Genomic DNA, 115,343 nt, shown 5'->3' on the forward strand with positions numbered 1-115,343 from the left:
ACGGGAGCTGGCGCGGAGCTCTCGACATAGCGCAGCGCCAGATCCCGACGCGGATTGCAGGTGGCCGCGAACTCGGACCTGGATAAAACTTGGGGGCAAGGTCAGTCCCATGGGCAATCCGGACTTAGGCGCGAGCGGCCGCGCCGCGAAACTGACCGTGGGCCAGGAAGTATTCTCGCTGGCATTCAACTGGGACGACAGCATCCTGGACCATGTGGGCAATGCCGGAAGCCGCAGCGAATTGCCGGTCGCGGCGCTGACGGCGCTGGCCCGGAACAACGGCAGGATCGAGGGAACCAACACCGGGCCGGTCAAGGCCACGATCCGCAGCGGCGGGCTGAAGCAGCATTGGCCCGTGATCGCCGGATCATGCGGACTTCCCGAACTGCCGCGCTGACCAGAGATGCTCGCCGCTTTACTGTTCGAAATGCGCCGGATTGCCGACGACGCCGCCTTCACAGAACCGCTGGAATGATCCCCATCGCGAGGCGAGGTCGGAAAGATTGATGGCGTAACTTCGGCCCGCCAGCGTCAAGTCCAGATTGCTGGCCGCCTTGATCGCCCCCAACAACGGCGCGCCGAGTTCGGCATAGTGAATATCCGCATCCCAGTTCAGGCTGCGCGAAAGCAGCGACTTCGTCTTGTAGAGATTGCGGAAGGTCAACGGGGCCGGGGCTGATCCGCTCGCCGTATTCGCCGCGCGCGGGGCGATCATGCCCGGTTCGGTATCGCGCAATTTGACCGACGGCTGAACCAGCAACACGTAATAGTTAGATTTCATGCAAACGAATTCGAGCAGGCCGATCCCGGCCTCGACCAGGCTGTCCTGCTGTTTCGGCAACAGCGCGGGCAGGTCCTGGTACTCCTTGCTGGGCCTGTGGATCTGCCAGCCACCCGTCGTGACCTTCACCGCCTGTGCGGCAGGGGCAACGGCCGGATCGGCGCCCGCGGGCTTCCCGGTCCTGCAGGGGCCCGAGTCGGCCGGGGGCTTTTTGACGATGAAGGCATCGCCCGGCAGCAGGTCGCCACTGATCGTCACCTGACGTCCCTCGAACGGGCGGAGATCAATCGCCTGGCCGTCCGCAGTCCTCGGACCGATCTCGTAGCCATCGGTCGAGACGAAGCTTCCGTTAGCGACACAGCCGACAATGGTTTTCGGCACCGGCTTTGACGCCGCGGCCGGGGCGATACCGACGAAGCCTGCTGCTGCGAGGACGGCGAAGAATCCGACAGCGATCCCATGACATCTGGTTGACATCGCACTTCTCTCTTGAAAACCCACCCGCATGGAACACCCGTGAAATCGCGGTACGTTGATCTGGAACAAGTACGCCGCCAGCTGCGGCCTGCCTTCTCACGCCAATCCGGCTCCGCATTCGCCACAGAAGCGATCAGCCGTGCCGACAGGACGGCCGCATTGCTGGCAGAAGCGCCGCGCCGCATTTGCCTCGCTGCCTGCCGGTCCCGCCATGTTCGCCGACGCCGTTGCCCGACGCGAAGCTTGCTCGCTTTGCTTCCCGGCGGGGATGGCGCGCAGCGCGTCGGTCACAAGCGAACGGAACGCTTGAAGCAACACTGCCTCACCCACGTTCCCAACCTCGGTTGCGTACCCGGTAGGCTTCGTCGATTTCCTCCTTCCGGATGGCGATCGCTTCCTGTGATTCCAGCCAGCGCTGGTGCAGCGCCCGCACATCGGCGTCCTGTCCGGATGCCATGTCGGCGAGATCGCGGCGATCCTTCTCCGCCAGTCCGGCCCGGCTCGCCATGTCCTGCTCGTAGGTATGGCGCCCCACATAGCCCCCGACCGCATCGAGACGACTTTGAAAGGCTGGTTGCCGGCAAGAAAACTCAGAGCCGACCGCGATGACATGGCGACCGCCGAAGATCCGCTTGGACGCAGGCGAAATGCAGGACGTACCAAGTGGCGAATACCCGGCGGCGTAGCGTTGCGCCTCGTCGGGTCGCGCGAACGTCACCAGCGTTATGAAGAACGGGCGGGTGAAAGCCGATGACACGCCCTTGATGATGAGATTATGAAATGCTGATGGAACCCCGTTGCATTTGGTGGCCAGACACCCCTCGGCATGTTCCATTCAGGCCATGGATGGATTCCCTCTGTCGGCGGCAAGAGGGCTTGCCAGGCGGGGTCGGACGGTTGCTGAACGCGCAGCGCCCGAATCAGGGCATCGTGCTCGGGATCCTGCTGGGCTCGAGCCATCGATATTGTCAAAGCAAGGACGCCGAGCACAGCCGTCAGCATCAGCACGCACCGAAGCCGTGCGCAGCGCTGAAGTTGAGGTTTGGCCCGGCCTGTCATTTCAATTCGGCTCCGCACTTGCCGCAGAAGCGGTCGGCGGGAGTTGCGCGATGACCGCATTGCTTGCAGAAGCGCGGCGCTGCGGCAGCCTTCTGCGCTTGCGACGGCGCGGCGGGCTCCTTCAGCGCCAGCGCCACGGCGTCGTGCACCAGCGTCGTCGCGTCGGCGGCGCTGACGGAGCTGAGGCGCACGGCGGTTGGTGCTCCGGCTGCGCCGAGCGGTTCGATCACCCAGACGGCGGCGAAGCTGCGCAGAAATACCAGCATCGCGGAATCGAACCCGCCGGTCCGCCTGCGATCGATCGACAGCACCGCGGCGGCGAGCGGCAATTCGAGATGTGCAAAGGCGGTGACGAACGCCGGTTGCGGCGACCACAGTCCCGTTTTCCCCCGAGCGATCAACCCGCCGCGCGCCAGCACGTCGAGCCCTGCGAGCAGCCGTGCCTCCGTGACGTCGCCGGGGCCAAGAATTTGCGTCAGCATTCCCGACAGCCAGCGCGGATCGGGCAGCGTCGCGCCGTCCAGCGCGCGCAGGTAGATGCTGTCCTCGTTGATCGCGACCTGACGTGCCGGCGAGCGCGCCAGCAGGCTCTCCAGTTCCGCTTGCCGGTGCGCATCGGCCATCGCCGCCAGCGCCCACAATGCGGCGATGTCGAGTTCGCTACGGTGGTCGACAGGGGCGAGCGGCTGATCGAGGCCGAGGGTTTCAACGATCAGGGCTTCCGCCAGCGTGGCATCGACCGGGAACGCCACCGCAGCTCCGCCCTCGGCGTCCGGCGTCACCGCCGCCAGCTGTTTCGCTGCGCACGTGACCGCATAGCAGTCGAGTCGTCGTCCGCCGTCGCGGGTGACTGTGGTGACCGCGATGCGCGCGGAGGGATCGGCGAGTCCGGTGCGCACCGCCGCCGGTAATTGTGCAGCGTTTGCCGCGCGATCGAGCTGGAGCAGGTCCGGGGCGATTGTCTGAATCGTCATGCAAATCCTCCTGGGCGTGGCGGTGCGCGTTCTATTGTGTCCATTTCAGCCCCTCGAACTGGCTTGAGAGTTTCTGGCTGAAGTCGCCGAGATCGCTGAAGCCGAGGCCTTCGAGCCTGCCTTCCAGCGTGTGCAGCACCGCGGCGTCGGGATGAACCGGCAGGTTGGAGCCCTTCACCAGATCCATGGCCTGGCGCAGATTGCCGGGCAGCTCGCCGGCCGGAATGTTCTGCACGCCATAGGCCTTGCGCACGCTGTCCAGCGTATCGACGCCCTTCTGCGCCTGTGCGATCGCCTCGAACGGATCGCCGCGGCGCAGATTGCCGGTCACCTTCTCGTGGAACTGCTGCGCCAGCCCCTGCGGGTCGGCGAGTTTTACGGGCTGCGATGGCGCCGGTACCTTGCCCGAGGCGATGTCCTTCAGCTCGGCGATCCGGGTTGCGCCGGTGCCCCCGACCTCGCCGCCCGGCAGGTTGCCGCGCTGGCCGGTCCTGAGATCGGCGATCTGGTCGGAATAGTCCCGGCCGGCCTCGCGGAAGGCGCGGTCGGTCGGGGTGTGGCCGTGCTGCTCGGCCCACCATGCCTTCTGCTGCGCAGGGTCCATCCCCTTGGGGCATTTTGTCTTGTCGAAGAAGGTCAGTTCGGCGAAGGCGTCGTTGGAGTGCTGCTCCCACTTTGTCTTGGGCACCTCGACCCACTTGCCGTCGGCGTTCTGGGTCAATACCCGGAAGTCGCGGTCGGTGTTGATGGGATTGGCGGTCTTGCCCGGGGTGCGGAAGTCGTGGACGACCAGCTTCTTGTCGGCGAGTTCCGGGCTCGACTTCCGGAGCCGCTCCAGCAGCATCTGGTCGTGCGGCTTGTAGACCTCGTTGCGCAGCGTGTTGTTGAAGGCTTCCTGGGTCGACGCCGATCCGCTCTGCTTCAGCGCGCGCACCTGATGCGGGTTCTTCTGCACCTCCAGCACGTCGGTCAGCGAGGCGCGCATGCGCCCGGAGCCGTCGACATGGACGCCCTGGTCCAGCGTCGTCAAATTCTTGCGCATCTTCTCGACCAGGTCGGTGGCGACCTTGGAGCGACGGCTCGCCTGCGCCAGCAAATCGGCGCCGCTTTCGGCAGCACCGGCAATCGCGTTCTTGCCGGCGCGCCAGGCCTCGCCGGCATAACCAGCGCCGCAATGGATGGCCTTGCCGAACAGGGCGTCGGTCACCGCCGCCTTGACCCCCGCGGTCGCGATGTCGAGCACGCCGCCGCCGGCGCGGGCCGCGTCGCGCATCGCCAGCGAGCTGCCGACCGTCGAACTGGCCCAGCCTTTGGTCAGGATCGCATCGAGCGCCGCCGCCCCGCTCTGCAGCAGCGTGTCCTGCGCGGCGTCCTTGTAGGTATAGGTCGGCGTGTAGCCCGGGCGCATCTGGTTGCCGATCACGTCGGCCAGCGGCAGCAGGCCCTCGAGACCCTTGCGGTAGTCGTTGCCGGCGGGCGCCGTCAGCAGCCGGTCGCTGAGTTCGTCGAACAGGCCGGAGCGGGATTCGTCGAGCAGCGCATCGACGCCCTCGCGGTCGCGCTGCTCGCCGAGCGCGCCCAACAGCTCGTTGCGCGCCTTGAAGTAGGTGCGCATCTCCGCGCCCTCGCGCCGGGTCGCGGCGATCCTGCGCTGCAGTTCGGCGACGTCCTCGTCCGGCCGCTGCATGTCGGCGAGGTCGCTGCGATCCTTCTCGGCCAGTGCCGCCCGGCTCGCCATGTCCTGCTCAAAGGTCTTGCGCTCGACATAGCCGCCGGAGAACGAACTCCACACCTCGCCGCGTTCGTTGACGTCGCCGTCGCGCGGCAGCGGCGGCGGCACCATCGGTGTCTCGCTCACGGGCCGCACAAAACCGCCGCGCTCCGCCGAATAGATCTCGCCGCCCTCGTTGCGCGCCCCGTCGACCGGATCGAAGGTCGCCACCCCGTTCTTCTGGCTGTACTTCCAGCCCAGCGCCTCGTACTTGCGCTTCCATGCCTCGAAAGGATCCTCCGGCACTTGCCCGCGCAGCAGCTCGCGGATCGCCGCGAGCGCTTCCTCACGCCGCACGCCGGACGCACCCAGCATCAACAGCGAACCAAGCAAGGCAGTACCGCCCGCAATCCCGGCGGCGGTTGCGATCTCGGCGGGAGTCAGTTCCGGGATGACCTCGGCGACGTCTTCGGGTGGATTCGCCGGCGGGCTCGCCGGATCGGACGGGATTTGATCGCCGCCGGGCGGCAGCCCGGAGTGGCCCGCGATACGGCGTTCGACCATTCGCACATAGAAATCCGCGACTTCGAGATTTGCCTTTTCTTCCGGCTGGCCAAATCGCGCATCGCCGCGGCCAACGACTATCATCAGGACATAGAACTGCTCGAAGCAAGCCTGAACCACGAATTGATCCGGATCACCTCTGTGTGCAACCCATGCTGTCTTCGAAAGCCATCGCTTCTCCGATGGAGATGACTCGAACGCGCCCTTGAATGACTGCGAGCAAGCTTTGGCTCCGCCGTGCATCGAATAATCGGTAATATCGATATCGATATCGAGGCGCGGCAAATCGCATGCTGCATTTTTCTCCGGCCGACACCACGAGCCGCCTTGCCCTGAAGCATACGGCTTGAATACGTATCCCTTCGCCCTGCTGATGCTGAACGACTGATGCCAGCTCGGGGTCCAGGACTCTCGACGCCTTTGCGGCGGCGCATCGACGGCGCCAGCGTCCTTTGCCCACCACCACCCAGCCGGAAGATCGTTCGCGGGAACCGGAAACATATCGGCGCGAATACCGTCAGGAGCCGAATTGCTCTGGGCCAGGACAGGTGCCTCGGTCAGTAACGCGAGCACGGAGAGCGTCATCGGCACAATCAACGCGGTCGACGCCGCTATGCGGATCCGTCGGATCATCATGGCGCCCATTTCAGCCCCTCGAACTGGCTTGAGAGTTTTTGGCTGAAGTCGCCGAGATCGCTGAAGCCGAGGCCTTCGAGCTTGCCTTCCAGCGTGTGCAGCACCGCGGCGTCGGGATGAACCGGCAGGTTGGAGCCCTTCACCAGATCCATGGCCTGGCGCAGATTGCCGGGCAGCTCGCCGGCCGGAATGTTCTGCACGCCATAGGCCTTGCGCACGCTGTCCAGCGTATCGACGCCCTTCTGCGCCTGTGCGATCGCCTCGAACGGATCGCCGCGGCGCAGATTGCCGGTCACCTTCTCGTGGAACTGCTGCGCCAGCCCCTGCGGGTCGGCGAGTTTTACGGGCTGCGATGGCGCCGGTACCTTGCCCGAGGCGATGTCCTTCAGCTCGGCGATCCGGGTTGCGCCGGTGCCCCCGACCTCGCCGCCCGGCAGGTTGCCGCGCTGGCCGGTCCTGAGATCGGCGATCTGGTCGGAATAGTCCCGGCCGGCCTCGCGGAAGGCGCGGTCGGTCGGGGTGTGGCCGTGCTGCTCGGCCCACCATGCCTTCTGCTGCGCAGGGTCCATCCCCTTGGGGCATTTTGTCTTGTCGAAGAAGGTCAGTTCGGCGAAGGCGTCGTTGGAGTGCTGCTCCCACTTTGTCTTGGGCACCTCGACCCACTTGCCGTCGGCGTTCTGGGTCAATACCCGGAAGTCGCGGTCGGTGTTGATGGGATTGGCGGTCTTGCCCGGGGTGCGGAAGTCGTGGACGACCAGCTTCTTGTCGGCGAGTTCCGGGCTCGACTTCCGGAGCCGCTCCAGCAGCATCTGGTCGTGCGGCTTGTAGACCTCGTTGCGCAGCGTGTTGTTGAAGGCTTCCTGGGTCGACGCCGATCCGCTCTGCTTCAGCGCGCGCACCTGATGCGGGTTCTTCTGCACCTCCAGCACGTCGGTCAGCGAGGCGCGCATGCGCCCGGAGCCGTCGACATGGACGCCCTGGTCCAGCGTCGTCAAATTCTTGCGCATCTTCTCGACCAGGTCGGTGGCGACCTTGGAGCGACGGCTCGCCTGCGCCAGCAAATCGGCGCCGCTTTCGGCAGCACCGGCAATCGCGTTCTTGCCGGCGCGCCAGGCCTCGCCGGCATAACCAGCGCCGCAATGGATGGCCTTGCCGAACAGGGCGTCGGTCACCGCCGCCTTGACCCCCGCGGTCGCGATGTCGAGCACGCCGCCGCCGGCGCGGGCCGCGTCGCGCATCGCCAGCGAGCTGCCGACCGTCGAACTGGCCCAGCCTTTGGTCAGGATCGCATCGAGCGCCGCCGCCCCGCTCTGCAGCAGCGTGTCCTGCGCGGCGTCCTTGTAGGTATAGGTCGGCGTGTAGCCCGGGCGCATCTGGTTGCCGATCACGTCGGCCAGCGGCAGCAGGCCCTCGAGACCCTTGCGGTAGTCGTTGCCGGCGGGCGCCGTCAGCAGCCGGTCGCTGAGTTCGTCGAACAGGCCGGAGCGGGATTCGTCGAGCAGCGCATCGACGCCCTCGCGGTCGCGCTGCTCGCCGAGCGCGCCCAACAGCTCGTTGCGCGCCTTGAAGTAGGTGCGCATCTCCGCGCCCTCGCGCCGGGTCGCGGCGATCCTGCGCTGCAGTTCGGCGACGTCCTCGTCCGGCCGCTGCATGTCGGCGAGGTCGCTGCGATCCTTCTCGGCCAGTGCCGCCCGGCTCGCCATGTCCTGCTCAAAGGTCTTGCGCTCGACATAGCCGCCGGAGAACGAACTCCACACCTCGCCGCGTTCGTTGACGTCGCCGTCGCGCGGCAGCGGCGGCGGCACCATCGGTGTCTCGCTCACGGGCCGCACAAAACCGCCGCGCTCCGCCGAATAGATCTCGCCGCCCTCGTTGCGCGCCCCGTCGACCGGATCGAAGGTCGCAACTCCGTTCTTCTCGCTGTACTTCCAGCCCAGCGCCTCGTATTTGCGCTTCCATGCTTCGAACGGATCCTCCGGCACACGCCCGCGCAGCAGATCGCTGCCGGCATCGAACGCATCGCGGCGGCTGACGCCTGCAGTCTGCAGCATCAGCAGCGACGCAAGGGCAGCGAGGCCTCCGGTGATGGCGATGGCGCCGCCGGTCTCGACCGCCGACCAGATATCATCGAAGGAGATCGGCTGCTGGCTGGAGTCAGCGGATTGATTGGGATCGGTCTGCTGACCAGGCGAGGACACATCCATCCCCGGTTTTCCGGTTTTCGTCCCCTCGGATTGTATCTCCGGAGGCAGGCCAGGCCGATCGATGGTGTAGCCCAGCGAAACGAAATATCGGCGTACAGCCTCGTGCCATTGCAGGACCACGGCGAGAAGCTCGGCGTCGGTCGGCAGCGGCTCGACGATCGGAGCCTTTGGCAGCCCTGATCCCCATCGCCTGACCGGATGGCCATTGATATAGCTATCAGAGTGTATTGCACCGTCGACAATCGTATACGAAAATCTGTTATATCCATCGTTGTCGGTGGAATGCTCCTCCAGCAGGATGTCGATATTTCCCTGTTGGAAGCGCCGGCATTTGTATCTCTCGTACTGCTTGGACAACGCCACGCATTGTTCGAGTTTGTTCGCGATGAGGTTCTTGGCCCAATAATTGTAGTCAAAGATAGTAGGAAATATCGCGAAATCGATCTTAGTGTCGCTTTTCGATCGGCGCAGGCCTTCGGGATAGGGCTTGACGTAATGGGTGGGCTTGTCCCGATTGGCATCCTGCTCGAACAAGAATCCGGGCGGCGCATATTCGGGCGGGATCGGCTTGTAGCCGTAGTCCAGAGCGACGGCCGTTTCGAACTGGAATACCGCAGCGAACAGGGCCAGCAGGAGGAAACTGCGCATTGCACTCACTCGGCGAAACCGATGGTATCGAGGACATGGGTAAAGACGTGGCTGCTGGCGGCGTAGCGCGCCTGCGGCGCGCCGAAGGTGACGAAGTAGAACACCTCGCCGGCGTCGATGACGGCGATGTCCTCGCGCAGCAGATCCGGCGAATCCGAGCCCGCAAACTGCACCGAGAATACGATCGCCGACCGCAACGCGATCTGCGTGGTGCGCTCGCTGAGCAGGCGGTAGTTGTCGGCGCCTTCGGACAGCCGGTTCTTGATGATCTTGGCCTCGCTCGCCAGCGTCGCCTTGGCGCGACGACGCTCGGCGCGGAAGGTGACATGGAGGACGTCCTCGCCGTCGGCTTCTAGCCCCTGGAAGTCGATCACGTTCGGCTCGGGCATGGCCGAGTTCGCCGCGGCGGAGTACGCCCATTTCGCCGGCACTTCCGCCGATACACCGGCCTTGCCGCCATAGCCGGGAAGGCGCATGCCCATCCCGATGGAATCGAAGCGCCGCCACACGGGCTTGCCCGCATCGGGTGTCTTCGCTTCCGGCGCCTTCGCTTCGGGTTGTTTCGATGCGGCCTGCTTCGTCTCGGGCTTCGTTGCCACGGGCGATGGCGGCGAACCAGCCGCGTTCGCGGCCTTCTCGGGAATCGTGGGATCGACGCGGAAACTCTTGACCATTCGCGCGACCACCGGCTCGAACGCCGCGGCAGCCGTTTTCGGATAGGCGATTTCGAGTCGATGGATCATCGTGCCGCCCTCGCTCAGCAACACCCGGCGCACGATGGTCTCGGCCTCTTTGCTGGCCACGACCTGGTACCAGTCCGCGCCATCCTGTTTCGTGGCTTCGGCATCGCCGATGTCGAGCACGTCCTCGGCCTGCAATTCCTCGACGGAGAAATTCAAGGCATTGGCGTGACTATAGATATGAAAGCGTGCGCCGGCCTTTTCAGCCGTGAAGTTCCGCCCGGCATTGTCGGGCGGCGGCGGCTGGATCGCGAACAGGTCGGCGGGATAGTCGATCACCACGCCATAGCGGGTGTTAGTATAGCCTTCCCACCGGCTCGCCTTGATCGCCGTCGTGGCAGGACCCGCCGGCGGCGCGGCCACGGTGGCGGGCGGGGCCGCGGGCGGCACGGCCTTGGGCGGCGCCGCGGCGGTCGATGACTTCGGTGGGGACTGCGGACCGATCATGACCAGCGCCGCTGCGAGAGCCGCGCCGGCAACCACGAGCGCCGCGACAACGATGGCGCGCGACTTGCCGAAGCCCGAAACCGGCGGCGTGGTTGACGCTGCCGGAGCAGTTTGCTTCATCTCCGCGGCGGCTGCCGGCGGGTTCGAATCGGGGACGGCAGCGCCGCACTTGGTGCAGAATTTCTGGTTGGCAGGCAGCGGCGCGCCGCATTGCGTGCAGAAGGCACTCATCGTCTCTCTCCGGTGACAGAAATTGCGGCGCGGGCGCGGACATATCGCGCCAGAAGTCCCAGGCTGTTGCCGACGGCGAGTCCCATGCCGAGAAACGAAACCAGCGCCACGGCGTAGGGTGTCTGCCCGCCCGCCAGCGTCGCGGCCTGCGTCATCAGCAGGGACAACGCCCAGACCGCCAGAAACCAGATGTTGCCGCGCGCCCGTATCGCTTCGCCGTCGATGAACAGCAGGTTGGTCAGCGACCAGCCGACCCCGACCATCGCACCGGCAGCGACGGCGAGCAGAATCGCCGCGGCCGAAAGCGGCGCGCCGGCCAGCGCGAAGAATATCCAGGTGCAGAGCACGCTGACGATCGCACCGATCGCCAGCGACCAGGGCGACAGTTTTCGCGCCTTGCGGAAGGTCAGCAGCATCGTGACCACCGACAGCGCGAACAGCGCCATGCCCACGATTCCCACGACGCGAAACAGCAGCGCGCCGGACGGATCGATGACCAGAAGTACCAACGCAGCGGCCAGTACCGCGACGGCCATGAGCAGCCAGCGCAACCAACGCGAGGAAATCGACAATGACATATGCTCCTCCCACCCTGAAATGAGGAGCGAAGCTAGATCGCGGCCAGTTCGCCACCTTGCCCTAGGTCAAGGTATTGGGTCCGCGCAGGCCTGCGAACCAACCGGTTTCCCGGGCCACCCGCTGGTTCACGGCTGCCACAATTCGAAATACTTGGGATTCTCGACCGGCATGAAGTCGGTGCCCGGCCATTCCCGGAGATCGACGAGTTGCGGCGGCGCGCCGATCAAATAGCCGAGTTCGGCGATGGAGTCGCTGGCGCAGAAGCCATTGCCCCAGCCCACCCGCCAGCCGGCGTGACCCTGGCGCATCCAGAATTGCGCGACAGCGGTGGTCCGATTCTGCTCGCAGGGGCCGACGGCTTTATCCCATTCTGCCTTGCCGATCGGCACCCCGTTCGGGCGCTGCGGATGCACCACCACCCAGGCAAAGCCGGCGGCGGCGCGCAGGCTCTCGACCTTGAACTCGACCGGTTTGCCGAATGCCTTCTCGAAGGTCGGACGCAGGCCATCAAGGATCGCCTTGCGCTCCGGCGAGCCAGATGGCGGGGTTACGACGTCCTTTTGCGCAATCTTCGGCGGCGCCGGCAGCGGCGGCGGATTGACGATCAACTCCAGCTGCTCGCTGGTCCACAATTCGTCGTTCGAGCACGGCTCGAACCCGGGATCGCCTCGGTTCGCGAGCGCGGTCCACAATTTGTTGTCCGGGCTCCACTGGAAATAGATCTGCATCTCGATCGGCCGGTTGCGCCCGGGGCAGCGCTTTGCCGCCAGAGTCATCGCGTCGCCATCGACCGGCAACACCCGGAACTGCAGCAGCGCCCGGCCGAACTCGGCCCACGCCACGCGGCGGTCGACTATCTCATAACGTTCGAGATCGAAGCGCTTGTCGTTGTTCCAGCCGTAACCGCCGAGCCAGGTCTCGATCAACGCCTGCGACGACGGCTCACTTTCGCCCGACCGCTGCGGAGGCTTGTTAGGCAGCGTGATGACTTCGCGCGCCGTGCCGGCCTGTGCCAATCGCATGGTGCCCGCCGGCATCGGGGATCGATGCGTCTCACCAGCTATTCGAACGGCAGGTGCTGCTGTGGCACACGCCAAGCTGGGCAGGGCAACCGCCGCCGCAAGTCCCACCACGATTGTCGACAATTTCCAGAAGCGAATAGTTCCCTCGTGCCGCCGAGGATGACCGTCTTGCGTAGTATGATGCTAGACCAGAGAGCGCGGCCTGCCTTGATCCTGATCAACGGGCCGTGGCCCCCAGGGCTGTTGACTAAGCCGTGGGTTTATCGAGGTAACGTCAGATGCCGGAAGCTCTTGGCAGGCGCGAACTGCTTGACGATCTGGAGAAGAAGGCCGGAAGCTTGGGCCTTGCCGTCCGCGAGGACGAAGAGCAGCAGGGATGCAGCGGAGAGGTTGACTCGATTGCGGCGAAGTGGTGGTTCGGCGGTCGCAAGGTCACCTATCGGATGTCGTGTCGCCTGACGGAAGTCGATCGAACGGTTCATTTTCGCGAGGCTGCCGTCGAGCGCAGCTGGGGCATTCCACCGCCAACGCTGACGGTCGAGACCACGACCATCAGTGGCTGGAAGCGTAACCAGAATCGCACCGATGTCTCGGTCGGCGGCGGCGGTTCGCTGAACTACGGCCAGGTGCGCAACGTGCTGGAGCAGGCGACGGCTGCGGCCGGCTGGAATTTCCGTCTTGACGGCGGCCGTATGCCATAGAGAAGAAGACGCTTGTCGGTTTCGGGCGCGAGACGTCGTGCAGGATTGCGCCATTGCAACAACGCATCTGCGTTTCTGTCGATTGAATCGAAGGTTTGGCGGCGAGCAATGCTCAGGGGCAGATGGGGCGGAGGCAGCCCAACCCGGTCAAAGGCCACGGACCAGGGTTCGCTCTATTTCAGATCGTCGCGATAGCGTCGCTTCAACGTCTGTTCCCGCGAGACGGTTTCGTCCAGCAGGCAAACAAGACGAAACTGAGCGGCGCCAAAACCCAACCCCGCGTGGTTGGCGGCGAAGGATTTGCAGTCGTCGTCGCGCAGCTCGAGCCACTTCATCTGCGTCGCCTCGAACAGCTTCCTGTTCTCGTCGCGCTTTGGCTCCTCCAGCATGTCATTTGCCTGCATTGCGACGGCGATCTTGTCCACCAGGGCGGTGAGGCCGGCTTCGGATTTGTCGAGGGCGTTTTGCAGACAGTCGACCCAGGCATTGGTTTGCTTGATTTTCTGAGGGTCACAGAGCCTGCGCGAGGGCGTAGGCGGTTCCGCTGCCGCGGCCGATGAAGAACAGCCGATCAGGAGAGCGAGAAGCAATGCGGCAATGGCGAGCATGCGTTTTTCCGGTTCGTTTGGCGACGTGACCCATGAGGCGGAGAGGCGGTCATATGCTCCGATGCGGCCGTGTTTCATTCGAGCTGCTTCCAATTCTCCGCGATGAAACCACGACCATCGATCTGTACGATCTGTCCGATGATGCGCGCTTTCCGGCCAACGCATTTCCAGTCGTAGACGGTGGCGTGACCGGTCGCACTCATCGGCACGCCGATCGAGTCAGGGTTCTGTTTGCAGAATCCGTCCGCTCCCGGTGATCTGCGGCTGACGTCAGCCTTCCCGCAGATCAAGTTCGCTCCGGAATTGCAGAGCCAGACCGCGCCGTTCATGCAGCGAACCGAGGTGGCCGCCTTGACATGGGAGGCCGCCATGTCCGCCGGAACGTCGAACACCCGCCGCGCATTCGGCAGCAGGGCAGCAGGAACCGGTTGCAGGCGGTCATCGTTGCCGACCTTTCCGCAATAGGCCTGCATATCCTGTGCAGAGGCTGGCCAACAGAACATCATTGATCCGGCGACGCAGAACACGAGGAGTCCTGTGGCAATCGATCGAATTTTCGCCGTGGTTCTCATTCCAACCTCTCCCATTATGTAAGTATCCATTGCGCGGAGAATGCGTTGATCTGGAGCAAACCTGCAGGGGATTTCCTGAAAGCGGTTGTGCTTCACGCACGTCGATGGACGTCTGCTCAAGGTCGCAAGCCAAGTCCGAGGAAGGACCGCTTCTGCAGCCGTGCTGCCGGCTGTCGTGCTCTACCGCGCGAGCGGCTTAGTCCTATGGCGGGCTACCGACTTCCGTCCACCCCTAAGACCGCTTCTCAACGGACGACCCAAAAGCGGATAAAAGCAGAGGCAGGTTCTTCGGCGGGTTCCCGTTTATCCGTCGGTTAGTGGTCAGGTCCGGTTGGCGCACGGAACGGGCGGAAAGCGCCAGCCGACTCCAGTCGGCTGTCGACGCTCCAGGATTCGATTGATCTCAATTTCAGCCAGTGGCCTCATTGCCTTCCATCGCCGACGAGGAGGCGCCGGGCCCAGAATTAGCAGGGCACCGACTAACTTGTTCTGATCGAAGGGAACCGTAGGACATCTTGTATATGATCTTGGCCTTACGCGACCGTGCGTTCCTGAACCTCCGGTGCAGCGCACCTGCTGGAAACGCTCAAATTGCCAATGAAGTCCTTTTCACCGCCTTTGCGAGCGAAGATGCAAAGATCGGCATAGTCAATGATCCATCGTTGTACACGCACAACGGAATACGACGGCAGATCGGCACGTAAATGATTCCGCATTGCTCGGCCGACGATCTTGCGGCTGTACGAGTCCATGATGGTGGTCAGCCGGAGCAAGCCATGATCGGTCTCGATATAGAGACAAGGCCAGTGCTCCTTCGCTTAGCAAAACTGCCTCATTTTTCTGACTCCTTAGAGATAATGACATTCCGATAGGCGATCCTTTCGCCATCGCGTTCATCCCGTTTGAGGTGCATGAACATAAAAGGTCGCAGCGGAGATACAACGAGGAACGGAGCGCGCAAAACTACCAATCACCCTCTTCACGGCAGGAGACCTGTACCCGCGCTGTAGTCAGTGGCAGCTAGAACAGTTCGATTTGTTCCGTTGTGCGCTGCCGGATCCGCCTCGAACGCCCGCTTCCCCTTTGCAGCCCATTGCACTCGTGCCCGTTCACCTTGATCGCTTTGGAGTTTATCGGCCATCCAGAGTAAAGCGCCGAAGATCGTGGCGCGGTCGTCACCGGTCACGTCCACAATACCGGCTTTGACGATGAGGCCGCCGAGTTCGATGAGGTGCCGCGTCCGCTTGCGGCGCTTGACTTGCCAAGAGCGCATGTCATGCCGCACCCTTGCGGCCTGATGCCGGTTGCGCGCCACTCGGTTGCGCAGGAGCGCCATTCGTGTTGCGGTCAGCTGCTGGCGGATTTCGCCGCGACCGTCTTTGAAAGAACGCGGTGCCGCGCCTGGCCCATACCTCCCTCCTTCCGGCCTCCTTCGTCTCGGCCAGCTCAATTAGCGCTCCCGCGAGTTCGTCTGCGCTGAGTGTGTCTGCTCCGGTGGCGATGACCAGTTCGCCGAGCTGGCGTACCTTGCGAATTTTCAGCGCGCGCGCCTTGTCGTCGAGGGCCTCCAGGTCCGCATCAAAGTCCCTTGGTTTACGCATGCTCGTCTCCATGAGTGTTGATGGCGAAATGATAGTCGAGCACCACGCACAATGCTGTAAGGTCATCAGGACGGCCTGGGACGCGGTAGTCCCTCCCGAGATTTTTTCGAGGGAGGGCGCGCTTATACGTCGTTCCGACGTACGCTTCGCTGTGCCAGTGATCGGATCGCGATGGCGATCTATCATCTTCACGTCAAGGTCATTTGCCGCAAATCCGGCTCAAGCGCGGTGGCGTCGGCCGCCTACCGTTCGGGCTCGCGCCTGCGCGACGAGCGCTTGGACCGCAGCCAAGACTTTTCCGGAAAGCGCGGCGTGGTCCATTCCGAGGTGATGCTGCCAGAGAGCGCGCCGGAGGTGTGGAGCGATCGCGAGCAGCTCTGGAACGATGTCGAGGCGTGCGAAGTCCGGAAGGATGCCCAGCTTGCCCGCGAGGTGGAGTTTGCGCTTCCGCGCGAGCTGAGTGAGGCGCAGGGGATTGAGCTGGCCCGGGACTTCGTTCGCGGCGAGTTCGTGGGTCTGGGCATGATCGCCGACCTCAATGTGCATTGGGACAGGGCCGAGGACGGCCTGCCCAAGCCCCATGCTCATGTCATGCTGACGATGCGCGCGGTCGACGAGAAAGGCTTTGGCCAAAAGGTGCGGGACTGGAACCGCACCGAGATGGTCGAGCGCTGGCGGAGGCGCTGGGCCGAACTCGCCAATGAACGGCTGGCCGAGCTCGACATCGATGCGCGGATCGACCATCGGAGTCTGGAAGACCAGGGCATCGCGCTGGACCCGCAAAGCCAGATCGGCGCGCCGGCAAAACGGATCGAGAGTCGGGGCAGCGCAGGCGAAGGCGGTGAAGCCGAGCGGGCCGAGATGCACCGCGAGATCGCGCGGAACAACGGCGCGCGGATCATTACCGATCCCTCCCTTGGATTGGATGCCATCACCCAGCAGCAATCCACCTTCACACGCCGCGACTTGGCCAAGTTCGCGCACCGGCACAGTGACCGGCTCGACCAGTTCAACCAGGTGGTGGGCGCCATGCAAGAAGCGCCCGATCTGGTCGAACTCGGCAAGGATGCCCGCGGCGAGGATCGGTTCACCACCCGCGGAATGATCGAGGTGGAACAGCGCCTGCACCACGCTGCTGAACGAATGGCCGAACGGCAGCGCCATGCGGTTCGCGATATCGACCGCCGAGCCGCTTTGGCGCGGGCGGAAGCACGCGGCCTGGTCCTTTCGGGCGAACAGACCGAGGCACTGGCGCGTGTCACGGATGGACGCGATCTCAGCGTCGTGGTCGGTCATGCCGGGACGGGAAAGAGCGCGATGCTGGGGGTGGCACGGGAGGCGTGGAAAGCGGCAGGCTTCGAGGTCCGAGGTGTGGCGCTGTCCGGCATTGCTGCGGAAAACCTCGAAAGCGGATCGAGCATATCGTCCCGCACCATCGCCAGCCTTGAGCATGGCTGGCAACAGGGTCGAGACGGACTCACGTCCCGCGATGTGCTGGTCATCGACGAGGCCGGTATGGTCGGTACGCGCCAGCTTGAGCGCGTGCTGTCTCATGCAGCGGAGGCTGGCGCCAAGGTGGTGCTGGTCGGCGATCCGCAGCAGCTGCAAGCCATCGAAGCCGGTGCGGCGTTCCGCTCTATCCACGAGCGTCACGGCGGCGCGGAACTCGGTGAAGTGCGCCGTCAGCGCCAGGACTGGCAGCGCGATGCCACGCGCGATCTAGCGACCGGCAAAGTGGGGGAAGCGTTCGGAGCTTACCGCTCCCACGGGATGGTGCATGAGGTCCAGACACGCGAGCAGGCGCGCGACGATCTGATCGCGCGCTGGGACCGCGACCGGCAGGCGTCACCGGACCGGAGTCGGATCATTCTTACGCACACGAATGACGAGGTGCGAGCGCTGAACGAGGCAGCGCGCGAGCGAATGCGGGCCGCCGGCGATCTCGGCGCCGAGGTGCGTGTGACGGTCGAGCGCGGCGAGCGCAAGTTCGCCGGCGGAGATCGCGTCATGTTCCTGCAGAACGAGCGCGGCCTTGGCGTTAAGAACGGCACACTCGGGACTATCAAGCAGGTAAGCGCGCAGTCCCTGACCGCCCAGACCGACGATGGCCGATCCGTTCGCTTTGAACTGAAGGATTACAACCGGATCGACTATGGCTATGCGGCGACGATCCACAAGGCGCAGGGCATGACGGTGAACCGAGTCCATGTGCTGGCGACACCGGGCATGGACGCCCACAGCAGCTATGTCGCGCTGTCGCGGCACCGCGAGAGCGTTGATCTGCATTATGGCCGAGACGATTTTGCCAATGACGATCGGCTGGTCCGCGCCCTATCGCGCGATCGCGCCAAGGACATGGCCTCGGATTACGATCCTGCCAATACGGTCCGAAGCTATGCCGCGCGGCGCGGGATCACATTCCGCGAGCGCGTGGTCGAGATTGTGCGCAAGATTGTGCCGGAGAAGCTGCGCGAGATGTTGGACGACCTGCGCTCGCCTACGGAGGTGCCCGGGCACGATCGCGAGCTGTGGCCACAGCGACAAGCGCCAGAAAGGGAAAGGAACGTTGCGTCCGCAGAGCGCCGCGGCATCGAAGCGCGGGCAACGGAGCTCGCGGAAGGACCGGAAGCGGAAGCGCGCCGTGTGCGGACCCGGGCGCTGGTGCGCCATGCCCGCGCCGTGAATGCAATCTTCGCGACGCAGGAGGTGGGCGGCGGGGCAAGCCCCGAGCAGTTAAAAGAACTACAGACGGCCCGCCAAGCTTTCGAGAAGGTCCGGCCCTATGGCTCGCACGACGCCGAAGCCGCGTACAAGCAGAACCCAGAACTGGCCCGTGAGGCGGCGGGGGGCCAGGTGGGCCGCGCGGTACGCGCGCTCCAAATCGAGACCGAACTGCGCATCGATCCGAGCCGCCGCGCCGACCGCTTTGTGGAGCGTTGGCAGAAGCTCGAGCAGACTAGTCAGCGCTTATATCAGGTTGGCGACATGACCGGCTACAAGGCCACCCGCGTGGCAATGGGCGATATGGTCAAGAGCCTCGAACGCGATCCGCAGCTGGAATCTATCATCGCCAGCCGCAAGAAAGATCTTGGCATTGCCTTCGAGGGCGGCCGCCGGCTCAGCCAAGAACTGGCCCTCGCCCACGGTATCGACCTCGGCAGAGGCCGCGGAATCGAAATCTAATCCATCCCGTTTGCCGCCGGACCTACGCCAAAGTTCGCGATGTGCGAGATCCTCTTGTCTGTCCACAAATGTTTGGCCTGTCTGGTCTCAGAAGCCGTCAGCAGGAGGCAGCGTGACCATGGGCGAACCAAACCGTATCATCCGTCTAAAAACGGTCCTCGCCAGGACCGGACTGTCCCGGTCCACCATCTACCGCAAAATCGCCGAGGGCACGTTTCCGGCCCAGCTCAAAATCAGCACCAATGGCTCGGGCTGGCATGAATCCGACATTAGCCGCTGGATTGCCGATCCAATTGGATGGCATCCGAAGGGCGAGTTCGAGTAAATCCGGTGAGGTGGGAGGGCTGTCCTCTTACCGGGAGCAGTCACCGAGGCCGGTAGCAGACCGCAGACGCCGTCTGCTACTCGCTTCGCAGCTTCGGCCTTGACCGCCCCCATCGACCCAGTCGGGGCGCTCCAAGCAGACAATGCCGCTTTACGGGCGCTGTCGCGTTCCATCACGGCACGGAAGCGACGGCGCGATGTGTCGGTACTATCCCTTGTGTTTCGGCGAGTTGGGGCTGTGCCAAGAACAAACGTCGAAGCTGCTCGTAGCGCATTCTCCCTGCTCCCGTTGCTGGAGACGCTGACCTAGTCGTTATCCGACCGCTTCTCCTGGCACCTTGTATAGCCGGGATCACCCAATAACCGGCTCCGGACTTTTTCCTTTGCTATTTGCCCTCCTGGGCGGGACGCTCCACTATACCGCTCTGGCGATGTTCGGCTAGTGTTTACCCGCTTAAGGCGAGTGAAGGGACCATCCATCTTGATCGATGTTGAACGCACAGCGACCGAACGGGTAACTCGTGAGATTGTCCGCTTTCTGGAATCTTCCAAGCCCGAGGTGCTTGCTCTCCGGGGCGCATGGGGCGTCGGCAAGACTTATCTTTGGAACAAGCTTCTTAAGGAGACCAAGGCTACGATCCGACTCAGGAAGTACGCCTATGTCTCCCTCTTCGGCCTGCAAAATCTCAACGAGCTAAAATACTCAATCTACGAGAACACCATCGATACCAAGGACGTCGGCATCGAGCCTTCACTAAAGACACTGCAGACCAATACCGACTTCGTTGTGAAGTCATTTGGTACGCAACTCATATCTGTCATATCTCGCTTTAAGGGTGCTTCGGCCACGCTAGAAGCGATCTCATTCCTTGCTGTCAGAGACCGCATCGTCTGCATTGACGATCTGGAGCGCCGCGGTTCCAACCTCAGGATCATCGATGTACTTGGCCTTGTCTCCTACCTGACAGAACGTCGAGGATGTAAAATCGTTATTATCCTCAACGATCAGGCTCTGACCGACCCTGACACTAAGGACCTTGCCCGCTATCAGGAGAAGGTCATCGACCTCTCACTCCTATTTGCCCCAACCGAGGAGGAGAGCGTCAAAATTGCGCTTGCCATAGACGCGCCCACAACACTCCTACTCTCGGAACGGTGCATTTCACTTGGCGTCTCGAATATCCGCGTTATCAAGAAGATTGAGCGGCTTTTTGCTGACCTGCTGCCGTTACTCAGCGGCTATCACGAAAAGGTCGCGGAACAGGCCGCCTCTACCCTCACACTGTTCGGCTGGGCGCACTTCTCGAAGACTGCGGAGGACGACAACGCCTTCATCGACTTCATCTTGGCTAGGAGTGACGACCCGTTCGCCGGCGTTTATGACGATGCCGACGAGCAGCCGGAACGGCATAAATGGGATACACTTCTCGATAACTACGGCTATGCCTCAACTGACGCTTTCGATCTTGCCTTGTTCGACGGCGTTAAACGCGGTTTTTTCGACGAAGCCCAAATCAAGCGAAATGCTGACGAGATGAATGAGCGTTTGAAGCAGATGGACTCGACAAAGTCCTTCGCCGACGCTTGGGCCCTATTTCACGATTCATTCAAAGATAATGCTCGCGAGATCGTACGCGCCTTGGTCACCGCAATGCAGTTTCACGCACAATTCGTGACCCCATCGGAGCTGAACGGCGCCGTCAGCTTGCTGAAAACTCTTGGCCGTGAGCGCGCTGCCCAATACGTACTGAAGCTTTTCATGAAACGAAGGCAGGATGAGGATTACGCCTTTTACGACCTTGCGTCCCATCCTTTTACCCAGAACATCCAGGACCCGGATGTAATTTATGCCTTTGCAGAGAAGCTCAAGACGTTTCGTGACGAGCGTTCTCCAGAGGACATCCTCCACAGCATCGGCTCAAACCACGGTTGGAGCCAGGCAGACACCAAGTTGCTGGCGGTCCTGTCGGTCGATGACTATTATGCCATGTTCAAAAACCTTGAAGGTGAGCGACTTCGCCGAGTCATTAGCGCGGCATTGGGATTTCAAGCTATTCGAGAACAGGACGCTACATATGGGGCCATAGCTGATACCGCTAAGGCAGCGCTTATCCTGATCGGAAAGGAAAGCCCGCTCAATGCTCGCCGCCTCCTAAAGTTCCACATCACTGCCGATGACCTCGCCTGACGCGACGACGAACTTGCCGATTGGGACAAACATGTCTGCAAGCATTTTCCTCTTGCCGGCGAGCTCTCGAATCTCTGACGCGCTGAAATCGAAGATTGCCTGCACCTGATCACCGACCCCGCAGGTCGGCAGCACAACGGCGGCATGATAGATGATGGCGTGCTGGCGCAACGAGCAGTCCTGATATTCGTCGTGATGTGAATAGCTGGCTGCGATGACGTCATTGACGTGGAACGACTTCAGCAAGGTCGCCGCAGCAGTTCTTATAGCTGGATAATTCGGCCGTTCCCGTTCGATGATGCGGGGATCATGTCCGGAGCGCAGGGGAAAGGTGGATATCAGGCGAATAGTCCACCCATCGATGGTGGAGAGGCGGTAGCGCTACGGCTTAACTTCGCCTTTTCAAGCCTGCTCCTCAGCTGCCACACCGGACCTGGTGTGCGTCAAAACAAGGACAGGCTTGCTGTACCCGTGTTCCCCTAGCGTATCGACGCGCCGGACTTAACACTTGGGTGCTCAGCGGGAAACCGCGGAATGCAGAACTGCTCAAATTGGGGGGAAACTTCTCAAATGGCAATCCCGAGCCAAGCTCACCTGCCAAGGGAGAGAGGGTGTAGAGACGGACGGCAGCACCTACCGCGCTCACGCGCTAGGTGAAGGATTAATCCAGACCACAAACGCCTCAGTGCGGCGGTGAAAACCGGAGTGGTGTGAAAATTTGTAGGGCCGCAAGGCCTGTGCCGGCTCGATTCCGGTTGCCCGCACCAAATATTCCCTCGATCCACTTTTACGATTATAATAAGACCGAAACAACTTGATGGATACGCCCAATGTCCGACTTTCGCTTCGACGATACCAAAACGTTCACGGACAATTTTGAAGCGTTTCTGCAAGAGGTCGAGCGCGGCGACGCAGAGATGGGAAAAATCCTGCGGGACAATGCCGCATTGCTCATAAGCATAATGGTCGACGGCGAGCGAGACACCAAGAACCGCGTAGCTTTCAATACTTCCGTTCTCAAGGCACTCGACGCGCTGGCCGCCGGGTCCCAGAGTCATGGTGGCACGCGATGACACGTTACTTCATCACGAAACTCAAAGTCGAAGGGTTTCGCGGAATTAATAACGAAGCCGATCCGCTAAGCCTGAAATTCAAGCCAGACGCGGTCAACTCGATCTTTGCCGTGAACGGCATTGGCAAGAGCTCGCTATTCGACGCCCTCTCCTATGCTCTCCACGGGGACGTTCCGAAACTTGAAACAATTCAAGCGCAAGAAAGGCCTCAAGACTATTACGCCAACCGATTTCATTCAACCGGCAAAGCAACAATAGAACTTGAACTTCAGCCAGACGACGGCGGAAAGCCAATCGGGATTACGGTTTCAAGGAGCAAGACTGGTGTCCGATCCGTATCCAGCTCGACAGGACATGCGGCCCCCGCCACTTTTCTGGCTTCTCTTAAGGAGCAATTTGCACTCCTCGACTACCAAACCTTTGCACGCTTCATTGAAGAATCGCCTCTTAAAAGAGGACGGACGTTCTCTGCTCTCCTTGGCCTCTCAGCATATTCGGGCACCCGTCAAGCGCTGCAGGCAGCGAGCGAGACCCGTACGCTGAACAGCGACCTCGATATCAAGGTTCTCACTACCTCGATAGAGTCCGCACAACGAGAAGCAAGGCAGTCGCAAGCGACAATCATATCAAGTTACGAAAAGATCGTCGGCAAAGCATTGACGGATATTGGTCGCCTCGACGACGCCGCAGCAGACGTCGCGCAAGCTTTTGCCAGCGTCGAACTGCTCAAAACGATGCTGGCCGGAAAACGTCTCGACGAGATCGATTTCGAGAGCCTGAAATCCACCATCCGCGCTGCGGAAGGCGGCGAAAAGCATCAGGACCTTGCCAACACCGTTTCGAAGATAAGCAAGCTTGAAGCGCTTCTTGCCCCCAGCCACGCCTCAATTGTCGCCGATCAAGCGGCACTCAAACGGAAAGTCGCAGAGCGGGACACCCTGCTTTCCTCGACGCGAGGCGAGTTATTCAAAGGCCTCTACGACGCAGCCTCCTTGCTTATTGCGGGCGGCGAATGGTCCGAGGAAATGCAATGCCCGTTGTGTGAAAGCACCTTGGACCATTCCATAAGGGAACACGTTGAAAATCAGGAAGCTCAGTACGCTTCCGCCTCTGCGAAAATCAACGAACTCGGCGAATACTGGGACCGCTCAGCTTGGCGCGCATCTGTCTCCGCTATCGAATCTTCAGATGCGATTGGCGTCCCACTACCAGAAAGACGGTACTCGGAACTTGATGCGACCTTTAGCGAAGGTGAATTCACAGAGTTACAGTTGGAGCACGCCGTTGACTGGTCGACCAAGCTTATACAGCGCGCTCGGGAGGAGCTTCGAGTCGCAAATGCGAAACGGGACGAAATTCAAAAAGAGCTACCTGACTCCCTCGTTCAGCTCACCGAGCAGGTCGAACACGGACGGTCCTTCAGGGACGCGCTGAACCGATACCGGCAGAAGCAGGGCCAAGAAGCGGATCTTCAAGTCAAGCTCGAGATCCGGGAGAGATGGAAGTCCTGCATTACAGGTGCGAGCGCCATCTTCTCAGACGCCGAAGCGGCACTTTCGGCAACGAAGGTTGCGGAAATCGAAGACCAATACAAAGAGATGTTCGCGTTCATAATGAGCGTTGACGACGTCATCCCCAAGCTTCAGCGGGAAGCCGGCAGTGAAGACCTTCACGTCCAGCTTGCTGACTTTCACGGCCAACACAAGCTGTCGGCGCGAGCGCTACTGTCGGAAAGCTTCCGTAACGCGCTCGCGCTCTCAGTTTTCCTGGCAGCAGCGATGAAGCATGTCGGCGCGCCGCGCTTTGTCGTGCTCGACGACGTGACTTCAAGTTTCGACTCCGGTCACCAATATATGCTGATGGAACTCATACGAACGAAGCTTCAGCACCCCGTTAATCCGGACGGTCTCCAATTCATCGTCCTGAGCCATGATGGTCTTCTTGAGAAGTACTTTGACCGGTTGGGCGGAACGACCGACTGGCACCACAACAAGCTTCAGGGCTCTCCCCCCATGGGAGCCGTGATTTCGCACGGCGCCGACCGGCTCAAGGGGACCATCGACAAGCTTCTAAGAGCTGGCCAGACGACGCAGGCGGAGCCGCTAATCCGTCAATATCTCGAATTCAGCCTTCAGGCGATCATTCGAAAAGTGAACATCCCCGTTCCAATCGACTTCGCGATCAAAGATACGAGCAAAATGACGCAGAACTGCCTCGATGCCATCACCGATGCAATAAATCTGCATAAAGCGGCGAACAGCCTCGTGCTCGACTCCAAACAAGTGACGGACTTAGAGATGGTTCACGTGCCTGCTATACTCGGAAATTGGGTTAGCCATTACGCGACCGGCTCAACTGCCAGCTTCACGGCCCCCTTACTCCAGAGGATCATAAGGACAATCGACGATCTCGCTGAATGCTTCCAGTATGACGATACGTCGTCCGGGACCGTGCAGCGTAAGTGGTATAGATCTCTTTCACGGCGCTAGACGTCGTCCGGCAGCAAACAAGCAATTGAGAGCCGTTGGTTGACCTCGCCGCCCTCGGACAAGGGAGCGCATCTAAGAACCGAGGCGCAGAGCCGCGTAGCTGGTCCGGACCGCTAAACCACACGAGCCTACCCGCCGGGTGTTTTGCGCGCATCTTAATGTAAGCCGGGCGATCTTGCGGGACTATGCGGCCCAGAGAAGAGAGCACAATTGACGACCTGTTCCCTCCACGTAAGGACACGCTCCTCCTCCGCGCATTTGTTCGGCCTGCCCTGGAAGAAGATCGAAGGCCAAGGCAACGACATCGGCATGCCGCTTTTTTGCCGGACACTGTGGAGCAACATCGCTGCCCAAACACCGCCCTGGGGCAGGCCCGATGACGACGCCGCGCGGCGGCGCTAGCCTTTATATGCACCGATGCTGGAAAACTTCCCCAGACCTGGGCCGATCTCCGGCCAGACACAAGAACTTCCGTGCTTCTAAGAAGTTGAATGGCGCGCCCGGAACGATTCGAACCTCCGCCCCTCAGGCTTGTAGACTGCAGATCACAGGCACGCTAGCAGCGAGGTTCTCCGAATCTTGAACCCCGGTGGCCGGCTCACCAACAGCTTGGGCTAAGAAGCGAGCCAACGCTGCCTTCCGCGAATCTCGATCGAGTGCGTAGGCAGTTTGCTTGAATTTCACTCCGTCGAGAAGTCCCTGAATATAGCCCGAAACTGTATCGGCGGCCATGATGAGCGCGGTGTCGAGTGTATGGATGTACTTGCTGGTGACAGACCCCTTCGAATGGCCAACCAGCGCTGCGATCGTAACCTCGGTGAAGCCGAGATCGTTGGCGATGCTAGCAAAACTGTGACGCAGCACGTGAGGCGTGAAGTTTGAAAGGGACGATTTGCTGAACAACTGTTCCCAATGATTTGGGAAGCTGCCGAACGCGTTATCGTCTCTGTACCCTGGGAAAACGTAAGAGCCGACCTTTTTCCGCTTTCGGGCGTCCATGAATTCCACCACAGGGAGCCCAATCGGTCGGATTGAGGCACCCTCCTTGCTGTCTGCTAGACGCAAACAGCTCGCCTCGGTGTCCACTTCGGACCACCTAAGGCCGATGATTTCACTGCGACGGCAGCCGGTCAGCGCAATCTGGCGAATGATATCCACCGTTATGGCATACTTTTCCTCCTTCGCTGCTTCCTCCAGCATCTCGCCCAGCGTCCTGTACTCGGCCTCCGTGAGCCGACGATTGCGGACATTGTCCTTCGGCTTGCGAATGCCGTGGGCTGGATTGTGCTCGATGATCCCGGCCTCCACCGCATAGGTGAGAATGCCCCCGAGGAGACCGACGGTCCGCGTTGCCGTGCCGACGCCACCGCGCACATTGGCTCTGCCGCGAAGCTTCTTGGTCTTGACGCTGGCACGGGTCTTCCCGGCCATGATGTCCTTCAGGACCTTGTTGACGTCTGCTTTGACGAGATCTTTGACGCGGCGCGTGCCAATCAACGGAATGATGTGGCGATTGATGCGTCCAGTGTCCGTCACCAACGTTGTCGACTTCTTCGGGCGTCCGCCCTTGCCTAGAATAAGGCCCGCTTCAAAGTCTTTGAGGTAAAGTTCGCAGAGCTCCTTGACCGTGACCGCCTTGTGATCGAGCTGCCGCTCCTCGGCCGGGTTGTCACCTTGTGCCACCCGCCCGAGCTGAATCTTGGCTTCCTTACGGGCAAGCTCCGGCGTCCAAACACCGTGAACCCCGATGCTATAGCGGCGAGAGCGGCCGGCTGAACGGTATTGAATTAGGTAGCTGCGCTTGCCCGACTTGAAGACGCGCAGGCCAAAGCCAGGCAGTTCGTCATCCCAGATCACGTAGTCCGTGCTTTGAGGTTCAGCGCCATCGACAACGCGTTTACTGAGCTTAGGCATAAATTTTCTCTCCTCCGAAGCTCGTCTCCCGCGTAAGCACCACGTAAGCACTTGGAGGAAAGCCGGAGCGGACCGCAGGATACGGCCGGCGGAGGCTCATTCCAAATCCGATAATGATTAGAGGGGGATATCGTAGCATTGGATGTCCTGGCGTTTTCTCGCGCAGCACAACTTAAAATGCTCCGAAGGCAAAGGTCACACGTTCGAATCGTGTCGGGTGCGCCACTCAATCAATAGCTCTCTCGGAAGTCGGGAAGAGCCCGCGACACATCCCCCGCAGCTACTGACCGTATTTTGCGTTCAGCGCCAAAGGCGCCTTCGCCCCGATTGGATTTGGTCGTCAGAAGCCAAGTGATGTGCTTGAATTGCGTAGGCGTCCGGTGAAGGCCACGGGCCGAGCGACTGCTCTGGACGGTCTGGAGCGGCTCGATCAGGCGGCGGCCGATGTCTGGGCGGCCTGCCAGCCCAGGGAAGCAGATCGGCGAGCTTGCTGGCCGGATGGTCGGGTAGCTTGGCGAGGACGTCGGCGAGCCAAGCCTGCGGGTCGACGTTGTTGAGCTTGGCGGTCTGGATCAGCGTGTAGATGGCGGCAGCGCGGCGGCCGCCTTCGTCGGAGCCGGCGAAGGTCCAATTCTTGCGGCCGAGGGCCACGGCGCGCAGCTCGCGCTCGGCCGTATTGTGAACACCTCCCAGCGCTTGAGGCTGTAGTCGATTGCTTTTGCGGTCTCGCTCTTGCCGGACAGCTTGGTACGGCGTTCGCGCAGGAAGCCGTGGAGCTCGTCGACGCGTGGGCGGCTGCGTGCGTCGCGCACGGCTTTGCGTTCGTGAGCCGGTAGACCGTTGATCTCGCGTTCGATCGCAAACAGCGCGTCGATCTTCGCGATCGGCGCCTTCTTCAGCCGTGCGATCTCAAAGAACTTGCGCCGTGCATGCGCCCAGCAGCCGACCTCGATGATCGGGCCCGGCTTGCGCGCAGCCGTGCAGCCCGTATTTGGCGAACAGGATGTGCGCCAACAGGCGCGGTCCCGCTCGTCCGCGCGAGATCGGATGGAACGGCGCCGGCGGCTGCGTGATCGCCTCGCAGGCGCGGCAGGAGAACTTCTCCCGTACATGCTGGATCACCTTCCACTGAGCGCCAGACCGTCGAAGCCCTTGCGCATGTCGGTATGGCCTGTCGCAAGCCAGACCCGGGTGCCGGAGGGGATCGGGATCGTCATCGCGAACCCGCCTGGAGCGCCGCGATCACCGCGGTCACCGTCGCGACATCCGCCGCGCCGCTGATCCGGATCTTGGCCTCCGCCCCGAGCTCTACTTCGATCAGCCCCTGCGTTGGAGCTGCCGCCGCGTGAGGATCGGCTGCGATCGTCAAGGCAGCGAAACCCGGCGCGGCAGCCTCCTTGCCGCATAGCTGCTGGCGCCAGCGAAACACCTGGCTGGAATGCACCCCGAACGCTCGCGCCCCCCCAGGATCGTCGCTCCCGGTTCTAACGCTGCAGCAACGACACGCTTCTTATCGGCCCGCGACCAATGCCGCCGTCGCCGCTCCGACGTGATCACTTCCACTTCCACTTCCGCTTTAGCCATAGGATTGGCTCCAGGACTAGTCCTATGGCTTCAACAAGCGTCAGCTCCGACGCAAGGCGGCCGTCGCCGGGGGCTTACCTTGCTCGCGGAAAACCGCGGCCGCTGCTCGCCGACCGTGAACGGTTCGAGCGCAACTATCAGGAGTGGCTCCTTGCGGTCGGCTGCACACATCCTTAAACGTCGAGTTAGGTCGGCACGAGACTGCAGCTAAAGACTAGTTTGCCAGTCCACACGAACGCAAACGACCCACCAGCTCGATCGATGGCAACGATCGACCGTCGAACTTCGCGGGCGCCGTGAGTGCGAGACCATTAGGTGGGATGGTTCAGCCTGCAGCGGCGGCAATGGCCCAGCGCGATCTGGCTTCCCGTATCAATTCTGGCAAATTTGCAATCGTTCGGTGCATGTGGGCTTCCAGGCGTGCGCACGCGCGCGCGGCGTTCTGGCTGCGGACGCCGTCCGCGATATCAAGACAGTCACGGAGCTCGGAGTCCGGATCGGCGTCTCGGGAGATGACGAGGCATCGAATATACCGGCTGCGGTCGTTGAAGTTTTTTATCATTCGCAGCATCTCCTCGTTCCTCGATATCTGCGCGATCTGCTCGAACACACCCTCGATGGCGGCAGCATAGTGCTTGGCGCGATTCCTTGCCGAATTCGCGGGCGGAAGCGCCGCCATTCTCATCGCGCTTCGGCCAAAGCGTACGGCCGACGATGGCTCCAAAGCCTTCCTGAGATTATGCGCGAGCACCAGCCGAGCAAACTCATAGAGGTCCTGCAGCTCCGCTGCGTCCGGGACCCTCGAGAAGAAGCCTCGCTTCGGAACGATATCAATCAGCCCCTCGCCATGAAGACGCTCGAGAGCTTGTCTCACCGGTGTCGCACTCGCCCTGACATAGTCAGCAAGCTCGTCGATGCGCAGGTGCTCGCCTGGCAAAATGATCTTCGACTCCGACGTCAACTCGTAGTGTGTGACCAATTCCTTGATTCGGGCGTAGGCAACATCGACTCGATTGAATTCGCTGTCCATATCGATACCTGCTGCGCTAGGATTGCTGATCCGGCGGGCTTGAGCCGAAGGCTGCGCGGCGCGTCGCGCGCTCATGCGACGCGTCGCTCATTGCGCTTTCTGCTCACGATCGATCGCCGAGTGCCGCCGGGTGTCGCGCATGTTGAGATAGACGACGAGAGAGGTCGCAATGCAGCCGGTGAGGTAGAAATAGAACCAGCTTTCGTGACCGACCGACTTGAACCAAAGCGCGATCGACTCTGCCGTGCCGCCGAAGATCGAAACGGTCAATGCATATGGCAGCGCTACGCCCGTTGCTCGAATTGCAGTTGGGAACAGTTCGGCCTTGACCACCGCATTGATCGAGGTATAGCCGGATACGATCAACCACGCCGCCGCGATCAGGAGGAATGCGGTGAACGGGTCGTGGACTCCCTGCAGCGTGTTCAGAAGCGGAATCGTGAACAGAGTTCCGCCCAGTCCGAACCCGATCAACAGCCATTTGCGTCCGATGCGATCGGAAAGGGCGCCATAGAGCGGCTGCAGCACCATTGCGAAGATCAGGCTACAGGCCGTGACCATGGTCGTTTGATCATCGGTCAGCTTGACGGAGAGCTTCAGGTATTTCTGCATGTAGGTGGTATAGGTGTAGAAGGCCGCAGTCCCCCCCATTGTTAGTCCAACAACAAGCAAGACTTCGCGTCGGAACTGACCCAGCGCGCGCAGCGAACTCCCCTGTCTTGCCGACTTCGCGCGGGTGAATACATCCGTTTCGTGCAGGTTGCGGCGCATGACGGCGGCCACGACGGCCAGCAGCGCGCCGATGACGAACGGAATACGCCAGCCCCATCCACGAAGCTGCTCCTCCGTCAGAAGCACCTTCTGCAGGACCAAGAGAACGACGATCGCGCAGAGCTGGCCGCCAATCAACGTCACATATTGGAAGCTGGAATAGAATCCGCGGTTCTTTTCGTCCGCGACCTCGCTCAGGTAAGTTGCGCTGGCGCCATATTCACCGCCTAGGCTAATTCCCTGCACGATTCGCGCGAAACCAAGCAGGACCGGCGCCGCAAAGCCGATCGACGCATAGGTGGGCGTCACGGCGATGATCAGCGAGCCGAAGCACATCATCAAGACCGACAAGGTCAAGGCATTACGGCGGCCATGATGATCTGCAAAATGGCCGAATAGCCAGCCTCCGAGTGGGCGGACCAGAAAGCCGGCGGCAAACAGCAGCGCAGCATTCAACTGCTGCACCACCTCGTCGCCCTCAGGAAAGAACGATTTGGCGAAATACAACGCAAACGCGGCATAGGCGTAGAAGTCATACCATTCCACCAGATTTCCGATCGAGCCGACGAAGATCGCACGCAAGCGGCTACCCATCCCAAGGCCGTCACGGCGTGCTTCATCGGCGGCCGCAACGAGGATGGGGCTGATAGCTCGCTCAAACTTCATGGCGTCCTCCGAGTGCACGTTTTCTTAGGCTCTAAGGCCAATCGTGCTCATGCCTGAGCAACCCGCGTGCCAGCCGGCGGCGGCCGCCGATCGCGCCGCCAAACAAAGCCATTTCAGATGGTTGCATGCGCCTCGCGTGAAACGGGCTCGCCGCGCTAAGCGGAATTCCGCCGATCCGCGTCGGAGCGTAAGCGGGAATCCGCCTCGTGCCTAGCAGGAGGTTCGGCTGGGTCGCAGCAAGCCGTACCTTGCCATTTTTTCGTTGAGCGTCCGCCGTGGCATGCCGAGACTTTCCATAACCGCCACAACCGACCAGTTGTGCTCCAGCAAAGACGCCTCGATCAGCATGCGCTCATAAGCTGCGACACGCTCAGAGAGCGAGCGCCTTGCGCCCGCTCCCTGGGCTCGCCGCAGAATTTCCGCGACGCGGCGACCCGTTGCGGCCAAGCCGAGCGCGTAGCGTTCAGCCACGTTCTTCAGTTCTCGAACATTGCCAGGCCAGTCATGGGTCAGCAGTGCATCGAAATCCTCGGCTCCGAGTGGCGTCAGGTCACGGCCGCTGCGCCGGGCAGCTTCCCCGGCAAAATGCTGGAATAGCAGCAGCACGTCGTTGCCCCGTTCGCGCAACGGCGGGAGACGGATCTCAGCCGCTGCCAGGCGGAAGTAGAGATCGGCCCGAAAGCGGCCGCTGCGGCTGTCCGCGGCGAGATCGGCTTTCGCGGCCGCGATCACACGGACGTCGACCGGGATCAGCCGGTTCGATCCCACCCGCTCGACCACGCGCTCCTGCAGAACGCGTAGGATCTTGACCTGGAACGCGTGTGGCATGCTTTCAATTTCATCGAGCAGGAGAGTTCCGCCGCTGGCATGTTCGAACTTCCCGATGCGAGCCCCGCGTGCACCAGTGAACGCGCCCGCCTCGTGACCCAGCAGCTCGCTCTCGAACAGTTCGGCGGGTATAGCCGCGCAATTTACCGCAACGAATGGAGCTCGTGCCCGCGGACCGAGGTCATGCAGTGCGCGAGCGACGACCTCCTTTCCCGTGCCGCTCTCGCCGAAGAGGATCACATCCCGGTCGTGCTCGGCGAGCTCGCCAACGGACTTTCGCAGCGTGGCCATCGCGGGCGATGTCCCGAGGAGACGTCGCGCCAGCTCACCTTCGGCGCCGAGCCGGCTCGTGAGATGCCTGAGTTGACGCTTCAATCCTGATTGTTCTGCCGCCCGTGCCAGCACGGCAGACATATGATCCGGGTTGGCAGGTTTCTGCAAAAAGTCGTAGACACCCTCGCGCATGGCCGCTACCGCGAGTGCAACGTCGCCGTGAGCAGTGAGCAGGACGACCGGAATGTCGGGATCGATTCGCTGCACGTCGCGCATGAGTTCGATGCCGGATCGATGCGGCATCCGGAAGTCGGTCAGTACCACGTCAGGCAGCTCGGCCTGAAGCATCGACAACGCCTCGTCAGCATTTCGGGCTGTGCGCGCTTCGAAGCCGCCCAGCTCCAGCCATTGTCTGATCGAGCTGCGAACGATCTCCTCGTCGTCAACGACAAGAATCGATTTGCTCATCCACACACCCCGATAAGTCTAGGCCGGCTCGGGCGGCGTCGGCAAGGTCACCCGAAACCGGCTTCCGATTTGCAGTTCGCTCTCAACCGAAATCGTGCCTCCGAGCTCCCTCACGATCCCATAGCTGATTGAAAGGCCGAGGCCGAGCCCTTCGCCGATTTCCTTGGTGGTGAAGAACGGATCGAACAGCGATTTCATGTGATCCGCGGAGATTCCGCTCCCGGTGTCTGCGACCTCGGTCGTAACGGTGCTACCCGCACGACGGATGGAAACCGTGAGAACCCGGCGCGGGCGATCACGCATCGACTGGACCGCGTTCGAGAGCAGGTTGACGAAGACCTGCTCGAGACGGATCGGATTCGCCTCAACGTGAGCCGGCTCCGCCGGCAAGTCCAGGACAACCTCGATACCCTCATTTCTGATCCGGTACTGCAGGAGCCGCATCGCATTGCCGAGCGTCACACCGACATCGACTCTGCTGGTTGCACCGGTCTCCTTGCGGGCAAACATGCGCAAGTGACCGATCAGTGCCATCATTCGCTCGGCTATGGATGACATCAGGTCGAGGTTCAAGGCCGTTCGTTCGATCTCGTTGCGTTGCAACAAGACTCGGCTGCTTGCGATGTAAGTGGTGAGCGCCGCGAGTGGCTGGTTGATTTCATGCGCCACCCCTGCCAGGGCTTGTCCAAGACTGGCAAGCTTCGCACTCTGCACCAGGCTCTCGTGGGTTTGTCGCAATTCCTGCTCGGTGCGCGTCCGTTCCAGGACTTCACTTGTCAGTTGACGATTGGCTTCGCGCAGCTCCATCGTGCGCTCCGCAACACTTCGTTCGAGCAGCTCGTTAGCTTCGCCCTTGGCTTTCATCGATTGCCGCCATTGATGAGCGACAAGCCCAAGCAGCTGTACCGTGAGAACGGCAAAACCGGCCGTGACCGCGATGGTCATTGCATGCCGACGAGCCTCCCCGATGTCCGAAAAAATGAGCAGCTGCCATCCATGCGCCGGCAGAGGCCGCGCACGCAGCGCATATTCGTGGACGCCATCGTCGTCGCCCAGTTCGACCGATACCTCGCCCGATTCGGCCGACGAACCGAGGATCGGAGCATTCTCGATCGTGTCGCCGAACTGCCGGGACGCGTTCAGACGCGCGACCGCGGTCGAGGGTAGCCTTCGCAACGGATGATATTTCCACTGCGCGCGGCTGGCCAGGATGAGCACGCCTTCTTCATCTTCCATGGCCACCAGATCACCGGCCCTGACCCAATCGGCTTCCAGCGGCGTCAAATCGATCTTCACGACGGCGACCCCGATCGTAAGCTCGCCTTCGGTGATCCGTTGCGACAAGAAGTAACCAGGCAAGCCGGTCGTCACCCCAACGGCATAGAGCTGCCCTTCCCCGTCACGGATTGCGCTCTGGAAATAGGGGCGAAAGTCGTACGCATGCCCGACGAAGCTCTTTGCTCCATCATAATTGCTTGCTGCCAGCGTCACCCCGGCCGTGTCCAGCACGTAGAGCTCGGCCGATCCCGCGGCCTGATTTAGCGACTTAAGATAACGGTTGGCAGCTTCGACAACTGCCCCATCGCCCGGTGTCCGGAACAGCCGGCGCACCGGATCGGCGAGTGAAAGAACCGTGGGCAGATATCGGAAGCGGGCAACGGTTGCATCGAACGTACTGGCGATCAACGTAAGCCGATCATCGGAGTCGCGGCTCATCTGCGCGAGGCCAGCGCTCAGGGCCAATCGGTAGGACAGCAGCGCGACTCCCACGATCGCCAGGACAGCAATTGCGGCGATAGCCGGCCAAGCCCTTGAGAGCCCACCCGGCAAGCCTAGTCGGCTCGAAAACCACGCCGACATCGCCACCCTCTCGCTCACGCCAGGGCTCAAATGATGGGCCTGATTTTGGCTTCGGTCGCCCCGCGAATTCTCCCCGCGCATGCCGGATCCAGAGCTTCACTCGCAACCGGGGTCTTGGACCCTCTCACAGGTCGAAGGTCGATGTACCCATGGGCATTACAATCAAACGTCAAACGAGATCTATATGGCCGCGGCCATCGTCCAGCGTGACCTAGCGTCCCTGATGAGCTCGGGCAGATCGACGATCATCCGACACATGTGCGTTTCCAATTTAGCGCTTGCACCTCTCGGATCTTGATCGCGGAGCAATTCGATCAGCTCGAGACATTCTCGTACCTGCGCGCCGTGATCCGGGCTTTGCAGGATCGAGAGGCATCGGACATACCGGCTGCGATCATTGAAGTTCCGCATCATTCTCAGCATCTGCCCGTTTCGCGACAGCTGCGTGATCTGCTCGAAGACGCTCTCGATGGTCATCGCATGATGCTTGACGCACTTCGTTGCCGAGTGGCCCACTGCAACGGCTTCCACTTTCATCAAACCCCGGCCGAGACGCGCAACCGAGGACGGATCGAGTGGCCTCGTAATATTGTGCTCAAGAACCAGCCGGGCAAATTCATACAGATCCTGCAGCTCGGACGCGTTCGGAACCTTGGAGAAGAAGCCTCGCTTCGCGATGCTGTCGATCAGCCCCTCGCCTTGTAGGCGCTCCAGCGCTTGGCGTACAGGCGTGGCGCTCGCATTGACGCGATCCGCCAGATCGTCAATATGCAGATGCTCTCCCGGAAGCACCCGGACCTTGCCGTCAGGTACCAGATCATAGTGGATGACGAGGTCCTTGAGCTTAGTGTAAGCGGTGTCTACCTTGCTGATATCCCCGTCTGTATCACGCATGCCACGTCCCCTTGAACCACCCTAGGCGGACGCGACTTGCCGGCCGCAGACGTAGCTCCCGAGAGGCGTCTGACTCGTCCCCGGAATGCTCCGACAGCGCCGACGAGCACGCGAAGGGATTCGACGACGCCCGACGCCGACTCCTTGCCCTGCTACTCGTTGTCCGCCCATGACTTTCATTTTTTTACACACCGTAAGCTTACGCACTCATTGCAGCCGTCACCATCATAAAAACTATGCAATCGATGTGTACTGCTTCACTGGAGCACGCTGAGACGGTGTCTCATCGCGTAAGCGGTTGCTGCGGCGCGCGAGCTCACGCCGATCTTCATATATATGTTCGCAATGTGCCGATTGACGGTCGGCACACTGAGGCGTAGTTCCGCAGCAATGGCCTTGGAGCGGCTGCCGGCAGCGAGCTTGCTGAGGATCTCCATTTCTCGTGGTGAAAGATCATCAGGGCCTCGCGCGTATAAGTTGCGCGACTCCGCCTCGACTCCCTCTATCCGTGCTCGATCAACGCGCTCCTGCCAGCTTCGCATGCCGAGTGCTACGAACTGCTCGCGTCCCCGCTGCAGCAGCGCACGCGATGACGGCTTGTCCCCTGAGGTTCCCGCAACGGTCGCCTCATCAAGATCGACGAGCGCTCGGAGGCAGACTTGGCCTGCCCGGTCAAGATCGCCGCGGGCCTTTGCGAAGTGTGCGCGTGCCGCAACCGTGTGATCCTGAAGGGCCGCGAGGCGTCCGAGGATGAATTCACGGCATTCACCGGCGGCACCGATCGTGCTCCCGTGCTTTGGAGCGCGGACCAACGCTTCGAACCGGCGGGCACGTTTGACGTCCTCACGCTGCCAGGCGGCACAGACACCGAGCCCAAGCGCATCATCCGACAGCTGTCTGTCGGAATTTGTGTTCTCCAGGGATCGGAGCAGCGCCTCAATGCGAACGTCGTATTCGTTTTCGCCAGGCAGGAATGCTTCGGTGAGAGCGGCGAAGCCAAGCACGATTTGCCCAAGGCGCACCGGATGATCCTTGACGATCTGTAGCGCACGCGAAGCGACTCGGCCAATCGCCGGCCAGTCGCCACCATACAAATAGGCACGCCATGCGACCGCGGAAAGCTCCAGGGCAAGATGCAACCGGTGCCACGGTCCCAATCGGACAGCCAGCGCACGCGCGTCGCGCAGCGCCGCGTCTGAGCTTGCCAAATGACCCAGGCTCGCCTCGGCAATCGCGAGAGAGGTTAACGCCTCGATCCGACCGGGAAGCGACCCGAAACACTTGGCATCCCGCAACAGGTCGTGCGCAGTTTCGACCCCCAGGGCGAGTTGCCCATGCCGATAGATCCAATCATGGGTCACGACCTCTCGAGCCCGGATGATGGCCGCCGGATTCTGCCATTCGGCGGCCCAACGTTGCACCTGCTCTGTCTGTTCGATGGATCGCGGAGCATACAGGTCGAGCGCCGAGGCACGATCCTCTTCGTCTCCAAGCTGACGAACGAGATCGAGCGCACGCGGATCCGGCGCGTGGTAGATCGCCTCAAACGTCCCGTCATTCCATCGGCACCGCCAGTCCTGTCGGAGCACCTCCAATCGGGCCCAGTACAAATCTCGGCGATCATCGCAGGCTTCCAGTCCGCGCTCCACCAGAGGCTGCCACATCTCAGCGGGAGCGCCGGCGTCCCGCAGCCTGCGGACAATCGCCACCAGGAAACTCATGGTCCATGATGGCCGCCGCTCCCAGCATCGGCTGAACAGAAAGCGCGTCGTCGCATCGGCGGCTTCGACGTCGAGTGATGCAGCCTGCGCAAGCGCGAGATCACGGAGCATCTCGTCCGAGGCAGCATCGCCTGCGAGATCGCAAGCGATCCGAAGGAATACAGCTTCGTGCTCGCTGATATAGTTCGCTCGCGCGCGCTCGGCTGCGTTCAGTGCGAAGACCTCGCCGATTTCAGCACCCGGGATGCGCTGCGAAGCGTGATACTGATGCGCAATCTCTCCAGGATCGGCATCGAGCTCAGCGAGACGCGTCGCCGCGCGTCGATGCAAAATCGCTCTCCGATCGGGGTTCAGCTCGTCGTACAAGGCGCGCCGCAACAACGCATGCGCAAAGACGTAGCCATCACCGCGAACGACGAGTACCCCAGCCCTCATCGCCTCGTCGATATGGTCCAGAATCGTCTCTTCGGAATCCGATATCAGAAGCTGCAATCGGCCGAGATCGAACCCTTCGGGAAATATCGCAGCGATCCGCAGCATTCCCAAGGTCGGCCCCGAGAGCCGCGCGAACCGTCGCGACAGCAACGGACGCAGTCCGGCCGGGATGCCGATACCGTTGTTCACGAGATCGGCGGGCCATTGGCCCTGGCGCCCAGCAAGCTTTCCCTCTTCGACAAGGTGGTTGAAGAGCTGGCGCACATAGAACGGATTGCCGCCAGTCTCACGGTGAATTGCCGTGGCAAGCGATGCAGGCAGCCGCTCGTCTGCCAATGACTCCAGCATGCGCATCGTGTCCGCCGGCTCGAGCGAGCGAACCGCGATCCGATGAAGCTCGCTCTCGCGCATCAGCGCATTGAGTTCCAGAGGCTCGCCGCCGGTCTCGTCGGGACGGAGAGTGATGACGGTCAGCAGCGGCAGAGATCGCGTCGAGCGTAAGCAATGCAGCAACATCGACCAGGATTCGCGATCGGCCCAGTGCAGGTCCTCGAGCACGAGCAGTAGTGGAGACTCGACTGCAACCGCATGAAGCAGATGAACCGCGGATTCGAACAGTCGAAACCGCTCGTCCGGTCCGGAGAGTCCTTTGAGAGCAGGAAGATCCGCAGCGGCCGCGAACGCCGGCACCACGCGAGACAGCGGCCGAATCATGTCATTGCGAGCATGGTTGAGGAGTGTCGGCTGCTCGCGAGCCCATTGGGAGAACGTGTCGGCAAACAATCCATATGGCAGAGGTTCGGCCATCTCGTAGGCGCCCCCCCTCGCCACACAGAAGCCGCGCTGCTTCGCAGTTTGGGCCAGTGCCTCGACCAGACGGCTCTTGCCAATTCCAGCCTCTCCTACCAGGACCGCACCAACAGCGCGTCCATTCTTGTCCGGGAGAAGCCCGCGAAGCCGGTTCGACTCCTGGTCCCTTCCTATAAGCGGAACACCGCTATCCCTCATGCGCTAACCAATAGCCAACCTACACGATACTCTTTCATGGCTGCGGCAAGACGCACTGCCGCCTGTGCGATTCAACCGCCCACGAAACTTAAGATTGCGTTGAGAAAATATCAGCTCGGCACGATAATACCAAGCGGCAAATCAATGTTGCGCTGCGCACATTGGGCTCATCTCGCGAAGACTGTCGCGCAATGGCGACCAGCGAGAGTCGAAGGATCGAGATCGATGACGATCTCCATGTCAACTTCAGCCAATGATTGCCTGCTCCGAAGGTCCACAACCCTTACGATTTTCAATAAATCGACTCAACTGAGGTTCGAACCATCATCGAGTCGCTTTCTTGACGATGCCTGCTTCGCGTCTCGCGTTTGTGGCGAGATTTAGCGCCCTCGCCTGCAGATGCGATCATGGCTGTTGTTGTCAAAGTGAAGTTCCGAAAGGTTGCCGGGAGGATACGACTGCGACGCTTCGTGAGAGTCGGCTAAAGCAATCTTACGAGGGCGTCGCTCCCCTACGCGGCACACGTCGACGTACTGCGGTCGCCGGCAAGGTGTGGTCGATCGAAACCTGCCAGCCGCCGGGGCTGGGCGCTCCGGGCGGACTGTGCATCTCTCCCATTACAGAACCATATACACGAATCGCCGCGCTTCGAGCGCGCCAGAATTGCTCGTGCGTCTGTACCGACGTCGGCGTCGCCAGCTTGAGGTCGCTTAGGCCGAGGGTGCTCGACGTATGTCAATGTTGCCGAGGGCGCGTTGTCGCCACGACGTCCCGCCACTCGGCGCCCCTGCAGAGAGGAGACGCATGGGATTCGTCACCTCTGTAACCAACTCAGTCCTTCCAGCCCCTTATCTTTGACGAAGGTCACAACGACATCGCTGACGTGCCCGAAAGCGGGCCAAGCGCGATTGAGCCCCTTCAGCGAGAAGGAAACAGACGTTACTACTTGATAGTTCGCCGGAGCTCTGCGGCGCAGCATCGCGTAGATCGATAAGCCGGATCCAACCGCGACGCCGACCGCGCCTGGGATAGCCCCGATATTACCGTGAATATCGTAGACAAGCTCAGTAACATTGCCAGCAATCAAACCGGCACTTCCGGTTATCTGCATGCGGCGAGACAGTCGAGTCGTGTCCCAGGAAGATGCTGGAGGGATATGTACGATTTCGGGAGCCGTCTCTCTGCTCTTGGTTCCGCTGGCCGCCCCATTAAGGGATTTCAACTGCTGCGCAGAACGGCCGGTTCGCCAGGCAATTCCTGTCCAAGATAGGCCTCGCGAGTTGTCAAACGACCCGGGAATCCTCAACCCCGCGCCGGTCCAAACTGCATGCGAATCGGGATTGCTTGTATACGTGCTTGGAATCCGATCCCGGTGCGCCTTGATGATCGCCCGCGCGGAGGAGCCATTTCTCGCTGCAAAGGCATCCAGGTCCTCGCCTGATTTGATCCGAGCGGTGATCTGCCTCCCCTTAGACGTGAATCGCCCGGGAATTGCCAGTTTCTCGCGACGCCCGACATCCTCGAGCACCTTCCTGACGGACTTATTTTCCTTTCTGGCGATCTGGCGGAAAGTGAGCTGCTCATCGTTGCTCTTGATGGAGATCGACTTATCTGGATTAATTAGTTTAAGCGGATGCGCGGGATCTCTCGCATTGACGCGTCCGATCACCTCGTCCGGTACGTTATTCCTGTCCGCGATTTCGCTCAGACTGGTGTCGGTTGACCGGACCGTATCGGTAGCTCCACGCGATCTAAGCGCGCCATAGCCACTGAAATAGCTCCGCGCTCCCAAGACGATTTGCGCGGAGCCGATGACAGCTGCTCCACCATATTGGAAGCTCAGCAGGTGGCCGCTCGTCACACTGACGATGTCGTTTGCCATGCCGTTGGCGATGAAGCTCACACCTGTTGCGGTTCGCAAATACGGGGCTGCTTTTTCGGGTATTCTCAACTTGGCAGCCAATTTCGGCTTGAGCTGAACGATGTTCAGCGGTCCACGAACTGTGGCGTTCCAGGCCGCCAGCATGCCTAGAGATCCGAACCGCGCGGCTGCTGCAAGGGCAACCGCATCGGAGGCCACTCCTGCAGCAACGGGCAGAGCCTGTCGGAGGCCTGACCTGCGCGGTGCCACTTGTCGATCGCCCACTCCCGTGTAGGGCTGATCCGTGACCACGACACGAAAATCCTTTTTCGGCAGATCGTAGCGTCGGCTGTATGTCTTGGCTGATTGCGGCGGACTTCCGCCCCAGTCAACAAAGCGGTCTGTTGCTCCGATCACTCCTCGCCGTGTGATGTTTGCGTCGTTCATGGCGAACGGTCGGCTTGGCTTGTTTCCTCGTGTCTCCACAACGTAGATATACCTGTCGGCGCTACTGCCGTATTTGGAGGGTTGGAGAGCGACCCGGTCCTGAAATCGTTCGAATGCCTTCGGGCTGAGCACAAGAGTCAAGCCGCTCGAGGCCGGCGGGGGCGAGGCCGGAGAGACCGCACCACCGCCGCTCGCGGGCGGCTTGCCGCCGCCACCACCCGCGGGCTGGGCTGCCGTCGAGGCGGCTAGGGCCCAATTTGCAGCCGAGTCTTCGCTGACAGGTCTTTCGTGCAACGCCAAAGCGGTCTGCCGGAACGATGCGAGTGCCGCTGGATCGCCTCCGAAAACCGCCTTATGGAAGTCGGTCTCCCCCATCCGGTCGCGAATGGCCTCCGCGATCTGCGCCTCCGTCGCATAGGGCGATGTGCCACGGCGCGGCACGACCTGCGAGGCGAGAAGCTCGGTCACACCTTCATTCAAGTTCGAATGCGGCCGGCTTGAATCAATGACCAACGTGCTTGCGAGCTTCTTGAACGATTCCGAGGTCAGTGCATGCACGGCCTCGTGTGCGACCACGTCCGGGCTCAATCTATCGGTCCGTACATAGACGCGATGCCCCTGATCCGATAAGATGCTGAAGGCATCGACGGACGCCGGATCGTGCTGGCCGCCGGCTTTTTGATATGCACGGGCGAAAGCGGCGGGATCCATGGCCTGCAGCCGGATGCCATTCGGCGATGTCCCGCTCGCCTGACCCTGATAGGCGTCAAACACCTTCCTTCCCGCGTCGAACGCGGCGGGCTGACCGGCAAGGCCCGTTTCGGCCACGGTGCGGGATCTGCTCTGCTGATAGTGATGAGAAGCCACACCGGAAACCGTATTGAGACCGATGGACAGATAGTCTTGGGCGGTCGGCGCCTTGCCGGAAAGGAGGCCGGGGCCCGCAGTCAGCATGGTGTTCGCACCCAGCTGGGAGGCTGTCTGATAAAGCGGGTTCGACACGAGTCCATTCGGCCGTGCCGCGCTTGCGGTCCGCACGGCCACCTTGCCGTCGACGAACTTCGTCAGACCTCCCGTCACGCCGGCCACCGCGAGATTCTTGAAGTATCCGGAGAACGCATCCTTCATCTGCGCCTGGGCTTCGTCCTGCGTGAGCCGTCCCTCCGAGAGCTGATATTGGGACTCGACATACGTCCCCGCCACGTTGCCGAGACCCATCACCCCCTGATTGGCAACCATGACCGTTGATCCGGTTGCGAGCTTCGAGACGACCGAGCTTGCAGCCTGGTCGAGGCCGCGCGTAAGGAAGGCCTCCGTGGCTCCGCCCGTCAACGCCCCCCCTGCTGCGCCGAGGGATTGCACGCCCGATACGGTCGCATCAACGCCCGCCTGCTTCACCTCATCCCAGCTGCCGCCACCCTTGAAGAAGTTGTTGGTCAGCGCTGCGTCGAGTGAGATGTGAGGATCGCTGTGAATGTCGCCGCCACCGAACACAGTTGCTGCATTCTGGGCCGTGTCGATGGCTTCGGCCGTTCCCGTTCCCACCAATGTGCCCGCCGCAAGGGCGGCCAATACCGGCGCGCCGGCTCCGGCCGTGGCCATCGTAACCGCGGTCGCAGCCGCGGCGATCGCGACGTCGCGCACGACTTCCTGTGCACTCGACCAATTGGCGTCGGTCTTGCGCTCGTTCTCGAACATCCGGTCATTCTGGGTGGCCAGATTACCCATGATGTTCAGATACTCGCCGTTGACCTCCTGGGCAGTCATCCCTCCCTGATTTTTCTGCAGGGCCGTGAGCGCCTCTTTCTTGTCCTGCAGATCCGACTCGAGCTCAGACCGGTTGGCACCGAACAGCCCCCCGACCCAATCGCCGCCCTTCTGCAGAAGGCTGCGGTTGCCGAGCGCTTTGTCTTCCCTGTCGATGGCATCCTGCAGCTCATGTAGCCCTTGACCGATATCCACTCGCGCGTTCGCGTCTTTGAGGCTCGCAAGCTGCTCAGCGACCGCGCCATCGCTCAAGGCACCCGGATGCTGCGCAAAGAATGTATTGTACGCATGCGAGAGCGCGCTCTGGTCAGAGACCGTTTGCGGATCAAGTAGATTTTGCGGCAATGTCAGCCGAAACTGGGAGTCCAGCAGCTGATATTGAGCCAGCTTCTGTTGAAGCTTTGCATATTGAAGCGATTGCTGAGCCGTCGTCAGGGCGCTGCTCGCTTTGGTGAAACCCACAGCCTGTACATTGCCAGCTTGTACCGAATCAGTGTTGGCGGACTGCCGCGCGGTTGCGACCGCCGCCTCGCTCTGTGTGACACGATAATCCTGAACCAGCCTGTTGGTCGTTGCAGCCAGCTCTTTCGTGATCAGGCCGGCCGATGCCGCGTCAGTTCTTGCCTGCGCTATCTGCTGCAACACCGGCGAGTTTGAGGGCAAGGGAACATGGCTATAGGTGTGCTCCAGATTAGCCAATGTCGTATTGCGCTGGTCGGCGTAGGCAAGCCCGGTTGCCGACTTGAAGCCCGCCGTCGCAATGTCGGACATTGTCGAGAGCTCGCGCAACTGACGCTGCGCTTGGTTCAGCTTGAGCTCCGTGGCGGCCGTCGGATTCTTGATATAGGCGGCCTGCGCATCCGAGACGGCCTGGTGGCCCTTGATCAGGGCGAGGTCGGTCCCGACTTTGTTCTGATAGGCGCTTGCCTGATCGTATTCGATCTTCGCCGTGGTAGCGGTCTGCCGGGCTTGCGGGGACAATTTGGCAAGATCGGAGTCCTGCGCTGCCTCAAGATCGGTCTGCGCTGCCGCCGCAAATGCCACCCGGTGCTGAGCTGCGGCCCAGCCTGCATTCTGGTAATCAGCGTTCCCGTTCGCGAGCTTGAGATCGAGCGATGCCTGCTGCGGATCGCTGCCGCGCGTTGCACGTATGGTGTACCCCAATGGATGCAGAGCGTCGTTCACCCGATCCTGGGCATCCTTCGCAACCGTCCCGTATTTCTCGGAATTCGAAGCATAATACTGGAGCTGGGCCTTGCCCTGCGCGACCATGCCGACATCGGCGTTGAGCTTGCTCCGCGCGACGGTGAAGTCGTCATAGGCGCGCAGCTGCGATGGCGTCAAATTCGCCTGGGTCGGATTGTCGTTCTGGTCGATCGTGACACCGGCTTTCTTCAGCGCTGTGGAAGCGCTCTCGAGCTCTTTCTTGTCCGCCGCGGCCTGCTGCCCGTAGACGACGCTTTTCCCTGCCGCAAGGTCGGCGCTCGCGGCATCAAGCTTGCGCTGGTCCGTCGCCAGCTTGTGTTGCTGCGCATCCTGCTGCTGATTCAGCAACGACAGACGGTGCAATGTTCCGGCGCTGATCCCCCGGTCCATCTCGGTGTCCAGACGGCCGAGCTGCGATTTGGTCTGTTCGAGAGCAGCCGTATCGGCGGTGACCTTGGCCTTTCCCGCGGAAACCTGGGCCGAGGCCGCGTCGACGAGCGGGACAACTTTCCGCGCGACCGGATCTTTCACGGTGACCGGCGGCGGTGCCGGCTTGTAGTTCGCTGCGGCGGCGTCGATGCGTTGTGCGGCACTCAGATTGCTCTTGGCCGAACTCAACACCGCCTGGTCGGCGGTGACTTGCTGCTGAGCGGCCGCAACCTGCTTCTTCAGATCGCTGATATGGGCTTGATGCGCAGCCACCGCGGCGCCCGCGCCGCGACCGTACCCGATCGGCGCCTTCGTTCCCTGTGCATCATTCAGTTCGGTCTGCAGTTTATGCAGCTTTCCAGCATCACCGTCGAGAGTGGTCTGCGCTTTTGTCTGAACAGATTTTGCCTGCGAAACGGCGTCCGGGACCGGCGCCGCCGGCGCCGGGGCGGGAACTCCCGGACATGTTGCCGCCGCCTTCGGCGGAGCAGGCGGGCCAAGCAACACAGGCGTCGGCTGCAGAACCGGACCTATGAAAGGTCGAAGGGGCTGAAAGAGCGGCGAAGGTGCGGTCGATGATGATCCAACGCTGCGCGCCGAATTGCGATCGAGCATGCCCGACGACGATGCCGCGGACTTCGGCCGCGGCGGTGGCGGGGGAGGAGGCGGGGGAGGAGGCGGGGGTGGGGGTGGGGGTGGGGGTGGCGGCGGAGGAGGAGGACTGGCGACAACCGAGCCACCTGCGTCATCTATCCGCATTCGTGCGTCTCCCCGTTAGCGGCGGCGGCTCTGCTCTGGCAGACGCAGTTCGTCAGCCATGCAGCCCGCTCGGCGATCATGTCCGAACGACAGTTTAGGACATCAGCCGGCGGCCGATCCGAAATATATTGTGAAAATACTGTGGGGCAGCACGGCTACACTCAGGACATGCCGCACGCGCGCAAGGCCGACACCACCGGCTGGAAAAACTCCTCGGTGATGTAATGGTCCTGAGCGATACGGCGATCGAGTTCCTCTGCGAGGTCTGGATTGCGGAAACGAGGAATGCCAAGCTCAGCCGCAGCTTCGGTGAGATTGTGCGCACGGACGGAACGTCCTTTGCACACGAGCCTTGGGACCTGTGTCTCGCCCGGAACATAACGCAGCCCGACCATCACATCGTCGCCCTCGATGACCACTGTTGCGCTTTCGATTCCTCCCCGCCCTCCACCGTGCGCCAGCGATTGCCGCTGACGGCGTTGCGCAGAGCGTACCTCCGGCAGGCCTTCCTGGTCTCTCCGCTCGCGCTTCGCCTCGCTTCGTGTCATCCGCATCTCGCGCATGAACAGTCCGCGCTGCACCAGAACGTCGATAAGGCCGCCCACCATCAGCATGACTATTGCCGCGACGAGGAGCGGTGCCATGATCGCCCCGGTCACTGGCACGAGGCACGAAAGACCGCATCCTGGCGTGTGAACCAGGGAGTTGAGCGACATCTCGAGGACGAAAACCGAGATCGTGACGAGGAGGGTCGTCTTGACCAGACTCTTCACCAGCTCGATCAGGCTCTTGAGCGCGAAAATCCGCTTCAAACCCTTTGCGGGATGCAAGCGCTCCGCGCGGGGCTTGATAGGGTCAAGGCTGAAGACGATCCCCTTGGTGACGGCGACGTTGACGACGAGGGACATTAGGACGACGATGGCCGCCCCCCTTGCAAGGTATGGCACGGCGGCTTCGTACATCATCGTTCCGATCGTGCCCGCAGCTTCCCGAAACGGTTGCCCGCCCGCATCGCCCACGAGCATCATGGCTCCCCGTAACCGCGCGAAAAGCTCCGGCAAGATCAGCCAGAGATAGAGCAGCATGGACGACAGGCATGCACCGGCGACCATATCGGTGCTGCGAAAGACCTGTCCCTTTTCGCGCGCCTTACGTAACTTCCGCTCGCTCGGAGGCAGCGTCCGCTCCTCAGTGCCGCCATCCTCACTCATCGCAGGAACTGCCCTAGTTGGTCCAAGATTCCGGTCAACTCTCCAAGCTGAGTACCGAAGTGATCGAGCAGAAAGGCCGCATAGAGCGGCAGAACCAGGAAATAGACCAGGTTGCGCGCCGCCATCGAAAGATCGAACACATTCAACTGCGGTGCGAAACGGGCAATCACCATCAGCGCGAACATCGCAACGAACATGGCCGCCAGCACTGGAAATGCCAGGATCAGTGCCAACTGCAGCACGCGGACGAGCATTTCCAGCGCCAATAGGCCGCTCTCCGCGCGCAGCAAAGGCGCGAGCTCAATGACCGGCCAGAGCCTGTAGCTGCCATAAAGGGCTTCGACGACGCTATGAAAGCCGTCGGCTGCGACGAACAGAACCACCGCAGCGAGCATAAAAAGCGTACCAGACGCGGTGGACTCGGTCATGGCGTTGGGATCCTGAAGCTGGGCATCGGGCGCCTGACGTTCGTAGTCGAGCAGGTCGCCCGCGACCTCGGCGGCCCAGAACGGGATCCCAAGCAGCAGACCAAGGAGCCCTCCGATGATCGCTTCCTTGAACCCGACCGCGACCAATCGCAATGTTTGCGTGCCGATCGGAGGAAGCACCTCAACAAGTCCGGTCATGACCGGTAGCGAGATCGCGACCACGAAGGCACCACGAATCGAGCCGGTCAGCCCGAGGCGAACAAACACGGGAAAGGTCATGACGAAGGCGCTGGGACGCGCGATGGCGAGCGCCAACGAAAGAAGATGACGGAAGACGAGGTTGGCCCCCGCCTCGATGCTGTCCAACGGCATGAGGTCAAGCCCCATCGCCACTCCGCGTCGCCCATATCCCTCCGAGCACGATGAAGGGAAGGCCCGTCAACGCGTCAGTGCAGGAAAATCCGCAAGGATCTGATCGGCATATTGGATCAGCGGTGCCGCCAACACTGCGCCGAACACCGCCAGCGTGGCCACGACGGCAATCAGTTTGATCGTCTGCGGCAGCACCTGATCCTGAATCTGGGTTGCGGCCTGAAGAATTGAGACGAAGAGGCCAACAACCATCGCCACACCCAGGGGAGGCATGGCAAAGATGAGAACGACCGTCAGACCCCTGACCAGATGATCGACGATTGTCGCTTGGCCCATTGCTTCCCCTACCCATCTCGCAGGCTATCCGTAACTCAACACCAGGCCATGCATCAGCTTGGACCAGCCCTCGACCATCACGAACAAGAACAACTTGAATGGGACGGAGATCGTCGATGGCGGCACCATCGACATGCCAAGGGACATCAAAACCGCGGACACCACGAGATCAATCGCGATGAAGGGCAGATAGAGCAGGAAGCCGATCTCGAAGGCGCGCTTGAGCTCCGAGCTCATGAAGGAGGGAACGAGAATAACGAGATCTTCGCTCGACAGCTTGGCCCTGCTGCTATCGGGCCATAAGCTGCCGGTGGCAGTGACGAAAAACTCTCGCTCCGCGACCGTCGTGAACCGGCTCAGATGTTCGCGAATTGGCTGGCCTGCCCGCTCAGCAGCATCTTTCCAGTCGGTAAAGGTTTGAAACTCGCTGGGACGATCATTGACGCGCTCATACACGGTCTGCACTAGCGGCGCGCTGACATAGGCCGTCAGAACCAGCGCAATGGCATAGAGCACGAGGTTTGGAGGCGTCTGCTGCACTCCCAGCGCGTTCCGGATCAGGAACAGGACCACGGCGATCTTGACGAACGATGTCATCGTCACGACGACAAAGATGACAAGGCCAAGTCCGGCGATGACCGCGAGAACAGCGAACAAATTGAACTGGGTCACGGCTTCAGCTCATTCGTGATTGAACAATCTGTTGATCCGCACGCCGATTGCCTCGCCGATCCTGACGATCTCGCCCTGCCCGATCCGCCGATTCCCCGCGTGAATCTCAATTGCATGTCGCGGATCCCGACCGAGATTGAAGACATAGCCCGGCGCGATCATGCGCAACTCGCCGAGAGGTATCTCGAGCTGGCCGATCTCAAATAGGAGCTTGATCTGGAGGTCGTCCAGGCTCACATCGTCTGCGCCTGTATCGACGCTTTCATGTGCCGTCATGTCCACAGCCGTCCAATGATGATGAAGATCGCCTCTGATCTGGTGCAACGTGTCCACCACTGTCGCGTCGCCTCCCTCGAAGCGGCATGAGGTGAGACGACGCTCGCCGAAGACGGCGGCGACGCGTCCACCCGGCATCGCGTGTTCGATGATCACGACGTCTCCCGGCCGTAAGCTCGCAAGCAAGCGGGCGCTGACGCGCGTAGCACCAAGCCGGAAGGCCGCGCAGATCGGAACTCCGGCGGCAGCAGCCGGACCCAATGCTTGAACTTGATTTGCCAAACGGGATTCGTATGGCTCTGCTAAAGACAGGTAAGCACTGAACGATCGTTCGCCAAACCTGCCGCGACACGGGATTCCGATCGAGTCCGGAACGCTGCCATCGAAGGAAGCATGCGTGAGGATGACGGGGAGGCCGAGCGTCTCCTCGATTGCATCAAGTATGGCGGCGCAGGCGAACTCGATCAGAAGCAGCAGATCGGGCTCGGCGAGCGTCGTTCGAGGCGGACCATCAATCGCCTGCAGCGTTGCATCGATCACCTCTACAGGCAGACTTACGGCGCATGGATCACCGCCGATCGTAAAATGCAGACGACACGCCGGCCGGCTCGAAACGCCCGAGGAGGCGCCCGAGAAGGAAATCCGCAGCGGCAGACCCGCCAACTCGCAGGTGAGTTCAGCCAGTCGCCGACACCAACGACGGGCACGTAGAACATCAGCAATGGATAGCACGTCCGGATGAAATTCGGTGATCTCACCGTCAGGCGCTCCGCGCCCGCGAGCGGGGAATGGCGCGTTCATGCTTGCCGCCCCGCCGCCCTGCCGTCCGAATTAGCCATCTCCTCTAGCAACGTCTCACGGCTCTCGCGACGGCGACGTGATTGCTGCGATAACTCATCCCACTTGCGACGCCTCCGATGAGCCTTCACGAATTCGAGGCGTAGACCCTGAACTTCGTTACGCGCCTGGTCGAGCGTACGGATGCTCGCAAGGCGCTGCTCGGCAAGCGCCATTGCCAGCGACTCGAGGCGCCTGAGTTGCGCGTCAAGTTGGGTGATCTCCCGCGCGGAAAATGGACGCCCTACCATCTGCTGGTAGATCTGACGTTCGCGTGCGCCACGCGCCGCTGCTTGCAACGCAACCGCATGATTGATCTGCGTCAATTCTGCAGCCGCTTCGACCTGTGCCTCCACGCCGCGCTGAAGCGCGGAATTCGCCCGCCGCTCCCTCTCTCCGAGAACGATCCGCATCCTGCGTATGCGCGTGAGCAGTGGATCGTACCTCATGACGCGAGCTGCTCGAGTTGATGGATCGTGCGATCCCACGGAACGGCCTCGCCGAGGCCCTGCCGCAGAAAGGACTTGATAGCATCCTGCTTGGCGATCGCCTCATCGGCGATCGGATCTGATCCGGCCTTGTACTCCCCAACCTGCAGCAGGAACTCAAGCTCTGCATAGCGAGCTATGAGTTCACGCATCCTCCTGGCTGCAGAGCGATGACGGCTCGTCACGACCTGATCCATGACGCGGCTGAGGCTGGACACGATGTCAATCGCAGGGAAATGCGCCGACTGTGCGAGCTTAGGTGACAACGCGATGTGCCCGTCCAGAATGCTGCGCGTCTCCTCCGCGATCGGATCCGCGGTACCATCCCCCTCAACCAGCACGGTGTAAAATGCAGTGATTGAGCCGGCGACTCCGGGACCGGACCGCTCGAGCAACTCGGGCAATGCCGCAAACACCGACGGCGGAAAGCCCCGGCGCGTCGGCGGCTCGCCCGCGGCCAGTCCGATCTCACGCAATGCCCTCGCAAAGCGAGTGACACTGTCCTGCACCAGGAGCACGCGTGCGTTGCAATCCCGGAAGTACTCCGCGATCGTCACGGCGACATAGGCAGCAGTGACGCGCTCCGTCGGCGGCCGGTCGGAGGTTGCGACAATCACGACTGATCGCGCCCGAGCCGCTCCGGCCAGGCAGCGCTCGACCATTTCTCGAACTTCGCGCCCACGCTCGCCAATCAGTGCGACAACGCAGACGTCGACGTCCGCGTTCTGGACGATCTGGGCGACAAGCGACGATTTGCCCGCGCCGGGTTCGCCATAGATGCCGATCCGCTGCCCCTCGCCGCAGCTGAGCAGACCATCGATCGCCCGGATGCCAAGTGACAAAGGGCCGTCAACGAGCCGCCGGGCCAAGGGCGCCGGCGCAGCTCCGCGGACTCGTCGAATCTGGTCGAACTCGGGCCATCCTCGTTCCTGAACGTCGAGAGGGCGCCCGAGCCCGTCGACGACGCGGCCGAGCAGCGCTGGCCCAACCATGATGCCGAGGGCCTGCCTTGTCGAGACGACTTCCGTTCTTGTTGAGAGACCCGCCACGTCTCCGAGAGGCGTCAGCAACGCGACACCGCCTTCGATGCCCACGATCTCGGCCTGCAGATCAGCCGAGGCGTGGGCAGAACGGAGCAAACAGATATCGCCAACACGCGCATCGGGAACGATCGCCCTGATGAGGGCCCCCGACACCTGAACCACGCGCCCTCGGATCGGGCGCAGTTGCGAACGGCCTGCAGCTTCACGCAACTGCGGCAGGATTCGCGCGAGTCGGTGCGTGGCAGAGCCTGCCGGCATCATGGCTCCACCCCCTCGAAACCGGCACGCAGCGCCAAGGCGAGCTGCTCCAGTTGAGCGTCAACGGAAACATCGATCTGCCCGAACTCGCTCCAAAGCATACAGCGCCCCGGCGCAAACTGCGGGTCCGACACGATGGTGAGTTGGTCGGCCCCATCCTCCAGCAGCGTGGCCACTCGTACACGGATGGACTCCATCTCCTGCGGCGCAGTCATCAGCACGAGGGCCGTACCGGAACGCATCTCTTCGAGTGCTCTGGTGATGGCGCGCGCGGCGAGATCGTCCGGCTCAAAACCTCCGAGGATCTCCCTGATGATCTCGACGACGAGCGTGATAAGTTCGTCTTGCAGTTCGGCGACGAAATCATCAACCGTGACCTTCGTTTCCGCAATCAGGCGGGCCGCCTCCTCAACTCCCGCGAGACGACCATCCTCGAAGCCTCTCATGCGCTGCTCTTCGAACGCGAGCCGGGCCTGCGCGGCGATCTGCTCGCATTGCCGCCGGGCGTCGGCAAGAGAGGCAGCCGCGGAAAACCAGGTCTCCGCCTCTTCGGCTCGAACCACGGGTCCGAGCGGATGGAACGTGCCGGTAGGCTTGTCACTCTCGGGGGCTTTCACGGCACCATCCCATCGGCTAGAACGCGATCAACAATCTCCGGACCAAGCTGTTGGTGTCGCCGCGAGACCGAGGAGCCCAGCGGCGAGTCAATCGGAAATCGAAGAAGGATGCGGCTGCGCAAGGTGGCGGGGAGTCGCCAGATTGCGGCATTGAGACATTGCATCCCATCACCTCGGATGACGTCCGCAAGCGCAGATGGATTCGGGGGGCGATCGGGTTTGGGCGACAGATCGATATTGGCGAGCGCGACCTTGTGGAGTCGGGAATCGAATTCTCCGAGATGCTCCCGGAGCGTAGTCTTGAGGACCGTGGAACGAATTGCGTGGGCATGCCAAACACCGCCGGCCAGCTCACCGACGCGGCATAGCTGCTCGCAGTCGAGAAGCGCAATGCGACTGCGCGTGTCAGCGACGTCGGCTGCCGTGCAGCAATCAAGCTCATAATGCACAACGATCCGCTCTGAGATATCTCGGTGGAGTCGGTCGCAGGCGAGTATCCGTGCGGCAAGCCCGGGCGAAACGCCCGGTACGCACGCGAGAAATCGTTCAACGTGGATGTAGCGTGCCGGCAATCGGCAAAACGTGTCCATATCGATCACCGGCCGATGCCCCACCGGCGCGCCGGGTTCGCAGCCGCCGCCGCCCTTCGGATCACGCAAACCAAGGGATGCTCCAGGTTGCACAAGCCTACTCATTTGCCGGCCACGCCCACTTCAATCGCACTAGGATACGACGCGCAGCGGATCACGCGCCGGCCTTCGCGCCTCCCGACGCGGCGCGTTGCGTTGCGCATATCCCACGCGTGCCCGGCGCCAGAGCTGGAAGATTCCGATCGATCCCAGCAGCCCCGCCCCTACCGCGGCTGACACCTGCAGGATGAGCGGACCGTCACGCAGGGCAGATCCGTCGTGAGATAGAACGGATGCCGTCGTCTCGATCGACGTGGAAGGGCTGACTTCGACGGGATCCGAACTGCCACGCACGAAAACCACGGCCACCCTGTCGTACGTCAGTCCTTCGACACTGTTGGCAATGAGGGTCTTGATCTGCGGTAGGAGCACGGCGATTTCGGCGCGCGCGTCATGCTTGATGAACACCGATGCCGCCGACGACGGAACCTGATCGTGACGCAACGGGTCTATCTTAGGCAGCACCACGTGGACTCGGGCAGAGATGACTCCGTCGATCTCCATGATCGTCCTTGCCAACTCTTGATTGAGCGCGTGGATCAACCTGACTCGCTCCTCTGTGGGTGACGACACCAGACCATTGCTTGAGAATATGCTGCCCATGTCTTCGAACTTCGCATGCGGCAACCCGGACGCATTCAGCAGCGTCACAGCGTCGGCAAATCGCTCCTGCTCGACCCTGACAGTATTGCTACCGTCCTTTGCCTGGAGTCGGTCGGCGGCGATTCCGTTGCGCAGCAGAAGGGCCATCATCAGATTAGCCTCCTTCTCGCTCAAGCGGCTATAGAGCTCGCCCTTGCAACCGCTCAGCATGAACGCCAAGCCCAGCACCAGCGCCAAATTCAATCCGTGCCCTCGAGCGGCCAGCCATTGTTTGCCGCAACCGACCATTCTCATTGTCCCTTCAAGAACGTGTTGAAGATTCGGGTCGACTCGGTCGAGATTTTCGACATCAGCGTCGCCTCAATGGCAAACGAGAATGCGTGCTCCAGCATTTGCAGGGCCTGACGGCCCGCGTCTGGCTTGTCCACTCCCAGGGCCGCTCCGCCAATGTTGGAAGATGCTGGACCGGATGCTGCCGGCTCCGGCATGAGATTGAGCTCGGGCGCGGCATTGCGCTGGACCCGCTCGTACGAGCTCTCCATCCACTCCATCACCTTGCCGCCGAGTTGGTCGACGGCGTGCTCAGGCTCCATAGGCAGTTTAGTGACCGATCTATGCAGAGCGTCCTGAAACGACTGCTGGGCGGCCGCTCCGGGCTCAACGGCTCCGAAACTGACACCAACTGTTCCGGAAGCTGCGACGCCACCCAACGGCGCAACCGTCGTCATATCGCCGCTCCATGCCGTCTCAGGACTCCTCGTGCTTTCGCCATTGCTCACTCCAAACAAATAATGACTCACAAGGACAGCCGGGCCATGGCTTGCACAACAGATCAGACAGAGCTTTGCACAGCACCCGGCGGGGCAGAGCATAATATTTTCCTAATATATTCTCCGACGCACCCGCGACCGCTGTGATTGAATGAGACGAGCTGATAGCAACAAGTACATGTGAGTCTGCTCGTGGGTACGCGCGATCAACTACACGATTGCCACGATTGTTCCGCGACAAGGTCGCACGAAGGCCACGTTTTTCCATGCGACCATTTGGCATCTCGGGTTCTGGTCCCATTGCGCAGCGTGGCTGCGATCGCGACCGTCTGCCTGACGCTCTCGGCGACTGCAATCCACACCACGTCCGCAGACGCGGGTGAACCTGCTTGGCCGACCGAGTCCTACAGGTACACCATCGTCGACCAAGACCTTGGCAACGTTCTTCAGGAATTCGGACGGAATACCGGCCTGCGGTTAGAGGTGAGCCCGGACGTACGGGGACGTGTGCGCGGGCCTCTGCCTGAACTCAAGGCCAGAGAATTCATCGAGCATCTATCCCGGAACTACGGACTCGACTGGTATTTCGACGGCTTTCGGATCTATGTCACCAGCAACAAGGAAGCTTCGAGCAGGCTCGTTCAACTCGGTGCCGTGCCGCTCCAGCGTCTCGAAGCCGCACTTCGCGATCTCGCGCTCTCCGACGCGCGATTCTCACTCAGATCCATCAAGCAGGCCGACATGGCCCTGGTCTCGGGTCCCCCGCAATACATCCAAGCGGTGGAGCGTACGCTCGCAGCACTGCAGCCTCGAGCTGACCAGCCATCGTCAGTCACCGTCTATCGCGGGGAGCACGTCCAAGTGGTCAAGCTCAACGCCCCAGGCGACGTGCCATGACGCAAATCAACGGGTTCGCAAGTCCTGCCAGATCGACCGGACGGATCAAAGGAGTGTCAGAATGGCCGTAGAAGCATCGAGCATGACGACCGCGACGGCAAGCGCCCCGAGCAGCAGCGAGGCAGTCTCGGCTGAGGATCAAGCAAAGTTCGAGGAGGCGTTTCTCAGCGCAATGCCGCAGGCGGCCGCGTTCATGCTCATGACTGTTGCTCAGGACGGTATTCAGGAGATGGCATCCGTCGGCGACGAGAATAGTGCAACCCCGGATCCGTGACGGAGCATGCCGACCGACGCCTCGTTAGACCCTTTGCTCAGAACAAGACAGATAAGACATCGGATCGCAAACAAGGAGAGAGTTGCATGTCTAGGGTCAGCTCCCACGCATCATCCTCACGTGAAGCTCACACCGGTCACATGATGGGTCCGCACGGACACGCGTCGTCCTGGCCCGGCTTTGCAGGATTTCAGCCCACGTCCGGCGGGTCGTCAGCTCATCCGGCTCATCGCTGTGATGCGGGGGATTGGTGGCCGTCGTCGATGCCGCCCGCCTCGCAGCAGCAAGATCCGCGGACGTCTTCCATAGCATCGGACGTTCTTGGATTGGTCGCGGACGCAAAGACACCTGCAGACAAGGCGGCTCTGATCTCGGCGGCCATCAGCATCCTGAGGGGCGGACCGGGCCAGTGCGACGCGCGGAACAACGGCCGCGTTGCCAAGATCCTTGGTGACCTGACCCATCAGATCACGAATTCCACTGGGCCCAGCGATCCCGCCAAAGGTCAGCTGCTCGACGGGATCGCGAAGATCCTGAAGCAACTCGTGTCCGGCCCATCCCATCAACCCGGCGCGAACAGCTCGATACTCAAGACGCTGAATCAGCTCGTCAGCCAAGTCTCAGAGGCAAAGGGCCTTGACCAGGCGACGAAGAACAACATCCTCGACAAGCTTTCCTCGATCATTCTGCAACTCGCAGATTCAAGCTCGGGATCGCCATGCGACCGCTCCGCGGAACACCTCTCGGCCGACAACCATATCACCGACAGAGCTGAGTAAAGCAACGAGGCCTCATTCTCGCAACGCGACGAGGGCGATGAGACCAGGACGTTGAAGGAAGCCGCGAGAGGCGCACCTCGCAAGGTGCGCCTCGGGACGGGATCGAAGCCGCCGCTTCAGCCGAGAGGTGATCAGCGTAGACAACGCTAACGATCACTTCCCGGCTGGAGGGCATTCCCCGACAGCCCAATCCTCAACGCAACACAAGCATAGAGAGATAAAGCGATGTCCCACTCAACAGGCTCCGTTTCTTCGACGACGTCATCGAACTCGAGCATCGATAGCGCGATCGCGAAGATGAAGAGTGCCTTCGACGAAGCGATCAAGACGAATGCCGAGATCACGACCAAGAAGACGCACTGGGGATCGATCGAGACGGTCGCGCAGCAGCGCCCGAACGTCGGCTGATCCAGCGATCGCCCTCGGACAGCTACCAACCGCTTACGGCACGGGGCGTTCGTACCGAGCGCTCCGCTGCCAACATGGCTGCTAGGTCCTGATGGAGAGGCAGAGAATGCCGGCATCACCGTCCCCATTCGAACTCACGATCCGATCGGGCCTTCATGCCGGCGTCCGGCAAGAACTCGACGCCGGGACCTATCTGGTGGGTCACTCGATGGACGCCGATGTCGTTCTCATGGATGACTGTCTGGCTCCTTTGCACGCGCGGTTCGCGCTAGAGGCGGACTGTTGCGAAATCGAAGGCACCGCGGATAATGTTCTGCTGAACGGCACCCTGCTCGGTGCCGGAGAAGCACGGATCAGTCGTTATCCGGCCGATGTCGTTCTGAATGGAATTCAGCTCCGCTGCACCCGCAAGCGCAGAACGACCCGCTATACCTTCTTGAGGTATGGACTCGGCACCGCCGCGATCCTGGTCTGTCTAGCCCTGCTTCTGCAGGGATTTCCCGCTGGTGCGGACAAGGTGCCCGGCGATGGCGGCTATGCCACAGCTGAGCGGCTGAGATCCCCGCGCTGCGACTCCGATTGTTCGACGAAATATCCGAGCAGGCACGCGCCCAATTCGCCCGCCCCCACCCTTACCCCCGCATTACTGCCCGGCCAAGACAGAACGGGACGGGCCGGCGCGGAGCCCGGCGCGCCGGTGGCGGATTTGAACGGCGCGGCGGACGCGCTGCGCCAGCGATTGCTGACTGCAGGCCTCACGACCGTCGAGATTGTCAGCGACTCAAACGCCATCACGGCGAGAGGAAACATTGAACCCGCGGCGTTAGGCAAGTGGCGCGACATTGAGCGATGGTTCGACGGCACGTTCGGCATTGCCATCGTGTTGACGAGCCAGGTTGAGGCGAAATCTGTAAAGCGTAGCGCCCCTTTGACCGTTCAGGCGATTTGGGCCGGAAATGGGCCGTATGTCATTGATGGACGCGGTCAGAAACTGTTCGCAGGCGCCGTTATCAGCGAAGGGTGGATCGTCGATCGAATCGAACAAGACCGGGTCGTATTGCGTCGCGGCGCAGACCTGCTCGCCGTGAGCTTGTAAGACCATGCCGCTCTGCGTTTCGATCAATGTGACGAAGGTTTCGATCCCGCTTGGATGGAACCGCAGACTATGACGGCCATTGTCGAGAGCTTGACCCGCTGGTCGAACGACAAGCGCGAGCTTCTCGTCGTCATCCTGATCGTCACCACGATCATGGCGATGATCCTGCCGATTCCGACGGTGCTCGTCGACGTCATGGTGTCCGTCAACATCGGCGCGTCGATTCTGCTGCTGATGGTGGCGTTCTACTTGAACGCCGCGGTCGAGTTCTCCGCACTTCCGGCAATCATTCTCATATCCACCGTGTTCCGGCTCTCGATTTCCATCACCATTACGCGCCTAGTGCTCAGCCAGGCCGATGCCGGATCCATCGTTCAGACCTTTGGCGAGTTCGTCGTTTCCAGCAACGTCGTGGTTGGGCTCGTGGTATTCCTGATCATCACGATCGTCCAGTTCGTCGTCATCACCAAAGGATCTGAACGGGTCGCCGAAGTTGCCGCCCGATTCACGCTCGATGCGCTGCCAGGTAAGCAGATGAGCATCGATGCCGACCTTCGCAATGGCGACATCAATCAGGCCGAGGCCCGGCGCCGCCGACGCCGGCTGGAGCGCGAGAGCCAGCTCTACGGAGCGATGGACGGCGCCATGAAGTTCGTCAAAGGTGATGCGATCGCCGGTCTCATCATCATCGCCGTCAACCTCGTTGGCGGCATCGTTGTCGGCACCGTGCAGCATAGGCTGCGTATCAGCGAAGCGATCCAGCTCTACTCGTTGTTGACGATCGGCGACGGCCTGGTCTCCCAAGTCCCGGCGCTGTTCGTGTCGATGGCGGCGGGAACGGTCGTGACCCGGGTTGCGACAGAAGCGCCGAGCAATCTTGGTTCCGAGATCATGGAGCAGATCACGTCGCAGCCGCAATCCCTGCAACTGGCCGGTCTCATGATGCTCGGGCTGGCGTTCGTACCGGGTTTTCCGGCGCCGATTTTCCTCTTTATGGCCACCGTGTTCGGCGGCTCCGGCGTTGCGATGCTCTTGGCTCGGCGGCGCGCACAACGAACCTCCGGCACGGCGCAACGGTCCGACCCGTCAGAGCCCGCGAGAAGTTCGCGGATCGCTATCCCGGCGGCCAAGTCTGCACCGATCATGATCCTCGCGGAAGCCGCCTTGTGCGATGAACTGCGGGGAGCCGGTATTCATGATCGGATCAGGCGGACACGACAGGACGTGGCAGACTGGCTCGGATGCGCCTGTCCAGGGGCGGCAGTCGACGAAAGCAGCGACCTGGCGCCCGGTCATTTCAGGATCGAGCTGCATGGCGTGCCTCTTCTGCTCTCGTCCGGTGAACTGGATCAGCCGGCAGCCCGAACGGCGGGGGGACCGGCCATCTCCGCAGTCGATGCCGAGCTGCGGCGCGTTCTTGTCCGCTATGCGCCAGAGTTCCTCGGCATACAGGAGACCAAGCGCCTGCTCAACCAGTTAGAGGCTGACTACGCCGACTTGGTGCGCGAGGCCTTGCGTGTGGTCCCTACACAGCGCATCACCGATGTCCTTCGCCGGCTGCTCGACGAGCGGGTCTCCATCCGCAATCTGCGGCTGATTCTTGAGACGCTGGCCGAGTGGGGAATGCGGGAGCAGAGCAGCGTCATGCTGGTCGAGCACGTGCGGCTGGCGCTGCGCCGGCAGATCTGCTTCGAAAGCTCAGGCTTTGATCGGACCTTGCGCTGCTTCGTGCTTGATCGACGGACAGAGGAAGCGATCCGAACGGCCGTGCACGCCCTCGATGAAAACGCTCAGACGTCTCTCGATCCTGCCGTCAGCACGCGCCTGCTTGATGCGTTGACCCGGCAGCTTGCCGACGTCGATCATCTTGCCGCATCGCCGAGTATTGTACTGGCCTCCGCCGACCTGCGCCGGGTGGTCTGGACGCTGCTTGCGCCGTCCGGTCTCAATGTGGTCGTGCTCTCCTATCAGGAAATCTCAAAGGACTTTCGGGTCGAGCCGATCGCCGTCCTCGGATTGGATGAATCACGCGAGCAGGCTGAACCTTCCCCGATCCCGGCGATGCAATGAACCAGTCAACCCGCGACGACACCTGCGAGGTTTCGAGACCTGAACTATAAGACAGTGCAATATCCGTAGGAAGTACATGCGTAGCTCTGAAGGCCGGGAAACCGCGTTCAACAACCATCTGAAACCAAGTGCCGGTGTTTGCAGGCGAATGGCGCTGGCTGGCAGCATCGCCGGTCTGCTCTGCGCCTGTTCGTCGCTGAGCCCAGACATTGGCGGACCGGTGCCGACGCCCACGACCGCACGCGCCTCGGTCGAGGGTCGCAATCTCCCGGCCTCCACGGCAGCCGCAGCAGCTCCCGCCAACCAAGTCGCCGGGATGGAAGACAAGGACGATCGAATCAGAAAAGCGCGAAGCGAGCTCGCCAGACATCAAGCCGAGCCCGCCCTGGCAATCTTCACCAGCGTGCTCACCTCGGACCCCGAGAACATTCCGGCGCTCAACGGCCTCGGAGTGGCTCTCGACATGCTCGGCCGCCATGACGAAGCTCAGACAGCCTATCGTCAGGTGCTCGCAATCGCTCCCGCCGACATGATCGCAAGCAACAATCTGGGCCTGTCGCTTACCTTGACGGGCCGGTACGCCGACGCGATGACGGTTCTGCGGCCGATCGCGCTCGGTGAGAGCGCCTCGCCTCGTGCACGCCAGAACCTCGTGATCGCTATGGCGCTGAGCGGAGATCGCGATGGCGCCGCCAAGCTTGCGCGGGTCGACCTTCGGGAAGAGGACGTGAGGCTCAATCTCGAGATGCTCTCGGCGATGCGGCGCTGACGATGGGACCGTTTCGAATTTCGCCATCCGCGTGGCTGACCTCGATCGTGGTGATCCTTACGATGCTGGTTCATTGCGCGCCGGCATCATCCAACGCGCGGCAACAGGTGCGGATCTACGCGTCTCAGGGCGAGATGCTGACCTTGCCCCGTCCGGCTTCCAAGGTCTTCGTCGCCGAGCCGGCTGTTGCGGACGTCCAGGTCGCGGCCGCCAACCGCGTCTTCGTTTTCGGCAAAAAGCCCGGCCGTACGACGCTCTTCGCGCTCGACGATTCCGGCGCGACCGTCGCGACGTTCCGGATCGCGATTGCCTATGACGAGAGTGATCTACGGCAGCTGCTGCGAGCTCAATTCGCAGACCTCGACGTCAGGCTGTCGCGGACGCCGCGCGGCGCGGTGCTGAGCGGGCTGGTGCCCAACGCCGACATCGCCGAGAAGGTCCGCTCCACCTGCGCGCAGTTCCTCGGCGAGGACGAGGTGCTGCTCAATCAGTTGAAGATCGGCGGTAGCACGCAGGTGAACCTGCGGGTCCGTATTGCCGAAGTCTCGCGCAACGCGGTGAAGCAACTCGGCGTCAACTGGGAGGCCGCAGGCTCGGCCGGTGGCTTCAGCTTTGGGCTCTCGTCGGCGGCCTCAGGCAGGATCAATACGCCAGCGAACGGCAGCTACAGCGTGACTGCCATCGTGGATGCGCTCGCTCAGGAGGGACTGGTTTCAATCCTGGCAGAACCGACGCTCACCGCTGTTTCGGGTCAGAAGGCGAACTTCCTGGCAGGCGGCGAATTTCCGATCCCCGTCGCCCAAGGGCTGGACCGCATCTCGATCGACTTTCGTCGCTACGGCGTGGGACTGGAGTTCACACCGACGGTGCTCTCCGATCGTCTGGTCAACCTGCAGGTCAAGCCCGAGGTCAGCGAGCTCTCGAACGAAGGCGCCCTGATCATGAACGGCGCCCGCGTCCCGAGCCTGATTACCCGGCGGGCGGAGACCACAGTCGAGCTCGGCAGCGGGGAGAGCTTCGTAATCGCCGGACTACTGCAGAACAAGTTCAACACCGGCCTGGACATGTTGCCGGGGCTGGGCGACCTGCCGGTACTGGGGGCTCTGTTCAGGTCGACACAGTTCCGGAAGAACGAATCCGAACTGATCATCATCGTCACGCCGACGATCGTTCGGCCGATCAGCGAGTCGGCGCGCATACCTGTCCCGACCGACTTCGTCGGGCCACCTTCCGAGCTGGAGCGCATCATATTCGGCCGTCTTGGAACGACCCGCCCCGGGGCAGGCCCGATCGAGGTGCCGGTGCCGGGCCGGAGATTGCGTGGCGATGCCGGCTTCCTGATCGAATGACGGTCCTCCAAGGAGCGATAAACATGGCACCGATCAGAAGCGGCCTCGCCATCGCCCTCGCGGTGCTGGCTGCAGGCTGCGCTGTGGACCGGACGGCACCGCCACCGCAGCTCGCAGGTGAGACCGTTCATTACGTCTACGATGTACCTGCAGGACGCTGTTCTACGGCGAGTTCCGGCGTCGAACACTTCGTGGCCGCGACGGCGAATGGCCGCCCTGAAAGCGTCCGTGCCTGGATCGAAGGACCGCCGGGGCCATGCACGGCGGCGATCGAGCATTCCATCATCCGAGCCGGCGTGGATCGCTCCCACGTCAGGCATGACGTTGCCTCGGCAATGCACCACGCGACGCGTGTTCACATCGATCGCCTGCTCATCAGCTCCGTTCGCTGCCATCTGTCGGATAGCTTCAATCGCGGCATCTTCGCCGACAATGCTGCCGATCCGGCCCTCGGCTGCAGCACGGCTGCGGCCCTTGGCGGCATGGTTGCGGATCCGGAGGATCTTCAAGCCGGAAAAGGACGCAGCCGCGCGGAAGGGGAACCGGCCACCCGCGCGGTCGCGAATTTGCGCGGGGAGCAACCAACCCGTGCCGAACCAACCGGCGAGGACCACCCGCAGACCACGGCTCATCCCGCGCAATGATTGTTCAAGCCGGAGAGCTCAGCCGTCGCCATTCCAACCTGGAGAGACCTCAGCGTCGCACGTTGCTCAAGGATAAAGCGGAGGCGATGGTGCCGTTGATCCGCAGATTTCTTGATCGCAAAGCCCTCGGAGAGCTCAAATATTTTCCTGCGAAAGAGGTCGGGGGCGAAGTATCCAGAGGAGGTACGCCTCCGACTTCCACGTGAAGACGCGGTCGGGTTCGAGACAGCGGATCTCGACGTCGCAGCGTCACGGCGCGCTGGCTCAGCTACCAAGTTTTACATGTTGGATTACGCGGCTAAGTCGCTATCTCCCTCGGTCTCTTCGAGTTCACCGCACGAAGAAGCCCTCTGTAGGAAGCGGACGAGAGCGGCTTTCGAGAACTTCGGTCCAAAGCACGCGCCGTTTGGTTAAAATCCGTTCCGTCAAGGAGGCCTTGAATGTAGCCAGAGATTGTGTCTGCCGCCATGGTGAGCGCCGTATCAAGCATATGGATGTACTTGCTGGTCACCGAACCTTTGGCATGCCCCACGAGCGCAGCGATGGTTACCTCGGTAAAGCCGAGGTCGTTGGCGATACTCGCGAAGCTATGACGTAGAACGTGCGGGGTGATGTCCCATAGCGGGGAGTGTTCAAAGATGGGCTTCCATCGATTTGGGAAGCTGCCGAACGCATTGTCATCGCCTTGCCCCGGGAGCACGTATGTGCAGGAAGTATCTTTTCACTGGCGCGAGCATTCTGATCGTCGCGTGCCACCATCGCAGCAGCCCTAGGGCGGCATGAAGATGTGCCGCGTCGAACCATCTCGATCTTCACGGCCTGGAGCAGCGGCGATGGCGCAACGTTGCGCTCAGAACCATAGCGCAGACTCCAGTACGCGCGGCGAGAGGTTGATCGGCGCGCCGCAGTCCTGCAAGAAAGCGACACGATGACGAATTCGCCCTTGATCCTGCCGGACGCTGCCGAGGGACGCTGGCTCCTGGTCGTGGTCGGTCGTCTCGATGGAACGTCGCTGCCCCCCAAAGGACTCTTTTGCGAGCCTGTCCGCGGCTACATCGACGACATCGGCTTTTGCAGCGGCCTGGATCGGGCTTTGACGCAGCGACCGCCGCGCTACGACATCGTCCCTTACGATCACATGTGTTCGGACCGCTCCTTCTTTTTTCGGCCGGACGAGAGCGGCAGCTCACTGGGCAGCGTCGAGGTGAAGGAGGCACTGGTCTACGATCAGTACATGCGAGGCGACATCGACTTCACGGGCTTCAGGGTGACCATCTCGCTACGAGAGCAGGCCTACCAAGCCTATCTGAGTCATGTCGGCTTGATGCGGCAACCTGAGCTGCGCGATCGCGAGTCCTGGGATGGCCGCCTTCTCTTCCGCATCCCCTCGCGTCCTTTCGCGTTTCCCATGCCGCGCGGAAACTCCGATCCGTGGACGTTCGGAAAACGGGTGGTCGACCCATTGCAGGTGATCGCTCGCTTCGCCTTCGACGAGATCGAAATCCAACTGCTGCGTGACGACCGAGGCCGCCGCGTGACCATGGGCGAGGCTGCGTGCGACGGAGATCCCGGCTGGCAGGCGCCCTTGCGTCTGCGGGCCTGACGCGCAGCGCGCCTCAGCCGCGCACCACGCCGGCCCGCGCCTTCAGGAACTCGCGCGCGACGATCAGCTTCTGCACTTCGGTCGCGCCTTCGTAGATGCGCAGCGCGCGGATCTCGCGGTAGAGGCTCTCCACGATCTCGCCCTTGCGGACGCCGCGGCCGCCGAACATCTGCAAGGCGCGGTCGATGACGCGCTGGGCGGTCTCGGTGGCGGCGAGCTTGGCCATCGCCGCCTCGCGCGTGGTCGGCAGCTTCTGCACGTCGCGGCGCCAGGCCGCGCGGTAGGTCAGCAGCGCCGCGGCATCGGTCTCGGTCGCCATGTCGCCGAATGCGGCCTGCGTCATCTGCAGGTCGGCCAGCGCGCCGCCGAAGATCTGCCGGCTCGAGGCATGCGCCTGCGCCTCGTCGAGGGCGCGGCGGCCGAAGCCGAGGGCCGCAGCCGCCACCGAGGCACGGAAGATGTCGAGCGTCTGCATCGCCAGCTTGAAGCCGCCGCCGGGCGCGCCGAGCCGGCGGCTGGCCGGGATGCGGCAATTCTGCAGGCGGAGCGTCGCCAGGGGATGCGGTGCGATCACCTCGATGCGCTCGGCTACGGAGAAGCCGGGGTCGTCCGGGAAAACGACGAAGGCGGAGATGCCGCGTGCGCCGGGCGCCTCGCCGGTGCGGGCGAACAGCGTGTAGACGTCGGCGATGCCGCCATTGGAGATCCAGGTTTTCTCGCCATCGAGCACGTAAGTATCGCCGTCCAGCCGCGCCGCGCAGGCCATCGCGGCGACGTCGGAGCCCGCCTCCTTCTCGGACAGCGCGAAGGCCGCGAGCCACTCGCCGGAGCGCACCTTGGGCAGCACGCTGGCACGCAGCTCCGGCGAGCCGCCGAGCGCGATCGCGCCGGAGCCGAGGCCCTGCATGGCGAAGGCGAAATCGGCGAGGCCGTCGGCATAAGCGAGGGTTTCGCGCGACAGGCAGATTGCGCGCGAGTCGATCGCGGTAGCGTCCGCGTCCGGCGCGACGACCGCGCTGTCGAGCAGCCCGGCTAGGCCGAGCGCACGCACGATCTTGCGGCAGGCGGCATCGACGTCACTGTGATCGACATCGTCGAGGCTGCCCGAGCCGACGAAGTGATCGAGCGCCTCGCACAGCCGATGATGCCGCGGCTCGAAGAACGGCCAGTCGAGCCAGTCGCGGGGGATCACCTTGGCCGATGCACTCATGATGGACCTGTCCGCCAGATTATTTTAAGTATAAAATAATTGGCGATCGATCGGCTTGTCAAGGTTCCGGCAGCGTCATCCGCGACCCGCCGCGTCCGGTGCGCTTCACTCCGCCGCCTTGCCGAGCTTGCCGAACACGCGCGTCGGCGCCGGGAAGCCGCAGGACGTGCCGTCGGTGATCTTGACCTGATCCTCCCACGGCAATCGATAGGTGCCGGCGACCATGTCGTGCATGAAGGTGTAAGGGCAGTCCATCGCGCCGCCTTTCACCGCGACATAGCCGCGGTGCCAGAGCTGGTAGATGTTGTTCTCGACGCCCCAATTGATGCGGGCCTCGCGCACGAGATCGGGGCGCACCTCGGCGGTGATGATCTCGTCGGGCCGCCCCGTCGTGCCGTGCGCGAGAATGCTGCCGTCGAAATTGACGATCATGCCCTCGCCCATGGAATCGAACGAGCCATCGGAGCCGCACATGCAGACATTGGCGGTGACCATCAGGTTCTGGAACGCGTTGGCCTGGTTGGTGAAGCGCCAGCTGTCGCGGATCGGCGCGGTGTAGCCGGCGGTGCGGATCATGATCTCGGCGCCCTTGTAGGCGCATTCCCGCGCCATCTCCGGGAACATGCCGTCATGGCAGATGATGAGTGCGATCTTGGCGCCACGCGGTCCCTCGATCACGGGGATGCCGAGATCGCCGGGCTCCCATGGCTCGACCGGAATCCACGGATGGAGCTTGCGGTAATACAGCTTGATGTCGCCGTGGTCGTCGATGATCAGACCCGAATTGTAGGGGTTGCCGTCGGGGTTGTGCTCCATGATGGAGAAGCAGCCCCAGATCCTGTTGTCGATGCAGGCCTGCCTGAAGGCTGCGACCTCAGGCCCATCGCGCCGGCACATGATCTCCGGATTGGTGTCCATCGACAGGCCGTGCAGCGAGTACTCGGGGAAGACGACGAGATCCATGGTGCCGAGATTGCGCCGGGCCTTGCCGACCATCCAGACGATCTTCTCGGTCTGCCGCGCGAGGTCCTCTTTTGTCGCGACCACGGGAAGCTGAAGCTGCACCAGCCCGATGACCACGCCGTTGTCGGATTTGTTGAGACCACCTAAGCCGTTCATGCCGGACCTCCCAGAATGTCGCCGCTGCGCGAGACGTTGCCCAAGACAACCACGATTTCACGAGAGCCGCGCGCCGATATTTCAGCCCGCGATTTGCCGCTTGCGGAGGCATACCCCGCCGGCGTTTCGGGAGTCAGATGGCAGATGATCGTTGCAGGCGCGCTTGGAACCGGGTCAGCGCGCGGCCGAAAACGGCCGCATCACCGGTCGCGCGCGCCAGCACCAGTGCGCCCTGGATGCCGAGCACCACCTCCTCGGCGCTATCGGCGGCCCGCGCCGCCGGCCAGCCGCCGCGGACCAGCGCCTCGCGCAAGGCCTCGATCCAGCGCGTGAAGTAGCTGGCGATGGCGGCCGCGAAACGATCCCGCGTCTCGTCGAGCGCAAACGCCCCGACCAGGCAGACGCGGCGGCCGGAGCGGAAGTAGTCGTCGACGCCGCGCCACATCCGCGGGATCGACTGCTCCGGCGGATCATTGCGCAGCGGCGCATAGATCTCGCGCTCGAACCAGGCGTCGACATGCGCCAGCACCGCGCGCCCCATCTCGTCCTTCCCGCCTGGAAAGAAGTGATAGAGGCTGCCTTTGCCCAGTCCCGTCGTCTCGGTGATCCGGCTGAGCGAGGTGCCCTCGAAGCCGAACTCGCGGAACACCTCGGCGATCAGCGGGATGACGTCAGCGCGCTCGTTGAGCGTCCGCATGGCTCTGCCTGCTTCAAAGTCCCAATTCGGTCAGGCCGGGATGATCGTCCGGCCGGCGCCCGAGAGACCAGTGGAATTTGCGATCGTCCGCCTTGATCGGCAGGTCATTGATGCAGGCGTAGCGGCGCTGCATCAGCCCCTGCGCATCGAACTCCCAGTTCTCATTGCCATAGGAGCGAAACCAGTTGCCGCTGTCGTCGTGCCACTCATAGGCGAAGCGCACCGCGATCCGGTCGTCGCTGTGGGCCCAGATCTCCTTGATCAGGCGGTAGTCGAGCTCCTTGGCCCATTTGCGGGTGAGGAAGGCGACGATCTCGGCACGGCCGGTGATGAACTCGGCGCGATTCCGCCACCGGCTGTCGGGCGTGTAGACCAGCGACACGCGCTCGGGGTCGCGGCTGTTCCAGCCATCCTCGGCCATGCGCACCTTCTGGGTCGCGGTCTGCAGCGTAAACGGCGGAGCGAGAGTGCTCACGGGACATCTCCTTGTGTACCATCTCGCATACTCTGTACTGATTGGTACAGATCGTCAAGCCGCTTATGTCGAGCGGAGCTCCCGGCACAAGCTCGGCCGCATGCAATCCGGTGGACGTGCGAAGGCCTATGCCGGCGGTGCCCCTCTACCGAATGCGCGCGCCGCGACAGTCAGAACCCTTGTGTGCTCAGCGGAAATTCGATGTTCTGCTAAGGGAACCGACCGCGCCGCGGGGGCGACACGGTCCGCCGGCTACACTTTTGAGGATATCGGACATGTCGATGCTCACGCCGCATGGCGAGTGCCTGCTGTGGACACCTGAGCTGATCTGGGTGAACACGGTGTCCGACATCCTCATCTCGTTCGCCTTCTTCACCATCGCGTTTGTGCTCGCCTTCATCGTCTATCGCCGCCGCGACTTTCAGTTCAGCTACATCTTCTGGGCCTTCGCGCTGTGGGTGTCCGTCTGCGGGATGACACGACTGATCGAGGTGCTCACGATCTGGGTTCCGGCCTACAGCCTGGAGGCGGCCACCAAGGGCTTCCTGGCCTTCATGTCGATCGGCATCGCCGCCGCGCTGCTACTGATGCTGCCGCGGGTGCTGACGATGCCGTCCCGCGCCGAGCTGCGGAACGCCTATGCGCAGCTCGAGGAGGAGACGCGGCAGCGGCGCACCGCCGAAGCCATGGTCAAGCGCTTCCAGGAGATCGAGGCCACCGAGGCGCAGGTGCGTCAGGCACAGAAGATGGAAGCGATCGGTCAGCTCACCGGCGGCGTCGCCCACGACTTCAACAACATCCTGACCGTGATCACCGGCACCATCGAGATCCTGGCCGACGCGGTGAAGGACCGTCCGCAGCTGGTGCAGATCACCAGCCTGATCAACTCGGCGGCCGCCCGCGGCGCCGATCTCACCCGCCATCTGCTCGCCTTCGCCCGGCGCCAGCCGCTGCAGCCGCGCAGCGTCGACATCAACGGCATGGTGGTCGACACCGCCCGCCTGCTGCGCCGGACGCTCGGCGAGCAGATCGAGATCGAATCCATGCTGGCGCACGATTCGGCGCCGGCCATGATCGACCCCAGCCAGCTGTCGACCGCGATCCTGAACCTCGCGCTCAACGCGCGTGATGCCATGCCGGACGGCGGCAAGCTGACCCTGGAAACCAAGAACGTCCTGCTCGACGCCGCCTATGCGCGCATGAACCCGGAGGTGATCCCCGGCAACTACGTCATGATCGCGGTCAGCGACACCGGGGAGGGCATCCCCGCCAACCTGCTCGACAAGGTGTTCGAGCCGTTCTTCACCACCAAGGATGTCGGCAAGGGCGTCGGCCTCGGGCTGAGCATGGTCTACGGCTTCGTCAAGCAGTCCAACGGACACATCAAGATCTACAGCGAGCCGGGGCACGGCACCTCGGTCAAGCTGTACCTGCCGCAGGCCAATACCGATGCGGATGCGGCACTATCGACCGTCAGCGCCGAGGGCATGGAGCGCGGCGACGAGACGATCCTGATCGTCGAGGACGATTCGCTGGTGCGCGAATATGTCATCGCCCAGATCAAGCGGCTCGGCTACACCACGCTCGCGGCCAGCAAGGCCGACGAGGCGCTGGCGCTCATCGATAGCGCAGCGCGGATCGATCTTTTGTTCACCGACATCATCATGCCCGGCGGCATGAACGGCCGCCAGCTCGCGATCGAGGCGCTGAAGCGGCGTCCCAGCCTCAAGGTGCTGTACACGTCCGGCTATACGGAGAATGCGATCGTCCACCACGGCCGCCTCGATGCCGGCCTGCTGCTGCTCACCAAGCCGTATCAGAGCGCCGATCTCGCACGCATGCTGCGGACCGCACTGAACTCTTGACCGTGCGATGCGCGACGCATGATCCGGCTTGCGGGCACGCGCGTTTCCGGGCGGTGATGCGCACCTTCTTGCGGAGCTGAGGGACTTGAATGGCTGAGATGTTTTCACGCGGGCTGGCCGCCGTGCAGGCCTATGCGTCGGCCGATGACCCGCAGTCCGACATCGCCGCCAAGGTCGCGTTGGTCATCGTCTCCAACCAGCCGTTCTATCCGCTCTATCTCCATGCCACCGTGGGCACGGCGGCGTGGCCGGCCTGGCTGACGCTGCTCACGGCGCCATTGTTCGCCAGCGCGCCTATGCTCGCGCGGCGCAATCCGTTCGCCGGCCGCGCCCTGATGGTCCTGACCGGCACGGTCAACACGGTGTTCTCCGTCAAGCTGCTCGGCGCGCAGAGCGGCGTCGAGCTGTTCTTGCTGCCTTGCGCCCTGCTCGGCGCGGTGCTGTTTCGGCCAGCGGAGCGCCTGATGTCGTTGCCTTTGTTGGGACTGCCATTCGTGTCCTATCTGCTGATCGATCCCTGCCTTGGCGAGCCGCTGATGAAGGTCGCCGACTCCAATTTCGCGTCGCTCGTCGCGATCAACGCGACCAGCGTCGGCGCGCTGACGGCCCTGATCGGGATCCTCGCTGCCGCACGCATGGCGGCGCAGTAAGGCGCAGCAAGCCCGCCTCGTCCCTGCTCAAGACTTCGACGCCCAGATCGGCCCTGGCGCGCCGCCGCTGCGACGGCGGTGCCACATCTGGTCGTAGAGATCCTGCAGCGACCGGGCATAGGCGGCAGCGTCGAACAGCGGCGCGGCCAGCCGGTTGCGCCAGAGCCTGGCCTTAGCCGCTTGCAGCATATCCGGCTCGGCGGCGAGCGTCAGCGCCACCGCCAGATAGTCGGCCTCGTCCGATGCAATGAGCTCGGGACATCCGACCGCATGTAAAAGGCTGCCGGCGACCCGCGAGGCAAACGTGTGCCCGGCGCAGCTCACGATCGGCACGCCAGCCCACAGCGCGTCGCTCGCCGTGGTGTGGGCGCCATAGGGCGCGGTGTCGAGCACGAGATCGGCGAGCTGGAGTCGGCGCAGATGCTCGCCTTGCGTCGCTTCCGGCGCGAACACCAGGCGACCGGGCGCCACGCCGCGCCGAAGCGCCTCGCCGCGCAGATTGCCCTCGGCCCGATCGGACGCCAGCAGCCACAGCACGCTGTCCGGCGTCGCGTCGAGCAGGCGGCACCACAGGTCGAACACCGCGGGCGTGAACTTGTAGGCCTGGTTGAAGCAGCAGAACACGATGCCGGCGTCCGGCAGGCCGACCTCCGCACGGGTCGGCGCCGGGCCCAGTGCTGCCCGGCCGTGCGGCTGGTACGAATGCGGCATGTAGGCAAAACTCTCCGAATAATCGGCCGCAAACGCCAGCGGCGTCATGAACGGATCGGTGATGATGTAGTCGCAGAGGTCGCCGCCCAGCGTCCCGGGATAGCCGAGGAAGTTCACCTGGACCGGCGCCGGATGCAGCATCAGGATTCCGGTCCGGGCACCGCGCGTATAGCCCTTGAGGTCGACCAGAATATCGATCTGCGCGGCATGCACCGCGGCCGCGGCGGCGCTGTCGCTCAGCGCGGTCACATCATGGAAGCCGTCGAAGACGGCGTGCAGCCGGCCCCGCATGGCGCCGCGATCGTCGGCGCCGAATGAGAAGGCGTGCAGCTCGCAGCGATCGCGGTCATGCGCCTCGAGCGCTTCGATCAGCAGATGCGCCGTGGCGTGGTCGTGGAAGTCGTTTGAAAGGTATCCGACACGAAGCTTGTCGCGGAATGTCAGATCGAAGCGAAAATCCAGCCGCGCCCGCTCGGCGCTGCTGGCGGCGATCCGGTCGCGGGTCCACAGCTCGGAGCAAAGGCGATGCTCGCCGGCGCTCATGCCGGGCACCGAGAGCAGCAGGAATGGCGGAATCTGCCCCGATCTCGCCTGCGCCAGCGACAGCCGGGCATCGGTCGACGACCGGGCGAAATCGTCCCAGGCACACATGCCGCGGTCGCGCCCGAGCGATCTCATTCAGGTCCATCCTTGGCGGAGGCTGAAATCAGACCCAGCAAGTCCTGCGCCAGACCCCGGCCTGCAGATGAAATGGAGGCGCGCTGTGACAACTCCCTCGCTGTAGCTCGGGCGCCGATCGCGCCGCGGGAATGACGCGCTGTGTCCGAAGAACTACGCGGCCGCCATCTGCAGGTGCGACGGCCGGGAGGAGGCTCCGTGATGGCTCATATTGTAGTTGATGTTCGCCGGCGGTTGCGACGGCGCCTGGCGAGCGACGAAATAATCCTCGAGCTCGGCGACCGCACGGCTTTCCCATTCGGCGGCCTGCATCAGCAGCGAGTCGCGCTGATGCGGGCGAAATGCCGCGGTCTGGCGGTACAAGGAGGCGATGGTCCGATAGCGCCTTACGTTCTCGAGAACCGCTTCCCCGTTCATGATGCACTCCCCTCTCCGTCCTCCAGGACGCGCCGAAGGTGCACGTGCGCGCTTTGCGAAATCGTTAGCGGGCGGGACAGCGTGTCCGGATGGTTGGCGAATCGTTGCCTAACGCACTGCGGCGGATTGTCCGGTTCGTGGAAAGAGGTCGGTATCCGTTGACCGCCCATCCGGATTTACAGTGGCTTAAGGTTAAGACCATACGCGCAGAAAGTGACGCCGTCACAGACACCTACGATCACGAGTGTTGTAGTTGGACTACAGCCTAACAGGCCAAATTGTGAGAAAAGCTTGTCTCAATGTCGCACATTTTAATTGAGGATTGTGACCGATGAAGACCCTTGCCTCAGCCGTCTCTTTGCTCCTCGCCAGCTCACTCGGCGCATTCGCCGCGGATCTGCCGGCCCGCTACACCAAGGCTCCTCCCCCGGCCGTGATCTACAATTGGACCGGCTTCTACTTCGGCGGCAGCGTCGGCTACGGCTGGGGCCGGTCGAACTTGAACACGACGCTGGACCAGACCAGCAGCTGGGCGGTCGAAGGCGCCGCCTTCCAGAATCAGTTCGTCAACATCAGCAACAACCGGCTCAATCCAGCCGGCGTGCTCGGCGGTCTGCAGGCCGGCTACAACTGGCAGAGCGGCGCCGGCGTCTTCGGCATCGAGGCCGACATCAACGGATCGGACCTCAACAAACGGACGGTCTACACGGCGGCCAACCCACCCACGACCCGCACCTTCAACGAGAGCATCCGGAACGACTGGTTCATGACCCTGCGCGGCCGCGCCGGCTACGCGGTCGATACAACGCTGTTCTACGTCACCGGCGGTCTCGCCGTCGGCAACGTCAAGGGCAGCTGGGATCTGACCTCGGCGAACGGCTACACCAAGACTGCCTCGGCCAACGAGACGCGAGTCGGCTGGACGGTCGGCGCCGGTGTCGAGCATGCGTTTGCGCCGAACTGGACCGTCAAGGCTGAATATCTCTACACCGACCTCGGCAGCATCAACTACACCTCGGCCTACGTCCCGGGCAGCACCTTCGCCCCGCCCGGCTCGAACTACGTCGAGCGCCTGTCCCAGGACTTCTCATTCCACACGGTCCGGGTCGGCGTGAACTACAAGTTTGGTGGCCCGGTGGCGGCGCGCTACTGATCGCCATCATCCATAGCGACGCCATTCAAGGAAAAGCCTCGGCCGCAGTGCCGAGGCTTTTTTGTTGGGGTCGAGGGTGGGTCAGGCCGCCGCGATCGCCGCCCGGAAGCGCCGCAAGGTCAGCGCCAGGACCACGGCGCCGATGGCGGCGACCGCAGCGAATTGCGGCCACACCACATCGATGCCGGCGCCGCGATAGAGGATCGACTGGGCGAACGACACGAAATGCGTCGACGGCGACGCCTTCATGATCGTGGCGAGCCACACCGGCTGGCTTTCCACTGGCGTCATCCCGCCAGACAACAGGTTCATCGGCACGGCGACGAGGATATAGAGCAGGCCCAGCTGGGGCATCGATCGCGCGATGGTGCCGAGAAACAACCCGACGGCGGTCGCGAAGAACAGATAGAGCACGGTGCCCACCATGAACAGCGGGATCGAGCCCATGATGGGCACGTGCAGATACCACCGCACGACGGCATAGAGCGCGATGGCGACGGCGACCGCGATCACCAGCGCGTTGGCCCAGATCTTCGACATCGCGATCTCGAATGGCGACAGCGGCATGACCAGCAGATGATCCATGGTGCCATGCTCGCGCTCGCGCACCAGCGCCGCGCCGGCCAGGATGATCGCAAGCATGGTGACGCTGTTGATGATGCCCATCACGCCTTCGAACCAGGCGGTCGTGACATTGGGATTGAACGCGATCCGCGTCACCAGATTGACCGGGGAGGGCGAGGATGTCTCGGAGCGGGCCACGAACCAGGCGACCTCGGTGTTGATGATCTGCAGCGCATAGCCGGATCCGATTCCCGCCTGGATCATCGCGGTCGCATCGACGTTCAGCTGCACCGACGGCCTCCGCCCGGCAAGGACGTCGCGCTGGAAGTTCGGCGGGATGTCGAGCACGAACGTGAAGCGGCCGCTGTTCATGAGCCGCTCCACCTCGCCCTGGCTGATGTAGACAGGCGGCTGGAAGTAAGGCAGCTGGAATACGCTGGCGATTCGACGCGACAGCTCGGAGCTGTCCTCATCGACGACGGCGATCGAGGCGCGATGCAGCTCCTGCGAGCTGCTCTGCGCCTGGCTGATCACCGCCACCGTGAACGAATAGATCACGAGCCCGATCAGCACGACGTCGCCGAACAGGCTGCGCAGCTCCTTGGTTCCGAGCCAGAACACGTTGGAGAGCGAGCGCATCATGGCTCACGCCTCCTGCTTCGGCAGCATCGCCAAGCTGAACCCCGTCAGGACGGGAATGAAGATCAAAAGGATCAGGATGTCGGCGCCGACATCGGCAAAGCCCAGCCCCTTGGTGAAGGTGCCGACCGCGATCGGGCGGTAGTACGTCATCGGGAAGACCATGCCGATCAGCTTGGCCACACCGGACAGCGACGACACCGGGACCAGCATGCCCGAGAACTGCGTGGCGGGCAGCACGGTGAGGATGGCGGTCCCGAACAGAGCCGCAATCTGGGTGCGGCAGAAGGTCGAGATCAGCATGCCGAAGCCGGTGGTGGTGACGACATAGACGAACGTACCGACCATCAGCGGCAGAAGGGCCCCCTTGAGGGGCACGCGGAACAGGACCGTCGCCATCACATACATCAGCACGAAGTTCACCAGCGCGACGGCGATGTAAGGCAGCTGCTTGCCGAGCAGGAATTCGAGCCGCGTCACCGGCGTGACATAGAGATTGGTGATCGACCCCAGCTCCTTTTCGCGCACGACCGCGAGCGCCATCAGGATGGCCGGAAACAGCGCGAGCAGCAGCGCGATCGTGCTTGGGGCCATCGCGTAGATGCTGTCGAAGGATTGGTTGTACTTGAACCTGATCTCGACATTGACCGACGAGGCCGGCAACGGCTGCGTCGTCTTGACGGCGGGATCGGAGAGATAGAGCTGATGCGTGCCCTCGAGATATCCGCGAATGGTTTCGGCGCGGAACGGCATCGCGCCGTCGATCCAGGCCGACACGAAGGCCGGCCGGCCGCGCTTGATGTCGACACCGAAGTTCGGCGGGATTTCGATCGAGGCCTTGATGTCGCCGCTCTTCATCCGCCGTTCGAGCTCGGCATAGTCCGCGAGCGGTGGCCTTTCGACGAAATAGCGCGAACCTCTGAGCTCCGACAGATAGGCACGGCTCTCCGGCGACTGATCGCGATCGAGCGCGGCGAAGGTCAGGTTGTTGACGTCCGTGGAGATGCCGAAGCCGATCACGATCATCAGGAACGCCGTTCCGAACAGCGCGAACATCAGCCGGATCGGGTCCCGGATCAGCTCGAGACCTTCGCGGATCGTATAGGCGAGCAGCCGCCGCAGACTGAAGGCGGCCTGCCCCCGGTCGTCCTGCGGCCGATCGACGGGACGCGGATCGGGCTTCGCCTGGGTCAGCGTGACCGGCGGATCGGCGACGCCGGCATCCTGCTCGAGGAAGGCGATGAACGCCTGCTCCAGGGTCTGCGCGCCCTTGGCGCGGATCAGCCCGTCCGGCGTATCGGTCGCCAGCACCCGCCCCTCATGCATCAGCGATAGCCGGTCGCACCGCGCCGCCTCGTTCATGAAATGCGTGGAGACGAAGATCGTCATCTCATCCTGACGCGAAAGTTCGATCAGCAGGCGCCAGAACTGATTGCGCGCGACCGGATCGACGCCCGACGTCGGCTCGTCGAGGATCAGCAGATCCGGCCTGTGGACGATCGCCACCGCGAGCGACAGGCGCTGGCGGATGCCGAGCGGAAGATCGGCCGCGAGGCCGTCGATGTGATCGGTGAGATCGCAGCGCTCGATCAGTTCGGCAATCCGCTTCCCGGCAGCGGCCAGCGGCAGATGGAACAGCCGCGCATGCAGCACCAGGTTCTGCCGCACCGTGAGCTCGCCATAGAGCGAGAAGGCCTGTGACATGTAGCCGACGCGGCTGCGCGATTCATGATTGCCGGCCTCCATGGAGCGGCCGAAGATCAGCGCCTCGCCTTCGGTGGGCGGCAGCAGCCCCGTCAGCATCTTCATCGTCGTGGTCTTGCCGCAGCCGTTCGAGCCGACGAAGCCGAAGATCTCGCCCTTGCGGATCTGGAAATTCACGCGGTCGACCGCGGTGAAATCGCCGAAGCGGCAGGTCAGGTCGCGCGCGACGATCACGGTCTCTTGGCTGCCGTCGAGCTCGGACTTCGCCGGCATCTCGGCCCGGTCGCGCGCCGGGCGGTCGGGCAGCAGCGCGACGAACGCGTCCTCGATCGACGCCGCCTTGGTCTGCGCCTTGAGCTCCGCCGGCGTGCCGGTCGCGAGGATGCGCCCGTCGTTCATCGCGATCAGCCAGTCGAAACGCTCGGCCTCCTCCATATAGGCGGTCGCGACGATGACGCTCATGTCCGCCGCGCTGCGCGCGCGCAAGCGGTCGATCAGGTCCCAGAATTGCCGGCGCGACAGCGGATCGACGCCGGTGGTTGGCTCGTCAAGGATGAGAAGATCGGGATCATGGATCAGCGAGCAGCACAGGCCGAGCTTCTGCTTCATGCCGCCGGACAGCTTTTTCGCCGGCCGGTCGGCGAAATCGGACAGCGCCGTCGCCTCCATCAGTTCGGCGATGCGCCAGTCACGCTCGGACCTCGACTGGCCGAACAGCCGGGCAAAGAACGCGATGTTCTCGCGCACGCTGAGATCGGGATAGAGATTCTTGCCGAGACCCTGCGGCATGTAGGCGATCCGTGGACACATCTGCGTGCGGGCGCGCCGGTCCGCCATATCGGCCCCGAGCACGCGCGCCTGCCCGCCCTGGATCGCGCGCGCGCCGGCCAGGATCGACAGCAGCGACGACTTGCCGACGCCATCGGGACCGATGAGCCCGACCACGCGGCCGGCGGGAATATCGATCGAGACATCGTCGAGCGCGACGACGTCTCGATAGCGCTGCGAGACGTTCCTGACGATCGCGACCGGAGACGCATCGCCGATCATGTCCGCCGTCATGGCGACACTTGCAGACGCGCCGGCCATGTGACGTCCGGATTCCACCGGACATACGCCACGCCCGGCAACCCGCTCCTCACGGCATCGGCATGCGCGGCCAATCTGTCCTGATCGACGCGCACACGGATGCGAAACATCAGCTTGTCGCGCTCGCTCCGGGTCTCGACCGTCTTCGGCGTGAACTGCGCCTGGCTCGCCACGAACGACACTTTCGCCGGGATCGGACGATCCGGATAGGCGTCGAGCACGATGCGCGCCTCGGTGCCGATCTTGACCTTGCCGACCTCCTCGGTCGGCAGGAACACGTCCATGTAGACATAACCGATGTCGAGCATGGTGAAGATCTTGCCTCCGACGGCGAGGACTTCGCCGACATTGGCGAGACGATATTGAATGCGGCCGGGCTTCGGCGCGATCAGGGAGTTGTCGGCGATCTGGACGGTGTAGAGCGCGACGTCGTGACGAACCGCTTCGAGCGCGCGTTCGGCTTCAAAAATTCGCGCCTGCGCGCCGGCGAGGCCGGCGGTGGCATTGTCGAGCGCCTGCTGACGCTGATCGGCCAGCTCGCGTGTGGTCCAGCCGTTCTGCAGCAGGCTGCGCGTGCGCTCCATCTCCTGCTCGGCGAGCGTCTTGTGCGCCTGCAATTGCGCGAGATTGGCGCGGGCCTGATCGACGACGTGCTGCGCCTGCTCGGCCTGGGCCTGCGCCTTCGACAGCGACTGCTGCAGCTCCTTCGTGTCCATCCGCGCCACGATCTGCCCGGCCTCGACGCGATCACCGATATCGGCGCGCAGCTCGGCGACGCGCCCGGCAAATTTGGTCGCGATGTCGATCTGGTCAGCCTCGATGCGACCGTTGCTGACGCTGATGCCGAGCGGCAGCGGCGGATGCAGCCGCTGCCACCAGACATAACCGCCACCGCCGGCGACTCCGCCGGCGAGCACGAGCAGCAGAAGCGGCCACAACGCCCACCTGCGCCGCGGCTGATGGGACACGGGAACAGGCACCGCCGACGCGGGAACGACAGCGCCGGGCTCAGCACGCGCGTCCTGAACGGGCCGGATGTCGCTGACGAGCTCGGATTCCTGCTGATTCATTCCAAAAACGCCTTCGTCGCTGAAGCAGGCATTCCGTTTGCCATACGCACGCAGAAATCCGTTGACGCAGCTCAATCGCCATCAGGCGGCACGCGCCGGCGGCTCAGCCAGCCAATCACATTTCAGTTATGGCGTTGGTTGATGCTCAAGCGTTCATCAGGGGCTGAACGTCGCGAGCTGTGCGGCGAGCGCCTCGCGAACGCGCGCGACGACGTCGGCATAATCACGTCGCGCATCCTGGCGGAACAGCCGCACGCTCGGATACCACGGACTGTCGTCACGGCCGAGCAGCCAGCGATAGTCCGGCGTGAAGGGCAGCATGATCCAGGTCGGCTTGCCCAGCGCGCCGGCCAGATGCGCCACGCTGGTATCGACGGTGATGACGAGGTCGAGATTATCGATCAGCGCCGCCGTATCGACGAAGTCACGGATGTCAGCGGTGAGATCGAGAATGTCGTCACGCGCGGCGAGTGCGGCCTTGTCGGACGACCGAGGCTCCTTCTGCAGACTGACGAACCGCGCGCCAATCTCGAACAGCGGCGCGAGCGTCGGCAACGGCATCGAACGGTTGTGATCGTTGAGATGCGCGGGGTTGCCCGACCAGACCAGGCCCACCCGCAAGCGGTCATGCGGACCGAGTCGCTGCTCCCAGATCGCGCGGCGCGCCTCGGGAGGGCGCGGCAGGTAGCACGGCGCGGCAGGGATCGTGTCGAGCCGGGTGTCAAACGCGAGCGGCAGGCTCGACAGCGGACAGTGATAGTCGATGGCAGGCAGCGCATCGATGCCGCGGGCACGACACTGCGCCACGCCGTCCAGGCCGGACAGAAGCGGCTGCAGCGGCGCGTCGACCTCGAGCACGACGCGCGCACCCTGCGCGGCCACCATTGTGGCGTAGCGCGAAAACTGGATCGTGTCGCCGAGCCCCTCGTCGCTATGGAGCAGGATCGTCTTGCCGGCGAGGGGCGCATCCGCAAGCCACAGCGGCGCCTCGAAGCTGCGCTCGACGAAGCCGACGGCGCGACATTTTCGTCCCCATTCGCGCGCCGCCCAGCCACGGGCGAAGTCGCCGGTCAACAGCCGGAACAGCGCCGCGTTCCAATGCGCATCGGCCAGATCAGGCTTCAACGCGACGGCGCGATCGAAGCTTTCGAACGCCTCTGCGAAACGATGCAGCTCGGCCAGCGACGTGCCGCGATGATTGTGGAAATCCGCGGTCTGCGGCCGGAGCGCGATCGCCTTGTCGAACATGGCGACGGCGTCATCATGACGGCCGAGGTTCTGCAGGATGCATCCATAGCCATTGGCGAAGTCGGGATTGTCAGGCGCCAGCACCTGCGCGCGATGGCCGAGAGTCTCGGCTTCCTGGTAGCGGCGCAGCCGCCGCAGCGCGATGCCCTTCAGGTACAGCACGCCCGCCTGATCCGGCATCACCGCCAGCGACTGCCCGAAGCGCGAGATGGCCTGCTCGTAGTGGCCAGCATCGAAATGAAGCGCTCCGGCCTTGTTGGCCGCCTCGACATGATCTGGCTTGAGCTGTGCCACCTGATCGAAGGCCAGCGCCGCCTCGTCACGCCGGCCCTGGGCTTCGAGCACCTCGCCGAGACGAAACCACGTCGCGGCACGATCGGGCGCGAGCTGCAGCAGCCGATCGCAGGCCAGCGCCGCCTCGGCGTGCCGCTCCCTCAGTTGCAGCAGTTCGCCAAGCGCATCCCAGCTCTCCACCGCATCCGGCTGCAGCTGCAGCGCGCGATCATAGGCCTTGATCGCTTCATCGACGCGGCCGGAGTCCCGCAGCGCCTGCGCCAAGCCGACGAAGGACTCCGCTGCGGAAACGTCCTGCCGAACGGCGCGGGCAAACCACTCGATCGCATCATCGGCGCGCTTGAGCGCCAGGCAGACCTGTCCCATCGCACGCAGCGCGTCGAGCGAGGCCGCGTCCAGCGTCAGCGCGCGGCGGCACGCATCCTCGGCCTGCGCGAGCTGGCCGGCGCGCAGCAGCCGCAGGGCGGCGGCACACAGCGCATCAGGCGTATCGCTGTGGCCCATCGATCCGGATTTGACCGGGGGCTTGCCGGCGGGCCGGCGCGGCTTGTGCTTCATCAGGGGATCTCTGCGCTCGTGCTGCAAGCGGTAGATGATTCCCCGATGCGCGGAAAGATTGCGTGGGCGTCAGGAGACCGGTGCCGGCGCCAGCGGCACCGCCTCGAGGCCGCCGAAGCGACGCTCGCGGCCGCGGAACGAGGCGAGCGCCTGCGCCAGATCTGCGGCATCGAAATCGGGCCACATCCGCTGGGTGAAATGCAGCTCGGCATAGGCGCCTTCCCAGAGCAGGAAATCGGACAGGCGCTGCTCGCCGGAGGTGCGGATGATCAGGTCGACGTCGCGCAAGCCGGCTTCGCCCGTCACGAGGTCGGAGAACGCCGCACGCGTCAGGCCGTCGATCTCGCGGGCTTTCGTTGCGGCATCGAGGATCGCGTCGCGCGCCGAGTAGTCGACGGCGATGCGCAGGTGCAGGGTGCTGCCATTGCGGGTTGCCGCTTCGGCCCGGCCGATGGCGTCGGCGATGCCGCCGGGCAGTCGGTCGCGGCGGCCGATCACCGTGAGGCGGACGCCGTTGCGCACCAGCGACTCCACCTCGCTGGCGAGATAGACCCGCAACAGCGCCATCAAGGCGGCGACCTCGGCACGCGGGCGTCGCCAATTGTCGCTGGAGAACGCATACAGCGTCAGCGTCCCGATGCCCTGGTCGGGCGCGGCTTCGACGACGCGACGGATCGCGTCGACGCCCGCCTCGTGCCCGCGCAGCCGCGACAAGCCCTTGCGCGTCGCCCAGCGGCCGTTGCCGTCCATGATGATGCCGACATGCAGGCCATCCGACACAGCAGGCGATTTCGGTTGCAGACTACTTTGCATTGCAAAGCTCCAGGTCAAAAAAATGCGATGCGCGATTCAGACGCGGCCGGGGATCAGGCCGACCGACGATGGCGTATGCTCCTTGCCGGCAGCGGCCGCGGCGTCGCGGACGAGGCGCTCGAGCACGGCGAGATAATCGAGGAAGCGGCGGCGTCCCGCCTTGGTCAGCCGACAAGTGGTGTGAGGGCGATTGCCCTCATAGCCCTTGGTGACCTCGACGAGGCCGGCCTCCTGCAGCACCTGCAGGTGCCGCGACAGATTGCCGTCGGTCAGCCCGCAGAGCTGCTTGAGGTCGGCAAAAGCGAGACCCTTGGGGTGCGCCATCAGCGAGGTGAGCAGGCCGAGCCGGGCCTTCTCGTGGATGACGCGATCGAGGCCGTCATAGGAGAACGGCGCGCTGCCGTCAGTCTTCGACATCAGACTCTCCGGTCGCAAAATACAGAATGCCCGCCATCAGCCCCTGTCCGATCGCGAACGGAAGCCCCATCGTCCATGGCGACAGCGCATGCGTGGCGCTGCCCACCAGCAGCACTGCGAAGCCGGCCAGGAAATAGAACGCCCCGGCCAGCGCCACCGTGCGCGGCAGCGAGCGCACCGACGCAAACACGCCGAGCGACATCAGGATCTGCCACAGGCCCGGCAGCATCCACAGCGCCTCCGGCGCGAACTTCCACAAGAGCACCGCGAGCAGCACGCCAGCGATGCCCGCCGGCAGGAACTGCTCGACCGCCTGGTGGATCATCGCGTCCGCAAGGCCGGAATGATGCCGGCGCGACCGCGCCCGCATCTCGAACCAGATCATCGTCAGCGAGACACAGGCTGCCGCCGCCCATCCGAGCAGGAACGTCCACGCGTCCGCCGTCGGGTCGCGCAGAAACAGCTGCTGAAGCAGTGCCGTGACCAGCGCAACGGCCGAGGTCGCGGCCATCGTCGCCGGCCCGTAGCCGCGAAATGCCGTGCCCGCCGCAAGCTGGCTGCGGATCGCAATGATGTCCGCCAGCGCCTTGTCGAGGTCGCGCATGTCTCACCTGAAGCCGGGACCGGCTCGTTCAACTTTGCAATACAAAGTATATACGAACGCAAAGTCGATGCAAGCCCGCGCGAACCCGGAGCGCGCCTGCGTCAGCCGATCGGCCGCGCGTGCCGAGTTCGGTCGAGGGTGTCAGTAATACGAATAGCGGTGCACGCGGCGCGGCGGCGGCATGTCGACATAGACCGAGGGGCCGCGGCGGGCAGGATCGAACGCGACGCGCGGATTGATGCCACAGCCTGCATTGCGCCCGGAGGCGCTCGCGCGGCACTGCTCGAAGGTGTGATAGGAGCAGTCGCCGGGATAGCCGACGCCCCGGCCCTGCACACACCAGGGATAGTCGTAACCGCCTGCGGAGGCCGGCGCGGCGGCGCCGCCAAGTGCAACGCCGACGAGGCCGGCTGCCATCATCATCACCTTGCGCATGATCTGTTCCTCTTCTGGCCGGAGGGTTGCACCACACCGGCATGGTCAAAAAACGACAAATCGGCGGAACGGATCACCAACCAAGGCAGTGACGTGTCGCATGCGCGGCGCGTCACCTTCAGCCCTCTACTCCCGTCTGGCGGGCCGGCGCCGCATCGAGAACATGTTGCGGCGGCCGACCAGCGATTGCGTCGCTTCGTCCTATTCGACCTTCAGGCCGGCGAACTCGACGACCTTCTTCCACTTCTCGGTCTCGGCGACGATCTGGGCGCCGAACTGCTCCGGCGACTGGATCAGCGGCTCGCCGCCGAGGTCGACCAGACGCGCCTTGATCTCTGGCTCGGCCAGGATGACGTTGACCTGCTTGTTGAGCTTCTCGATGATCTCCTTGGGCGTGTTCTTCGGCGCCCCGATGCCGAACAGCGCGCTCGCCTCGTAGCCGGGCACGGTCTCGGCGACGGCCTGGACGTCCGGCAATTGCGGCGAACGCTGCTGGGTGGTGACGCCGAGCGCCCGCAACGAGCCGGAGCGGATGTGCTGGATGATGGAGGGCATGTTGTCGAAGATGACCTGCACCTGGCCACCGAGCATGTCGGTGATTGCGGGCGCCGCGCCGCGATAGGGCACGTGCTGCATCTTGGTGCCGGTCATCGCCATGAACATCTCGCCCGACAGATGCACCGAGGTGCCGTTGCCGGACGAGGCCATGTTCACCTTGCCGGGGTTCTCCTTCAGGTAAGCGATGAACTCGGCGACGTTCTTGGCCCCGATATCCTTGTTGACGGTCATCACGTTGGGGACGCGGTTGAGCGAGGCCACCGGCGCGATATCGCGAACGAAATTGAACTTCAGGTTGGTGTAGAGGCTCGCATTGATGTAGTTGGCCGGATTGACCAGCAGCACGGTGTGGCCGTCGGCCGCCGCGTTCACGACGGCATCGGTGCCGATATTATTGCCGGCGCCCGGCTTGTTCTCGACGATGAACTGCTGACCGAGCGTCTCGGACAGCCGCTGGCCGATCAGCCGCGCCAGGATGTCGGTCGCGCCACCCGGAGGATAACCCACCACGAAGCGGACCGGACGGGTGGGATAGTCGGCCGCGGACGCTTTGCCAACGGCAGCGATGGACGGAACGGCGGAGGCGATCAGACCAAGCGCGGTACGACGTGAAATCATGCGTTTCCTCAGGCATTATCGTTGAGCGGCGGCTAACGAGCCGCCGGGATCGACTGTAACAGAGTGCCGCGATGGCGGCGAGATCGATATCCAATCAGGAGGGAAGAGCCCCATGCCGATCAAGGTCGATGCGCTCGATCATCTGGTCATCAATGTCGCCGACGTCGACCGCACGACGACGTGGTACCAACAGGTGCTGGGCATGACGGTCCAGGTGTTCGATCCCGGACAAGGCAAGGTGAGGCGCACGTCGTTGCTGTTCGGGAACCAGAAGATCAACGTGCGACCGAAGGACGCGGACAAGGTCGACTGGTTCACGGCTGACCATGTAGCGGCCGGCAGCGACGACCTCTGTTTCCTCACCGCCAGCACCCCAGACGAGGTGGTGGCGCATCTCACGGCGCTCGGCATCGCTGTCGAGGAAGGTCCGGTCGCCAAGCAGGGCGCACGCGGCACCCTGCGCTCGGTATATTGCCGCGACCCCGACGGCAGCCTGATCGAGATCTCCTCGTATCAGGATTGAGCCGAGGCCGCCCTGAGGTCATTTCGTCACGGTCTCGCCGCTCTTGTCCATTTTCGCGACGATCTCGCTGCGCGACCATCCGGTCAGTTGCGCGAGATCCGTCGCCTGCGTGGCGAAACGTGCGGCGAGACTGTCCCGGTAGGTCTTCGCCGCGGCACAGGACGCCTCGCCGCGCCAGGGATGGCGCTGGACATAGCGGCCCTGGAAATTGCTGCGGTCCTTGGTCTCGGCGAAGACGATGTCCTCGGGGAAGGACTTCGCATCGTAGCGCACGTGCAGCCGGGTCACGAAGGCGTTGGCTCCGGCCGCGCCCCGGCGGAGGCTGAAGGCGGTGTCATCGTCGCTGCCGATCCAGCGCGCGCCGAGCTCGACCAGCTCCTTGTTGCTCATGGGGTCGGCGGCGCAGGGATCGCACCAGGCCATATCCCAGGCATATTCGACGAACACCGCCTGCATGTTCTCGCGCGCGACGGCCCGCTCGAACAGCGCCTTGTAGAACGGCCCGAACTCGTCCTTCACATAGAGCGGGACATCGATATCGGATGGGATCTTCACCGTGCGATAATTGGCCGCCTCGATGCGGCCACTCCTGGTGAGTGCATAGATGATCAGGTCCTGCGGTCCCCTGGCGTTGACCGTGCCGAGCCGCAGCGGCACCATGAACTTGGGACTCTGGTACCGCACCTGCAACGGCCGCAGGGTGCCGTTGCCGATGTTCTTCATCCGCTCGACATTGACCTTGGCGACGAAGAATCGCATGCCCTGCCTGATATAGCTGCCGAGCACCGCGTCCGCGCCCTGCGGAATGCGATAATTGTTGTCGGTCAGCCAGCGCGTCAGCCCGTCGCTCTCCTGCGCCGACAGGATCAGCACGTCGTATTCGGCGACGTCGTAGCTGGCCTCGAGGGTGACGCCATAGTTCCGCCGGGCCATCTCATAGACAGCGCCTGCCATCATCGGCGCCGCCGGCATCGCCCGCGCCGCAACGACGACCGGCGCACATGGATCGGCGTCATGATATTCGACCAGCCGCGGCGCGGTGTATTTGTCGAGATGGTCGATCGTCTTCGGCTCGACCACGCCGATCTGCTTGCGCTCGATGAAGGTCGGCACGGGGACGACCACCGCGAACTCCTTCACGTCGCCCTCGAAGTCGCTGGCCATCGTGATCGCAGTCTGCTCGCCATCGCGGGCGAGCACGACCTTCGATGACTGGTTGAACAGCTTCGCGTCGGCCTGGGCGACATAGAAGCCGCAAAACGCATTCGCCGGCGCCATCGCCGCGTTCGCCAGGATCGCGATGGCCGCGACGCCGGTGCGGAAGAGCTTGCTGTAACGCAGGATCATGTCGAACCTCCTTCGGGAACGGACGAACGCCAGGAAAAGCGGGTCTCAGGGACGAGTCGGTCGAGCAGCAGCGTGAGCGGCGACAGCGCGATCAGCGACACGTAGAGCGCCGGCCGCATCTGCAGGACGAAGGTGAGGTAGTACGCAGCGACCGCAACGCTCAGCGCGAACAGCAGCCGGCCGACGCGCGAGTCCGGCGAGGTGCGCGGGTCGGAGATCATGAAGAAAGTGAAGATCAGCAGCGAGCCGCTCTGCAGCTGATGCACGGGGATCGCCAGGGGATCGCCGAGCCAGGCAGCGCGCAGCAGCAGCAGCGCAGCGTGACTTGCGAAGAAATACACCGCGATATCCACCCGGCGGGATGCACTGAGCACCAGGATCGCGAAGAAGCCAGCCAGGCTTGCGAGCCAGATCTCCGTGCCCCATTGGCCGGGCGAGATCCACACGCCCTTGGCGGTGAACAGCAGCACCACGATGGCAAGCCCTGCCGGGTTGAACACGTGCTTGCCGTCGATGCGCAGCACGAATTTCGAGCCGATCGCGATCATTGCCGCTGCCGCATGCAGCCACAGTGCATCGGCGCGCAACAGCAGGCTGAGCGACAGGCCGGTGATCAATGGTGACTTGAGATCGAGCGGCGCGCCGGAGATGCGGCAGCAGGCCGCCTGCGTGAGCAGCGCCGCCGCGACCGCGATCACGCTCGCTGCGGGACGCGCGCCGAAATCGATCACGGCGAAATTGATCGCGAGCAGCGTCGCCAATGCCGCGATCTGGAAATAGCGGGCATCGGGCAGCCGCCATGGTCGTGGCTCGGCCTGCATGCAAACCTCCGGGCGTGTCTTGCCGCGCCATTGGTCGCCCGCGAACGGAGACGGGTTCAATCCCGATTTGATCGCAGCGACGCAAGGTGGCAGAAGATGACGACGAGAACGAAGCGGCCGGAGACAGGCCGTACTCAAGAACGACGGGAGCGAAGATGAAGGGAACGACGATGGCAGCGGGCACCGTGGCGCCGTTCGACGGCATGGACGTGCCCTGGCTGTTGAAGCTGCGCAGCGAGACCCGGCGCGACCATCCGTTCCTGATCTCCGCGCCGTTCGATGCACCGGCGCGCCGCTGGACCTACGGCGCGTTTCACGAACGTGTCGGCGCCTTGGCGGCCGGTCTGGTCAAGCGCGGCGTCAAGCCTGGCGATGCCGTGCTGATCCATCTCGACAATTGCGTCGAGGCGATGCTTGCCTGGTTTGCCTGCGTCGAGCTGGGCGCGCTCGCCGTCACGACCAACACGCGCTCGGCGGCCGCCGAGATGAGCTATTTCGCCGGCCATTGCCGTGCGGTGGCGGCGATCACCCAGCCGGCCTATGCCGAGATGATCGCGGCGCACTGCCGCGATCTCAAGTGGATGGCCGTGATCTCGCACGATCCGGGTCAGGCGGAGGCGTCGGACGTCGGGCGAGGCGAGCGCTTCGAATCCCTGTTTGCCGACAGCGCCGACCGACCGCGCCGTCCGGCCGATCCGCTGGCGCCATGCAGCGTGCAATATACCTCGGGCACGACGTCTCGGCCGAAGGCGGTGCTGTGGACGCATGCCAACGCGCTGTGGGGCGCCAAGGTCAACGCCGTCCATGAGGACCTGCATCAGGGCGACGTGCACCAGACCTATTTGCCGCTGTTCCACACCAACGCGCTGGCCTACTCGATGCTGGCAACGCTCTGGGTCGGCGCGACCTGCGTGATTCAGCCGCGCTTCTCGGCGAGCCGGTTCTGGAGCGTGGCGCTCGAGCATGGCTGCACCTGGACCTCGACCATCCCGTTCTGCATGAAGGCGCTGCTCGACCAGGAGGTGCCGAAGCATCACAAATTCCGGCTGTGGGGTACGGCGATGTCCGAGCCGCCCGCCTTCGCCAAGTTCGGCATCAAGATCATCGGCTGGTGGGGCATGACCGAGACCATCACCCACGGCATCGTCGGCGAGGTCGACCAGCCGAACGCGCCGATGTCGATCGGCCGCGCCGCGCCGGAATACACCATCCGCATCACCGACGATGACGGCCGGCCGACCGAAGTCGGCGGCACCGGCAATCTCGCCATCAAGGGCGTGCCCGGCCTGTCGCTGTTTGCGGAGTATCTCTACAATGAGGAGGCGACGCGGACGAGCTACGATGCCGACGGCTTCTTCCTCACCGGCGACCGCGTCACGCGGCTGGAAAACGGCTTCATCAAGTTCGGCGACCGCACCAAGGACATGCTCAAGGTCGGTGGCGAGAACGTCGCGGCGTCCGAGATCGAGCAGGTGATCATCACCGTGCCCGGCGTGCGCGAGACCGCCGTCGTCGCCAAGAAGCATCCGATGCTGGACGAGGTGCCGGTTGCGTTCGTCATCCCGCAAGCCGGGGTCGCGCGCGAGGAGCTAGCCGAGAAGGTGCTGGCCGCCTGCCGCGCCGGCCTCGCCGACTTCAAGGTGCCGCGCGAGGTGAAGCTGGTCGACGAGATGCCGCGCTCGACCCTGGAGAAGGTCGCAAAGGCCGAGCTGCGCAAGTTGCTGGATTGAACCGAGGTTGCGACACGCGGTCCTAATGCGCGCCCATCGCGACCGGGCGAAACGCCTGCAGCAGCTGCTGGTCGAGCTTCGGGCCCATGTTCTCCATGATCTGAAACGCGCGCGCATGCGTGAAGGCCGGTCGATAGGCGCGGTGCTCGATCAGCGCGGCGTAGATGTCGACGATCGTGGTGAGGCGCACGATGTCGCTGATCTGCTCGTTGTGCAGCGCGTCGGGATAGCCGGAGCCGTCGAGGAACTCGTGGTGATGCAGGATCACGTCGAGCATCTCCGGCGGGAAGCCGCCCTGCCGCCACAGCGCCTCGTAGCCGCGGCGCGGATGCTGGCGCAGCAGCGCGATCTCCTCCGCCGTCAGCTTGCCCTGCTTGTCGAGGACGGCGACCGGAATGAACGCCTTGCCGACGTCGTGCAGCAGCGCCGCGCGGACCAGCCGGCGCTGATCGTCGTCGCGCATGCCCAGATGAATCGAGAAGCCGACCGCGAGGCCGGTCACGAACAGGCAATGCCGATAGGTGTCGTTGTGATGGCAGCCGACCACGGTCATCCACTCGCGCAGCGAGGAGTGCTTGATCGCCTTCAGGATCTTGTTCTCGGCCGCGACGATGTCCTCCATCGTCAACTGGACGCCGGCGGGCAGCTTCTCGAAGATCTTGACCATGACGGCCTGCGCCGCCTCGACGCCGCGATTGAGCAGCTTGCCGCGATCGGTCTCGTCATAGCCGTCGTCGGCGGGAAGCGCCGAGCGGATGCGCTGCAGCACGTCGGCGGGGCTGAACGGACGCGCGATGGTGTCGGTGGCGCCCAGCGCCCATGCCTGCATGGTGGCATGGTGCAGCGCCTCGGCGAGCACGAACAGGCGGGGCACCTCGCTATAGGCGCGCGACGAGAGCTTCTTGCGCACCCGCTGCACGCTCTCCGGCGAGCGCAGGTTGATGTCGACGATGACGCCGGAGAAGCGGTTGCCGGGGTTCTCGGGGATCTCGGTGGTCGGCATCATGTCGACATCTCCGACCGAGCGCAGGATGCGCGCCAGCTCGCTGCTCTGGTCACCGCGATCCGACGCGAGCAGGAGATGGCGCCTGGTCGCGGTCTGGGTCACGGTCTGCTTGGCTGTCGCGCTCATACGTGCTCGCCCCCTGCGGTTTGCTGCCCATGCAAGTTACCGGCATACGGGTTCGTCGCGGCTTAAGCCGATCATTCAAGCTGTATCGTTTCAGGTGAGCGAGACGTTAAGGGAATCGTTCAAATCGTGCGGCGCGGGGATGTGACTGCGGCGCAAAAAGCAACCGCCGGAGACGAGCTCCGGCGGTTCCCAGATACAGCGATGGTCTCACGACGACGCTACGCCTTCATCGCCGCCTTGACCGCTGCGGCGGTGATCGGCAGCGAGCGCAGCCGCGCGCCGCAGGCGTTGTAGATGGCGTTGCCGAGCGCCGGCGCGACCACGGTCACCGCGGGCTCGCCGACGCCGGTCGCCTTCTCCCCATTGGCGATCACGGCGATCGCGACCTCCGGCACCTGGCTCATCCTCAGCGGCGTGTAGCTGTCGAAGTTGGTCTGCTCGATGCCGCCGTCCTTCAAGGTCGCCTTCTCGTACATCGCGAGCGACAAGCCCCACAGCGCCGCGCCCTCGACCTGGGCGCGGATGTTGTCGGGATGGACCTGCGTGCCGACGTCGGTCGCCACCGTGAGCTTCTTCACCGTGACCGCCCCCGAAGGGGCAACCGCGACATGGGCGACGCACGCCGTCCAGCTCGCGGTGGCGCGCTCCTGCGACGACACGCAGGACACGCCCATGCCTTCGCCCGGCGGCAGCTTCTTGGCGCCGTAGCCGGACAGGCCCATCGCCGTCAGCAGCGTGTTGCGCAGCCGCTGCGCGCCGCCGTCGTTCTTGCCCTTGCCGTCGAGCAGCGCGATGCGGAACTGCGCCGGGTCCTGCCCCGAGGCCACCGCGATCTCGTCGATCATGCTCTCGACCGCCCAGAACGTCCAACCCGGCGCCACCGAGCGCAATTGCCCGGACGGCGTCGCATTGTGGGCGAGCTCGTTCTTGATCGCGCGCACATGGTGGTTGGGCACCGTGTAGAAGAAGTCGGCACCGTTGACCGTGAAGGAGTCGAGCGGCCCCTTCTTGTCGACCGAGGGCGACAGGAAGTCGGGGATGCCCCAGCGCGCCGTCGGCCACGCCGAGACGACGTCATGGCTCAGGGCGATGAGCTTGCCATTGCTGTCGAGGCCCGCCTTGACCTTCTGGTAGGTGAGCGGCCGCGAGTAGTCCATCGTCATGTCGTTCTCGCGGGAGTAGATCACCTTGACCGGCTTGCCGACCGCCTTGGCCGCCTGCACCGCCGGTACCATCATGTCGGCATCGAGCCTGCGGCCGAAGCCGCCGCCGAGCCAGGCCTGGTGCATCACGACGTATTTCGGATCGATCCCGGCCGCACCTGCCGCGATCGCGCCGGAGCGGGTCGCGAACTGATTGCCGGTGTAGATGTGCAGGATGTCGCCCTTGAACTCGGCGGTCGCGTTCATCGGCTCCAGCGGCGCATGGATGTTGATGCTGGTGGTGTACTCCGCCTCCAGCACCTTGGCCGCGCCCGACAAAGCCGCCGTGGCATCGCCGTCCTTGACGAAGAACTGCCCGGCGTCGTCCTGCGCCTGCAGCCGCATCGCCTCGGTGATGATGGTGTCGGTGCTGACATTGGCATACGGGCCCTTGTCGTAGCTGATCTTGAGCGCGTCCGCCGCCTTTCTGGCGTTGGCATAGGTATTGGCGACCGCGACCACCCAGCCCGAGGTCGAGCCGGTCTTGTCGTCGAGCGTCACTGCCTTGATGAAGCCCGGCACCTTCTTGGCCTCGGAGTCGTCGACCGCCGTGACCGTCGCGCCGAAGCGCACCGGCGGCGTGACGACCTTGCCGTAGACCATGCCCGGCAGCATCGTATCGATGCCATATTTCGCCGTGCCGTTGGTCTTGGAGGGGATGTCGAGCTGTGGCACCGAGACGCCGATCATCGTGTACTGATCGGGAGTCTTGAGCGTCAGCGCCTTCAACTCGTCGGCTGAGAAGCTCTTGGTGATCTTGCCGCTCTTGACGATCTCGGCATAGGTCATCTGCTTCTTCGATTTCGGATGCATGACAACGCTGTCGCGCACGACGAGCTCCTTTGCCGGCACGCCCATCGCGGTCGCGGCCGCCTCGGTGAGCGCGATGCGGCCGGCGGCGCCGGCGCGGCTCATGGCGTCGAAGTTCATCATCGTGCTCCAGCTGCCGCCGGTGATCTGGGCGCCGAGCACGGGATCGTTGTACTTCGGATCGTTGGAGGCGAGTTGGACCCGCATGTCCTTCCAGGCGGCGCCGAGCTCCTCGCAGACGATCTGCGCCATGGTAGACGCAATGTGCTGGCCCATGTCGGCCTTGCCGCAGGTCACGGTCACGATGCCATCCGGCGCGATCGCGTACCACACGCTGGGCTCGAAGTTCGCAGGTGCCGCGGCTGCGAGTGCGCTGTCGGCGAGGCCGGCATAGCCGAGCACGAGGCCGGAGGCGGCGGTACCGACCAGGAAGGAGCGGCGGCTGAGATCGGGGGTCATCGACGGCGCTGCTTTCACATGCTGGTTCATGTCGCCCTCCGGTCGCTCGTGTTGGACGCGGTGCGCATCTCGGACGCGGCGCGCTGGATCGCCTTCTGGATCCGCGAATAGGTCATGCAGCGGCAGAGATTGCCGTCCATATGCGCGACGATCTCCTCCTTGGTCGGACTCGTGGTCTTGGCGAGCAGCGAGGCCGCCTGCATGATCTGGCCGGACTGGCAGTAGCCGCATTGCGGCACCTGCTCGGCGATCCACGCCTTCTGCAACGGATGATCGCCCTTCTGCGACAGCCCCTCGATGGTGGTGATCTTCTTGTTCGCGACGTCGCCGACCATAGTCTGGCACGAGCGCACGGCCTCGCCGTTGACATGAACGGTGCAGGCTCCGCACAGCCCGGCGCCGCAGCCGAACTTGGTGCCGGTCATCTGCAACTGCTCGCGGATGACCCATAGCAGCGGCGTGTCATGCGCCGCGTCGACGGACATGGTCCGCCCGTTGATGGTGAGATTGGGCATTTGGTTTCTTCCCCGCCCGGCGTGCGACTTCGCTTAGGGCGAAGTTCGGTTTTATCGATTCGCTGGGACCCACCGGATAGATGCCAGCCATCATAAGAATGATCGCGTTGCCACGACGACGCAACGGGATTTGACCGCCGGCTTGCGAATTGAATTGGCATTTTACGTTGTGCAGCGCGAACGATGCTGGGCTGATGGCGCCGGGCACGCTAGGAAGAGGTGCAGCCAACGCGACAGCGAAAGGAGATTTCAGCCCATGAGACCATCCGCACGTATGACGCTGTGCCTGGCTGCGGCCATGCTGCCGAGCCTGTCGGCCGTTCCCCCTGCCGCGGCAGGGCAGACGCTGAGCGTCGCCGACGCGCCTTTCACAGCGACGTCATCCAACGTCACGCCGCTTGCCTTCGGCATGGATGTCGGTGAGACATCGCGCGTGCTGGAGCAGCCGTTGATCTATCTGAACGGCACGCCCGGCAACGAGACCTTTCTGGCACTGCGTAATCTCGGCGGCAGCGGACTGGTCTCGCACCATCACCGCCTCTACCTGAAGTTCCGCAGGGGACGGCTGACCGGCTGGAAAGAGGACTACGGCACCAGCTGGATGTGGCGCTGACACGCGCCTGACGACCGCAAAGAGGACAGAACGTGGGACAAGACGTCAAGCTGACGGCATCTGATGGCTTCCAGCTCGGCGCCTACCGCGCCGATCCGACCGGAACTGCAAAGCGCGCGCTGGTCGTCATCCAGGAGATCTTCGGTGTCAACCATCACATCCGCAACGTCTGCGACCGCCTCGCCGCCGAGGGTTACGTTGCGATCGCGCCGGCGATCTTCGACCGCGTCGAGCCCGGCTTCACCTCAGGCTATTCGCCCGACGAGATCGCGGTCGCGCGCAAGTTCGTCGCCAATCCGGATTGGGCGGCCTTTTTGCGCGACACCCAGGCCGCAATCGACGTCGTGAAGAATGTCGGGCCGGTCGGCATCATCGGCTTCTGCCTCGGCGGCAGCATCGCCTATGCGGCTGCGACCAAGCTGTCGGGTCTCCGCGCCGCCGTCGGCTATTATGGCGGCGCTGTCGCGCGGTTCGCCGACGACAAGCCGACGGTGCCGACTCAGCTGCATTTCGGCGAGAAGGACGCGGGCATTCCCTTAAGCGACGTCGAGACCATCAAGGCCAAGCGGCCGGACGTCGAGATCTTCATCTACCCCGGCGCCCAGCACGGCTTCGGCTGCGACGAGCGCGCCAGCTACGACCAGCCGAGCGCTGACCTCGCCTGGACGCGCAGCCTGGCGTTCTTTGCCCAGCATCTGCGCTGATCACCGCACCATCGTCATTGCGAGGAGCGAAGCGACGAAGCAATCCAGAGCGTCGCGTGCGACTCTGGATTGCTTCGCCTCGCTCGCAACGATGAAAGAAGAGGGGGGCGCATCGTTCTGCGCCACGCGTCATCGCGAGCGTGCAGCGATTCCTATGGAGGTCAGAACCAGCGCTCGCCGACCTGGATGGTGTCGCCCGGCTTGAGCGAGGTCCCGAGCGGCACCTCGTAGCGCGCGGCGCCGGAGGCATCGGTGTGGGTCAGGGTGACGACGTCGCGCCGCGCCCGCGGCGAGAAGCCGCCGGCAATCGCGATCGCGCTCTCGACCGTCATGTTGGGAACGTAAGGATACTGGCCGGGCGCCTGCACCTCGCCGAGGATGAAGAACGGGCGATAGGCCTCGATCTCGACCGCCACCGAGGGCTCGCGGATGTAGCCGTTGCGCAGCTTGGCGGTGATCTCGGCGGCGAGGCCGGCGGTGGTGCGGCCGCGCGCCGGCACGCTGCCGATCAGCGGCATCGTGATCGATCCGGACGCATCAATCGCATAGGTGTTGGTCAGACCCTCCTGGCCGTAGACGACCACGCGCAGCTTGTCGCCGGCATCGAGATGATAGGCGGGGTCGCGGCGCGCCGGCGCATAGCCGGCGGGAACGACATTGGCGTCTGCGCGGGTGGCGGCAGCGAACGAGTTGCGCAACGTAGGGATCGCTCCACCCTGCCCGGTGGCGGCAACCGGGCCGGTGGAAGGCGTTCCATAGGCCATCGCGTCGAGATCGCTCTGCGGCTGGACGGCAGCGACGGGGGAGATCGTCTGCATGCAGCCCGACAACAGGATCGCGGACAGGACGGTAATGACCGGAACAAACAACGCGCGCACTCGAACAATCCTTGAATGAGGATGTGCGCTAGTCATGCGCGGTTAAGGTTAACAAACCGTTGGCGCCTGTAGTCCCCCGTCGCAAACGGGCCGCGGTGAAAGCGGCCCGGAAAAAATCCCCCTCCCACGGCGTGGGAGAGGGATCCGATGTTCACCGTGATCCGGCGCGCTCAGCCTGACCTATGCGCTCACGCCGACACCGATCGGGCACGCGACGCCAGTGCCGCCGAGGCCGCAATATCCGGCCGGATTCTTGGCCAGGTACTGCTGGTGATAATCCTCGGCGAAATAGAACGGCCCCGCCGGGACGATCTCGGTCGTAATCGCTCCGAGCCCCTTGGCGCGCAGCGCCGACTCGTAGGCCGCCTTCGACGCCTCGGCCGCCTCGCGCTGCGCATCGCTGAACGTGTAGATCGCTGAGCGATATTGCGTGCCGACGTCGTTGCCCTGACGCATGCCCTGGGTCGGGTCGTGGCTCTCCCAGAACGTCTTCAAGAGGCGCTCGTAGGACATGATCTTGGGATCGAACACCACCAGCACGACCTCCGTATGCGCCGTCTGCCCCGAGCACACCTCCTCGTAGGTCGGGTTCGGCGTATGGCCTCCGGCATAGCCGACGGCGGTGACGTGGATGCCGTCACCGAGCTGCCAGAACTTGCGCTCCGCGCCCCAGAAGCAGCCGAGCCCGAACACGGCCTGCTCGAGGCCGTCCGGATAGGGCGGCAACAGGCGGCGACCGTTGACGAAATGCGTCGCGGCGGTCGGGATCGGCAGGGCGCGGCCGGGCAGCGCCTCGGCGGCAGACGGCATGGCAGGGGCTTTGCGCATGAAGAACATGGGATGTCTCCGCTCATGGCCAGCGCCCGCGGGACGGCCCACGGCGCGATGACCTCTTGTCAGGGGAATATATAGGGCTCTACGGGACGAGCAGTAGCGCCGTTACGCCGCGCCAGCGGTTCCCGCGTCGCGCTCCGAGCGGAATCCAGTACTGCTGCCGGCGCGGCGAGACGAACCGCCGCGCTCAGTCGCGTCCATAGCCGATCAGCGGCTTGCGCGGCCGGAACAGCAGCATCAGCAGGATTCCGAGCAGGCCAAGCACCGCAAACACCGGCTGGTCCAAAAACACCTTGACGATCCACTCCCACAAGAACGGGGCCTTGGCCTCGATCCAGGCCTTGAAGGCGGCTTGGCTCGCCTGGTGGACGTCGTTCCAGAGCTGGCCGAACCGGGTGAACTGCAGGGTCTGGTCGGCCACCCAGCGCGCGCCGTCATAGACCAGGAAGATGAAGCTTCCGGCCAGCAGCAACAGCCCCACCAGACGGAAAAAACCGCGGATCATGCCTCACCTGCCCTCTCTCGCACGCCCTCTCGGGCAGCAAGGCCATAGCGGGGGCCCCGCAGAAATTCAACCTCGTCAGGGGCTTAGAACCGGGTTTTGGCCGATTCCAGCCGCGGCGGGGCGCTCCGAGACCGTTGACGCTCGCCAGGGCTGCCCCTATAAGGTCGCCAATGGCGGTGGGCGCAATCCCGCCGCCGCTGTTCTTTGAGCAGCGCCGATCCGCCGAGCAACTGCTCCGGTCATGGCATTCTCAGAGAGGCGTCCGAACAACCCACCGCGTCGATGGGGCCGCGTCAAGCGGGCCGCGCGCGTACCCGCAAGAGCGGCGACTGCTCGCCGCCGAAGGATATTTGAGAGCATGGCCAACACGACTTCCGCGAAGAAAGCGACGCGCAAGATTGCCCGCCGCACCATCATCAACAAGTCGCGCCGCACCCAGATGCGCGGCGCGGTTCGCTCCGTCGAGGACGCGATCAAGAAGGGCGACCGCGAGGCTGCGCTGAAGGCGATGGCCAACGCCGAGCCGCAGCTGATGCGCGCCGCGCAGCGCAACATCATTCACAAGAACAACGCGAGCCGCAAAGTGTCGCGGCTCACGCATCAGATCGCCAAGCTCGCGAAGTGACGCGATCGCGCGGCTGACGAACTATCAAGATGCAAACAGCCCGGCTCGCGCCGGGCTTTTCTTTTGTGCCGTCTTCAATTGCGCGTTCCGCTGTCGCGCATTCCTCCATCGCTCGCCGCGCCTTCTCCATTTGATGGTCACATCTTGATGGTGATATCGCATCGCGAATACGATCTTCGCGCGTGGTGGAACCCGCGCGATGTCGTGCGCGCCTGACACAAACTACGTGAAGTTCCGTATTTTTACGCAGTGACAATATTGTCTCATCTGAAACAGCTGCGAATCTGCGCGCCGCGCTTGCGCATCGCTGTCAAGAGCGCGCGATGCGCCGCTCACTTTGCGCACCGCGCATCGCGGGAGTTACCCGCTTCGAGCAATCGCGAAAAACATCGTTTCGAAAATGACTTAAGTGCATAGCGCGACCAAGTGATTGGAAAAGCGGGTGAGGCCGGTCGAAACATAAAAAAATTATGAAGAAATTTTGGGCAGACGATGTTGTTTGTCACATCCGAGATTCCTCGCGATGATTCAAAACGTTGCTTTCTTAACGCGCAACACCGCGTCGCAACCGCCGCGAAGACTCGTAACGCGTGCTCCGATCTTATGGATTGCGAGTCCCGACGCATCGTGTATTTCTTTAATCACTCGCGGCGCCCACGATCTTGAGACCAGCGCGGTTTTAGAAACGGGGCGGACGTGCAAATCGGCGGCGGTGTGCGCGTTGGCGACGCTTTCCAAAGCGATGGCCGGATCTGTACCCATAGCAATATGGGGAACGACTGAACTTTGTCGAAATTTCTCGGGCGCAGCATCATCGTTGCGCCGCTTTGAACAAGAGAGATACGACATCGGTCGACCCGGCTGAAGCTCGTGGCGGCTTCGCTCACCGAGTGGACAAGTTGGACGGGATGTACGGCGGTGCGGCTGAATCTTGGGGTTCAGGCGCGGCGGCATTGGGATGACAACTTGCCGTGAGCAATCACGGCAGGGCGGGGAGGTTGCATGTTTTACGGACACATTGCGGGCACACACCATAGGCTGGTTCCGGATAACGCACCCTTGGCGGTCAACACCGAAGTGATCGACATCTCCAGCCCGGCCATTGCCAGCACGGCAATCGGCCCTCCCGCGTCCATCGCGCATCTGAGTATGCGCTGACCTCGCGGAGAAGCTTCTTCCACCAGCATTGATGGCCCGACGGCGTCCGCGCCGAACGGCGAGCCGTGTCTGGAGTTGAGCCTCCGCTCGAGGTCTCGCTGCGGCACACGTGTCCTTTCACGGGACGTCTGCCCGGCGATCACACGACACCACCACTCAATTCGAAAAGTTGCGACTGCCATGACAAATTCGGAACAGGATCGCTGGTCTCGCGTGAAGGGGCGGCTGCGCTCGACCGTCGGCGAGGACGTCTATACGAGCTGGTTTGCCCGCATGGACCTTGAGGCCGTTCAGAACGAAAGCGTCCATCTGTCGGTGCCGACGCGTTTCCTGAAGAGCTGGATCCAGGCGCATTATGCCGAGCGCGTGCTGTCGTGCTGGCAGGCCGAGATGCCGGAGGTGCATCGCATCGATCTGTCCGTTCGCACCGCAATGCGCTGCGCGACGCCGGTCAAGGAAGCCCCCGTCGCCGTCGAAGCCCGCCGGGCCGAGCGCAACGACAACAGGCCGGCGACGAGCGCCGACACGCGAACTGCGTCGGCTGCGGCTTCGCTCGCCACGAGCCATGACGCGCTCGGCGGCTCGCCGCTCGATCCGCGGCTGACCTTCGCGAGCTTCGTCGTCGGCCGCGCCAACACGCTGGCCCATGCCGCAGCGCGCCAGGTCGCGGACGGCCGCCGCGGCGACCCCGTGATGTTCAACCCACTCTACATTCATGCCGGCGTCGGGCTGGGCAAGACGCATCTGCTGCAGGCCGTCACCTGGGCCGGCAATGCCGGCGGCGAGCGCAAGGTGCTGTACCTCACCGCCGAGAAATTCATGTACGGCTTCGTCGCGGCGCTGAAATCGCAGACCGCGCTGGCCTTCAAGGAAGCGCTGCGCGGCATCGACGTGCTCGTGATCGACGACCTGCAGTTCCTGCAGGGAAAATCGACCCAGGCCGAGTTCTGCCACACGCTGAACGCGCTGATCGACGCGGGGCGTCAGGTGGTGATCGCCGCCGACCGGCCGCCGTCCGACCTCGAAAGCCTCGATGATCGCGTCCGCTCGCGGCTTGCCGGCGGCCTCGTCGTGGAGATGGGCTCGCTCGGCGAGGATCTGCGCCTCGGCATTCTCAAATCGCGCGTCGCCGCGGCCCGCGCGCATCATGCGAGCTTCGACGTGCCGGAGCCGGTGCTCGACTATCTCGCCCGCTCCATCACCCATAACGGCCGCGATCTCGAAGGCGCGATCAACCGCCTGCTGGCGCATTCCAAGCTCAACAACCAGCCGGTCACGCTCGACATGGCCGAGCGCGAGGTGCGCGACCTGGTGCGGCCGCAGGAACCGAAGCGCATCAAGATCGAGGACATCCAGCGCGTCGTGGCGCGGCAATACAACGTCAGCCGCTCCGACCTGTTGTCGTCGCGCCGCACCGCCAACGTGGTGCGTCCGCGCCAGGTCGCGATGTACCTCGCCAAGACGCTGACCCTGCGCTCGCTGCCCGAGATCGGCCGCCGCTTCGGTGGACGCGATCACACCACCGTGCTGCATGCGGTGCGCAAGATCGAAGCGCTGGTCGGCAAGGACATCGCGCTGAACGACGAGGTCGAGTCGCTCAAGCGCCAGTTGCAGGACTAGACGGCACGCACGGCCAGGGGAGCGGACAGAAGGTTCGCCCCCAGCCGGGCCGTTGTCCCGGCCCCTTCGACGCTGTCCTCGGACGTCATGCTCGGACGTCGTTCTCGGACCCGGCCTGCGGATCGCGGAAGCACCTGCCGAAACGTGGGAAATCGGCCCGCCATCCCTTGCGCTCGGGCCTCATCCGCGCCACTTTACGCCTCCCCCTCACGCTCCTGGACGCTGGCCAAGCGCCGTTCGGGCGCGAGGTGCCATCGGCCGCGGCGCTGCTCAGCCCGCCGGCATTCCAGGACAAGCTCAGTTGGAACGGGCGGGTATAGTGCAATGAAGGTGACCGTCGAACGCGCACAGCTCCTGAAGTCGCTGGGCCACGTCCATCGTGTGGTCGAGCGGCGCAACACCATCCCGATCCTGGGTAACGTGCTGGTCCGCGCCGAGAATGCCCGGCTGTCGCTGCGCGCGACCGATCTCGATCTCGAAGTGACGGAAACCCTGGCCGCCGAGACTGCCACCGCGGGCTCAACCACCGTTCCGGCGCACATGTTCTACGACATCGTCCGCAAGCTGCCGGACGGCTCGCAGATCGTGCTGGAGAGCGACGGCGAGCGCGCAGTGCTCGCGATCCGCGCCGGCCGCTCCAAGTTCACCTTGCAGACCCTGCCGGAGAGCGACTTCCCGGATCTCGCCGCGGGCGACATGACGCATGCGTTCGGGGTTCCCGCCAAGGACGTCAAGAGCCTGATCGACCGCACGCAGTTCGCGATCTCCACCGAGGAGACGCGCTATTACCTGAACGGCATCTATCTGCACGCCGGCGGCACCGCCAAGCAGCCGACCCTGCGCGCGGTTGCAACCGACGGCCACCGCCTCGCCCAGGTCGACCTGCCCCAGCCTGCCGGCGCCGCCGAGATGCCGGGCGTGATCGTGCCGCGCAAGACCGTCGGCGAAGTGCAGCGGCTGATCGAGGACAATGACAGCGAGATCAGGATCGAGCTGTCGCAAGGCAAGATCCGCTTCACGCTGGGACAGGTGGTGCTGACCTCGAAGCTGATCGACGGCACCTTCCCGGACTATGGCCGGGTCATTCCGCAGAACAACGACAAGGAGCTGGTCGTCGACAAGGCCGATTTCGCCGCCGCCGTCGACCGCGTCTCCACCATTTCCTCCGAGCGCGGCCGCGCCGTGAAGCTCGCCCTCTCCCCCGGCAAGCTGGTGCTCTCCGTCACCAACCCGGATTCCGGCAGCGCGACCGAAGAGCTCGAGGTCGAGTACGCCTCGGACGCGCTCGATATCGGCTTCAACTCGCGCTATCTGCTCGACATCGCCGCGCAGATCGAGGGCGAGGTCGCCGTGCTCCGGCTCGCCGATCCGGGCTCGCCGACCCTGATCCAGGACCGCGACAACCGCAACGCGCTGTATGTGCTGATGCCGATGCGGGTGTGAGGCGAGACTGCTGCGAGATCGAGTTTAACCCGTCATGGCCGGGCTTGACCCGGCCATCCATCCTTACAAATGGCCTACTGGGTTTACACTCTCGCGAGCAAGCCGGGCGGCACGCTGTATGTCGGCGTGACCAATGATCTCGTCCGGCGCGTCTATGAGCACCGCGAAGGTCTCGCCGAGAGCTTTACGCGCCGCTATGGCATCAAGCGCCTCGTCTATTTCGAGGCGCATGAAACAATCGCGGCGGCGCTGCAGCGTGAGAAGAATATCAAGCACTGGTCGCGAGAATGGAAGATCGACCTGATCGTCGCGAGCAATCCTGACTGGCGCGATCCATATGATGAAATAGTCCGCTGACGCGGACGATGGATTGCCGGGTCAAGCCCGGCAATGACGAATCAAGGTCCCAGCTCCTCCCGATGACCCCCTCCCGCATCAACCGCCTCGCGCTGACGCATTTTCGCAGCTATCGCGCTGCCAGCGTCAGCGTGCAGGCGGACATGGTCGCGCTGGTCGGGGCCAACGGCGCCGGCAAGACCAATTGCCTGGAGGCGATCTCGTTCTTCGCGCCGGGCCGCGGCCTGCGCCGCGCCACCCTGGAGGACGTCGCCGACAACCAGGGCGACGGGTCGTGGGCGGTCTCGGCGGAGGTCGAGGGCGCGCTGGGGCTGACGACCTTCGGCACCGGCATCGAGCCGCCGCGCAGCGATGCGAACACCACGCGCCGCTGCCGCATCGACCGCGAGCCGGTCGGCTCGGCGGCCGCCTTCGGCGACCACATCCGCATGGTGTGGCTGACGCCTTCGATGGACGGCCTGTTCATGGGCGCGGCATCGGAGCGACGGCGCTTCTTCGACCGCCTGGTGCTGGCGATCGACAGCGCGCATTCGAGCCGGGTGTCGGCGCTGGAGCGCTCGTTGCGCTCGCGCAACCGGCTGCTCGAGGTGCGCAATTTCGACGACCATTGGTGTGACGCCATCGAGCGCGAGACTGCGGAGCTCGCGGTCGCCGTCGCTGCCAGCCGCGGCCAGACCGCGGTGAAGCTCGCTGCGATGCTGCGTCAGCGCGGTGCTGCCTCCGCGTTCCCGTCCGCCGAGATTGCGCTCGACGGCTGGATGGAGAATGCGCTGCTGACCGAACCCGCGCTCGCGGTGGAGGACCGCTATCGCGCTGTCCTGCGCGACAATCGCGCGCGCGATGCCGCCGCCGGCCGCACGCTCGACGGCCCGCATCTGACCGATCTCCATGTCGTCTATGCGCCGAAGAACATGCCGGCGCGCGACGCGTCGACCGGCGAGCAGAAGGCGCTGCTGATCGGCCTCATCCTTGCGCATGCGACGCTGGTGGCCGAGACCACCGGCATCGTGCCGATGCTGCTGCTCGACGAGATCGTCGCCCATCTCGATCCCGGCCGCCGCACCGCTTTGTTCGCCGAGCTGGGCACGCTCGGTGCCCAGGTATGGCTGACCGGCGCCGATCCCGCGGCGTTTGCCGAACTACGCGAGCTCGGCGAGATCTTCGACGTCGAGGCGGGGCGGATCAGCGCGCGGCGGTAACTCGCTCCGCCGCTGAACCTGTCAGTTCGCCGGTTCAAGGAGCTGTCGTTGGACGGCAGGCACCTGCCGGCGCCCAAGCGCTCGGCGACGAGCCCCACATCCCTGCCGAGAGCCAGAGCGACGCCCGTGCTCGGCAAGGTCGGCGACTGAAGATCGCCCGGCGGCCCGCCGTGATCGACACGCTGGAGCTCGCCGCCGGAGATGCCTGGGGCCTGATGGTTGGCCCTGGTGGCACCGCCCTGCCGCTACCGCTCTACTGAGGAGGCGCCTGCCGCGTCACGCGTGACTCGTGCCTTGAATCGCACGCGAAAGCGCCCCGCTGCACGCCTCAAAACCAGCCGCGAGAAGGGCCTGAATCCGGCTTTCGGAGGGGACGAAAACGACCCTCGCCAGGCCTTGAAAAACCGTTAAAAAGCGCTATCTCTTCAATGTCTTACGAAGTACCACTTTGCGCTAGGCGCGTGGCTTCTTTCGTGAGAGAAAGAGCGCTCTCGGCATGCGATCTGCGATGCCGATTCGACCACCCCTTCCGAAGGCCCCACATGACCGAACCCGCCCGGCAAACCATCGCCGACAACGAGCCTGCAACCGCGAACGAGTACGGCGCAGAATCGATCCGGGTGTTGAAGGGCCTGGATGCCGTGCGCAAGCGCCCGGGCATGTATATCGGCGATACCGACGACGGCTCCGGCCTGCATCACATGGTCTACGAGGTCGTCGACAACGCGATCGACGAGGCGCTGGCTGGTCACGCCACTGCGGTCGAGGTGGTGCTCAATCCGGACAATTCTGTCACCGTGCGCGACGACGGCCGCGGCATTCCGGTCGACATCCACAAGGGCGAAGGCGTGTCCGCCGCCGAGGTCATCATGACCCAGCTGCATGCCGGCGGAAAGTTCGACCAGAACTCCTACAAGGTGTCCGGCGGTCTGCACGGCGTCGGCGTCTCCGTGGTCAACGCGCTGTCGAGCAAGCTGCAGCTGCGGGTCTGGCGCGACAACAAGGAGCATCTCATCGAGTTCGCCCATGGCGACGCGATTGCGCCGCTGAAGGTGGTCGGCGAGGCCAAGGGCAAGCGCGGCACCGAGGTGACGTTCCTCGCCTCGACGGAGACGTTCAAGAACGTCGAATACGACTACGCCACGCTCGAGCATCGCCTGCGCGAGCTCGCCTTCCTCAATTCCGGCGTCAACATCGTGCTCTCCGACATGCGCCACGCGGTCGAGAAGCGCGAAGAGATGCGCTACGACGGCGGCGTGGAGGAGTTCGTCAAATATCTCGACCGCAACAAGAAAGCGATCGTCCCGGCACCGATCATGGTGCGCTCGGAGGTCAACGGCATCACCGTGGAAGCGGCGCTGTGGTGGAACGACAGCTATCATGAGAACGTGCTGTGCTTCACCAACAACATTCCGCAGCGTGACGGCGGCACGCATCTCGCCGGTTTTCGCGGCGCGCTGACGCGCCAGGTCAACGGCTACGCCGAGGCCAATGCGAAGAAGGAAAAGATCGCGCTGACCGGCGACGACTGTCGCGAGGGTCTCACCGCCGTTCTTTCCGTGAAGGTGCCGGATCCGAAATTCTCGTCGCAGACCAAGGACAAGCTGGTGTCCTCGGAGGTGCGGCCCGTGGTCGAGAACGTGTTGAACGAGGCGCTCGCCGCCTGGTTCGAGGAGCATCCGGGCGAGGCCAAGACGATCGTCGGCAAGGTGATCCAGGCCGCGGCGGCACGCGAAGCCGCGCGCAAGGCGCGCGAGCTGACCCGCAAGAGCCCGCTCAGCGTCTCCTCGCTGCCCGGCAAGCTCGCCGACTGCCAGGAGAAGGATCCGGCCAAGTCCGAGCTCTTCATCGTCGAGGGTGACTCGGCCGGCGGCAGCGCCAAGCAGGGCCGCAACCGCGAGTTCCAGGCGGTGCTGCCGCTGCGCGGCAAGATCCTCAATGTCGAGCGCGTGCGCCCCGACAAGATGCTGTCGAGCGAGCAGATCGGCACCCTGATCACCGCGCTCGGCACCGGCATCAGCGACGAGTTCTCGATCGACAAGCTGCGCTATCACAAGATCATCGTGATGACGGACGCCGACGTCGACGGCGCCCACATCCGCACGCTGCTGCTGACCTTCTTCTACCGCCAGATGCGCGAGATCATCGATCGCGGCCACCTCTACATCGCCCAGCCGCCGCTCTACAAAGTGACGCGCGGTAAGTCCGAGCAGTACCTGAAGGACGAGCGCGCGCTGGAAGACTATTTGATCGGTACCGGCCTTGACGATTGCGTGTTCAAGACGGCGGAAGGCGAGGAGCGCAAGGGCCGCGACCTCCTGGCGCTGGTCGAGGAAGCGCGTCTCGTCCGCAACATCCTGCGCAACCTGCACACGCGCTACGACCGCAAGGTCGTCGAGCAGGCCGCGATCGCCGGCGTCCTGCGCCCCGACATCACCCGCGATATCCCGACGGCGGACGCCGCGGCCGCCTACATCGCAAAACGGCTCGACGTGCTGGCCGACGAGGTCGAGCGCGGCTGGATCGGCCACTTCGTCGAGGGCCAGGGCTTCACCTTCGAGCGCACCGTGCGGGGCGTCAAGGACGTCGCAGTCATCGACGACGCATTGCTCGCGTCCGTCGATGCCCGCAAGCTGGACGAATATGCGGCCCGCCTGCAGGAGGCCTATGCGAAGCCCGGCGCCTTGCGCCGTGGCGACGTCCAGACCGTGATCCATGGCCCGGTCGATTTGTTCGAGGCGGTCACCGATGCCGGCCGCAAGGGCATCAACATGCAGCGTTACAAAGGCCTCGGCGAGATGAACCCGCAACAGCTCTGGGAGACCACGCTCGACACCGACGCGCGCACCCTGCTGCAGGTGAAGGTCAAGGAGGTCGACGAGGCCGACGACATCTTCACCAAGCTGATGGGCGACGTGGTCGAGCCGCGCCGCGAGTTCATCCAGGACAACTCGCTTTCGGCGAACGTGGACGTGTAGTCGCGACGTCCAGCCCGAGGATACCGCGCACTGGCGCGATAGACGACCAGGCGTACCCTGAGTCTGCGGAGCAGTGGCCTGCCCGTCCCTTCCGTGTTAATTCCGTTGAAGATCGATGTTCCGCTTTCGCCGGTCCCCGGGCGAATCACCATCTCAGAACGGACTTTTCGCGCATGGCGCCCATTCAATACATCGTCGAGGGGGGTCACCGGCTCAAGGGCGCGATCGAGCCGTCCGGCAACAAGAACGCCGCCCTGCCGATCATCGCCGCCGCGCTGCTGACCGAGCATCCGGTCACGCTCGACAACGTGCCTCGCATCCGCGACACCGAGACGCTGGTCGAGCTGGTGCGCTCGGTCGGCGCCTCCGCCGAATGGCGCGGCCGGAACAGGCTCACGATCCATGCCAAGGAGATCCGCGCCGCGGACCTCGATCCGGACCTCTGCGCGCGCATCCGCGCGTCGATCCTGCTGGCAGGGCCCCTGCTCGCCCGCTGCGGCGAAGTGGCGCTGCCGCCGCCAGGCGGCGACGTCATCGGCCGCCGCCGCCTCGACACGCATTTCCTCGCCTTCGAGCAGCTCGGCGCCACCGTCACCGCGACCGACAAGATCGAGCTGCGCGCCTCCGGCCTCAAGGGCGCCGACGTCTTCCTCGACGAGCCCAGTGTCACCGCGACCGAGAACGCGCTGGTGGCCGCGGTGGCCGCCCACGGCACGACTTACTTGCGCAACGCCGCCTCCGAGCCGCACGTTCAGGACCTTGCGCATTTCCTGGTCGCGCTCGGGGCCAACATCGAGGGCATCGGCACCAACACGATGGTGATCCATGGCGCCAGCACGCTGGGCCAGGCGAGCTACTCGATCCAGCCCGATCACATCGAGGTCGGCTCGCTGATCGGCCTTGCCGCCGTGACGCGCTCTCCCTTACGCATCGTGCGCGCCGGCACCGAGCATCTACGCTCGATCCGCATGGGCTTCGAGCGGCTCGGCATCGTCTGCGAGGTTGCCGGCGACGACCTCATCGTGCCCTCGGAGCAGACGCTGCGGATCAAGGACGATTTCGGCGGCCACGTGCCGAAGCTGGAGGACCAGCCCTGGCCGGCCTTTCCCGCCGACCTGATGTCGATCGCACTCGTCACCGCCACGCAATGCGAGGGCGTGATCCTGATGTTCGAGAAGATGTTCGAGTCGCGGATGTTCTTCGTCGACAAGCTGATCTCGATGGGCGCGCGCATCGTGCTGTGCGACCCGCACCGCGCCATCGTCGCCGGCCCGAGCCGCCTGCGCGGCGCCCGCGTCGTCTCCCCCGACATCCGCGCCGGCATGGCCATGCTGCTGGCCGCGCTGTGCGCCGAGGGGACCTCGTATATCGACAATGCCGACCAGATCGAGCGCGGCTACGAGCGCATCGACGAGCGGCTGAACGCGCTCGGCGCCAAGATCACGCGCGTGCCGGAACGCGGGCGGTAGCGCCATTCACGCAGCATTTCTCCGACGTCGTTGCGAGTGAGGCGCGAAGCGAAGCAATGACGAATGACCGGCCGTAGCGCTATGCCATTCGCGCGCTGGCTTCGCGAACATGAGCGTGCGATGATGCTCCGCATCGCGCACAGCGCGGGCACAACCGTGACATGTGAGGCTCACTGCACATGGCCATCAGCGAGATCACTCCCAACATCGACCGTACCAGATGGCTCGCGGGCGCGGAGTTCGCCGATGCCTTTCGCATCACGATTGACGAGCCGGACATCGATGCCCGCACGGCGGCCGAGCGCATGCTCGGCCACGCCCCCTGGTGGATGGCGGCGCTCCTGAAGCTTCGCAACCTGCTGGTCAGGCCCTTCGGTCTGAAGACCTCGGGCGCGGACCCAGACAACCCACGTCCTCTGATCGGGATGTTTCCGGTCGTCGACGAAACGCCGCAACGAATCGTGCTCGGCTTCGACGACAAGCATCTGGATTTTCGTGTCGTGGTCGACGTCAGGTCCGAGGTCAGTCCCATTGGCAAGGCCTCGCAGGTGACCGCGACCACGTTGGTGCACACGCACAACACGCTCGGCCGCTTCTATCTCGCCGCCATCATGCCGTTTCACCGGCTGGTGGTGAAGACAATGCTCCGGCAGGTCGCAGCGCCCGCCTGACCCCGCGGCCTCCTGGCGCAAATCGATCCCGAGAGCCAAGACCTGCTCGGCCACCAGCAGCACATGTAGCACGGGTGCGATCTGGTTCAGCGAGGCCTGCACATACTCCAACTCGCCGCCCGTGACTCTCGCGAAGCGCGTGCCAGCATAGCGCGATCATCTTCGCCAGAACAGCCCGCAGAAGTTCATCAATCTGTCTTTACCGAGACTCATCATGGACGATATCCATCAGCTCACCCCAAAGGGAAAGGCCGACCTCGATCGTGCGCGGGCAGCCGTGCAGGCCGGCTACCCGGCCGTCGCGCCAATCCTTCCCGAGCTGACGGCGTGGCTAAAGGACTACAATTGGCCGGTGGCGCACATTCTCGCCCCCTTCCTCGCTTCGATCGGCGCGCCGATGGCACCGCACATCTGGCATGTCTTGAATTCCGACGATGCCGTTTGGAAGTATTGGATACTCCAGCTGCTCATCCCGTTCCTTCCCGAGGACGTTGCTCTCCAGTTTCTCCCTGAGCTCAGGCGGCTTTGCAGCACGCCGAGCGAGGACGAAAGACGGGAAGGACTGGATCAGCAGGCGCGCGATGCTCTTGCGCAATTCGGCTTGCTTTGAAAAATGAAGGCAAGGCGCATTGTGCGTCAGGGGGCGATCAGATGGGCCTGATACGCAGGCTGTTCAGCGAACTGATCATGAGGCGGGTTGAAATTGACGACGCGTTCTTTGGACATCTCGTCTCGATGGGATCCTACTGGGAAGCAAAGCGGCAGTTCTCACCAACGCAGACCGAGATCGAGATCTTCATTGATGCGCCTGGCGAGCGGCTGGCGCCCGACCAACAACAGCGCGAGTTCTTCGCCTGGGTTGAACGCGACTACACCGACATCATCCACAACATCGATCATGTCGCGCGCGCGACTTACGAGCATTGGTTCGGCAAACCGCTCGAAGCTTCGTTCGACACGGAATTCGTACTCAACAGCTTTTCGGTTCCGCTGCTGAACGCAGGACCTGCTGATTGGGATATGTCGTTCGCTTCGCGAACCGACCAGGAGCACATCTTGATCGTGGAGCTCCGCGGCTCCAAAGCGCTCCGCGCCCACATGGACGGCTGACGTGTGCGCTACACTCGGCTCGTCAGCTGAGAGCGGGCCGCGTGCAAACATTGATTTCGATAGCCACCTCAGACACATGGTCCGATCGAGATCATCTGGCCTAAACTTTCCGCTTGCTTTACTTCCGAAAATCGGAAATACTACACCCATCCCGTCCTCATGAGAGGGGCGCTTCGCGATCGTCACGGACGTTGAGGGTGGGATGCGATGGATGCGGCGGCTCACAGCGCGCACTTGAGGTTTCCTCGAGGCTGGCGCGTGGACGAAGGAGCGGCCGTGTACGGCGAAATCGTATGGTCCTGGCCTCCCGATGCTGAGGTCAAGCCGGCGGGCGATCCGCAAGGTGACGGGGGCAAACAAGCTCGGTCCCCGGGGAGAGTACGTATAAGCCGTTCCAACCATGGCGCAGGGAAGGCCGGATGTGCGGCCCACCTGTGGTGACTGCCGCCTGCTACTTCTTTTGCAGGCGGGCCATGGGTGTGGTCAAGCACCCGGCCTTCCCTGCCCCTCTTCCTGTTCGAGGGGAGCAAATCGAGCATCACCCGGGCATGCCGTGCCGCGGGAACGTGTGTGGCCGTCCGATCCGATCTGGTTCGGCACGAGAGCAGTCCGCGATGGCCGACGTCGCGAACCCAAGCTCTAACGATGATGTTGCCGCGTCGCTCGCATCTCGCACCGCCCATGACGACGACGGCGTGATGTGCACGATACTGCGGGGACTGCTATAGCCTCGATCATGACCTCCACAGCCGGAACCGACCACGCGCCGCCGCCGGCGGCGCCGACACCTTCTCTCGCGCTCGAACTCTGGGAGACGGTCCGCCTCGCCGCGCCGATGGCGCTGACGCAGCTGTCGCAGATCGCGATGATGTCGACTGATCTCGCCTTCATCGGCCGTCTCGGCGGCGATGCCGTTGCAGCGGCCGCGTTAGCGGGCACCGTCTACTTCGTCGGCTCGACCTTCGGCATGGGTCTGATGTCCGCGGTGGCGCCGCTCGCCGCGCAGGCGTTCGGCGCGGCCGATGCCGGGCTGGTCCGGCGGGCGCTGCGCGTCGGGCTGTGGGCCGGGCTGTTCATCGCGTTGCCGATCATGCTGATCGCGCTGAACGGCGAAGTCATCCTGCTCGCACTCGGACAGGCGCCGGTCGTGGCGCATCTCGCGCAGGACTATCTCGCCGGTCTCGCCTGGGGCATTGCGCCGATGCTGTGGTTCCTGGCGCTGCGCAGCTTCATGGGCGCCGTCAACCGCCCTGAGCCCGTGCTTTGGATCACCTTGGCCGCGATCCCGCTCAACGCGCTGCTGGTCTATCCGCTGCTCTACGGCCACTGGGGTTTTCCGCAGCTCGGCCTGACCGGCGTCGGCCTCGCCACCTCGACCGTCAACCTGGGAACGTTTCTTGCCGGTCTGTGGTTCGCCGCGTTGCGCCCGCCGTTCCGCGACTATCATGTCCTGGCCCGGCTCGGGCGCATCGACTGGCGGCTGATGCGGCAGCTCCTGATCATCGGCGCGCCGATCTCGCTGTCGTTCCTGCTCGAATATGGCTTGTTCTCGGCGGCGGCGATCCTGATGGGACTGATCAGCACGGCCGCTCTCGCCGCGCATCAGATTGCACTGCAGATCACGGCGATCCTGTTCATGGTGCCGTTCGGCATCAGCATGGCCGCGACGGTGCGCGTCGGTCATGCGGCCGGCCGCAACGATGCGCACGGTGTGCGCCGCGCCGGCCTGATGGCGATGCTGCTCGGCCTCGTCCTTGCCATGCTGTTCACGCTCGGCATCATTCTCGCGCGGTTCGAGATCGTGCAGCTGTTTCTTGGCGCCGGCCTCGCCGATGCCGCGGCGACTGCGGCACTCGCCGCCACGCTGCTCCTGGTCGGCACGACCTTCTTCATCACCGATGCGCTGCAAACCATCGCGGTCGGCGCGCTGCGCGGCATCAAGGACACGCGCGTGCCGCTGCTGCTCGCCGTGCTCGGCTATTGGCTGATCGGCTTTCCCGCATCCTACGTGCTTGGCCTGCACACCAAGCTCGGCGCGATCGGAATCTGGATCGGGCTGTCGATCGGCACCGCCATCTATGCGGCCCTGCTGGTGCTGCGCTTCCTGCGGTTGTCGCGATGAGGAGATCAGGCCCCCGCTGTATCCGGCGTCTCGTCGCGCTCCGGTCGATGCGGCTTCCCGGTCGACGCGCCCGCCCATTCGGCAACGACGCGCTCGAGGTCGATCAGGTTCTGACGCATCTGCTCCAGCGAGAAGCCGAGCGCGAAGAAGCGCTCGGCGGCGTCACCCGGCAGGCCCCGCGTGAGACCGTCGCTGCGGACGGCGGCGACCTCTTCCGCATAGGCCTTCACCGCGACGTGGATCGGCCAGATCGCCGGCGGACCGGAGCCGTTGCGGATTGCCGCGGCACAGCCGCGCAGATAGCTCGCGATGGCATCGCTGACGCGCGCCACCGGTCCCGACAAGCGCGCCTGCAGCTCGGATGGCAGCGGCACCACGCTGGCACGGCCGATCATCACGACGTCGTGGCGCAGGCGCAGGATGGTCCGCAGCAGCGGACCCGTATCGGCGCCGGAGGACAGCCACGCCGAGCGCTCCCGCTCGGCCTCGGCGCCGGTCGCGTTCAACTCGGTCAGGGCGGTGCCGATGCCGTCCTGAATCTGATGCAGCGCGTCGTTGTCGCGGCCGCGCGACAGGCCGGCCAGCAGCTCGGTGAAGGCAGCTGCAATCAGTTCGAGCAGACGCCCCGCCGCGGCACGCATCTGCACATGCGCGCGCGACGGCAACACGATGAACGATACGGCGAGGCCGGTCAGCGCGCCGACCGCGACCTCGAACACGCGGTCGATCGCCGAGCCGAGCGGATCGAGATGGCCCATCGTCGGCACCAGCAGCACGATGACCGCCGTCACGGTGGCGGCGTTGAGGCTGGGATTGATCGCGGCGACGAAAGCGAGCGGCGTCACCGCCAGGATCAGCATGCCGAGCAGTTGCAGCTCGCCCGAATGCGGGATGAAGACCGTGATGGCGCCGCCATAGATGGCACCGCCGATGGTACCGAACATGTAGTCGCGCGTTGCCTTCAGCGAGCGCCCCACGCTGCCTTGCGTCACGATCAACGACGTCAGCACCGCCCACAGCGGCAGCTTCAATTGAAAAGCCGTGGCGATGGCGAAGGCAAGCGTCGCCGCCACCGTGCCGCGAACCGCCAGCGACATCGGCGCCTTGCGGGCGCGCAACCGGCCGAACAGCCGCTTCAAGGACATCATCAGTCGCTCACCTCGAACAGCACCAGCGCGATCCCGGCATGGCAGCTCCCCACCCGGCCGAACCGGCTTGAAAGGCGGAATCGGCTTGCCTACGGTCATTGCAACGATGCGAGGAAACACGATGGCCCAGGAAACCGCAACGCTCGCCGCCTATGTCGCGGAGCTGAAATATGACGATATCCCGCCCGAGGTGCTCGACCGCGCCAAGGTGCTGACGCTCGACTTCCTCGGCAGCGCCATCCGGGCCCGGCGCGAGGCGGAATCGACGCCGTCCATCGTCAAGATGCTGGCGGCGCTGAAGCTCGATGCGGCGGGCGAGGCGACCGTATTCGGCGACAACAGAACCTGGACGCCGGCGGTGGCGGCGCTGCTCAACGGAACGATGGGCCATTCGCTCGATTTCGACGACACCCACGCCGATTCCTCGCTGCATCCGAGCGCGCCGGTGGTGCCGGCCGCGTTCGCCGTCGGCGAGATGGTCGGCGCGTCCGGCTGCGAGGTGCTGACCGCCATCGTCGCCGGCTACGAGGTGTGCTGCCGGCTCGGCAACGCGCTCGATCCGACCTCGCATTATGCCCGCGGCTTCCACCCGACGGCGACCGCCGGCACCTATGGCGCGGCCGCCGCTGCCGGCAAGCTGTTCGGCCTGTCGGAGCAGCAGTTGATCTACGCCTTCGGCGTGTCCGGCAGCCAGGCCGCGGGCTCGCTGCAGTTTCTCGTCAACGGCGCCTGGAACAAGCGCTATCAGGTCGGCGCGTCGGCGATGAACGGCGTGATCGCGGCGACGCTCGCCAAGAACGACTTCGTCGGCGCGATCGAATCCGTCGAGGGCAAGCACGGCCTCCTCGTCGGCTACACCGACACGCCGCATCACGACAAGGCGGTCGCCGGGCTCGGCTCCACCTATGAGACGATGAAGATCGGCGTGAAGCCGTATCCGAGCTGCCGCTATACCCATGCCGCGATCGACGCCATCATCGCCTTGCGCCGCGAGCACAATCTGACGCCGGACCAGGTCAAACGCGTCGAGATCGGCCTGCATCGCAACGGCATCACCCTGACGGGCGATGCCGCCACCAAGCGCCATCCGACCTCGATCGTCGGCGGCCAGTTCTCGATGTTCTTCACCGGCGCGCTGGCGCTCGACCAGGGCCGCTTCGGCTGGGACGACTACGTCAGGCTGGGTGACACCGCGATCAATGCGCTCGCCGACAAGTTCGATGTCGTGCAGGACGACAGGCTGGAGGTCGGCCGCAGCCATCCGTTCGGCGCGCGCGTCACCATCACCACGGAAGACGGCGTGCACGAGCGGCTGCACGACGATCCCTCGGGCGAGCCGACCTCGTTCCCCTCGGCGCAGGCGATGAGCGACAAGTTTCTGACGCTCGCCCGGCCGGTGCTGAGCAACCGCGCGCAGAGCTTCGCCGATGCGATCCTGTCGCTGGAGCGGTTCGAACGTGTCGCGCAGGCCACCGCGCTGGGGAGAGCGTAGCGCATGCGTCATTCCCCATGGGTCGCCGCGATCACGTCGCTCACGAGCTGCGCCACGCCGTCGGCCTCCGGCGGCCAGTTCACGGTGCGCCCGAAACGCGCAATGACGAGACGCTCGGAGGGGATGACGATGACATATTGGCCAAGCGTGCCCTTGGCGAAGACCGCGTCGCGCGGCCAGCCGTGGGAGATGCGGTAGTTGGCACCAAAGCTGTCGCCGCGATTGGTCCAGAAGCCGGCGCCGAGGCCGACGAACGCGCCGGGTGTCGGCGCGCTGACATACGCGACCCAGCCGGCGGGCAGGATGCGGCGGCCAGCCACGACGCCGTCGTCGAGATACAGCTGGCCGAGTCGCGCCCAGTCGCGCGCCGAGGCCAGCATCTGGCTCGATCCCTCCGGTGTGCCGGCGGCATCGAATTCGAGGGTGACGCTGGTCATGCCGAGCGGATCGAACAGCTCGCGATGCGCAAAACGCAGCACGTCCGCGGCGCTGCCGCCGGCGGCACCGCGGATGAGATGGGAAAGGATGATGGTGTTGCCATCGTGATAGTTCCAGGCCGCGCCCGGCGGGGTTTCGAGCGGCATCGACTCGGCGAAGGCGGCGCGATCCGCTTCGACGAACTTCATGCGGTTGACCGGCTCGAGCGCCGACAACAGTGAGGCCTGCAGCGAGCTGCCGAGCGCGAGGCCTGCGGTGTGGCGCAAAAGGTGATCGACGGTGATGGCGTGGCGCGGATCTTTGTCGTCGCGCCACGCCGCGATGGGCGCGGGCGCATGCAGCGCGAGCTTGCCCTGGCGGACGAGAATGCCGATCAAGGTCGCGGTCATCGACTTGGTCGCGGAGAAGCCGAGCAGCGGCGTGTCGACCGCAAAGCCCGGCGCGTAGCGTTCGGCGATGACCTTGCCGTCCTTCATCACCACGACGGCATGGGTGCGCCGGAACGGCGGCACCTCCGGCTCGGCAAAGGCGCGATCGAGCGCCGCAGTCAGCGCCGGTGTCACCGGCGCCACGCCGTGCGGCAGAGCGGTGCCGGGCAGCAAGGCCGGCTGGGACGGCCGGATGGCCGGCCAGTCCGGACTCTCGCCATGATCCATATGGCAGCCGAGCCCGTCGCGAAACACCGCATGGCTGCGACCGAGCCCGAGCAGCGTCACGGTGACGTCCTTGGCGGCGCGATCGACGCGGACATCCATCGCCCAGCTCAGCAGGCCGGCGCCGGGCATCGCGGCCCGCGTCTCGGAGAGCGTGCGGTCCGGGTCGAGACCGGAGACGAAGGTCTCCGAGCACAGCACGCTGGCGATGAAGCCTGTCGCCACCTGGGGCACGTCGCGCGCCCGGGCGCTGCCGACAGCCAGGGCGGCTAGCGCGGTGGTGGCAACGAGAGCGATCAGCAGGCGGCGAGTCATGAGGAGCTCCGGCAGTTGGATCTGCCGGACCGGACTGCGGCTGCGGCCCAGGCGCTCGCCGATTTCGGAAATCATCCCAGCCGAGAATCGCCGGGATCTCGCCGATTTTGGAATTCCTCTGCAGTTTCAAGGCTGAACAGATCACGCCGCCGACAGCCTCATGCGCCGGTATTCGGTCGGCGTCACCCCGGTCACCGCCTTGAAGGCGCGGTTGAAGGGCCCAAGCGACTGGAACCCGGCGTCCATCGCGATGGTGATCACGGGCACCTCGGCCTGGGCAGGATCGGCGAGCGCGGCCTTGGCCTCCTCGATGCGGTGGGCGTTGAGGAAGGTATTGAAGTTGCGGTAGCCGAGCTCGCCATTGATCAGCCGCCGCAGCCGGTATTCAGGAATGGAGAGCTTCGTCGCCAGCATGCCGATCGTGACGTTCTCCTGACGATAGACCCGCTCGTCCGCCATCAGCCGCATCAGCGAATCGACCAGCCTGCGGTCGGCGGCTTTCGGAGCCACCGCTTCGAGCGCCGCGGCCGGTGGCGCCTCCGGCGCGAGCACATCGCCGGCACCGACCTTGAGCAGCATCAGCGCAACGGCGCCGACCACGACCAAGAACATCGCCGCATTGACCACATTGGCGAGCTCCGACGGGCCGCTGCCGGCGGACGCCATCTGCAGCAGCGCATTGACACCACCGTAGGATAGCGCCGCGATCACGACGAAGGCGCGGATGCGCCGCCGCCCCTCGACGAGGTCCGCCGCCCAGGAGCGGATGGTCTGCGCCAAGGTCAGGCCAAGGAAGCCGAGAGCCAGCACATTATTGGCGACGATCACGAGCCGTGCATGTCCGGCAGGCCCCAGCACGAGACAGCTCAGCAGGCTGAAGCCGAACACCGCGAGCCAGATCAGGCCGTGCAGCCAACGCAACATAAAGCCGTCGTCGAACAGCGCGCGGCAGAACAGCCAGAGCACGACGATATCGGCGGTCGCCAGCGCAATCAGCGGCGCGGAAGCGAGCGATGGCGCAGCCGTGCCGCCGATGTTGAAGGTCGCGGCATGCGCGGCCGAGCCCAGCGCCAGCGCGATCGCGAGCCGGCCGCGCCATTGCCTGCCGAGATCGCGTCCCAGCGAGACGGCGAGCACGGCCAGCAGCGCGATGGCGGCGGCGCGAAGCGCGAGATCGAGGCTTTCGAGCGTCATCGTCATGGGTCCGTTGTCAGCGCCGGAACTCTAGGCCGGAGCTTCGCTTCGTTCAAATCGCGCAAGCACCGCGACCTCGTGCCCTGCCCTCGCCTTCGCGAAGCTGCTAAGCTCGCGCGACCACATTTCAGGAGCGTCCCATGAGCTGGCAGCCATCGATCGATCCCGAGTTCGGCGATCCCACCTCGTGCGATGCGCTGGAGCACGTCATCGTGCCGCGCACCCGCGATCTCGGCGACGGCTTTGCGGTGCGCCGCGCGCTGCCGCACGGCCAGCGGCAGATGGTCGGGCCGTTCATCTTCTTCGATCATTTCGGCCCGGTGCAGTTCATGTCCGGCAAGGGCATGGACGTGCGGCCGCATCCGCATATCGGCCTTGCCACCGTCACCTATCTGTTCGACGGCGCCATCATGCATCGCGACAGCGAGGGCAACGTGCGGGAGATCCAGCCCGGCGCGATGAACCTGATG

97 protein-coding genes and 2 pseudogenes (1 of these 99 running past the window's edge) are annotated in these 115,343 nt (G+C 63.7%); 36 read left to right on the forward strand and 63 right to left on the reverse strand.

The window, feature by feature from the left end:
• The first annotated feature begins 109 nt into the window (after positions 1 to 109).
• Positions 110 to 397, forward strand: a complete 288-nt coding sequence (locus QX126_RS24650; RefSeq protein WP_315784252.1) for a hypothetical protein — start codon at positions 110 to 112, stop codon at positions 395 to 397.
• An 18-nt stretch (positions 398 to 415) separates the two neighbouring features.
• Here QX126_RS24650 and QX126_RS24655 read toward each other — a convergent pair whose 3' ends face one another.
• The 8 genes from QX126_RS24655 to QX126_RS24690 all read right to left on the reverse strand — a co-directional run bounded on the left by QX126_RS24655 (position 416) and on the right by QX126_RS24690 (position 12,073).
• On the reverse strand, positions 416 to 1,258 hold the full coding sequence (locus QX126_RS24655; RefSeq protein ID WP_315784254.1) for a hypothetical protein: 843 nt from the start codon (positions 1,256 to 1,258) through the stop codon (positions 416 to 418).
• A gap of 322 nt (positions 1,259 to 1,580) precedes the next feature.
• Complete coding sequence (locus tag QX126_RS24660) at positions 1,581 to 2,093, reverse strand: hypothetical protein (RefSeq protein ID WP_315784256.1); 513 nt, start codon at positions 2,091 to 2,093, stop codon at positions 1,581 to 1,583.
• 220 nt (positions 2,094 to 2,313) lie between these two features.
• The gene (locus QX126_RS24665) at positions 2,314 to 3,069 is read right to left on the reverse strand and encodes a zinc ribbon domain-containing protein (protein ID WP_315784257.1); all 756 of its coding nucleotides are present in this window, start codon (positions 3,067 to 3,069) and stop codon (positions 2,314 to 2,316) included.
• Positions 3,070 to 3,322: 253 nt separating this feature from the next.
• Positions 3,323 to 5,686 carry a hypothetical protein gene (locus QX126_RS24670; RefSeq protein WP_315784259.1) on the reverse strand — a complete coding sequence of 788 codons (2,364 nt, stop codon included), beginning with the start codon at positions 5,684 to 5,686 and terminating at the stop codon, positions 3,323 to 3,325.
• A gap of 512 nt (positions 5,687 to 6,198) precedes the next feature.
• Positions 6,199 to 9,054 (reverse strand): hypothetical protein, encoded by a 2,856-nt coding sequence (locus QX126_RS24675; RefSeq protein ID WP_315784261.1) that lies wholly within the window; start codon positions 9,052 to 9,054, stop codon positions 6,199 to 6,201.
• Positions 9,055 to 9,059: 5 nt separating this feature from the next.
• Positions 9,060 to 10,472, reverse strand: a complete 1,413-nt coding sequence (locus tag QX126_RS24680; protein ID WP_315784263.1) for a zinc ribbon domain-containing protein — start codon at positions 10,470 to 10,472, stop codon at positions 9,060 to 9,062.
• Positions 10,469 to 11,050, reverse strand: a complete 582-nt coding sequence (locus QX126_RS24685) for a hypothetical protein (protein WP_315784265.1) — start codon at positions 11,048 to 11,050, stop codon at positions 10,469 to 10,471. The genes QX126_RS24680 and QX126_RS24685 overlap by 4 nt, the downstream gene beginning before the upstream one ends.
• Before the next feature lie 126 nt (positions 11,051 to 11,176).
• On the reverse strand, positions 11,177 to 12,073 hold the full coding sequence (locus QX126_RS24690) for a hypothetical protein (RefSeq protein WP_315784267.1): 897 nt from the start codon (positions 12,071 to 12,073) through the stop codon (positions 11,177 to 11,179).
• 278 nt (positions 12,074 to 12,351) lie between these two features.
• Between QX126_RS24690 and QX126_RS24695 the strand changes: the two genes are divergently transcribed.
• Entirely contained in the window at positions 12,352 to 12,774 is a 423-nt protein-coding gene (locus tag QX126_RS24695; protein ID WP_315784268.1) for a hypothetical protein, read from the forward strand.
• A gap of 173 nt (positions 12,775 to 12,947) precedes the next feature.
• On the opposite strand, the gene QX126_RS24700 is transcribed toward QX126_RS24695, so the two are convergent.
• From QX126_RS24700 to QX126_RS24720, 5 genes are all read right to left on the reverse strand, one after another.
• Positions 12,948 to 13,460, reverse strand: coding sequence for a lysozyme inhibitor LprI family protein (locus tag QX126_RS24700; RefSeq protein WP_315784271.1), 513 nt, complete (start codon positions 13,458 to 13,460; stop codon positions 12,948 to 12,950).
• Positions 13,457 to 13,954 (reverse strand): hypothetical protein, encoded by a 498-nt coding sequence (locus QX126_RS24705; protein ID WP_315784272.1) that lies wholly within the window; start codon positions 13,952 to 13,954, stop codon positions 13,457 to 13,459. The genes QX126_RS24700 and QX126_RS24705 overlap by 4 nt, the downstream gene beginning before the upstream one ends.
• 533 nt (positions 13,955 to 14,487) lie before the next feature.
• On the reverse strand, positions 14,488 to 14,727 hold the full coding sequence (locus QX126_RS24710) for a hypothetical protein (RefSeq protein ID WP_315784274.1): 240 nt from the start codon (positions 14,725 to 14,727) through the stop codon (positions 14,488 to 14,490).
• Positions 14,728 to 14,933: 206 nt separating this feature from the next.
• Positions 14,934 to 15,227 (reverse strand): conjugal transfer protein TraD, encoded by a 294-nt coding sequence (locus QX126_RS24715; RefSeq protein ID WP_315784276.1) that lies wholly within the window; start codon positions 15,225 to 15,227, stop codon positions 14,934 to 14,936.
• A gap of 1 nt (position 15,228) precedes the next feature.
• On the reverse strand, positions 15,229 to 15,555 hold the full coding sequence (locus QX126_RS24720; RefSeq protein WP_315784278.1) for a conjugal transfer protein TraD: 327 nt from the start codon (positions 15,553 to 15,555) through the stop codon (positions 15,229 to 15,231).
• A 171-nt stretch (positions 15,556 to 15,726) separates the two neighbouring features.
• On the opposite strand from QX126_RS24720, the gene traA reads away from it, so the two are divergent.
• The 3 genes from traA to QX126_RS24735 all read left to right on the forward strand — a co-directional run bounded on the left by traA (position 15,727) and on the right by QX126_RS24735 (position 21,250).
• Positions 15,727 to 18,738 (forward strand): Ti-type conjugative transfer relaxase TraA, encoded by a 3,012-nt coding sequence (gene traA, locus QX126_RS24725; RefSeq protein ID WP_315784280.1) that lies wholly within the window; start codon positions 15,727 to 15,729, stop codon positions 18,736 to 18,738.
• A gap of 118 nt (positions 18,739 to 18,856) precedes the next feature.
• The gene (locus QX126_RS24730) at positions 18,857 to 19,063 is read left to right on the forward strand and encodes a helix-turn-helix transcriptional regulator (protein ID WP_315784437.1); all 207 of its coding nucleotides are present in this window, start codon (positions 18,857 to 18,859) and stop codon (positions 19,061 to 19,063) included.
• Positions 19,064 to 19,543: 480 nt separating this feature from the next.
• A complete protein-coding gene (locus QX126_RS24735; RefSeq protein ID WP_315784282.1) occupies positions 19,544 to 21,250 on the forward strand; it encodes a P-loop NTPase fold protein in 1,707 nt (568 codons plus the stop codon).
• On the opposite strand, the gene QX126_RS24740 is transcribed toward QX126_RS24735, so the two are convergent.
• Positions 21,215 to 21,496: a UvrD-helicase domain-containing protein gene (locus QX126_RS24740; protein WP_315784284.1), complete on the reverse strand. Its 282-nt coding sequence runs from the start codon at positions 21,494 to 21,496 to the stop codon at positions 21,215 to 21,217. The two genes, QX126_RS24735 and QX126_RS24740, sit on opposite strands and share 36 nt — an antisense overlap.
• A gap of 584 nt (positions 21,497 to 22,080) precedes the next feature.
• Here QX126_RS24740 and QX126_RS24745 point away from each other — a divergent pair.
• Together QX126_RS24745 and QX126_RS24750 are read left to right on the forward strand one after the other, a co-directional pair.
• Complete coding sequence (locus QX126_RS24745; RefSeq protein WP_315784285.1) at positions 22,081 to 22,323, forward strand: hypothetical protein; 243 nt, start codon at positions 22,081 to 22,083, stop codon at positions 22,321 to 22,323.
• Positions 22,320 to 24,812, forward strand: coding sequence for an AAA family ATPase (locus tag QX126_RS24750; RefSeq protein WP_315784287.1), 2,493 nt, complete (start codon positions 22,320 to 22,322; stop codon positions 24,810 to 24,812). The genes QX126_RS24745 and QX126_RS24750 overlap by 4 nt, the downstream gene beginning before the upstream one ends.
• A 525-nt stretch (positions 24,813 to 25,337) precedes the next feature.
• Here QX126_RS24750 and QX126_RS24755 read toward each other — a convergent pair.
• The 21 genes and pseudogenes from QX126_RS24755 to QX126_RS24855 all read right to left on the reverse strand — a co-directional run bounded on the left by QX126_RS24755 (position 25,338) and on the right by QX126_RS24855 (position 53,291).
• Complete coding sequence (locus tag QX126_RS24755) at positions 25,338 to 26,726, reverse strand: tyrosine-type recombinase/integrase (protein WP_315784288.1); 1,389 nt, start codon at positions 26,724 to 26,726, stop codon at positions 25,338 to 25,340.
• A 456-nt stretch (positions 26,727 to 27,182) separates the two neighbouring features.
• Positions 27,183 to 27,857 (reverse strand): annotated as a pseudogene (locus tag QX126_RS24760) (transposase); the annotation flags it as partial.
• An 82-nt stretch (positions 27,858 to 27,939) separates the two neighbouring features.
• Entirely contained in the window at positions 27,940 to 28,170 is a 231-nt protein-coding gene (locus QX126_RS24765) for a hypothetical protein (protein WP_315784290.1), read from the reverse strand.
• A 465-nt stretch (positions 28,171 to 28,635) separates the two neighbouring features.
• Complete coding sequence (locus QX126_RS24770) at positions 28,636 to 29,415, reverse strand: GntR family transcriptional regulator (protein WP_315784291.1); 780 nt, start codon at positions 29,413 to 29,415, stop codon at positions 28,636 to 28,638.
• Between the two features lie 12 nt (positions 29,416 to 29,427).
• A complete protein-coding gene (locus tag QX126_RS24775) occupies positions 29,428 to 30,705 on the reverse strand; it encodes an MFS transporter (protein ID WP_315784439.1) in 1,278 nt (425 codons plus the stop codon).
• Between the two features lie 282 nt (positions 30,706 to 30,987).
• Entirely contained in the window at positions 30,988 to 32,346 is a 1,359-nt protein-coding gene (locus tag QX126_RS24780; RefSeq protein ID WP_315784293.1) for a sigma-54 dependent transcriptional regulator, read from the reverse strand.
• 18 nt (positions 32,347 to 32,364) lie between these two features.
• The gene (locus QX126_RS24785) at positions 32,365 to 34,224 is read right to left on the reverse strand and encodes an ATP-binding protein (RefSeq protein ID WP_315784294.1); all 1,860 of its coding nucleotides are present in this window, start codon (positions 34,222 to 34,224) and stop codon (positions 32,365 to 32,367) included.
• A gap of 162 nt (positions 34,225 to 34,386) precedes the next feature.
• The gene (locus QX126_RS24790; protein WP_315784296.1) at positions 34,387 to 35,100 is read right to left on the reverse strand and encodes a GntR family transcriptional regulator; all 714 of its coding nucleotides are present in this window, start codon (positions 35,098 to 35,100) and stop codon (positions 34,387 to 34,389) included.
• Between the two features lie 257 nt (positions 35,101 to 35,357).
• Positions 35,358 to 38,264 (reverse strand): helix-turn-helix transcriptional regulator, encoded by a 2,907-nt coding sequence (locus tag QX126_RS24795; protein ID WP_315784297.1) that lies wholly within the window; start codon positions 38,262 to 38,264, stop codon positions 35,358 to 35,360.
• 814 nt (positions 38,265 to 39,078) lie between these two features.
• The gene (locus tag QX126_RS24800; protein WP_315784299.1) at positions 39,079 to 44,589 is read right to left on the reverse strand and encodes a hypothetical protein; all 5,511 of its coding nucleotides are present in this window, start codon (positions 44,587 to 44,589) and stop codon (positions 39,079 to 39,081) included.
• Between the two features lie 305 nt (positions 44,590 to 44,894).
• Positions 44,895 to 45,944 (reverse strand): EscU/YscU/HrcU family type III secretion system export apparatus switch protein, encoded by a 1,050-nt coding sequence (locus tag QX126_RS24805; protein WP_315784301.1) that lies wholly within the window; start codon positions 45,942 to 45,944, stop codon positions 44,895 to 44,897.
• Complete coding sequence (gene sctT / locus QX126_RS24810) at positions 45,941 to 46,759, reverse strand: type III secretion system export apparatus subunit SctT (protein ID WP_315735419.1); 819 nt, start codon at positions 46,757 to 46,759, stop codon at positions 45,941 to 45,943. Before sctT ends, QX126_RS24805 begins: the two co-directional genes overlap by 4 nt.
• A gap of 51 nt (positions 46,760 to 46,810) precedes the next feature.
• Positions 46,811 to 47,080 carry a type III secretion system export apparatus subunit SctS gene (gene sctS, locus QX126_RS24815; RefSeq protein WP_315715074.1) on the reverse strand — a complete coding sequence of 90 codons (270 nt, stop codon included), beginning with the start codon at positions 47,078 to 47,080 and terminating at the stop codon, positions 46,811 to 46,813.
• Between the two features lie 24 nt (positions 47,081 to 47,104).
• Positions 47,105 to 47,752 carry a type III secretion system export apparatus subunit SctR gene (gene sctR / locus QX126_RS24820; protein WP_315735421.1) on the reverse strand — a complete coding sequence of 216 codons (648 nt, stop codon included), beginning with the start codon at positions 47,750 to 47,752 and terminating at the stop codon, positions 47,105 to 47,107.
• A gap of 9 nt (positions 47,753 to 47,761) precedes the next feature.
• Positions 47,762 to 48,829, reverse strand: coding sequence for a type III secretion system cytoplasmic ring protein SctQ (sctQ, locus tag QX126_RS24825; protein ID WP_315735423.1), 1,068 nt, complete (start codon positions 48,827 to 48,829; stop codon positions 47,762 to 47,764).
• Positions 48,826 to 49,314, reverse strand: a complete 489-nt coding sequence (locus QX126_RS24830; protein ID WP_315784303.1) for a hypothetical protein — start codon at positions 49,312 to 49,314, stop codon at positions 48,826 to 48,828. Before QX126_RS24830 ends, sctQ begins: the two co-directional genes overlap by 4 nt.
• Positions 49,311 to 50,654 carry a FliI/YscN family ATPase gene (locus QX126_RS24835; RefSeq protein ID WP_409999121.1) on the reverse strand — a complete coding sequence of 448 codons (1,344 nt, stop codon included), beginning with the start codon at positions 50,652 to 50,654 and terminating at the stop codon, positions 49,311 to 49,313. Before QX126_RS24835 ends, QX126_RS24830 begins: the two co-directional genes overlap by 4 nt.
• Positions 50,654 to 51,271, reverse strand: a complete 618-nt coding sequence (gene sctL, locus QX126_RS24840) for a type III secretion system stator protein SctL (protein WP_315784304.1) — start codon at positions 51,269 to 51,271, stop codon at positions 50,654 to 50,656. The genes QX126_RS24835 and sctL overlap by 1 nt, the downstream gene beginning before the upstream one ends.
• Entirely contained in the window at positions 51,268 to 51,930 is a 663-nt protein-coding gene (locus QX126_RS24845) for a SctK family type III secretion system sorting platform protein (protein ID WP_315784306.1), read from the reverse strand. The genes sctL and QX126_RS24845 overlap by 4 nt, the downstream gene beginning before the upstream one ends.
• Positions 51,931 to 51,993: 63 nt before the next feature.
• Complete coding sequence (gene sctJ, locus QX126_RS24850; protein ID WP_315784441.1) at positions 51,994 to 52,791, reverse strand: type III secretion system inner membrane ring lipoprotein SctJ; 798 nt, start codon at positions 52,789 to 52,791, stop codon at positions 51,994 to 51,996.
• 62 nt (positions 52,792 to 52,853) lie between these two features.
• On the reverse strand, positions 52,854 to 53,291 hold the full coding sequence (locus tag QX126_RS24855; RefSeq protein WP_315735436.1) for a hypothetical protein: 438 nt from the start codon (positions 53,289 to 53,291) through the stop codon (positions 52,854 to 52,856).
• A 351-nt stretch (positions 53,292 to 53,642) separates the two neighbouring features.
• On the opposite strand from QX126_RS24855, the gene QX126_RS24860 reads away from it, so the two are divergent.
• The 8 genes from QX126_RS24860 (at position 53,643) to QX126_RS24895 (ending at position 61,619) form a co-directional block, all read left to right on the forward strand.
• Complete coding sequence (locus QX126_RS24860) at positions 53,643 to 54,230, forward strand: nodulation protein NolW (RefSeq protein WP_315735438.1); 588 nt, start codon at positions 53,643 to 53,645, stop codon at positions 54,228 to 54,230.
• A gap of 61 nt (positions 54,231 to 54,291) precedes the next feature.
• Positions 54,292 to 54,504: a hypothetical protein gene (locus QX126_RS24865; RefSeq protein WP_315715064.1), complete on the forward strand. Its 213-nt coding sequence runs from the start codon at positions 54,292 to 54,294 to the stop codon at positions 54,502 to 54,504.
• Between the two features lie 326 nt (positions 54,505 to 54,830).
• Positions 54,831 to 55,283: a hypothetical protein gene (locus tag QX126_RS24870; RefSeq protein WP_315735440.1), complete on the forward strand. Its 453-nt coding sequence runs from the start codon at positions 54,831 to 54,833 to the stop codon at positions 55,281 to 55,283.
• 514 nt (positions 55,284 to 55,797) lie between these two features.
• A complete protein-coding gene (locus QX126_RS24875; protein ID WP_315784308.1) occupies positions 55,798 to 56,787 on the forward strand; it encodes an FHA domain-containing protein in 990 nt (329 codons plus the stop codon).
• Positions 56,788 to 56,856: 69 nt separating this feature from the next.
• Positions 56,857 to 58,857 (forward strand): flagellar biosynthesis protein FlhA, encoded by a 2,001-nt coding sequence (locus QX126_RS24880; RefSeq protein WP_315784310.1) that lies wholly within the window; start codon positions 56,857 to 56,859, stop codon positions 58,855 to 58,857.
• 76 nt (positions 58,858 to 58,933) lie between these two features.
• Complete coding sequence (locus QX126_RS24885) at positions 58,934 to 59,626, forward strand: tetratricopeptide repeat protein (RefSeq protein ID WP_315784312.1); 693 nt, start codon at positions 58,934 to 58,936, stop codon at positions 59,624 to 59,626.
• A gap of 2 nt (positions 59,627 to 59,628) precedes the next feature.
• Positions 59,629 to 60,975, forward strand: a complete 1,347-nt coding sequence (locus QX126_RS24890) for a type II and III secretion system protein family protein (protein WP_315784314.1) — start codon at positions 59,629 to 59,631, stop codon at positions 60,973 to 60,975.
• A gap of 23 nt (positions 60,976 to 60,998) precedes the next feature.
• Positions 60,999 to 61,619 carry a CpaD family pilus assembly lipoprotein gene (locus QX126_RS24895; RefSeq protein ID WP_315784316.1) on the forward strand — a complete coding sequence of 207 codons (621 nt, stop codon included), beginning with the start codon at positions 60,999 to 61,001 and terminating at the stop codon, positions 61,617 to 61,619.
• Between the two features lie 290 nt (positions 61,620 to 61,909).
• Here the strand turns inward: QX126_RS24895 and QX126_RS24900 are convergent.
• Positions 61,910 to 62,331: pseudogene (locus tag QX126_RS24900) on the reverse strand (tyrosine-type recombinase/integrase); the annotation flags it as partial.
• 216 nt (positions 62,332 to 62,547) lie between these two features.
• Between QX126_RS24900 and QX126_RS24905 the strand changes: the two are divergent.
• Complete coding sequence (locus QX126_RS24905) at positions 62,548 to 63,222, forward strand: hypothetical protein (protein ID WP_315784319.1); 675 nt, start codon at positions 62,548 to 62,550, stop codon at positions 63,220 to 63,222.
• Positions 63,223 to 63,235: 13 nt separating this feature from the next.
• Here the strand turns inward: QX126_RS24905 and QX126_RS24910 are convergent, their stop codons facing one another.
• From QX126_RS24910 to QX126_RS24925, 4 genes are all read right to left on the reverse strand, one after another.
• Positions 63,236 to 64,432 (reverse strand): acyl-CoA dehydrogenase family protein, encoded by a 1,197-nt coding sequence (locus QX126_RS24910; RefSeq protein ID WP_315784321.1) that lies wholly within the window; start codon positions 64,430 to 64,432, stop codon positions 63,236 to 63,238.
• Between the two features lie 105 nt (positions 64,433 to 64,537).
• Positions 64,538 to 65,551, reverse strand: a complete 1,014-nt coding sequence (locus tag QX126_RS24915) for a formamidase (protein WP_315735457.1) — start codon at positions 65,549 to 65,551, stop codon at positions 64,538 to 64,540.
• Positions 65,552 to 65,684: 133 nt separating this feature from the next.
• Positions 65,685 to 66,248, reverse strand: coding sequence for a TetR/AcrR family transcriptional regulator (locus QX126_RS24920; RefSeq protein ID WP_315784323.1), 564 nt, complete (start codon positions 66,246 to 66,248; stop codon positions 65,685 to 65,687).
• 13 nt (positions 66,249 to 66,261) lie between these two features.
• Complete coding sequence (locus tag QX126_RS24925) at positions 66,262 to 66,723, reverse strand: nuclear transport factor 2 family protein (protein ID WP_315784325.1); 462 nt, start codon at positions 66,721 to 66,723, stop codon at positions 66,262 to 66,264.
• Between the two features lie 275 nt (positions 66,724 to 66,998).
• Between QX126_RS24925 and QX126_RS24930 the strand changes: the two genes are divergently transcribed.
• Both QX126_RS24930 and QX126_RS24935 read left to right on the forward strand, forming a co-directional pair.
• Positions 66,999 to 68,588, forward strand: a complete 1,590-nt coding sequence (locus tag QX126_RS24930; RefSeq protein ID WP_315784327.1) for an ATP-binding protein — start codon at positions 66,999 to 67,001, stop codon at positions 68,586 to 68,588.
• 89 nt (positions 68,589 to 68,677) lie between these two features.
• Positions 68,678 to 69,238, forward strand: a complete 561-nt coding sequence (locus QX126_RS24935) for a hypothetical protein (RefSeq protein WP_315784328.1) — start codon at positions 68,678 to 68,680, stop codon at positions 69,236 to 69,238.
• Positions 69,239 to 69,265: 27 nt separating this feature from the next.
• Here QX126_RS24935 and QX126_RS24940 read toward each other — a convergent pair whose 3' ends face one another.
• Together QX126_RS24940 and QX126_RS24945 are read right to left on the reverse strand one after the other, a co-directional pair.
• The gene (locus QX126_RS24940) at positions 69,266 to 70,627 is read right to left on the reverse strand and encodes a UDP-N-acetylglucosamine-peptide N-acetylglucosaminyltransferase (RefSeq protein WP_315784330.1); all 1,362 of its coding nucleotides are present in this window, start codon (positions 70,625 to 70,627) and stop codon (positions 69,266 to 69,268) included.
• A gap of 153 nt (positions 70,628 to 70,780) precedes the next feature.
• On the reverse strand, positions 70,781 to 71,044 hold the full coding sequence (locus tag QX126_RS24945) for a hypothetical protein (protein ID WP_315773280.1): 264 nt from the start codon (positions 71,042 to 71,044) through the stop codon (positions 70,781 to 70,783).
• Positions 71,045 to 71,375: 331 nt separating this feature from the next.
• Here QX126_RS24945 and QX126_RS24950 point away from each other — a divergent pair, with 331 nt between their 5' ends.
• A complete protein-coding gene (locus QX126_RS24950; protein ID WP_315773282.1) occupies positions 71,376 to 72,197 on the forward strand; it encodes a porin family protein in 822 nt (273 codons plus the stop codon).
• An 81-nt stretch (positions 72,198 to 72,278) separates the two neighbouring features.
• Here the strand turns inward: QX126_RS24950 and QX126_RS24955 are convergent, their stop codons facing one another.
• The 9 genes from QX126_RS24955 to QX126_RS24995 form a co-directional block, all read right to left on the reverse strand.
• The gene (locus QX126_RS24955) at positions 72,279 to 73,403 is read right to left on the reverse strand and encodes an ABC transporter permease (protein ID WP_315784333.1); all 1,125 of its coding nucleotides are present in this window, start codon (positions 73,401 to 73,403) and stop codon (positions 72,279 to 72,281) included.
• Positions 73,404 to 73,406: 3 nt separating this feature from the next.
• Positions 73,407 to 76,154, reverse strand: a complete 2,748-nt coding sequence (gene rbbA, locus QX126_RS24960) for a ribosome-associated ATPase/putative transporter RbbA (RefSeq protein ID WP_315784443.1) — start codon at positions 76,152 to 76,154, stop codon at positions 73,407 to 73,409.
• Positions 76,155 to 76,162: 8 nt separating this feature from the next.
• Positions 76,163 to 77,263 carry an HlyD family secretion protein gene (locus tag QX126_RS24965; RefSeq protein ID WP_315784335.1) on the reverse strand — a complete coding sequence of 367 codons (1,101 nt, stop codon included), beginning with the start codon at positions 77,261 to 77,263 and terminating at the stop codon, positions 76,163 to 76,165.
• A 156-nt stretch (positions 77,264 to 77,419) separates the two neighbouring features.
• A complete protein-coding gene (locus QX126_RS24970; protein WP_315784337.1) occupies positions 77,420 to 79,363 on the reverse strand; it encodes a tetratricopeptide repeat protein in 1,944 nt (647 codons plus the stop codon).
• A gap of 69 nt (positions 79,364 to 79,432) precedes the next feature.
• A complete protein-coding gene (locus tag QX126_RS24975) occupies positions 79,433 to 80,176 on the reverse strand; it encodes a di-trans,poly-cis-decaprenylcistransferase (RefSeq protein WP_315784339.1) in 744 nt (247 codons plus the stop codon).
• A gap of 36 nt (positions 80,177 to 80,212) precedes the next feature.
• Positions 80,213 to 80,593 carry a transcriptional regulator gene (locus QX126_RS24980; RefSeq protein ID WP_315735483.1) on the reverse strand — a complete coding sequence of 127 codons (381 nt, stop codon included), beginning with the start codon at positions 80,591 to 80,593 and terminating at the stop codon, positions 80,213 to 80,215.
• Positions 80,580 to 81,197, reverse strand: a complete 618-nt coding sequence (locus QX126_RS24985) for a hypothetical protein (protein WP_315735485.1) — start codon at positions 81,195 to 81,197, stop codon at positions 80,580 to 80,582. Before QX126_RS24985 ends, QX126_RS24980 begins: the two co-directional genes overlap by 14 nt.
• 141 nt (positions 81,198 to 81,338) lie before the next feature.
• Complete coding sequence (locus QX126_RS24990; protein ID WP_315784342.1) at positions 81,339 to 81,632, reverse strand: DUF3551 domain-containing protein; 294 nt, start codon at positions 81,630 to 81,632, stop codon at positions 81,339 to 81,341.
• A 201-nt stretch (positions 81,633 to 81,833) separates the two neighbouring features.
• A complete protein-coding gene (locus tag QX126_RS24995; protein ID WP_315735490.1) occupies positions 81,834 to 82,808 on the reverse strand; it encodes a tripartite tricarboxylate transporter substrate binding protein in 975 nt (324 codons plus the stop codon).
• 112 nt (positions 82,809 to 82,920) lie between these two features.
• Between QX126_RS24995 and QX126_RS25000 the strand changes: the two genes are divergently transcribed.
• Positions 82,921 to 83,331, forward strand: coding sequence for a VOC family protein (locus tag QX126_RS25000; RefSeq protein WP_315784344.1), 411 nt, complete (start codon positions 82,921 to 82,923; stop codon positions 83,329 to 83,331).
• 18 nt (positions 83,332 to 83,349) lie between these two features.
• On the opposite strand, the gene QX126_RS25005 is transcribed toward QX126_RS25000, so the two are convergent.
• Both QX126_RS25005 and QX126_RS25010 read right to left on the reverse strand, forming a co-directional pair.
• Complete coding sequence (locus QX126_RS25005; RefSeq protein WP_315784346.1) at positions 83,350 to 84,678, reverse strand: DUF2330 domain-containing protein; 1,329 nt, start codon at positions 84,676 to 84,678, stop codon at positions 83,350 to 83,352.
• A complete protein-coding gene (locus tag QX126_RS25010; RefSeq protein WP_315784347.1) occupies positions 84,675 to 85,499 on the reverse strand; it encodes an RnfABCDGE type electron transport complex subunit D in 825 nt (274 codons plus the stop codon). Before QX126_RS25010 ends, QX126_RS25005 begins: the two co-directional genes overlap by 4 nt.
• 155 nt (positions 85,500 to 85,654) lie before the next feature.
• Here QX126_RS25010 and QX126_RS25015 point away from each other — a divergent pair, with 155 nt between their 5' ends.
• Complete coding sequence (locus QX126_RS25015; protein ID WP_315784349.1) at positions 85,655 to 87,229, forward strand: AMP-binding protein; 1,575 nt, start codon at positions 85,655 to 85,657, stop codon at positions 87,227 to 87,229.
• 22 nt (positions 87,230 to 87,251) lie between these two features.
• Here QX126_RS25015 and QX126_RS25020 read toward each other — a convergent pair whose 3' ends face one another.
• The 3 genes from QX126_RS25020 to QX126_RS25030 all read right to left on the reverse strand — a co-directional run bounded on the left by QX126_RS25020 (position 87,252) and on the right by QX126_RS25030 (position 91,347).
• Positions 87,252 to 88,361, reverse strand: coding sequence for an HD-GYP domain-containing protein (locus tag QX126_RS25020; protein ID WP_315735500.1), 1,110 nt, complete (start codon positions 88,359 to 88,361; stop codon positions 87,252 to 87,254).
• Positions 88,362 to 88,579: 218 nt separating this feature from the next.
• Positions 88,580 to 90,862 (reverse strand): xanthine dehydrogenase family protein molybdopterin-binding subunit, encoded by a 2,283-nt coding sequence (locus QX126_RS25025; protein WP_315784351.1) that lies wholly within the window; start codon positions 90,860 to 90,862, stop codon positions 88,580 to 88,582.
• Positions 90,859 to 91,347: a (2Fe-2S)-binding protein gene (locus tag QX126_RS25030; protein WP_315735504.1), complete on the reverse strand. Its 489-nt coding sequence runs from the start codon at positions 91,345 to 91,347 to the stop codon at positions 90,859 to 90,861. Before QX126_RS25030 ends, QX126_RS25025 begins: the two co-directional genes overlap by 4 nt.
• Before the next feature lie 256 nt (positions 91,348 to 91,603).
• Here QX126_RS25030 and QX126_RS25035 point away from each other — a divergent pair, with 256 nt between their 5' ends.
• Both QX126_RS25035 and QX126_RS25040 read left to right on the forward strand, forming a co-directional pair.
• The gene (locus tag QX126_RS25035; protein ID WP_315784352.1) at positions 91,604 to 91,960 is read left to right on the forward strand and encodes a hypothetical protein; all 357 of its coding nucleotides are present in this window, start codon (positions 91,604 to 91,606) and stop codon (positions 91,958 to 91,960) included.
• Positions 91,961 to 91,992: 32 nt separating this feature from the next.
• The gene (locus QX126_RS25040) at positions 91,993 to 92,664 is read left to right on the forward strand and encodes a dienelactone hydrolase family protein (RefSeq protein WP_315784354.1); all 672 of its coding nucleotides are present in this window, start codon (positions 91,993 to 91,995) and stop codon (positions 92,662 to 92,664) included.
• Positions 92,665 to 92,825: 161 nt separating this feature from the next.
• On the opposite strand, the gene QX126_RS25045 is transcribed toward QX126_RS25040, so the two are convergent.
• The 3 genes from QX126_RS25045 to QX126_RS25055 form a co-directional block, all read right to left on the reverse strand.
• Positions 92,826 to 93,542, reverse strand: coding sequence for a polysaccharide biosynthesis/export family protein (locus QX126_RS25045; protein WP_315784356.1), 717 nt, complete (start codon positions 93,540 to 93,542; stop codon positions 92,826 to 92,828).
• Between the two features lie 180 nt (positions 93,543 to 93,722).
• A complete protein-coding gene (gene msrA, locus QX126_RS25050; protein ID WP_315735512.1) occupies positions 93,723 to 94,379 on the reverse strand; it encodes a peptide-methionine (S)-S-oxide reductase MsrA in 657 nt (218 codons plus the stop codon).
• A gap of 184 nt (positions 94,380 to 94,563) precedes the next feature.
• Entirely contained in the window at positions 94,564 to 94,881 is a 318-nt protein-coding gene (locus tag QX126_RS25055) for a hypothetical protein (RefSeq protein WP_315715027.1), read from the reverse strand.
• A 358-nt stretch (positions 94,882 to 95,239) separates the two neighbouring features.
• Between QX126_RS25055 and rpsT the strand changes: the two genes are divergently transcribed.
• The gene (gene rpsT, locus QX126_RS25060; RefSeq protein ID WP_012047584.1) at positions 95,240 to 95,506 is read left to right on the forward strand and encodes a 30S ribosomal protein S20; all 267 of its coding nucleotides are present in this window, start codon (positions 95,240 to 95,242) and stop codon (positions 95,504 to 95,506) included.
• Between the two features lie 528 nt (positions 95,507 to 96,034).
• Here rpsT and QX126_RS25065 read toward each other — a convergent pair.
• Complete coding sequence (locus tag QX126_RS25065) at positions 96,035 to 96,355, reverse strand: hypothetical protein (protein ID WP_315758097.1); 321 nt, start codon at positions 96,353 to 96,355, stop codon at positions 96,035 to 96,037.
• 489 nt (positions 96,356 to 96,844) lie between these two features.
• Here QX126_RS25065 and dnaA point away from each other — a divergent pair, with 489 nt between their 5' ends.
• The 10 genes from dnaA to QX126_RS25115 all read left to right on the forward strand — a co-directional run bounded on the left by dnaA (position 96,845) and on the right by QX126_RS25115 (position 109,633).
• Positions 96,845 to 98,284, forward strand: coding sequence for a chromosomal replication initiator protein DnaA (gene dnaA / locus QX126_RS25070; RefSeq protein WP_315735520.1), 1,440 nt, complete (start codon positions 96,845 to 96,847; stop codon positions 98,282 to 98,284).
• A gap of 324 nt (positions 98,285 to 98,608) precedes the next feature.
• Positions 98,609 to 99,727: a DNA polymerase III subunit beta gene (dnaN, locus tag QX126_RS25075; protein WP_315735522.1), complete on the forward strand. Its 1,119-nt coding sequence runs from the start codon at positions 98,609 to 98,611 to the stop codon at positions 99,725 to 99,727.
• Positions 99,728 to 99,796: 69 nt separating this feature from the next.
• Positions 99,797 to 100,084 (forward strand): GIY-YIG nuclease family protein, encoded by a 288-nt coding sequence (locus QX126_RS25080; RefSeq protein WP_315784358.1) that lies wholly within the window; start codon positions 99,797 to 99,799, stop codon positions 100,082 to 100,084.
• A gap of 62 nt (positions 100,085 to 100,146) precedes the next feature.
• Positions 100,147 to 101,283: a DNA replication/repair protein RecF gene (gene recF / locus QX126_RS25085; protein ID WP_315784361.1), complete on the forward strand. Its 1,137-nt coding sequence runs from the start codon at positions 100,147 to 100,149 to the stop codon at positions 101,281 to 101,283.
• A 542-nt stretch (positions 101,284 to 101,825) separates the two neighbouring features.
• Complete coding sequence (gene gyrB / locus QX126_RS25090) at positions 101,826 to 104,261, forward strand: DNA topoisomerase (ATP-hydrolyzing) subunit B (protein ID WP_315735528.1); 2,436 nt, start codon at positions 101,826 to 101,828, stop codon at positions 104,259 to 104,261.
• A gap of 173 nt (positions 104,262 to 104,434) precedes the next feature.
• A complete protein-coding gene (gene murA / locus QX126_RS25095; RefSeq protein ID WP_315715017.1) occupies positions 104,435 to 105,730 on the forward strand; it encodes a UDP-N-acetylglucosamine 1-carboxyvinyltransferase in 1,296 nt (431 codons plus the stop codon).
• Positions 105,731 to 105,909: 179 nt separating this feature from the next.
• A complete protein-coding gene (locus QX126_RS25100; protein WP_315784363.1) occupies positions 105,910 to 106,401 on the forward strand; it encodes a DUF2867 domain-containing protein in 492 nt (163 codons plus the stop codon).
• Positions 106,402 to 106,615: 214 nt separating this feature from the next.
• Entirely contained in the window at positions 106,616 to 107,011 is a 396-nt protein-coding gene (locus QX126_RS25105) for a DUF5071 domain-containing protein (RefSeq protein WP_315784365.1), read from the forward strand.
• Between the two features lie 41 nt (positions 107,012 to 107,052).
• Positions 107,053 to 107,511 carry a hypothetical protein gene (locus QX126_RS25110; RefSeq protein ID WP_315784367.1) on the forward strand — a complete coding sequence of 153 codons (459 nt, stop codon included), beginning with the start codon at positions 107,053 to 107,055 and terminating at the stop codon, positions 107,509 to 107,511.
• A gap of 736 nt (positions 107,512 to 108,247) precedes the next feature.
• Positions 108,248 to 109,633, forward strand: a complete 1,386-nt coding sequence (locus QX126_RS25115; RefSeq protein WP_315735532.1) for an MATE family efflux transporter — start codon at positions 108,248 to 108,250, stop codon at positions 109,631 to 109,633.
• A gap of 5 nt (positions 109,634 to 109,638) precedes the next feature.
• On the opposite strand, the gene QX126_RS25120 is transcribed toward QX126_RS25115, so the two are convergent.
• Positions 109,639 to 110,781: an FUSC family protein gene (locus QX126_RS25120; protein ID WP_315784369.1), complete on the reverse strand. Its 1,143-nt coding sequence runs from the start codon at positions 110,779 to 110,781 to the stop codon at positions 109,639 to 109,641.
• A 121-nt stretch (positions 110,782 to 110,902) separates the two neighbouring features.
• Here QX126_RS25120 and QX126_RS25125 point away from each other — a divergent pair, with 121 nt between their 5' ends.
• Positions 110,903 to 112,273 carry an MmgE/PrpD family protein gene (locus QX126_RS25125; RefSeq protein WP_315784370.1) on the forward strand — a complete coding sequence of 457 codons (1,371 nt, stop codon included), beginning with the start codon at positions 110,903 to 110,905 and terminating at the stop codon, positions 112,271 to 112,273.
• 8 nt (positions 112,274 to 112,281) lie between these two features.
• Here the strand turns inward: QX126_RS25125 and QX126_RS25130 are convergent, their stop codons facing one another.
• Entirely contained in the window at positions 112,282 to 113,679 is a 1,398-nt protein-coding gene (locus tag QX126_RS25130) for a serine hydrolase (protein WP_315784372.1), read from the reverse strand.
• A gap of 141 nt (positions 113,680 to 113,820) precedes the next feature.
• A complete protein-coding gene (locus tag QX126_RS25135; protein WP_315784374.1) occupies positions 113,821 to 114,873 on the reverse strand; it encodes a helix-turn-helix domain-containing protein in 1,053 nt (350 codons plus the stop codon).
• 140 nt (positions 114,874 to 115,013) lie between these two features.
• Here QX126_RS25135 and QX126_RS25140 point away from each other — a divergent pair, with 140 nt between their 5' ends.
• Positions 115,014 to 115,343, forward strand: partial view of a pirin family protein gene (locus QX126_RS25140; RefSeq protein WP_315784376.1) — the beginning only. 588 nt of this gene lie beyond the right edge of the window; only the first 330 of its 918 coding nucleotides appear in the window; the start codon lies at positions 115,014 to 115,016; the stop codon falls past the right edge of the window.

The organism is Bradyrhizobium sp. SZCCHNPS1003 (assembly GCF_032381555.1).
GTDB lineage: Bacteria > Pseudomonadota > Alphaproteobacteria > Rhizobiales > Xanthobacteraceae > Bradyrhizobium.

What these genes read in the sequence shown, in the direction of transcription:
- QX126_RS24650 (WP_315784252.1), top strand. Translation starts at nt 110, where the DNA reads ATGGGCAATCCGGACTTAGGCGCGAGCGGCCGCGCCGCGAAACTGACC.
- QX126_RS24655 (WP_315784254.1), bottom strand. Translation starts at nt 1,258, where the DNA reads ATGTCAACCAGATGTCATGGGATCGCTGTCGGATTCTTCGCCGTCCTC.
- QX126_RS24660 (WP_315784256.1), bottom strand. Translation starts at nt 2,093, where the DNA reads ATGGAACATGCCGAGGGGTGTCTGGCCACCAAATGCAACGGGGTTCCA.
- QX126_RS24675 (WP_315784261.1), bottom strand. Translation starts at nt 9,054, where the DNA reads ATGCGCAGTTTCCTCCTGCTGGCCCTGTTCGCTGCGGTATTCCAGTTC.
- QX126_RS24680 (WP_315784263.1), bottom strand. Translation starts at nt 10,472, where the DNA reads ATGAGTGCCTTCTGCACGCAATGCGGCGCGCCGCTGCCTGCCAACCAG.
- QX126_RS24685 (WP_315784265.1), bottom strand. Translation starts at nt 11,050, where the DNA reads ATGTCATTGTCGATTTCCTCGCGTTGGTTGCGCTGGCTGCTCATGGCC.
- QX126_RS24690 (WP_315784267.1), bottom strand. Translation starts at nt 12,073, where the DNA reads ATGCGATTGGCACAGGCCGGCACGGCGCGCGAAGTCATCACGCTGCCT.
- QX126_RS24695 (WP_315784268.1), top strand. Translation starts at nt 12,352, where the DNA reads ATGCCGGAAGCTCTTGGCAGGCGCGAACTGCTTGACGATCTGGAGAAG.
- QX126_RS24700 (WP_315784271.1), bottom strand. Translation starts at nt 13,460, where the DNA reads ATGAAACACGGCCGCATCGGAGCATATGACCGCCTCTCCGCCTCATGG.
- QX126_RS24705 (WP_315784272.1), bottom strand. Translation starts at nt 13,954, where the DNA reads ATGAGAACCACGGCGAAAATTCGATCGATTGCCACAGGACTCCTCGTG.
- QX126_RS24715 (WP_315784276.1), bottom strand. Translation starts at nt 15,227, where the DNA reads ATGCGCTCTTGGCAAGTCAAGCGCCGCAAGCGGACGCGGCACCTCATC.
- QX126_RS24720 (WP_315784278.1), bottom strand. Translation starts at nt 15,555, where the DNA reads ATGCGTAAACCAAGGGACTTTGATGCGGACCTGGAGGCCCTCGACGAC.
- traA (WP_315784280.1), top strand. Translation starts at nt 15,727, where the DNA reads ATGGCGATCTATCATCTTCACGTCAAGGTCATTTGCCGCAAATCCGGC.
- QX126_RS24730 (WP_315784437.1), top strand. Translation starts at nt 18,857, where the DNA reads ATGGGCGAACCAAACCGTATCATCCGTCTAAAAACGGTCCTCGCCAGG.
- QX126_RS24745 (WP_315784285.1), top strand. Translation starts at nt 22,081, where the DNA reads ATGTCCGACTTTCGCTTCGACGATACCAAAACGTTCACGGACAATTTT.
- QX126_RS24750 (WP_315784287.1), top strand. Translation starts at nt 22,320, where the DNA reads ATGACACGTTACTTCATCACGAAACTCAAAGTCGAAGGGTTTCGCGGA.
- QX126_RS24755 (WP_315784288.1), bottom strand. Translation starts at nt 26,726, where the DNA reads ATGCCTAAGCTCAGTAAACGCGTTGTCGATGGCGCTGAACCTCAAAGC.
- QX126_RS24770 (WP_315784291.1), bottom strand. Translation starts at nt 29,415, where the DNA reads ATGAGCGCGCGACGCGCCGCGCAGCCTTCGGCTCAAGCCCGCCGGATC.
- QX126_RS24775 (WP_315784439.1), bottom strand. Translation starts at nt 30,705, where the DNA reads ATGGGTAGCCGCTTGCGTGCGATCTTCGTCGGCTCGATCGGAAATCTG.
- QX126_RS24780 (WP_315784293.1), bottom strand. Translation starts at nt 32,346, where the DNA reads ATGAGCAAATCGATTCTTGTCGTTGACGACGAGGAGATCGTTCGCAGC.
- QX126_RS24790 (WP_315784296.1), bottom strand. Translation starts at nt 35,100, where the DNA reads ATGCGTGATACAGACGGGGATATCAGCAAGGTAGACACCGCTTACACT.
- QX126_RS24795 (WP_315784297.1), bottom strand. Translation starts at nt 38,264, where the DNA reads ATGAGGGATAGCGGTGTTCCGCTTATAGGAAGGGACCAGGAGTCGAAC.
- QX126_RS24800 (WP_315784299.1), bottom strand. Translation starts at nt 44,589, where the DNA reads ATGCTCGATCGCAATTCGGCGCGCAGCGTTGGATCATCATCGACCGCA.
- QX126_RS24805 (WP_315784301.1), bottom strand. Translation starts at nt 45,944, where the DNA reads ATGAGTGAGGATGGCGGCACTGAGGAGCGGACGCTGCCTCCGAGCGAG.
- sctT (WP_315735419.1), bottom strand. Translation starts at nt 46,759, where the DNA reads ATGGGGCTTGACCTCATGCCGTTGGACAGCATCGAGGCGGGGGCCAAC.
- sctS (WP_315715074.1), bottom strand. Translation starts at nt 47,080, where the DNA reads ATGGGCCAAGCGACAATCGTCGATCATCTGGTCAGGGGTCTGACGGTC.
- sctQ (WP_315735423.1), bottom strand. Translation starts at nt 48,829, where the DNA reads ATGAACGCGCCATTCCCCGCTCGCGGGCGCGGAGCGCCTGACGGTGAG.
- QX126_RS24830 (WP_315784303.1), bottom strand. Translation starts at nt 49,314, where the DNA reads ATGAGGTACGATCCACTGCTCACGCGCATACGCAGGATGCGGATCGTT.
- QX126_RS24835 (WP_409999121.1), bottom strand. Translation starts at nt 50,654, where the DNA reads ATGCCGGCAGGCTCTGCCACGCACCGACTCGCGCGAATCCTGCCGCAG.
- QX126_RS24855 (WP_315735436.1), bottom strand. Translation starts at nt 53,291, where the DNA reads ATGACGACGGTTGCGCCGTTGGGTGGCGTCGCAGCTTCCGGAACAGTT.
- QX126_RS24865 (WP_315715064.1), top strand. Translation starts at nt 54,292, where the DNA reads ATGGCCGTAGAAGCATCGAGCATGACGACCGCGACGGCAAGCGCCCCG.
- QX126_RS24875 (WP_315784308.1), top strand. Translation starts at nt 55,798, where the DNA reads ATGCCGGCATCACCGTCCCCATTCGAACTCACGATCCGATCGGGCCTT.
- QX126_RS24880 (WP_315784310.1), top strand. Translation starts at nt 56,857, where the DNA reads ATGACGGCCATTGTCGAGAGCTTGACCCGCTGGTCGAACGACAAGCGC.
- QX126_RS24885 (WP_315784312.1), top strand. Translation starts at nt 58,934, where the DNA reads ATGCGTAGCTCTGAAGGCCGGGAAACCGCGTTCAACAACCATCTGAAA.
- QX126_RS24890 (WP_315784314.1), top strand. Translation starts at nt 59,629, where the DNA reads ATGGGACCGTTTCGAATTTCGCCATCCGCGTGGCTGACCTCGATCGTG.
- QX126_RS24895 (WP_315784316.1), top strand. Translation starts at nt 60,999, where the DNA reads ATGGCACCGATCAGAAGCGGCCTCGCCATCGCCCTCGCGGTGCTGGCT.
- QX126_RS24905 (WP_315784319.1), top strand. Translation starts at nt 62,548, where the DNA reads ATGACGAATTCGCCCTTGATCCTGCCGGACGCTGCCGAGGGACGCTGG.
- QX126_RS24910 (WP_315784321.1), bottom strand. Translation starts at nt 64,432, where the DNA reads ATGAGTGCATCGGCCAAGGTGATCCCCCGCGACTGGCTCGACTGGCCG.
- QX126_RS24915 (WP_315735457.1), bottom strand. Translation starts at nt 65,551, where the DNA reads ATGAACGGCTTAGGTGGTCTCAACAAATCCGACAACGGCGTGGTCATC.
- QX126_RS24920 (WP_315784323.1), bottom strand. Translation starts at nt 66,248, where the DNA reads ATGCGGACGCTCAACGAGCGCGCTGACGTCATCCCGCTGATCGCCGAG.
- QX126_RS24930 (WP_315784327.1), top strand. Translation starts at nt 66,999, where the DNA reads ATGTCGATGCTCACGCCGCATGGCGAGTGCCTGCTGTGGACACCTGAG.
- QX126_RS24935 (WP_315784328.1), top strand. Translation starts at nt 68,678, where the DNA reads ATGGCTGAGATGTTTTCACGCGGGCTGGCCGCCGTGCAGGCCTATGCG.
- QX126_RS24940 (WP_315784330.1), bottom strand. Translation starts at nt 70,627, where the DNA reads ATGAGATCGCTCGGGCGCGACCGCGGCATGTGTGCCTGGGACGATTTC.
- QX126_RS24945 (WP_315773280.1), bottom strand. Translation starts at nt 71,044, where the DNA reads ATGAACGGGGAAGCGGTTCTCGAGAACGTAAGGCGCTATCGGACCATC.
- QX126_RS24950 (WP_315773282.1), top strand. Translation starts at nt 71,376, where the DNA reads ATGAAGACCCTTGCCTCAGCCGTCTCTTTGCTCCTCGCCAGCTCACTC.
- QX126_RS24955 (WP_315784333.1), bottom strand. Translation starts at nt 73,403, where the DNA reads ATGATGCGCTCGCTCTCCAACGTGTTCTGGCTCGGAACCAAGGAGCTG.
- rbbA (WP_315784443.1), bottom strand. Translation starts at nt 76,154, where the DNA reads ATGATCGGCGATGCGTCTCCGGTCGCGATCGTCAGGAACGTCTCGCAG.
- QX126_RS24965 (WP_315784335.1), bottom strand. Translation starts at nt 77,263, where the DNA reads ATGAATCAGCAGGAATCCGAGCTCGTCAGCGACATCCGGCCCGTTCAG.
- QX126_RS24970 (WP_315784337.1), bottom strand. Translation starts at nt 79,363, where the DNA reads ATGAAGCACAAGCCGCGCCGGCCCGCCGGCAAGCCCCCGGTCAAATCC.
- QX126_RS24975 (WP_315784339.1), bottom strand. Translation starts at nt 80,176, where the DNA reads ATGCAAAGTAGTCTGCAACCGAAATCGCCTGCTGTGTCGGATGGCCTG.
- QX126_RS24980 (WP_315735483.1), bottom strand. Translation starts at nt 80,593, where the DNA reads ATGTCGAAGACTGACGGCAGCGCGCCGTTCTCCTATGACGGCCTCGAT.
- QX126_RS24985 (WP_315735485.1), bottom strand. Translation starts at nt 81,197, where the DNA reads ATGCGCGACCTCGACAAGGCGCTGGCGGACATCATTGCGATCCGCAGC.
- QX126_RS24990 (WP_315784342.1), bottom strand. Translation starts at nt 81,632, where the DNA reads ATGCGCAAGGTGATGATGATGGCAGCCGGCCTCGTCGGCGTTGCACTT.
- QX126_RS24995 (WP_315735490.1), bottom strand. Translation starts at nt 82,808, where the DNA reads ATGATTTCACGTCGTACCGCGCTTGGTCTGATCGCCTCCGCCGTTCCG.
- QX126_RS25000 (WP_315784344.1), top strand. Translation starts at nt 82,921, where the DNA reads ATGCCGATCAAGGTCGATGCGCTCGATCATCTGGTCATCAATGTCGCC.
- QX126_RS25005 (WP_315784346.1), bottom strand. Translation starts at nt 84,678, where the DNA reads ATGATCCTGCGTTACAGCAAGCTCTTCCGCACCGGCGTCGCGGCCATC.
- QX126_RS25010 (WP_315784347.1), bottom strand. Translation starts at nt 85,499, where the DNA reads ATGCAGGCCGAGCCACGACCATGGCGGCTGCCCGATGCCCGCTATTTC.
- QX126_RS25015 (WP_315784349.1), top strand. Translation starts at nt 85,655, where the DNA reads ATGAAGGGAACGACGATGGCAGCGGGCACCGTGGCGCCGTTCGACGGC.
- QX126_RS25020 (WP_315735500.1), bottom strand. Translation starts at nt 88,361, where the DNA reads ATGAGCGCGACAGCCAAGCAGACCGTGACCCAGACCGCGACCAGGCGC.
- QX126_RS25025 (WP_315784351.1), bottom strand. Translation starts at nt 90,862, where the DNA reads ATGAACCAGCATGTGAAAGCAGCGCCGTCGATGACCCCCGATCTCAGC.
- QX126_RS25030 (WP_315735504.1), bottom strand. Translation starts at nt 91,347, where the DNA reads ATGCCCAATCTCACCATCAACGGGCGGACCATGTCCGTCGACGCGGCG.
- QX126_RS25035 (WP_315784352.1), top strand. Translation starts at nt 91,604, where the DNA reads ATGAGACCATCCGCACGTATGACGCTGTGCCTGGCTGCGGCCATGCTG.
- msrA (WP_315735512.1), bottom strand. Translation starts at nt 94,379, where the DNA reads ATGTTCTTCATGCGCAAAGCCCCTGCCATGCCGTCTGCCGCCGAGGCG.
- QX126_RS25055 (WP_315715027.1), bottom strand. Translation starts at nt 94,881, where the DNA reads ATGATCCGCGGTTTTTTCCGTCTGGTGGGGCTGTTGCTGCTGGCCGGA.
- rpsT (WP_012047584.1), top strand. Translation starts at nt 95,240, where the DNA reads ATGGCCAACACGACTTCCGCGAAGAAAGCGACGCGCAAGATTGCCCGC.
- QX126_RS25065 (WP_315758097.1), bottom strand. Translation starts at nt 96,355, where the DNA reads ATGTCGTATCTCTCTTGTTCAAAGCGGCGCAACGATGATGCTGCGCCC.
- dnaA (WP_315735520.1), top strand. Translation starts at nt 96,845, where the DNA reads ATGACAAATTCGGAACAGGATCGCTGGTCTCGCGTGAAGGGGCGGCTG.
- dnaN (WP_315735522.1), top strand. Translation starts at nt 98,609, where the DNA reads ATGAAGGTGACCGTCGAACGCGCACAGCTCCTGAAGTCGCTGGGCCAC.
- QX126_RS25080 (WP_315784358.1), top strand. Translation starts at nt 99,797, where the DNA reads ATGGCCTACTGGGTTTACACTCTCGCGAGCAAGCCGGGCGGCACGCTG.
- recF (WP_315784361.1), top strand. Translation starts at nt 100,147, where the DNA reads ATGACCCCCTCCCGCATCAACCGCCTCGCGCTGACGCATTTTCGCAGC.
- gyrB (WP_315735528.1), top strand. Translation starts at nt 101,826, where the DNA reads ATGACCGAACCCGCCCGGCAAACCATCGCCGACAACGAGCCTGCAACC.
- murA (WP_315715017.1), top strand. Translation starts at nt 104,435, where the DNA reads ATGGCGCCCATTCAATACATCGTCGAGGGGGGTCACCGGCTCAAGGGC.
- QX126_RS25100 (WP_315784363.1), top strand. Translation starts at nt 105,910, where the DNA reads ATGGCCATCAGCGAGATCACTCCCAACATCGACCGTACCAGATGGCTC.
- QX126_RS25105 (WP_315784365.1), top strand. Translation starts at nt 106,616, where the DNA reads ATGGACGATATCCATCAGCTCACCCCAAAGGGAAAGGCCGACCTCGAT.
- QX126_RS25110 (WP_315784367.1), top strand. Translation starts at nt 107,053, where the DNA reads ATGGGCCTGATACGCAGGCTGTTCAGCGAACTGATCATGAGGCGGGTT.
- QX126_RS25115 (WP_315735532.1), top strand. Translation starts at nt 108,248, where the DNA reads ATGACCTCCACAGCCGGAACCGACCACGCGCCGCCGCCGGCGGCGCCG.
- QX126_RS25120 (WP_315784369.1), bottom strand. Translation starts at nt 110,781, where the DNA reads ATGATGTCCTTGAAGCGGCTGTTCGGCCGGTTGCGCGCCCGCAAGGCG.
- QX126_RS25125 (WP_315784370.1), top strand. Translation starts at nt 110,903, where the DNA reads ATGGCCCAGGAAACCGCAACGCTCGCCGCCTATGTCGCGGAGCTGAAA.
- QX126_RS25130 (WP_315784372.1), bottom strand. Translation starts at nt 113,679, where the DNA reads ATGACTCGCCGCCTGCTGATCGCTCTCGTTGCCACCACCGCGCTAGCC.
- QX126_RS25135 (WP_315784374.1), bottom strand. Translation starts at nt 114,873, where the DNA reads ATGACGCTCGAAAGCCTCGATCTCGCGCTTCGCGCCGCCGCCATCGCG.